The organism is Pseudomonas sp. MWU16-30322, assembly GCF_020515535.1.
GTDB classification, from domain to species: Bacteria; Pseudomonadota; Gammaproteobacteria; order Pseudomonadales; family Pseudomonadaceae; genus Aquipseudomonas; species Aquipseudomonas fluorescens_H.
Genome location: NZ_JAIWYL010000002.1, coordinates 1 through 115,343 on the forward strand (window position 1 = coordinate 1; position 115,343 = coordinate 115,343).

Consider the following 115,343-nt stretch of genomic DNA (forward strand, 5'->3'; position numbering starts at 1 on the left):
GGGGATGTGTGTCAGCGCACCGCGCTGACGCCATCCAGTGTCGAGAACGAAGTGTCCTTGGCGGTCAGCAGGAAATCGCGCATGTACGGTGCATCGAGCATATCCGCGCGAATCGCCGCGTACAGCGTGGCGAACAGACCTTTTTCGCCCAGGCGCTTGGCCTTCACGTAGCCGCGTGAGCTGTATTCGTGCAGCGCCCAGTGCGGCATGCCGCAGACGCCACGGCCGCTGGCGACCAGTTGCATCATCATCACCGACAGTTCCGAGGTGCGCACCTGTGCCGGTTCGATGTCGGCCGGTTCGAGGAAGCGGGTGAAGATGTCCAGCCGATCGCGTTCCACCGGGTAGGTGATCAGGGTTTCGCTCAGCAGGTCTTCGGGAACGATGTACGGTTTGCTTGCCAGCGGATGCTGGTTGGCGACCGCGAGCATCGCTTCGTAGGTGAACAACGGCACGTAGGTGATGCCGATGATGTCCAGCGGATCGGAGGTCACCACCAGGTCCAGATCACCGCGAGCCAGCGCCGGCAGCGGGGCGAAGGCGAAGCCCGAGGCGAGGTCGAGTTCGACTTCCGGCCAGGCGTCGCGGAACTGGTCGATGGTCGGCATCAGCCACTGAAAACAGCTGTGGCATTCGATCGCCATGTGCAGGCGCCCGGCGGTGCCACCGGCCAGTCGGCTGATGTCGCGTTCGGCGGCACGCAGCAGCGGCAGGGTCGCGTCAGCCAGTTGCAGCAGACGCAGGCCAGCACTGGTGAAGCGCACCGGTTTGGTCTTGCGTACGAACAGCGGCATGCCCATGCGCTCCTCCAGCTCCTTGAACTGGTGCGAAAGCGCCGACTGCGTCAGGTGCAGGCGGTCGGCGGCATCCACCAGACTGTCGGCCTCGCGCAGGGCATGCAGGGTTTTCAGATGACGGATTTCAAGCACCGCAGGCTCCATGAACAAAATTTGTGATTGAGGCTAATGCGGTGAGTTTGTCTCATGTTGGCGGGGCTGTCGACTGCTTGAAGTACAGCGGAGCACCTCCCGTGCGCCGCTGTTTTTTGCTTCAGAGGTGGGCGAAGTGCTGGATGCCCAGCGGTTTACCGATATCCCCACGCCAGATTGCCTCGACCTGTGCGCCGCCAGCACCCTGGGCCTGTTGCCATTGCAGGCCGAGATTGCGTTGTTCAGGCAATTTCAGATGAGCTTTGGCGAAATCCCCGAACGGCGCCCTGTCCGAGGTGTAGTGAAAGTGCGCATACCACAGCGTGCGCGGCGGATGGCTGGTCAGGTCGCGGACTTCGTACTCCTGGAGGAAATCCTTGCTCCTGTCGGCGCGCCTGCCCAGGGCCCGCAGTTCACCTTCCTTGCGGATATCCACCACTTGCTGTTGCAGCAGATAGTCCAGATAGCCTTCAGTGGGGGTCTTGCTGCGCAGTGACTGGTCGATGCGCAACGTGCGCCCGGCCCGTTGCAACGCCTGCGCGGTGGCGTGCAACTGCGCGACCAGTGGGTCGGTCGGCGACAGCCGCTCGATCGCCTGCGCCCGGGAGCTCAGTTCCGTCGCTTCGCTGACGAGCATGTGTTCCAGGTCCACCGGCAACATGTCCTGACGGGCGTAGCCATTCACCTTGTCCTGGTAGGCGGTGACAGCGGCGAGCCGCTGCCGGGCTTCGGCCAGCAAGGGTCTGACATCGCTAGGCAGGGACGGCGTGGTCGCGGTGTGGCGCGTCTGCAAGTGATACTTGCCGCTCGGGCGCCGCAGCCAGGTTTCATGGAAGCCGTCGCCGGCCACGATGAAGCGTACCTGGCGGGTACTTTCATCAAGGGTCTCGGTGCCGATCAGCAACTGGTTGTCCTCGGTTTCGAACAGTTGCCTGGCCCCAGGCTCTCGGCGTCTGATCGGCGGCGGCTGTTTGAGCGCATGCCGCGCGTGCTCTTCGACCTTGCTCAGGCTATCGAGAAACGGTGCGATCTGCTCCAGCTCCAGATGCTGCGGATAGCCCAGTGTCCAGGCCTTCAACTGACGGCGGAAACCGGCATAAATCTCCAGGGAATCCTCGATGATCCGGTTGCGCTGGGCCACGCTGGCATTGGTCTCGGGCAGATGATGCTGGGTCAGCAGTGCGCGTCCGACTTTTATCCGGGCGTCCTTCATCTGTGTGTGAAAGTACATCCAGTACAGATCGTCGACCGCTTCGTAGCGGGTGATGATCTCCAGCAGGTGGGCGGTTCTGAGGTAGTGGTGATTGCGATCGCCGAAGTTGCGGTTGAGGGCCGTGATGTCGGCGGCCATTTTCGCCCTCTGGGTATTGTTGGTGATGCGCCTGTTCCACAGGTTGGCCTGTTCGATGATCGCGTGCAGTTGATCGAACTCCTCGAGAAAAGCCTTGCGCACCCATTTGCGTCGGGCCAGCAGCTGCACGTGCGCTGCCGTCTGGTTGTAAGGCGTGGCGTCGGATTCGGCGACCAGCGCATCGACCCGGTTCAGGAATTCGAGCAAGCGATCGCGGGCCACGGTCGCGCGTTGTACTGCGCGGTCCACCACCACCAAGGCACTGCGGCTCTTCAATTCCTTGAGCTGTTGGACTTTGTTGCCGCGACTCAGGTGCAGCAGTTCGTCCGAGCTCTGGAACAGCTCGATGGCTTTGTCGATGTCATTGACGCAGGCCGTGTCGACCTCTGCCAGCAGCGGCTTGCGCTGGACAAAGTCGAGTCTCTGGTAGTTTTCCAGCAACTGATTGGTGGTGCGTGTCTGGTTCTGCAGGCGGCGGGCGTAGGCGTCGATGGTGTTGTTCAGGGTCAATTGCCGGCGCAATTGGCGGTTGGTCCACCACTCTGGCAGCCAGCGGCGGATGGTCTCGGGCCAGAGCGGTTGGAGGCCATCGGCCAGATGCCCGAGCACCGCGCCACCGCCTGCGCCGCCACCGTCCATCACCGTGCCGTATACCGCGTAGTGGGTGTTCCACTGGCCGAATTCGTCGAGGGCGATCGGCTGTTTGTAGCCGCGCATCCACGTCCCGTACAAACGCCAGCCGCGTGGCTGTTCGCTGAGCTGGACGCGATAGACGCGGCCCAGCCGCAGGATGAAATCGCCCTCGGCATGGCGGTAGACATTGCGGTAAACGCCCTCGGTCGCCGGGCTCAGGCCGGCCAGGGAAATGTCGTGTTCGTATTCGTAGCCCTTGAACCGGTCGAGCGACTGTCGGGACCATTGCCAGGACGTGCGCAGTGCGGCGGACCTGCCCAGTGTCGCCTGTTGCCGCTGCCGGGTTGCCAGGCGTGCGGCGGCGGGCGCGCTGACTTTGCCCGGCAGCACGTCCATAGCGGCGTCGATCAATGACAACAGAACCGCTTCCACTTCCGCCAGACCGTGGCCGAGTTCACCGCGCAAGAACGCCGCCACGGCGAGGTTGGCGCTGTGCCAGGCGTCATACAGCGCCACAGCTGTGCCCACGAACGGCAGCATGCCGATGGCCATTTTCAGATAGTTGAACAGGGCGCCGGACTTCAGTGCGCAATGTTCCAGATACAACGCATCGTTGGAGCGCGAACTGTCGCGATGAGCTTCCAGCAAGCGGCCCATGTGTACGTTCAGCAGATGACTGGCCAGCGAAGTGGTTGCCGGCCAGGCCATGCCGACGCCGATCAGGGCATTGAAGTTGCGCAGTTGTGCTTCATTGATCCGGCTGACATGGCTGGCGAAATCGCCACTCAGGGCACGCCCGGCGAGGTAGTTGACCATGTTGCGGTCAACGCAGCGCCGGAACAGATCCAGACGCGCCTGCTCGAGTGTTGCGTACTGCCGCAGGAAGATCGCGTCGCTGCTGTCGGGCAGGTACAGCAGGGTCAGGCCACTGACCTGCTCGACGATGAAGGTGACCCCGGCGAGTGTGCTCGGTCCCTGATGCGCGGTGTCCGTGCCGCCGACCGTCAGGTGTACCGGCAGCAACGCGATGCGCTTGCCGTCGACGGCATAGGCCTGAGCCGTTGTCGCGTCGATGGCGATTTTCAGCACGGCATGGCCGGCGCTGTCGATGTGCTGCTGCAGCAAGGCGAACTCACCCTGCAGTTCGAGCATCAGGCGCCACGGTTCGCTCAGGCATTCGCGGCGCCAGGCCTGGGTGAACGCAGGTTCTGTCGGCGTGCCGAAAAACGCCTGGCGAATCAGGATTTCGTAGCGTCCGGCCAGATCCAGTTGCGTCACCAGCTGACGCAGGTAGACCGGGTTGATGCCCGCCTCGACACGCTGCCGATCACCTTCGTCCTCGGCACTGACCTTGACTTGCATGAACGACAGTCGCCACCACATGTCCTGGTCGATGTTGTTCTGGGCCAGTTGTTCCAGGCTGAGATCACTGCGCCCGGCGCTGGCGGTGAGGACACTGCGTTGCGGAGTGCCGGGCGCAGCGCCCTCGATCAGGGTCTTTTGCCAGGAGGTGGAGTCGGGCAGATCAAGGCTCACACGCACGCTTTTCACCAGTGCAAAGTCGTGGCGCAAGCGCGCGTCGATGCGTTTTTCGGCGAAGGTCTGACGCGGTGGCAGTTCTCGTTCGAGCAGCGCATGAGCGTGTCGCATTGCTGCGAGATAGCGATTGATCAGCGCCTTGAGCCGTGTACGCCTGTCGTCGTCGAGTGTGTTGAACCACGCGGGCAGGTTGCCGGCCAGCGCGGCGCTCTGGTCTTGCTCCTGACGCTCGGCAAACGCCCGTGCGCGGGCTTGCGCCAGCGCTACGGTCAAGCGTGACAGATGCTGTTCACACAGCTGTTCCATCGCGGCTTTGCGCGCCTCGACATGCGTGGGCAGCGGGTGATCGCGGATGATGGTCGCGGCCTGTTGTTCGCACTGATAGAGCTGCTGATCCAGGGACCAGGTCAGGGCATCGCCGGACAGTGGCGTCAGGTGCAGGGCCAGTTCGCGGTCGTACGGCGAGCGCTTGAACAGGTTTTGCTCCAGCGCCTGACGCGAGGTGAAGCGTTGCAGTCCACCGCACTGCCCGGGCCAGTAAAGCAGCAGACTGTCTGTTGAGTCCGGCGCCAGCGCTGAAGGCGCCGCGATGATCAGTACGCCGGGCAGGTCTTCGACCCGGGTGAGGCCCTGGTCTGTCGCCGACAACGACACGCGCGCGATCACCCCTTCGGATGCCGGCAGGTTGTGCCCCGGTGCGTCCAGCAGTGTGATGAGCTGCCGATGCTCCTGCGCCGTCAGTTGTTCCAGTGCCCGTTGCCATTCGACTTCGGCGCGCAGCCCCGCGATCCGGGCCTGCAGCAGGGCGGTGTAATGGACGTTCGAGTGGCGGCGCAGTTCGAGCATTGTCAGCGGATCCCGGCTGTCGAGCAGCGCCGACGCCGCATCGTGGCTGGCTTGCCGGGCCTGGCCAAAGGCATCGAAAGCACCGGCCAGTTGCTGACGCTGCGGGGCGTGCAGATCGGATTCGCCAAACAGACGATCGAGCGCCAGGTGTTCAACAGCCAGTGCCTGCCGCCGCAGGTCCAGAGGAATGTCGGCGACCAGCAAGCCAAACGGTGCAACCTCGTCGGCATTTTGCCCGGTGCTATCGGGCAGGGCTGGCGCGGCGGGGAAAAGCCTGCCCACCTCGATCCAGCTACCGACGCTGCTTGCCGGGCCGGCCATCAGCGGCTCAAGCCCGCGGGTCAACGGTTCGTGGCCGAATTCGATAAAGTCCAGCGAAGTGCCAAGCACCGGATCCGGGTACTGCTCAATCAGCCAGTGCTCAAGCCCGGCCTGATCTTCGAAGCGGATCAGCGGTTGTGCCTGGGCAGGTATATAAAGCAGATACACCGCGTCCTCGAGACGGATCATCAGGGCACCGTGCAGGCGCACACGGTTGCCACCGACACGGTTGAGCACCGGTTGCGCGACCCGCAGATCCGCCGCGATTTTGTTCGATGGCGTCAGCAGCTGCGCCAGCCGGGGTTGTTGTGAACGGCTGAGCCGGCCTTCGGCAATCGCCAGCTCACAGGCCGCTTCGAAATGCCGGCGGTACAGGCTCGCGGCATGATCGCGCCGTGACAGCGCAGTACCGCGCGCACGAGCGCTCCACCAGCCGCTGTCGGGCAACCCGTGACGCTGCGCCATGAGGTCGAGCCATTGCTGGTGACAGGCGTTCAAGCGCGTCGTCGCCAGAAAACAGAGGTTTTGGTCAGGGGTTGGCCGCAGTGGCGGATCAAGGCCGAAGTCGACCGTTACAGGGGAAAGGGCATCGAACATGCGCCGGGGCTCCAAAAGGCATGACCAGCGGGTGATTCCGCTGGTCATGCCCATTAGAGGCGAGCTGTCACAGGGCCTTGCGGTACATATTTATCGCTGGCGCGGGCATTCGTTTCAGAGGGTGTCCCGGTCAGGCGTTCAGCCACGCCCTCATGCGGTCAAGGTGAACAGGTCTGACCGACGTCCTGTTGCGTATCACCGACAGAAATGACAGGCGCGACGAACGTCACGACTCGTGGCGCATGACCACTCGGCAAACTTCATCAAACTGTCACGCAACTGTGGCAGCGCGCTTGAACAAACTTCATCAGACTCGCGCTCTACTGGGGTTCTGCGTTTCGGTGTTTCTTCATGCGTTTATTTCTTTTGTTGGCCGCGCTGTTGTTCGGCCTGCCGTCGATGGCGGCTTCGCGTTGCGACGTCAATGTACCGACCGAACGGGTCGATCTGGCACAGGTGAGCCTGGCGTACCAGAGCATCGGCCGTGCCTCGGATCCGGCGCTGTTGCTGGTCATGGGCCTGGGTGGTCAGTTGATCCACTGGCCCGACGAAGTGGTGGTTGCGCTGTGTCAGCAGGGCTTTCGGGTGATCCGCTATGACAATCGCGACGTCGGTCTGTCGACCTGGCGTCAAGCGCCCGCCGAGGCCAACCTGACCTTTGAAGTGCTGCGCTACAAGCTCGGATTGCCGGTGTCGGCGCCTTACTCGCTGACCGACATGGCCGACGATGCGCTGGGCTTGATGGACGCGCTGAACGTCGACCAGTTTCACGTACTGGGCGCGAGCATGGGCGGGATGATCGCCCAGCACCTGGCGGCGATGGCACCGCAGCGGGTGGAAAGTCTGACGCTGATCATGACCAGTTCCGGCGCCGAAGGATTGCCGGCGCCGAGTGCGGCGCTGGTGCAACTGCTGGCGCGGCGCGGCGCGCCGAATCGCGAGGTTGCGCTGGAGCAGCAGGCCGATCTGCTGGCGGCGCTCGGCAGCCCCTCAGTCACTGATGATCGGCAGGCGTTGCTGCATCAGGCGGCGATTGCTTACGACCGGGCGTTCAATCCTGAAGGTGTGAAGCGGCAGATCATGGCGATCCTTGCCGAGCCGAGCCGGGTGACGTTGCTCAATCAACTGCGGGTGCCGACCCTGGTGGTACACGGCACGGCCGATCCGTTGTTGCCGGTGATGCACGGCGTACATCTGGCGGCGCATATCCGTGGCAGTCAGCTTAAGCTGATTCCGGGGCTGGCCCATCGTTTTCAAGAGGCGTTCAAGGCGCCGTTGCTGGCGGCGGTGTTGCCGTATCTGCAACAGCACCGTGAGGACACGTCGCACTGGGCGCAGATCGAGCCGGTGGCGGGGGCGAACGTGCTGTGATTTTTCCATCGCCGATGGTATTGCTCAAGCCAGCTGCGCAGTCCCTTTTGCAGAGGCCGCGCAGTCTGGCGCGGCGGTGATGAGCTACGCGTTGGTCAGTTGTCTGATGGTCAGGTTATGCAGGAAAAAGTCATTGCCGATATCACCCGGCTGAAGGTTGTGAATGTGGAACACAGCGGATCGGTCAGTCGCGGTAAACACGCCTCGCAGGAGAATCCAGTCAGAGAACTTGGGAATTTCTCTGTGAGGTGTTTCAAGCATGTAGCTGACCCCCAGGGATAACGACGGGTTGACGTCATAGCTGTTGACCGCAGTGTTGTAGACGCCACACAGGAATTCATACTGCGCGCCAATCACCAGGTCGAATCGCTTGCTGAGGATGATGCCCCAGTTCTTGATTTTGAGCGGCGTGTTAATCCAGAACAACAGGTTGGGCGGCGTACCGACCAGTTTGTAGCTTTGGCCACCTTCACCGAGCGCCCAGCCATTAAAGTTGCCATTGTAGAAATTGGTCACTTCATAGAAATCCGGTTGCACGGTCACGTTCCACGCCGGGGAGACCTGTTTGCCGTCGGCCGTCTGCGCCGTCAGGCTGTGTCGACCGTTGCCGATCGAGACGTCGGCTCTCCAGATCCCGTCGACATCGACCTCAACCGTCCTTAAAAACACTTGACCGTTGAACAGCCGAATCGTCGAGTAGGGCGTCGCGCTACCCACCAGGCTGGGCATGATGTCATCGCACGTGCCGCCGTTTCTGACCTGGCCGGTGATGCCTCCCTGGTTATCGATCAGTTGCGTAATCTTCGGGAGGGCCAGCATTTCGGTCTTGATGGTCAGTTCACGCATCGGGAAGAACGTATCGGCGCCGTCCTTGTCGCTGAAGTTAGCCACCGACAGGCCGAACACTTGCGTGCCGTCCTTGAACAGTTTGAGTTGTGCGCGAGCGATCACGCCGCTCAGTCCACTACGGATGTGGTTGGCCGTGATGACCTCGTCAAACAGGCTGATGACGTATTCGCTGCCGTCCTCCTGCTGACCGCTCAGGGCCACGCGCATGCGGGTGCCGACGGCGATGAACAGCCACGGCACCAGCGTCCAGTGCGCATCGCCCTGGAAGTTGTTGAGGTTGAGCACTTTGTGGTCTGGCGCCTCGGCAATGCTCATGCGCGGGTAGTTGATTTCCGGGTTGGCGATCGGACGGACCTGATATTTCGCAGCGGGGGAGCTTTGATCCTGAATGCCTTCCTGTCTCACCTCGTACCAGAAGGAAATGATTGTGCCGATGTTTGCAGGAATGGCGGTCAGCGGCAGGTCAAACAGCAGCGTGCCACTGGTGTTGCCTTGCAGGGTGGTCAGGGCCGGACTGCCGAGACCTTCACGCCCTTTGGCGAACAGCGTCACGCGATGCGATGGATCCATGCCGGCGTAGCGCATACTCACCGTCGCGGTTTTCAAGGTGTTCATCGGATCGATCAGCATGCCGGCCGAGGCTTGCATCAACTCCGGTGCCGGCAGCAGCAGGGCCTTGGAACCGATGCGCAGGGTCAGTTCCGGAGCCGTCAGCGGCAGTTCCCGGGGGCGTTCGATGTACCAGTCGACACTGATGACACGATTGAGCAGCGGCTGGATAAGTTCCAGTGCCAGGCGGAACTCGATGTTCGTGCCGACATTGCCGCTGCTGATTGGCAGCGAATCGAAGAATACCGGGCGATCTTGCGGATCGAGGTTGTTGCCCAGTCTCCAGACTTCCAGATGCACGGTATCGCCGATCCGCGTGTGGGCGGCGGCGGGACAAATGGCGGGAGTGCCGAACGGAATATCCTTGGGGTCGAGAACGCCTGCCGAGTTCTTGCCGACTTCGACCACGGCCAGCGTGTCCTGGGTGCGACCAATGCGAAAGTGGCTGGTGAAGGACAGCAAAGGTTCGTTATGGCTGTCACCGGTGACGCTGTAGTCGACGGTAATCGAGCCATTGGGGTAGGTACCGAAGTGTGCCGTTTCAATATCGAAGGGCACCACTATACCGACACCGGGAATGTCCATTGAACGCGTGACAATGCGCTCATAGGTCTGCAGTCGGGTGGTGCCGCCGGCGCTAGTGCTCAGGCAGGTGAGCGTCACCGTATCGCCGACCACGATCCCCTCGATCCCGGGCCCGGCATAGATAACCGTGCCTTCGAGTTCGGGAGGGAACACCGCACCCCGTGCCTCGGGAGCCGTGGGGGCCGGTGCCCGGTATTGCTCGCCTGTCAGTCGTGGCGAGTAAGGATAGGACGGTGTGCGAACTTCGCTGCCAGCAACTGTCCGGATGCGCTGATAGCTCAGGGTCAGGGTGGTCGGGGCCAGTCTTTTCACCAAGGCAAAAGGCACCTCGAAGGTCACGACACCGGCCGTGTAATCGAGTGGGCCGAACACCTCGGGATGCCCGCTCGCAGTGTCCACAAGGGTCAGTTCCACCCGATCACCGGCGATGGCGTCGGCGCGCCGTACCAGCACGTCGACCTTCATGGCAGCACCGTTGAGGTCGTCGAGTTTCAGAATGTCATCGATGCTCAGCCGTACCGAAGGGGCTTCCAGGTAGGTGTTATCGGGATCGAGTATCCCCACGCCGACTTTCGAGGTCAGACTCGCGTCATGTACCTGGTCGGTGATCCTGTAGCTCACCAGCAACGGGTCGGCGGGGCCGATCAGCTTGAGCGTAGTGGCCCGGACCGTCACTACGACATCCTGGCCGACCTCCTCGGGTTTGACGACGTAGCGGACGACCTGATTGGCAATCGTCAGCTCGATCTCGTCACCGCGGTCCATGACCGGCCAGGCCGGAATAATGCACTCGACACCGGATTCGACCATGTCCTTGTCGATCAGCGCCGGAAAGCGCGGAGCCTCCAGTGGCACGCGTTCACGACTGTTGCCGGTGGGGTCGAGGCTGTCGGGAAAGGTCGGTTTGAACCACACGTTGATGCGGTCGGACGGCACCGGTTCAGAGGCACCCACCCGTTCGATGCTGTACCACATCTGATGGATGCCGGGTCTCTCGACAACAGTCCTTGGGAGAATCCCGGTAATGTCCTTATTGTTGTGGTCGGCAGGCACAATCACTGTCTTGACCAAGGTGCCAGGCTCATCCGGATCGGGCGTCTCGCCCGGCGCAACGCGTTTGCCCATATACAGGCGTACGGTGTCGAATTCTTCCATAAGCAGATAGGAAGGAATCAGCACTATCCACCCTAGGCCAATGCCCGCCGTTTCATCCGCGCTGACGCCGTATAGCGCCTGGGGATAATCCACCTCGTGCCAGCCTGGAATTTTGATCGGGAACAGCCTGAGTACTCCGTCTTCGGTAAACAGACCGGCCGACTTGATCTCGGCAAACGGGTCAACCTGCTGTTGCGGACTTTCCGCCTGCAGCGCAGCGAGTTGTTCTCGGGTGTAGATAAACAGGGCAGTCATGGCGTTCTCCGATGCGGTTGATACGCTTCAGCGATGGTCAATGCGCGCTTTGGCCCATTGAGCTGGAAATAGCCGTTGCGCACCACTGTCAGAAATAACAGGTCAAGCATGTTTTCGGACGAGCGGTATCGAGCCTGACGCGAAAAAAGCCGGCTGACGTCCCCATGCATTCCCGGTGTATCGTGCAAGCTTTCCCGCACGATTTCCGTCCGCGAGGTGTGTGATGAGTTCAGCTTTGAAAATCGATTTTGTCAGCGACGTTTCCTGCCCGTGGTGCGTCGTCGGCCTCAATAGCCTGTTGCAAGCCCTGGAGGTTCTGCGCGATGAAGTGCAGGCCGAGATTCATTTCCAGCCGTTCGAACTGAACCCGAAGATGGGCCCGGACGGGCAGAACATCACCGAGCACATCGGCGAGAAATACGGCTCGACCCCGGAACAGTCACAGAAGAACCGCGAGGCGATTCGTGCCCGTGGCGCCGAGGTCGGATTTGCCTTTCGCACCGATGGCAACAGCCGCATCTACAACACCTTCGATGCTCATCGTCTGCTGTATTGGGCGGGTCTTGAGGGTTTGCAGTTGAAGTTGAAAGAGGCGCTGTTCAAGGCGTATTTCACTGACGGCGGTAATCCGTCCGATCACGCGCAACTGGCGCAGATTGCCGAAAGCGTGGGCCTGGATCGGCAGCGTGCGCAGGCGATTCTGGCCTCCGCCGAGTTTGCCGATGAGGTGCGTGCAGAAGAGCAGTTGTGGCTGCAACGCGGCGTGAGTTCGGTGCCGACCGTGGTGTTCAACGGTCAGTACGCGGTGACGGGCGGGCAACCGGTGGACACCTTTGTCGGGGCGATTCGGCAGATCATGAGTGAAACCAAAGGCGGCACGGTCAATTGAGCCAGCGCTCTTAACGCACGATCTTGTCGACGTGGATCCCGAGTTTCTTCAGGCGATACCAGAAGCTGCGTTCGGAGATGCCGATCAACTGCGCGGCGGCGGCCTGCACGCCGTTGCTCTGTTGCAGGGCCGCAAGAATGTAGGCCTTCTCAACTTCGGCGAGTGCTGCGTCCAGATCCGCCGGGACACCGTTGATTTCGCTTAGCGGGCCGCTGCTGTCCGAGGCTTGCGCGGCGAACAGGTAGGCCGGCAGATCCTGCTCCTCGATGATGTTGGCGGAGGCGACGATGGTCGCGCGCTCCACACAGTTCTGCAGCTCGCGGATGTTGCCTGGCCATGAATAGCGGGTCATCGCCTGCAAGGCTTGCGCGCTGAAACCGCTGATGCGTTTGCCGGCCGCGGCGCCCAGGGTGTGGGCAAAATGCCGGGCCAGCGGGGCGATGTCCTCGACCCGATCGCGCAGCGCCGGCAGCGGGATTGGAAACACGTTGAGGCGGTAGTAGAGATCTTCGCGAAACTCCTTGTTGGCCACCGCTTGCAACAGGTCTTTGTTGGTGGCGGCGATCACCCGCACATCGACCTTGCGTTCCTTGGTATCGCCCACCGGCTCGATCACCCGCTCCTGCAGGGCGCGGAGGATCTTGGCCTGCAGTGCCAGCGGCATTTCACCGATTTCATCAAGAAACAATGTGCCTTTGTCGGCCTGCTGAAAGCGCCCGATGCGATCGGCCACGGCGCCGGTGAACGCGCCTTTGCGGTGGCCGAACATTTCGCTTTCCAGCAGCCCCTCGGGGATGGCCGCACAGTTCACCGCAACGAACGGTTTGTCGGCGCGGTTGCCATGTTTGTGGATGGCCCGGGCGACCATCTCCTTGCCGGTGCCGCTTTCGCCGCTGAGTAGCACGGTGGCGGCGCTTTCGCGTACCGAGTCCACCGCTTGCAGCACGCTGCGAAAACTCGGGCTGTCACCGATCAGGCTGTCGATCTGCCGATGTTCGTCGAGCTCGGCGCGCATGCGCTGGTTGTCTTTGAGGATGTCGCGAAACTGCAGGGCCTTGCTGACGGTGATGTCCAGCTCGTCGATGTCGAACGGTTTGGCGATGTAATCAAATGCGCCATTGCGCATTGATTCCACCGCATTTTTCACCGTGCTGTAGGCGGTCATGACGATGACCGGCAACTGTGGATAACGGTTCTTCACCTCTGCCAGCAAATGCGGACCGTCCATGCCGGGCATGCGCCAGTCACTGATCAGCAGATCGATCTCTTCGCTTTCCAGCACCTTGAGTGCGTGCAGGCCATTGCCGGCGGTGAACACGCTGATGCCGTTCTGCCCGAGGGCCGAGGCCAGCAGATCGCAGAGTTTCGGTTCGTCGTCCACCACCAGAATGTTATGCGTCATCGTCGCTCTCGTCGAAGTCCTCGCCATTGGCCGGAATGTACAGGCTGAAGGTCGCGCCGGCATCTTTTTCGCTGACACATTCTACGCGCCCGTTATGGTTTTCCATGACCGAAAACACTTTGGCCAGGCCCAGCCCGGTGCCCGAGGCCTTGGTGGTGACGAACGGGGTGAAGATGCGCTCCAGCATATCGGCTTCGATCCCCTGACCGGTGTCCGCCACGCTGACGATGGTGTATTTGGCGTCGCTGGCGATGCTCAGGGTCAGTCGGCCGCCATCAGGCATCGCGTCGATGGCGTTGACGATCAGGTTCAGGCCGGCCTGTTTGAGTTGCTTGGCATCGGCGTAGATCGTCGCCCCCGGCGCCTGATCGTCGATGTGCAGATCAATGTTGTGGCTGGCCAGCTCCGGCTCGCAAAAACCGGCCAGTTCGTCGACCAGGGCGCGGGCTGACTGGGTGGCGCGGATCGGCGCGCTGGGTTTGGCGAAGTCGAGAAACTCGGTGATCAGATCATTGATCCGGCTGACTTCCTTGACCACGTATTCCAGATGTCGCCTGTCGGTTTCCGGCAGGTCGGCACGGCGGTGCAGCAGTTGCGTGGCGGTTTTGATGATGCCCAGCGGATTGCGGATTTCATGGGCCAGACCCATGGCGACTTCGCCCAGCGCGTGCAGGCGATCACGGCGGCGCAGTTGCGACTCCAGATGCTGCAACTCCTCCAGACGTTCGCTCATGTGGTTGAACGTGCTGCTCAGTTCTGCCAGTTCGTCGCCGCCATTCACACTCAGGCGCTGATGATAGTCGCCGGCAATCACCGCTTGTACGCCTCTGGCCAGGCCGCGCAACGGCTTGGTCAGACGCTGCGAGACCAGCCAGCCAACCGCCAGCGACGCCGCCGAACTGAGCAGGAAAATCAGGATGAACAGGTTACTCTGATTGACCAGGCCGACCAGGCTGGTGTGGCGCAGCAGTCCGCTGAAAATCACCCCTTGCAGCTGGCCGTTTTCGTTGAAGATCGGCCGGTAGATGCCGCTGTAGCGGTTGGTGAATTGCTCGAATGGCCGCTTGCTTTCGCGCAGGTTCTGTTCAATTCCTTTCGGCACTTGCAAAGGGTGATCCTCAAAGCGCTGGGTCGAGAAGATCTCCGAGAAGTCGTCGCCCTTGGCCAGGTAAAGGCGCAGATCAAGCGAATGCACGTCGGCAACACTGGTGAGGAAGCTGTCGTCCAGATAAGTGCCGATGATCAATTTGTATTCGATGCCGCTCTGTTCGGTCTCGAACGTCGAAATCACCGTGCCGGTGGCCACACCGCCCACCTGCAGGGTTTGCAGTACCGCTTTCGGGGCGGTGCTGATCTGGCTGACGATGTCGTCGGCGGCGGTGCTGTACACCACTTTGTGATCGCTGTTGCGTACCAGCGCCACGACGTCGATGCCCATGGAGTCGGCGACGTCGGCGGTCAGCTTGTTGTGCTTGGCCGATTGACGATCGGTGGGAGGGCGCGTGTAACGCAGAAACAGCTGAGCGGCGCGGGCGTTGTCGCGCAGGATTTCGCTGATTTCGTCCTCGACGATCTTCGACGATTCCTGCAGCCAGATGCGCACGTTGCTGTCGAAGATCTGCGACAGCGTGGTGGCCGCCAGTTCCGCAGCAATCATGGTCGGAATCACGCTGACCAGCCAGAAGGCCAACACCAGTTTGCGTTGCAGGCTCCAGCCGGAAAGGGCGAAAGGTCGGGGCGTGGCGCGTCGGTCATTGATCATTGGATTTCGCTTATTGCAGCTGCCAGGGCCGGATCGGAGCGATCCGGGCGAACGAATATTTTCACCAGACGCAACAGTTGGTCGAACAGCGGATTGCGATGGCGGAAGAACACGGTGTTACCGACAAACGAGCAGCCCAGACGCAGCTTACTGGCATAGCCGGCCTGCCCGCACACATAGATCGCCAGTTTGTGCTCAATACAGTAGTCGACATTTTCCAGCCAGCTACGGGTGTAAAGATTGTACTGCCGCGTGCGGGCCAGATCGTGGGCAAAAAACTTGTCGACCAACCGCTGCTCGTCGAGCAATACCAGATTGAACGCCACCAGTTCGTCGCCGACCCAATAGAGCACGCACGCCGATCGATTATCGAGGTGATTGAGGACTTCGCGAAAGTACGCCGCAGGCAGGCACTCGAAGGCCAGATCGCTGCGGGCGAGGGTGGCTTCGTAGAGTTCCATCATGCGCGGCAGCAAGTCGTGCACCGAGCGTCGCCATTCCGTACGCGGCCCCTGGTTGCGCAAGATTCGGCGCAGATCCTTGCGCGTGGATTTACCCAGGCTACCCAGATAAGCGTCCACCGAGGCGAAGCTGATCGGCAGTTCGGCACCGGGCAACCCGGGCATGCTTTGCAGGCCGGCCTGCTGACAGACCTCCAGCCACTGTGGATCGCGGTGCGAGGCATCCTTCACCGCGAACAGGCCGATCCCGGCGTGTTCGGCATCCTGTCTTGCCAGCTCCAGCAACTGACGGAGCAGTGACGGGCGGTGCGTCGCCGCAATGTGCGAAGCCGTGCCGACATGGCATTGCTCGGCCACCGGCGAGCCGAGGGCGTACAGACGGATGTCGAACAGCCGGGGCAGATGTCGGCGCAGCCATTGACTGACGCGTTTGCCCGCGCCCTGCAGCGTGGTATCGAGTGAGTAGGCCGTGATGAACGCCACGGTGGCCGCAATCAGGCGGCCGTCCTCGTGCAGCGTCAGATAGCGCCAGTGAAAGCCGTCAATACCGGCGCGTTCAACGGCGCGGTAGTAATCCCAGTCCTCCAGCTCATCGACGAAGCAGTCATTCCAGGCGCAGCGGTCGATCGCTTCGATCGTTGAGAAGGCTTGAGCGGTGATCACGTCGTTTCCTTATGTCGGCGAGTCGTGGTGTTCGGCCTGTGTCGCAGGATGTCTGCCGGCAACTGCTCAAGCCAGTTGCCGGTACTCCAGCGGCGCAACGGGGCTGCTGATCTGCTGCATGAAGCGTCGCTGTATGAAGTCGATGCTCAACTCCACGACACGGCGGTACTGCAGGTCGACCGTGATCATGTGATAGCAGTCGTCGAGCAACACTTTGGTCACCGGTCCGCCGAGCTTGCGTTCGACGTAATCGGCATTCCAGCGGCTGGTGATGTCGTCCTCGATGGAGTGCAACACCAGCGCCGGCGTGGTGATCGACGGCATGCGTTTTTTCACCACGGCGTTGAGCCGGTGCAGTTCGCGCACCGTGACGCCTTCCATGGTCAGCAACCCGGCCTGACTGCTCTGACCTTCTTTCATCTGGCGTTCGACGATGGCCCGCAGGCGCTCGTTCTTAATGCCGTAGGGCGGCTTTTCTTCGAAACTGCACAGGTGCACGCCGAACGGGATTTTCATCAGCAACGGGGTGAGGAACGCCAGTTTGTTGATGCTCCAGCCGTCGTAGCGCAGGGTGGTCGAATACAGCAGCAAACCCTCGATCTGTCCCGGGTGTTCGGCGGCCAGGTACATCGACAACACCGCGCCCATGGACAAACCACCGACATACACCTTGTGGTGTTTGCGGCGTACACCGACGAAGGTATTGCGTGCGCTTTCGTACCAGTCGCGCCAGCCGGTGGCTTGCAGGTCGGCATTGCCGCCGCAGTGCCCGGCCAGGGTCGGCACATAGACCGTGTGCCCGGCTTTCGCCAGGCCCACGGCCACCCGACGCAACTCCGTCGGGGTGCCGGTGAGGCCGTGGATCAACAGCACCGCGACCTCCCCGTCGCCGAGAACGAAACCGGCGTTGCCTTCGCCCATATCGATCTCTGCGTCGATCATCGTTTCATCGCCCGATGCAGCAGGCGGTCGAGCAGGGCCAGGCCCAGGTCGATTTCCGGATAGCTGATTTCCAGCGACGGTGCCAGGGTGATGACGTTCTTGTAGTAGCCGCCCACGTCGAGGATCAGACCGAGGCGACGACCGTCGATTTCGATGTCGCCCTTCATGCCTTCTTCGACCATGTAATCCAGAGTGGCCTTGTCCGGGGTGAAGCCGTCCTCGGTGCAGATCTCGCAACGCAGCGCCAGGCCCAGACCGTCGACATCGCCGATGATCGGGTAGCGTTTTTTCAGATCCTGAAGACCGTCGAGGAAGTATTTGCCCTTGGCCATGACCATCGCGCCGTAATCGACTTCGCTGGTCATCTTGAACATTTCCAGACCCACCGCAGTGCCCAGCGGGTTGGAGGCGAAGGTGGAGTGGGTCGAGCCTGGCGGGAAGACTTTCGGGTTGATCAGCTCTTCGCGGGCCCAGATGCCGCCCAGCGGGTTGAGGCCGTTGGTCAGCGCTTTGCCGAAGACGATCACGTCGGGTTTGACGTCAAAGTGTTCGATCGACCACAGCTTGCCGGTGCGATAGAAACCCATCTGGATTTCGTCGACCACCATCAGGATGCCGTGTTGATCCAGCACGTGCTTGAGTTCGCTGTAGAAGTTCATCGGCGGGATCACGTAGCCACCGGTGCCCTGGATCGGCTCGACGTAGAACGCGGCGTATTCGCTCTGCCCGACTTTCGGGTCCCAGACGCCGTTGTATTCGGTCTCGAACAACCGCGCGAATTGCTGCACGCAGTGGCTGCCGTACTCTTCCTTGGTCATGCCTTTCGGGCCGCGGAAGTAATACGGGAACGGGATGAACTGCGCACGCTCACCGAAGTGGCCGTAGCGGCGGCGATAGCGGTAGCTGGAGGTGATCGACGACGCGCCGAGGGTACGCCCGTGGTAACCGCCCTCGAAGGCGAACATCAGGCTCTTGCCGTTGGTGGCGTTGCGCACGACCTTCAGCGAGTCCTCGATCGACTGCGAACCGCCGACGTTGAAGTGCACCCGACCGTCGAGGCCGAACTTGTTCTTGGCATCGACCGCGATCATTTCCGAGAGCTCGATTTTGCCTTTGTGCAGGTATTGACTGGCGATCTGCGGCAGGGTGTCGATCTGTTGCTTGAGCGCATTGTTCAGCCGCGGGTTGGCGTAACCGAAGTTGACCGCCGAGTACCACATTTGCAGGTCGAGGTAGGCCTGATCTTCGGTGTCCCAGACGTAGGAGCCTTCGCAGCGGCTGAAGATGCGCGGCGGTTCGATGTAGTGAACGGTGTCGCCGTAGGAGCAGTATTTGGCTTCTTTTTCCAGAAGGACTTTGTCTTCGGCTGTCGCAATGCGGATATCAGACATGGTGCAGGGTTTCCTGTGCTTCAGAAGTGGATTCGGTGCTGAAATTGACGGCGTTGGCGGCCGGGGCCAGAGGCAGGCGGGCCAGCAGTTGCGGCAGTTCGGCGAAGCTGTCGAAGCGCGCGTAGGCGATGCCGTTGCGCTCGCAGTGCTCGGCCAGGCGATCCTTGGCGAAGACGAAATCGGCGGTGGACGCCACGCACATGTCGGACTGGCCGTCACCGATCACCAGCACGCGTTTGCTGCTGGGGGTGGATTTGCATTTGCAGTTGCCGGAGGCCGCGCGGCAGGCGTCACTGGCGTAGGGAAAGTCGATGCGCCATTTGTCGTGATCGATCTGGCGCAGGCGGTTGGCGAGGATCGGCAGCAGCGTCACGTAGTTGCGCGCCAGAATCCGCGCGATGCCTTGTTCGATGCCGTCGCTGACCACTTCCAGCGAAGCGCCGAGGCCGATCACGTGGTCGACGAAGTCGGGGAAGTCCGGGTCGATGTCGATGCTGTCGAAGAATTCGAGCAGTTGCGCAGGCGTGGCCTTGATCAGCGCCAGCTGACGGCTGAGGCATTCACGGGAACCGATCTTGCCCTCCAGCCATTCGTTTTCGATGGCTTCCCAGCTCGGGTCGGCGAAGCGTTCAAGGATGCTGTCGATTACGTCGGTACGGGTGATCGTCCCGTCGAAATCACACACGATATGCCAGTCAATCATCTGCAGTACCTGTTGGGTCGAGGCAGTTGTCAGGGTGCGCGGTCTGCGCCTGGCAAGGGTGGGAGCAGGGACTGTGCCAAATCTGCAAAACCCCGTAATGGCGGGGCCTATGCATGGTTTTCGTGAAGTGGAGCTACAATTTTTGTAGCTTGCTACAAACAACATGAGTGCTTGCGCCAAGGGCTCTATCCGGGGATTGATGCGCGCAAGTTCAGAAAAGGAATGGCCTCATGCAGAGGAATACACTGGCGTTAATGACCGCACTGGCCTGCTTTTCCGGGGCTGCGCTGGCGGATGGCATCACCGGCGAAGCCGGCCTGGGACTGAGTTACCAACCTCATGATCCCACCGGCAGCCGTTACGAAACCCGGCCGATACCGTATCTCGATCTGGACTGGGGCGATGTCAGCCTCGGCACCGACGACGGCCTGACCTGGAGCGCCTTGAAAAGCAACGGCTTCAGTGCCGGGCCGTACATCAATTACCTCTCCGGGCGCACCGCCAACGGCGAGTTGCGCGGCTTGCGTGATGTGCCCGACATGGCCGAGGCTGGCGGCTTCGTGCAATACGCCCCGGCCGATTTCTGGCGCGTGTTCGCCTTCGTCGGCCAGGCCGTCGGCGGTGGCAGCGGGCAGGGCGGCGTGTTTGGAAAGGTGGGCGGTGAAATCGGTTATCCACTGGGCGGCGGGGTGATCGGCAGCAGCAACCTGACCGCGCATTTCGCCGATGCGCAGGGCACGCAGACCTTCTTCGGTGTCAGCGACAGCGAGGCGCAGGCCTCGGGTATCCGCGCGTACAACGCCGGCGGCGGTTTGCAGAACGTGGCGCTGACCCAAAGCTTCGAGTTTCCCCTGGCGCAGCATTGGTCGCTGGTCACCAGCGCGAGCTGGATACACCTGACCCGCTCGGCGGCGGACAGCAGCATCGTCAAAGCAGTGGGTGATACCAATCAGGGCGAAGTGCAGGCGGCCATCGCCTACAAGTTCGACTGATCAGGCGCGCGGGCGAATTGGTCTGCGGTTTGCAGGCAGCCCTGTCGAATCCATTCCTTCAGGATGTTCTTCATGGCTCGCCCTGCTTATCGTCTGCTGGCTCATTCGTTGTGGGATTTGATCCCCATCGCTCTGGGCCTGGCCCATTTCGCTTTCGTCCTGTGGCTGGTTGCGGCCTTTCACGATCTGTCCTGGTGGGCCTTTGTGCCGCTGGCGCTGGGCTATGCGATCAGCCTGTCGTGGAGCATCAACAGCATTTCCCACAACCAGATTCACAACGCCTACTTCACCCCGGCGTGGCTGAACCGGGCGTTCGATCTGCTGTTGTCGGTGACCATCGGTTTTTCGCAAACCCTCTATCGCGATATCCACAATCGCCATCACCGGGGCAATTCGGACCTGCCGGGGCCGGACGGCAAGACCATTGATCCGCTGTCGATCTATCTGCGCGGCAAGAACGGGCAGCCGGAGAATCCATGGGCTTACACCTTCCTGAGTTTTTTTCGCGACGACCCCAAGCCGATCTACAACGAAATGCGCCGCAAACGCCCGAAGGATGCGCGTTGGGTTCAGGTCGAGATCTATGTGACGGTGGCGTTTTATCTGCTGCTGGCGGTGTATGACTGGCAGGCGGTGCTGGTGTTGTTGCCGTTCTGGTATCTGGGTCAGGCGCTGTCATCGCTCAACGGTTACTACGAGCATTTTGGCGGCAACCCGGATTTGCCGATTGCCTGGGGCGTGAGTGCCTACAGCCCGCTGTACAACCTGTTGTGGATGAACAACGGCTATCACGCCGAGCACCACTACCGGCCGAAAATGCACTGGACTCAGATCAAGGCCTATCACCGGCAGATCGCCCGGCAACAGCAGGAGGCGGGGGTGAAGGATATTCCGCTGGCGCACGGTTTGGGCTTCCTGCTGAACCACCAAAAGCCTGACGCCTGACTGCTTTGTGCAGGAGCTGCCGCAGGCTGCGATCTTTTGATCTTGAAAAGCAAAGATCGTCCGATCGCGGCCCGAGCCTGCGGCAGCTCCTACACGGAGCATTTCAGTGCTCTTCGCCCTCGGCGAGCAAGGCTATCCCGCCCATGATCACCGCCACGCCGATCCAGTGCAGCAGACTGATCTGCTCGCCCAGCCCCAGCCACGACCCCAGCAGCACGCCGACAAACACCAGCGAACTCAGAGGAAACGCCAGCGACAGACTGCTGCGTCGCAGAATCAGCATCCAGACAAAAAACGCGCCGATGTAGCAGCCAACCGCGACCCACACCCCGGGCGTCATGACGATGTCTTGCAGCCATTGCAGGCTGAAGTCCATCTGGCCCAACTGATCGCCACCGACCTTGCTCGCGATCTGCCCGCCACTTTCCAGAATGATCAACAGCGCCCAGAGCACGATGGTGCCCACGCGCCCGTGTAGCCAATGCATTGCGTCGTTCCTTTGCAGTTCCAGGTGAGCGTCAGACATGGCCGGCACACACGAGCATCACGCCCGCCGTAATCACCAGCGTGCCCAGCCAGCGCCGCCGACTGACGGTTTCACCGAGCACCAGTTTGCCCGCCAGCACCACGCCGCAATAGGCCAGCGCGGCTGCCGGAAACAACAGACTCAACGGCGCCCGCGACAGGGCGCCGAGCCAGACGAAAAACTCGATTGCATAAGCGCCGATCCCGGCCCACAGCAGCGGTGCGTTGAACACCTGGCCCCAGAACACCTGCAGCCGAAAACCACCCTCAAGCTCAGGTAATCGATCAAGGCCCAGTTTGAAACACAGCTGGCCGAGCACATCCAGAACAATGGACAGGGCCACCAGCACGATCACGGTGAAAGTCATGGAAACAGTTCCTCGAACAGGTCGATCAAGGCTTGATTGGTGGTGGAGTTGCGCAGGATATCGGCCTCGCTCCAGCGCTCGGCTGGCGGCTGGTCGGTCTTCGCCTCCCAGCGTTTGAATACGTTGCTGAAGGCCGGACGGGCGTACTCGCCGCAGATGTCGATCCCGATGATCCGCTTGCTCGCCGCCAGCGCGCGCAGGGCCTGGAGCATATGGCTCAGGCGCATGCCGCCCTGATCCCAGTTGGTGGCGGCGTCCTCGCTGGCGAGCACGTCCTTGTCGATGGTGATCCACACCGCATCGGTCGGCAGGCTGGCGATCATTTTGTCGAGGAACAGGTTCCAGTCCACTTGCGACAGGTTGTGCCAGTGCAGCATGTTTTCCTGTTGCTCATGCCCGGCGCCGTCACCGATCCGCCCCCAGACTTTGGAGGGCGCGTGCTGCCACGGAAAGAGCTGCAGAACCCCGCGTTTGAGGGCCGCGAGGTTGCCGCCCTTCAGTTGTGGATTTTGCAGATCATCGCTGCACGGACCGAGGGTCACGATGCGGCGAATGTTCGGCAGTTTCAGCGCCTGATTGACCCAGGAACCACAATGCCGACGCGGCGCAAACCGCACCCAGTCGGGGTGATTGTCGAAATGGATCAGGCTGACGGGGCTTGGCAGATCGATAAGAAACGCCGGGGTCAGGTGGTGATAGTCACCGGAGCCGACGAAGAAGATTTCCGGTGCCGGGCCGGTGTGCCGGGGCCGCTGCTGCAAGCGTTCGGCAAAGCGTCGCCAGGTGCGCTCGCTGGACCAGAGCCGGAGTTTCGGGCCGAGGTCGAGCAGGTCCAGGCGTCTGGCGCGGCCACTGTCGAGCAGTCGCGCAATCGGCGCCTGGGAGGTCAGGCTGTGGTCGAGATCTAAAATATTCAAGGTCGCTATTTACCCTTGGCAGACCCTGCCAGACACCGGCCTCATCGAGCATGAGCGCCAGCCGGGCAGGGCTTTTGCGGGTAAATGCAAGGGCCGGGCCAGCCGTTGCCTCAGGCGTGCAGGCGCACCCACACCGAGACCAGCACGGTGGCGGCGATCAACCATGCGACCACGGCCACGGCGAGCGACGCCTCCAGGCGCATGCGGTCAACCATCACGTACAACGTCGCCAGATAGATGAAGTACGGAATGATCGACCACATGCCGAACACGATGGTCGCCTTCAGGTCATCGATCGAACGGCTGTTGCCGACGATGTAGTGGGCGATCAGCGCGAAGGTCGGAAACAGCGGCACCAGTCCGGCGATGTAATAGTTTCGGGTCTTCGACAGCGCGGCGAGAATCACCACCACTGCCGCGCCAAGTGCCGCTTTGAGTATCAGATCCATCAGTGGCTCAACCCGTACTTTTTCACTTTATCGAACAGCGTGGTCTTGGCCATGCCCAGCTCGAGACTGGCCTGGGTCAGGTTGCCGCCGCTGCGTTGCAAGGCATCGTTGAGCAGGTTGCGCTCGAAGGCTTCGACTGCTTCGGCGAACGCCAGACCTTGACCGCCGCTGCTGGCGCCGGACTTCTTGAACGCCGGCAGGCCGAGGGCAAAGCGCTCGGCGACGTTGCGCAGTTCGCGCACGTTGCCTGGCCAGTCGTGGCTCATCAGGTTCGACAGGGTCTGGTTGTCCAGCTCCGGCAGGGCGCGGTCGAAACGCAGCGCCGACTGCTGGGTGAAGTGTTCGAACAGTTGCAGGATGTCTTCACGGCGTTCGCGCAGCGGCGGCAGTTCCAGCGTCACCACGTTGAGGCGGTAGTACAAGTCGCTGCGAAACTCGCCGGCCTTGCTCGCTTCGTCGAGGTCGGATTTGGTCGCGGCAATCACCCGGCAATCCACCGCCACGCTCTGGTTCGAACCGAGGCGTTCGAGGGTGCGTTCCTGCAACACGCGCAGCAATTTGATCTGCAACGGCAGGGGCATGCTTTCCACTTCATCGAGAAACAGCGTGCCGCCGTCGGCGTGTTCGATCTTGCCGATGCGCCGTTTGCCGGCACCGGTAAAGGCGTTGGCCTCGTGGCCGAAGATCTCGCTTTCGAAGAGGTTTTCCGGCAGGCCGCCGCAGTTCAGCGCGACGAACTGCTTGGCATGCCGACGACTGAAGTCGTGCAGGCAACGGGCGACCAGTTCCTTGCCGGTGCCGGTCTCGCCTTCGATCAATACGTTGGCCGAAGTGTCGGCGACGTTGGCGATCAGCTCGCGCAGGTTCTGCATGGCTGGCGAACGACCGATGATCCGGCCTTCGAGGGAGTCGCGTTCGGCCAGTTGCCGACGTAGCGAAGACACTTCGCGGGCGAGGCTGCGTTGCTCCAGTGCGCGGCGGGCGACATCCACCAGACGTTCCGGCGAGAACGGTTTCTCCATGAAATCGTAGGCGCCTTTCTGCATCGCGCCGACTGCCATGGAGATATCGCCATGACCGGTGATCAGCACCACCGGCAGACTGCGGTCGCGTGCCTTGAGGCGAGTCAGCAGTTCCAGGCCATCGATGCCGGGCAGGCGAATGTCGCTGATGACGATCCCGGCAAAGTTGTCGCCGACCCGCTCCAGCGCTTCTTCGGCACTGCCGACGCCGATGCAGGGAATGTCTTCCAGGGTCAGCGCCTGCTGGCAACCGAGCAGCACATGGGGGTCGTCTTCGACGATCAGCACACTAAGGTCGTGGTTCATATTGGCTCGGCAGGAGTAGGGCTTACCAACGGTAAACTGAGGACGAAGGTGGTGCCACCGCTGGCCGGGTGTTCGACACCCAGATGCCCGCCGGTGGCGGCAGCGAGGCTGGCGGAAAGGGTCAGGCCGAGGCCCAGCCCCTGTTCGCCGGGTTTGGTGGTGAAGAACGGCTCGAACAGATGTTTGCGCGCTTCGGCGTCGACCCCGTGGCCGTTGTCGCGCACCCGCAGGCGATATTTGCCGTTGAACTCTTCGCCTTCCAGCCACAGCTGCGGCGCGGGTTGAGCCTGCATGGCGTCGAGGGCGTTGCCGATCAGGTTGACCAGAATCTGTTCGAGGCGGGTCTGGTCGATCTGCACCTGCACGTCGCTGAACTGGCGGTGCAGTTGCAGCGCCATGCCCTCGACCCGCGCGCCGAGCAGTTGCAGGGCGGCGTCCACGGCTTTGCCGAGACTGGCCTGGCCTTCGTTGTCGCCGCGCCGGGCGAACGAGCGCAGGCTGGCGGTGATCCGGCCCATGCGGTCGATCAGGTCGTTGATGGTCTTGAGGTTGGTGCTGGCGACGTCGAGCTGGCCGCGTTCCAGAAAGCGAATGGTGTTGCCGGACAGGGTGCGCATTGCCGCCAGCGGCTGGTTCAGTTCGTGGGCGATGCTGGTCGACATCTGGCCGATGGCCGCGAGTTTGCCGGCCTGCACCAGTTCGTCCTGAGCGCGGCGCAGGGTTTCCTCGGCCTGGCGCCGTTCGCGGATCTGGCTCTTCAGCCGTTCGTTGCTGGCACGCAGATCGCCGGTGCGTTCGGTAATCCGACGCTCCAGTTGATTGTTGGCTTCCTGCAAGGCTTCGCGGGCGGCGAGGCGGGTAGCGATGACCTTGCGCCGTTCGTTCCAGGCGATCAGCAGGAACGCCACCAGGGCGAAGGCCACGGCCACCAGAATGCCTTGGTTGATCGCTTCACGGCGCAAGTCCTGCAACGGCGTGAGCAGGGTGAAATTCCACGGTGTGTCGCTCAGTGGCCGGGTCTGCGCCAGATAGCTGATGCTGTCGTCATCGGCGCTCAGTTCGCTGTTGGCCGGGAAGGTCAGTTTCTCTACACCTTCGGCGAGGGTTTCGCGGGCCAGCGGTTGCAGTTCGTTGAGCGGGAACCAGTAGTACTGCAGGCTGCGCGCGAGTTTTTCTTTGGTTTCATCGCTCAGCGGTACTACGGACTTGAGGCGTCGCGCCGGATCGCTGGAAAGAATGATGATGCCGTTCTCATCGCTGACGAAAGCTTCCAGGCGGGCGCGCTGCCAGCGTTCTTCCAGGGCTTCGAGGCGCACCTTGACCACGGCGACGCCGATGATCTTGCCGTGTTCTTCCAGGCCATGGGCGAGGTAGTAACCGGGCTCGCCGCTGGTGCTGCCGATGCCGTAGAAACGTCCGGGCTCGCCGCGCACGGCTTTCTGGAAATAGGCGCGAAAGGACAGGTCTTCACCGAGGTAACTGTCGACGTCGCGCCAGTTGCTGGTGGCCATCACGCGGCCGGTGGTGTCCATGACGTAGATGGCTCGACTGCGGCTGCGCCGGTTCAGGCCTTCAACGTAAGCATTGACCGTCTGCCGGTGTTCCGGGGTCGGATCGGCCAGCAGTTGCGGGACACTGGTTTCCAGTTCCAGCAGGCTGGGCAGGTAGGTGTATTTGCTGATCTCGCTTTCGACCGTACGCGCGTGCAGTTCGAGCTGACGCTGGCCGTTTTCGCTGAGGCTGCGGATGCCGAAATGTTCACTGGTCCAGAAGCCGATGTAACCCAGTCCGATCATCAGGATGATGATCAGCGGCGGCAGGAACAGATGGCGAATCAGACGGGGCTTCACGGCAAGTGATGGCGGCGCTGCGCGATAGAGATTGGGGTCGCATTTCATCACAGTTGCCTTGGGTCAACCAGCGCTGCCGCGGACGACGCACTGGTTTGGTCGAGCCTGGAACCTGTGGCGAGGGAGCTTGCTCCCGCTCGGCTGCGTAGCAGTCGTAAATCCATTCAATGCGGTGTTTCAGACAGATCGCATTGGCAGGTTTTGGGGCCGCTGCGCGACCCAGCGGGAGCAAGCTCCCTCGCCACAAGGGCAAATCGGTATTGCTTTTAGTGCTGCAGGATCTTCTCGAGGAAATGCTGCGCGCGTTCGGAGCGGGCGCTGATGTCGCCGAAGAACTCCTCTTTCGGGCAGTCTTCGATGATCTTGCCGGCGTCCATGAAGATCACGCGGTCAGCCACTTTGCGGGCGAAGCCCATCTCGTGGGTCACGCACATCATGGTCATGCCTTCCTGGGCCAGTTGCACCATCACGTCGAGCACTTCGTTGACCATTTCCGGGTCGAGCGCCGAGGTCGGTTCGTCGAACAGCATGACGATCGGGTCCATCGCCAGCGCGCGGGCAATCGCCACACGCTGCTGCTGACCGCCGGACAGTTGCCCCGGATGCTTGTGGGCGTGCGCCGACAGACCGACGCGATCAAGCAGTTGCAGACCTTTCTTGGTCGCCTCTTCCTTGCTGCGGCCCAGCACCTTGATCTGCGCGATGGTCAGGTTCTCGGTGATGGTCAGGTGCGGGAACAGCTCGAAGTGCTGGAACACCATACCGACGCGCGAACGCAGTTTCGGCAGGTTGGTCTTGGAGTCGGCAATCGAGGTGCCGTCGACGACGATGTCGCCTTTCTGGAACGGCTCCAGCGCGTTGACGCACTTGATCAGGGTCGACTTGCCCGAGCCCGACGGGCCGCAGACCACGATCACTTCGCCTTTCTTGACCTCGGTGCTGCAATCAGTCAGCACCTGGAAGTCGCCATACCACTTGTTGATGTTCTTGATGGAGATCATACGGCAAACCTTTTTTGCAGACGCTTGACCAGCAGCGAGGCGGAAAAGCTGATGATGAAGTAGACGACACCGGCAAAGATCAGGAACTCGTTGGAACGACCGATGATGTCGCCGCTGGAGCGGGCGGAGTTGAGGAAGTCCACCAGGCCCACGGTGTAGACCAGCGAGGTGTCCTGGAACAGGATGATCGACTGTTGCAGCAGCAACGGGGTCATCTTGCGGAACGCCTGGGGCAGGATGATCAGACGCATGGTCTGGCCATAGGTCATGCCCATCGCCTGGGCCGCGGCCATCTGGCCTTTGGGGATCGACTGCACGCCGGCCCGGACGATCTCACAGAAGTACGCGGCTTCGAACATCATGAAGGCCACGACGCAGGAGGTGAACGCGCCGATCGGGGTGTCTTCGCCGGTGATCCAGCGCAGCACGAACGGCACCGCCAGGTAGAACCAGGTGATCACCAGCAGCAGCGGGATCGAGCGGAAGTAGTTCACGTAGGCGCCGGCGACGCGCGACAGCAGTTTGCTCGACGACAGGCGCATCAGCGCGAGGATGGTCCCCAGCACGATGCCGCCGACCACGCCCATGACCATCAACTGCAAGGTCATGACCATGCCGTTCCACAGGCCCGGGATCGCGGGGATTATGCCGCTGAAATCGAAGTCCATTATTTACCCCCCACGGAGATCAGGCCGGGCACTGCGACTTTCTTCTCGACCAGGCGCATCAGCAACATCAGGCTCATGTTCAGGGTGAAGTAGATCAGCGTGGCCAGGGTGAAGGCTTCAAACAGGTTGGCCGAGAATTCGGCGGTCTGCTTGGTTTGCGCCAGCAGTTCCATCAGGCCGATCAAGGACGCCACGGAGGAGTTCTTGAAGACGTTGAGGAATTCCGAGGTCAGCGGCGGAATGATGATGCGGTAGGCCTGGGGCAGCAGCACGTTCCAGTAGATCTGCGGCAGCTTGAAACCCATGGCGCGGGCGGCGGATTCCTGGCCGCGTGGCAGCGCCTGGATGCCGGTGCGCACTTGCTCGCAGACCCGGGCGGCGGTGAACAGGCCCAGGCACACGACGACACTCAGGTAGGCCGAGGTGGTCGGGTTCAGATCCTGTTTGTACCAGTCCTGCAGGTTTTGCGGCAGCAGGTCGGGTACCAGGAAGTACCAGATGAACAGCTGAACCAGCAGCGGCACGTTGCGAAACAGTTCGACGTAGCAGGTCGCGATGCCCGATACGAGGCGGCTCGGTACGGTGCGCATGACCCCAAGAACGGAGCCCAGCAGCAAGGCGATAATCCATGCCACGACGGCGATGGCGATGGTCCAGCCCAGTCCGGAGATGAACCAGTCGAGATAAGTCTCGCTGCCAACGCCGGTGGACTTGAAGAACACGCCCCAGTCCCAGTTGTAATTCATTAGGGTCTCCCCTCGAAATCGATCGATGTACAAGCACCCGCTTGGGGAAGATCCTTTCCCGTCCGACGTTGAACGCCGGGCACACGCGATCGGCTCGAAAACCGCCAGGTCGAGTGTTCCACTGTAAAGCCAGCAGGTAGTAGCAGACGTCTGAGGGAGGTTGCTCCCTCAGACGACAGGTTAGTCAGGAATCAGATTTTTACGTCAGGCGCAGGCTTGTCGCTTGGGTTGGCGATCAGCTCTTTCACCTTGTCGCTCATCGGGAAGTTAAGGTTCAGGCCTTTCGGTGGGATCGGGCTCTCGAACCACTTGCTGTAGATCTTGTTGATCTCGCCGGACTTGTACAGGGCGACAATGGCGTCATCGACAGCCTTCTTGAAGGCCGGGTCGTCCTTGCGAACCATGCACGCGTAGGCTTCGAAGGACTGTGGCGTACCGGTGATGACCCAGTCGTCCGGCTTCTTGGCCTTGGCTTCTTCACCGGCCAGCAGGGCGTCGTCCATCATGAAGGCAACGGCGCGGCCGCTTTCCAGCATGTTGAAGGATTCGCCGTGGTCTTTGGCGGAGATGATGTTCATGCCCATCTGCTTGTCGGCGTTCATCGCTTTGATGATGCGCTCGGACGTGGTGCCGGCGGTGGTTACGACGTTTTTGCCTTTCAGGTCGGCAAAGTCAGCGTAGGACGGCTTGCCATCCTTGTCTTTCTTGACCAGCAGACGGGTGCCGATTTCGAAGATGTTGACGGTGAAGTCGACTTGCTGGGCGCGTTCGGCGTTGTTGGTGGTGGAGCCACACTCGATATCCGCGGTGCCGTTCTGGATCAGCGGGATACGGGTTTGCGAGGTCACCAGGTTGTACTTGACCTTAAGGTCTGGCTTGTTCAGGTCTTTTTTCAGGGCTTCAACGATGGCCACTTGAATGTCGTGGGAGTAGCCCACGGGTTTGCCGGAAGCATCCGCGATGTAGGAAAACGGGATGGAGCTGTCGCGGTGAGCGAGCGTGATGGTGCCGGAATCGTTGATTTTCTTCAGGGTGCCGGTGAGTTCGGCGGCGAAAACTGGTGTGCTGATCAGAGCGGCAGCAATGGCTGCACCCAGGATATGGGGAACGATGCGCATCAAATTTTCCTCGAATTGTTTTTTTTATGGAGCCAGTTCGTCGGCCCTTTTGTGCTTCGAATGCCTGACGGCTCCTGAAGTGTTGGCACGGCAGGCATTCGTCGAGAGAGTGTAGAGCATGAGTCGTGCCAGAGCAGTCTATGGAAGCTAATTGATTGATTTTTAAGGTGATTAAAGTTTTGTGTCGGTGTTTTTGGCTGAAACTGATCCGGTTATCCGAATCGACCGGGAGGTCGCGTTCGGAAAACCGAATGCTTTGTTGCCAGTTGTTTTCGGCAACACGCCCTTTGTGGCGAGGGAGCTTGCTCCCGTTGGACTGCGCAGCAGGCCGGCTTTTAGAGCGGGGCCGCTACGCGACCCAGCGGGAGCAAGCTCCCTCGCCACAGGTACAGCGTCCGGCGCGGATAAATAAAAAAGCCCCTGAATCGTCAGATTCAGGGGCTTCGTTTCAAGCGCTGTAAACGTCAGGCCGCTTCAATCTTGCGGTTCTGCTCGACCTTGCCCAGATACGCCGCCAGTTTCTCTTGCTCGGCCGGGGTGGTGAACAGGCCCAGCTTGCTGCGGCGCCACAGGATGTCGTGCGCGGTGGTGGCCCATTCTTCGCTGCACAGGTAATCGACCTCGCGGGTGTAGAGACCGCCGCCGAGGTGTTCGCCCATGTCATTCAGCGACTCGACGCCTTCGAGCATGCGCCAGGTGCGGCTGCCGTAGGTGGTGGCCCAGCGGCGGGCGATCTCGGTCGGGACGAAGTCGAACTTGTCGCGGATCTGCGCGCTCAAGGCTTGCGGGGTAGTCATGTCTTCGCCGCCGGGCAGGGTCGCGGTCGCGGTCCAGCTCGGGCGCATCTGCGTGAAGTACGACATCAACTGAGCCATCGCCGACTCGGCGAGTTTGCGGTAGGTGGTCAGCTTGCCGCCAAACACCGACAACAGCGGTGCTTCTTCGCCGCCGCCAGACAGCGCCAGGGTGTAATCGCGGGTCACGGCGGACGGGTTGTCGGATTCGTCGTTGCACAGCGGACGCACGCCCGAATAGCTGTGCTGAATGTCGTCGCGGCTGATCTGCTTCTTGAAGTGAGCGTTGACCACTTTCAGCAGGTAATCGGTTTCGCCGTCGGTGATTGCCACTTTCGTCGGATCGCCGGTGTATTCGCGGTCGGTGGTGCCGATCAGGGTGAAGTGGTTCAGGTACGGAATGGTGAAGACGATGCGCTGATCTTCGTTTTGCAGGATGTGCGCGTGATCGCCTTCGTACAGTTTCGGCACGATGATGTGGCTGCCCTGAATCAGGCGGATGCCGTACGGCGATTCCATTTTCAGGTCGTCACGGATGAACTTGGCGACCCACGGACCGGCCGCATTCACCAAGGCTTTGGCAGTGATCGAAAACAGGCTGCCGTCGGCGCGTTCCAGACTCAGGTGCCACAGGCCCTTGGCGCGGCGGGCGCTGACGCAACGGGTCTGGGTGTGTACGTGGGCACCTTTTTCCCGGGCTGCCATGGCGTTCAGAACGACGAGTCGGGCGTCATCGACCCAGCAATCGGAATATTCGAAACCCTTGGTGATTTCGCTTTTCAGCGCGCTATCGGCACCGAACTTCAGGCTTTTCGAACCTGGCAGTTTTTCGCGCTTGCCGAGATTGTCATAGAGGAACAGGCCGGCGCGAATCATCCAGGCCGGACGCAGGTGCGGACGGTGCGGCAACACAAAACGCATCGGTTTGACGATGTGCGGCGCCTTGGCCAGCAACACTTCGCGCTCAGCCAGCGCTTCACGCACCAGACGGAATTCGTAATGTTCAAGGTAGCGCAGGCCACCGTGGATCAGCTTGCTGCTGGCCGACGAGGTGTGGCTGGCCAGGTCATCCTTTTCGCAAAGGAACACCGAGAGACCGCGACCGGCGGCATCCGCTGCGATCCCCACGCCATTGATCCCGCCGCCAATAACGGCAACATCGTAGATCTCGGCGATAGGGGGCGTACGCAAGGTAGAGGTGGACATCGGCTGGCCTCGGGCTCTTTTGATTTTCTGTCTTGGAAATCGAACATAAATGTTCATTTGCGAAAATGGTAGCCCATAAAGACGCGCACAGCCAGTCACGTTCGATTGAAAAAACTCATCGAAGGGCGGCTAAAAGAAAATTTTCGAACATTTAGAATTGCTTAAGCACTGTTGTGGCGAGGGAGCTTGCTCCCGCTCGGCGGCGCAGCCGTCGTAAATCCGGTGCGCAAGGCGTGGCTGGATGAATTGGGCTGGATGGTTTTGGGGCCGCTTCGCAGCCCAGCGGGAGCAAGCTCCCTCGCCACAGGGGAGCTGCGCCAAGTAGGATTTAAACGACTTCCAGACGAATCTTGTGCTGGCTCAACAGTTGCGCCAGTGCCGGTACTGGTTGCTGATCGGTCACCAGGCAGTCGATCAGGCTGATCGGGCCGAGGCGAATCATCGCATTGCGCCCGAACTTGCTGGAGTCCGCCGCCAGAATCACCTGCCGCGCATTGGCGATGATCGCCTGCGATACGCGCACTTCCTGATAGTCGAAGTCGAGCAGGCTGCCGTCCTCGTCGATACCGCTGATGCCCACCAGCGCGAAATCAACCTTGAACTGGTTGATGAAATCCACGCTCGCCTGACCCACAACACCGCCGTCACGGCGCACGTTGCCGCCGGTCAGCAGCACATCGAAATCATCCTTGGCACTGAGCATCGAGGCGACATGCAGGTTGTTGGTGATGATCTTCAGATGGTTGTGATTGAGCAGGGCGCGGGCAATCGATTCGGTGGTGGTGCCGATGTTGATGAACAGCGAGGCGTGATCGGGGATCTGCGCGGCGATAGCTTCGCCGATGCGTTGTTTTTCATCGCGCATCTGGTCGGCGCGCATCGCATAGGCGGTGTTTTCGACGCTGGAATCATAGGCCGCGCCGCCATGGTAGCGACGCAACAGATTGGCTTCCGCGAGCTGATTGATATCGCGGCGGATGGTTTGCGGGGTAACAACGAACAGCGTAGCCATTTCCTCGATGCTCACATAGCCGCGTTCGCGGACCAGCTCGAGGATTTGCTGCTGACGGGGAGGCAGATTCATGGGGCTTCCTTTGGGCTGCCGTGCAAAATTTGCCCATGATGCCGCAGGAATCTCCTCCCGACCAGTTAGTTGCCTATCAGTCTCTGAAGGTTGGCTTATTCAGCGTCTTCACGCGCCCAGTCACGGGTGCGGCTGACGGCTTTTTTCCAGCCTTTGTACAGTTTCTCTTTCTCGACTTCATCCAGGCTCGGCTCGAACTCGCGCTCGATGACAGCCTTGCCGCGCAGTTCGTCCAGGCTGCCCCAGAAACCGCACGCCAGACCGGCCAGATACGCTGCGCCCAGCGCGGTGGTTTCGCGCATTTGCGGGCGCTCGACCTGGGTGCCGAGGATGTCGGCCTGGAACTGCATGAGGAAGTTGTTCGCGACCGCACCGCCGTCCACACGCAGGGCCTTGAGGCGTTCGCCGGAGTCCTGTTGCATGGCGTCGAGCACGTCGCGGGTCTGGTAGGCGATCGATTCCAGCGCGGCGCGGATGATGTGATCCACGCGCACGCCGCGCGTCAGGCCGAACAGTGCGCCACGGGCATACGGGTCCCAGTACGGAGCGCCCAGACCGGTGAAGGCCGGTACCAGGTACACGCCGTTGCTGTCCTTCACTTTATTGGCGAAGTATTCGGTGTCGTGAGCGTCGTTGACGATCTTCAGTTCATCGCGCAGCCACTGCACGGTCGAGCCACCGTTGAACACCGCGCCTTCCAGTGCGTAAGCCACTTCGCCGCGTGGGCCGCAAGCGATGGTGGTGAGCATGCCGTGCTGCGATTTCACCGCTTTGTCGCCGGTGTTCATCAGCAGGAAGCAGCCGGTGCCGTAGGTGTTTTTTGCCTGGCCCGGCTCGACGCACATCTGGCCGAACAGTGCGGCTTGCTGGTCACCGGCGATACCGCCGATGGCGATGCCGCTCTTGGTGCGACCGTAGATTTCCGAAGAAGCCTTCACTTCCGGGAGCATCTCGCGCGGGATGTCGAGGATTTCCAGCATCTTCGAATCCCACTCCAGCGAATGGATGTTGAAGAGCATGGTGCGCGAGGCGTTGGTGTAGTCGGTGACGTGCACCTTGCCACCAGTGAATTTCCAGATCAGCCAGCTATCGATGGTGCCGAACAGCAATTCGCCGTTGCGCGCACGCTCGCGGCTGCCTTCGACGTTGTCGAGGATCCACTTCAGCTTGGTGCCGGAGAAGTACGGGTCGGTGACCAGGCCGGTGTTGTCGCGAATGTATTCTTCGTGGCCATCGCGCTTGAGCTGCTGGCAGATCTCGGTGCTGCGGCGGCACTGCCAGACGATCGCGTTGTACACCGGACGGCCAGTGGTCTTGTCCCAGACTACGGTGGTTTCACGCTGGTTGGTGATACCGATGGCGGCCACCTGATCGTGATGCAGACCGGCCTGGGCCAGCGCTTCAACCATCACCGCGCTCTGGGTGGCGAAGATTTCCATCGGGTCGTGTTCAACCCAGCCGGCTTGCGGGTAATGCTGGGCGAATTCGCGTTGGGCGGTGCAGACCACGTTCGCATCGCGGTCGAAAATGATCGCGCGGGAGCTGGTCGTACCCTGATCGAGGGCAATGATGTAGTTCTTATTCTGAATGTCGGTCATGTCGATTGCCTTGGACGAAATAAGGGAGAGTGGGCCGGGGCGCGGGCTCGAATTGGGCAGGAACCCGCGCCGACTGTTTCAAGAAGTTCTTGGTTTGCCGTCAATGGCCGGTTCTGCATCCTTTGTAGCAGGTGTGGCGCCGGTCAGGTGACGGGCGATGAGCCCGCGATACCCGGCAGCGCCGAGGCAGGCACCGACAATCGGTGCAAAAATCGGAATCAGGAAGTACGGAATATCGCGGCCGCCAGTGAAGGAAATTTCACCCCAGCCGGCAAAGAAAGTCATCAGTTTCGGACCGAAGTCACGGGCCGGGTTCATCGCGAAACCAGTCAGCGGGCCCATCGAACTGCCGATCACAGCGATCAGCAAACCGATCAGCAGCGGCGCCATCGGGCCTTTCGGCAGACCGTTATTGTCATCGGTCAGGGCCATGATCACGCCCATCAGGATCGCGGTGATGATCATCTCGACCAGGAATGCCTGGGCAGTCGACAGCACAGGATTGGGGAAGGTGGAGAATACCGACGCCAACTCAAGGCTGGCAGCCGAACCACGAACCATTTGGTGAGTTTGTTCGTAATCGAAGAACAGGTTGCTGTACAGCGTGTAAACCAGCAGCGCGCCGCAGAACGCGCCGGCAATCTGCGACAGGATGTAGAACGGCAATTTGCGTTTTTCGAAGTCGGCAAAAATGCTCAGGGCAATACTCACGGCGGGGTTCAGGTGCGCGCCGGAAACTCCGGCGGTCAAGTAGATCGCCATGCTCACACCGACGCCCCAGATGATGCTGATTTCCCACAGGCCGAAGCTGGCGCCCGCGACTTTGAGCGCAGCGACACAGCCGGTGCCGAAAAAGATCAGAAGTGCAGTCCCCAGAAACTCGGCCAGGCATTGGCCGGAAAGCGATGGTTGCTGAATAGCAGTTGTCATTGAAAACCTCGATTTTTGTTGTTGTCTGGCGCATTTGCCGTCAGGGCAAGGCGCGATTTTCGCCGAGGCAGGATCCCCATCCTGTTCCCGGTTTACTGCTGGGTGCTGCGGTGATGATAATTCTTACATTATTCAGATTCGAAAAAATATAGACAAGAAACAAACCTGTCAAAGGTCGAAAGTGAACCATCGGTCACAATTAAACTATCAACCTGTTGAATGATCCTGCGGGTGACTGCCGCGATAATTCGGTGATTCGCCTGTAAAGCCCGAAAAACGGGGCTTGCGCTAGAGCCTTTTGCGGGGTGATGGCCTAGAATCCGGCGCAGGATTTTCTGTTGATGCCGAGCCTGGAGCTGCCATGACCCCTGCGTTGGACTTGTTGAAAAAAGTTCGTGCCGAACATCGCGTGCACAGTTACGAACATGATCCCAAGGCTGCGTCCTATGGGCTGGAGGCCGCAGAGAAGCTGGCGCTCGAGCCGGCTCAGGTGTTCAAGACGCTGCTGGCCGCCAGTGAAAAAGGTGAATTGTTGGTGGCGGTGGTGCCGGTCGTCGGAAGCCTTGACCTCAAGGGCCTGGCGCATGCTGCTGGGGTGAAAAAAGTCGAAATGGCCGACCCGGCTGCCGCGCAGCGTTCCACCGGTTACCTGTTGGGCGGCATCAGTCCGCTGGGGCAGAAAAAACGCCTGCGCACCTTCATTGATAACTCGGCCCAGGGTTTTGCGACTATTTATGTCAGTGCGGGCCGACGTGGCCTCGAAGTCGAACTGGCGCCGGCGGTGCTGGCTGAGCACACCCAGGCCAAATTTGCCGATATCGGCCGTGCGTAACGCTCATCGCTGTATGCAGAAAATTGGCCGGTTCTGTCACTGGCGCTGATCCGGCCCGCGTTGCATGCTCTGCCCACGGACTTAGGGAGAAGGTTATGCAGCTTGAGTTTTATCAAGTCGACGCGTTCAGCGATCGGCCGTTCAGTGGCAATCCGGCGATGGTTTATCGGCTCGATGCATGGCTTGCGGATGAGCTGATGCAGAAGATCGCCGCCGAGCACAATCTGGCGGAAACCGCGTTTGTGGTGCGCGAAGGCGCGGCGTGGCATATCCGCTGGTTCACCCCGACCACCGAGGTGCCATTGTGCGGGCATGCGACGCTGGCCAGCGCCTATGTGTTGTTCGAGGTCTACAAGGAAACCACCGAGCGGCTGGACTTCATCTGCAAGTCCGGGCCGTTGAGTGTCAGTCGTGAGGGCGATCGCCTGTGGCTGGACTTCCCTTCAATTGTGCCGTCAGAGATTGGCGTGACGCTGGATGTCGAGCGTGCGCTGGGCGTCGAGGCAGTGGATGTGCTCGGTTCCAACGAGTTGTTCGTGGTGCTCGACTCGGAGCAGGCGGTGCTCGACTGCAAGCCGGACATGGTCGCGCTGGCGAAACTGCCGTGGCTCGGTGCGATCGTGACGGCGCGCGGCAATCAGCACGATTTCGTCTCGCGTTATTTCGCTCCAGCGATTGGTATCAACGAAGATCCAGTCACTGGTTCGACGCATTGCAGCTTGATTCCGTACTGGTCGAAACGTCTGGGCAAATCCAGTTTGACCGCGTGCCAGCGCTCGGCGCGGGGCGGGGAGTTGTTCTGTCGGCTGGAAGGTGAGCGAGTGAAAATTGGCGGGAATGCGACGCTGGTGGCCAGCGGTACGCTGATTTTGGGCTGACCCAAAACCAATTGTGGGAGCGGGCTTGCTCGCGAATGCGCTGTGTCAGACGACCTCTTCGTTGACTGACACAGCGCATTCGCGAGCAAGCCCGCTCCCACAGTTCTGATCCGGGGCGGATCAGAGTGCAGCGCTGTAGCGGCGGACGCCGTTTTCCACAGCCGGGATTTGTGCCGCGGTGCTGCCGCTGGCCTGGAACAGGACGAGGTGTTCGGCGGCGACCCGAATCCCCACATCCGCACCGACCTGATGATCCGCATGGCTCGGGAAGATCGATTCCAGTTGCGCACCGGTCGGCAGTTGCAGGCGATACAGGGTCGAGGCGCCAAGGAACGTCTTGCCGACGATCCGCGCTTTCAACCCACTGTCCGGCGCATAAACAATGTCATCCGGACGCAGCAATACATCAACCGCACCGCCCACCGGCCAGGTGTAGGCCCGGTTGCCGCGTAGTTCGCCGAGTTCGGTCTGCACCGACTCCGGGCTGCCGAGCTGGCCGCGAATGAAATAACCCTGACCGATGAAGCTGGCAACAAACGGCGTGGCTGGCTCGTGGTAGAGGTTGTAGGGCGTGTCCCACTGCTCCAGACGACCTTCCTTGAACACGCCAACGTGATCGCTGACGGCGAAGGCTTCTTCCTGGTCGTGGGTCACCAGAATCGCACTGGTGCCACGGGCCTTGAGGATGTCACGCACTTCGTGGCTGAGCTTGCGCCGCAGTTCGCCATCGAGGTTGGAGAATGGCTCGTCGAGCAGCAGCAATTGCGGCTCCGGCGCCAGTGCCCGGGCGAGGGCGACACGCTGTTGCTGGCCGCCCGATAACTCGTGGGGGAAGCGCTTGCCGAGGTTCTTCAGGTTGACCAGTTCCAGCAGCTCTTCGGTTACGCGCTCCTTGTTCGGGTGCTTGCGGATACCGAAGGCGATGTTGTCCGCGACGCTCAGGTGCGGGAACAGCGCGTAATCCTGAAACACCATGCCGATCCGGCGTTTTTCTGGTGCCAGAGTGAAACCGGCGCTGGAGATGGTTTCACCTCCCAGGGTGATTTCACCTTCGTGCACCGGTTCAAAACCGGCAATCGCGCGCAGGGTGGTGGTCTTGCCGCAGCCGGACGAGCCGAGCAGGCAACCGATGTCACCGGCGTTGAGGTGCAGATTGAGGTTCTGCACCACGCGTTGATCTTGATAGCCGCAAGCGAGGTTGCGCAGGTTCAGCAGTAATTCATGGCTCATGCGTGGTGATATGCCGGTTCGACGAGGAACTCGAGCAGGGCCTTCTGTGCGTGGAGACGGTTTTCTGCCTGATCCCAGGCGACGGAGCGCGGGTCATCAAGCAGGTCGAGGCTGATTTCTTCACCGCGGTGCGCTGGCAGGCAGTGCATGAACAGCACATCTTCGGCCGCCAGATCGAGCAGGGCGCGGGTCACCTGGAACGGTGCGAACAGCTTCAGGCGCTTGGCAGTTTCCTCTTCCTGACCCATCGAAGTCCAGACGTCGGTGCTCACCAGATGCGCACCGCGCACGGCGTCCTGCGGATCGCGGACGATGGTCACACGATCGCCGGCGCGGGCGACGAACTCAGGATTTGGCTCGTAGCCTTCCGGGCAGGCGATGCGCAACTGGAAGTCGAACTGGATCGCCGCTTCTATATAGCTGTTGCACATGTTGTTGCCGTCGCCGATCCAGGCCACGGTCTTGCCCTGGATCGAGCCGCGGTGCTCAAGGAAGGTCTGCATGTCGGCCAGCAACTGGCACGGGTGCAGGTCATCGGACAGACCGTTGATCACCGGCACGCGCGAGTTGGCAGCGAATTCGGTCAGGGTGCTGTGGGCAAAGGTACGGATCATCACCGCATCGAGCATGCTCGACATGACGATGGCGCAGTCGCCGATCGGCTCGCCACGGCCCAACTGGGTGTCGCGCGGCGACAGGAAGATTGCCTGGCCACCGAGCTGGATCATGCCGGCCTCGAAGGAGATCCGGGTACGGGTCGAGGACTTCTCGAAGATCATCCCCAGGACGCGGTTTTTCAGAGGCTCGAACAGTACGCCGCGGTTACGCAGGTCCTTGAGCTCAACGCCTCGACGGATCACGCTGACCAGCTCTTCGGGCGTGCAATCCATCAGGGAGAGAAAGTGCCTTGCGCTCATCATTGACTACCTTTTTGCTACAAGCCGCAGATGCTCAAAGCCTTGTTTAACGGAACAACGGGCGAGACCTGCGGCGTAAGCCGCACGGGGCGACGAAATAGGGGGAGGCGCGATATTGACACTAAATGTCGCGTTACGCCAATAGGCTACGGTTTTTGCGGAATTTGCAGCGGCGACAGAGTGTTGCAGTCGCGCAGTAGAAGCCGGGTTGAGGCGTGTAACGGACTCATTTGTACACTGGCGCCGCGGGGCTTGGCAATCCGCTGTGGCGGGGATGGAGCAGGTCGGGTCGGTTTGCGACTGCCCGGCCATGGCTTCGCTTGGTCGGATGGCCGGTTGAAACATTTGCTAATGCAAAGTGCTGGGTTATAACTACCTTTCGAGCGACGCAGGAAGCCTCCGCATGGAATCGAAAGAACAATTGTTAATGGAATTGCTGGGCCACACGGCTCGCTCACTGACCCATCTCACCGCCTCGGTGACGTCAATGTCCTTCGAACTGCTGCGCAGCGAAGATGATGTGGTCAAGGCTGCCAGTCGCCAGATGATCGATCGCATGGCGACTATCAGCGCAGGGCTCGACGAGCACTGGCGACTGATCGGCGAACTCACCGGCGTGCACGTCGCCCACGAGCAGATCGAAACCATTCAGGAAATCCAGTTGCAGGCGCCGCCGCAGTTGCCGTCCAACTGAGCCTGACGAGCTATCGGCTCGCCTGATAGCCGTCGATTCACAAGACGAACGTCGCTGGCGTCGCTCCCGCACACGGGCCATAGTTTTGTTCCCGCAGGCACGCCCGTTGCCTGCCCAGAACAAGACAGAGACTGGCCATGACCAAGACTCTCCATCACCGTGCCTGCCACCTGTGCGAAGCCATTTGCGGCCTGACCATCGAGACCACCGAAACCGATGGCAACGTCGCGATCACCTCGATCAAGGGCGATGCCCTCGACACCTTCAGCCGTGGGCACATCTGTCCCAAGGCCGTGGCCCTGCAAGACATCCAGAACGATCCGGATCGCCTGCGTCAGCCGATGCGCCGGGTCGGCAGCGAATGGCTGCCGATCGAGTGGGACGAGGCCTTTGCGCTGGTGGCCGAGCGTCTGGCGGCGATTCAGGAGCGTCACGGCCAGAACGCGGTGGCGGTCTATCAAGGCAATCCGAGTGTGCACAACTACGGGCTGATGACCCACAGCAACTACTTTCTCGGCCTGCTGAAAACGCGCAATCGCTTCTCGGCGACCTCGGTCGACCAGTTGCCGCATCACCTGAGCAGTTACCTGATGTACGGCCACGGCTTGCTGCTGCCGATCCCGGACATCGATCACACCGATTTCATGCTGATCCTTGGCGGTAATCCGCTGGCATCCAACGGCAGCATCATGACCGTGCCGGATGTCGAGAAACGCCTTAAGGCGATTCAGGCGCGCGGTGGCAAAGTGGTAGTGGTCGATCCTCGGCGCAGCGAAACGGCGGCTATCGCCGATCAGCACTTGTTTGTGCGGCCGGGTGGCGACGCGGCGTTGCTGTTCGGGGTGCTCAATACCTTGTTCGAAGAAGGCCTGACCCGCGACAGTCACTTGCCCGTCGATGGCCTCGATGAAGTGCGTGCAGCCATCGCAACGTTCACTGCCGAAGCCATGAGCCCGCTGTGTGCGGTGCCGGCCGAGCAGATCCGCCAACTGGCGCGGGATTTCGCCGCGGCGCCGAGCGCGGTGTGCTACGGGCGCATGGGCGTTTCGACTCAGGCGTTCGGCACCTTGTGCCACTGGGTGGTGCAGTTGATCAATCTGGTCACCGGCAACCTCGACCGGGTCGGCGGCGCGCTGTGCACCGAGCCGGCGGTGGATCTGGTGGCGTCGACCTCGGGTGGGCATTTCAACAAGTGGCAGAGCCGGGTGTCCGGGCGGCCTGAGTACGGCGGCGAGTTGCCGGTGTCGGCGCTGGCCGAAGAAATGCTCACCGAAGGCGAAGGGCAGATTCGCGCACTGATCACCGTGGCCGGCAATCCGGTGTTGTCGACACCGAACGGCCGGCAACTGGAGCAGGCGCTCGATGGTCTGGAGTTCATGCTCAGCATCGACCTGTACATCAACGAAACCACGCGTTATGCCGACCTGATCCTGCCGTCGACCTCGGCGCTGGAGAACGATCACTACGACACCACGTTCAACCTGTTCGCGGTGCGCAACGTCACTCGCTTCAATCGGGCGATTCTCGCCAAGCCCGAGGGCGCATTACACGACTGGGAGATCTTCGTTGGCTTGGCCAAGGCGTTTGCCGAGAAGACCGGCAAGGAGCTGAAACCGACGATGCCGCCGGCGAAGATGATCGATATGGGGCTGCGCATGGGGCTGTATGGCGATGCTTCGGCGCACAAGCTGTCGCTGGCGACGCTGTTCGATCATCCGCACGGCGTCGATCTGGGCGCGCTCAAACCCAATCTGGCGGCACGCCTGAAAACCCCGAATCAACGGGTACAGGCTGCGCCACCGGAGATCCTCGCCGATCTCGCACGCTTTGCCGCCTTGCAGGCGCCGGCGGCGGATGAGCTGCTGATGATCGGCCGGCGCCATGTGCGCAGCAACAATTCATGGATGCACAATTACCATCGTCTGGTGAAGGGTAAGCCGCGTCATCAACTGCTGATGCACCCTGATGATCTGGCCAGTCGCGGGCTCGACGACGGGCAGTTGGTGCGCGTCAGTTCGCGGGTCGGGCAGATCGAAGTGGAAGTGCTCGGCAGCCTGGACATGATGAAAGGCGTGGTCAGCCTGCCGCATGGCTGGGGTCACGCGCGTCCGGGGGTGCAGATGGCGATTGCCAGCGGTCAGCCGGGGTCGAGCGCCAACGACCTGACCGATGAATGCCAGCTCGACGAGCTGTCGGGCAACGCGGCGCTCAACGGCGTGCCGGTGACGGTGGTGGCGGCTTGAGCATGTCTGTCGGGGAGACCGAGCAGGGCGCTCGGGATTCCGTTACAATGCGCCACCGTGCCGACCCATGAGTCGGAAAGTTCAGCCGAGGTGCTCCATGGATATCATCGAAACGATTAAAGAGCAGATTGCCAACAACACCATTCTGCTTTACATGAAAGGCTCGCCGAATGCCCCGCAGTGTGGCTTCTCCGCGAAAGCTGCGCAGGCCGTTATGGGCTGTGGCGAGAAGTTCGCCTACGTCGACATCCTGCAGAACCCGGAAATCCGCGCCAACCTGCCAAAGTACGCCAACTGGCCGACTTTCCCGCAACTGTGGGTTGGCGGTGAACTGGTTGGCGGCAGCGACATCATGGCTGAAATGTTCGCCAACGGTGAGCTGCAGACTCTGGTCAAGGAAGCATCGGCCAAGGCTGCTGCGGCCAAGTCCGAAGCCTGATCCGGCTTTGTGGGAGCGGGCTTGCTCGCGAATGCGGTGTATCAGAAAAATAGTAACTGACTGATACACCGCATTCGCGAGCAAGCCCGCTCCCACAGGGATCTGCATCTGATCCGGGATTTGCCAATAAAAAGCCCCGCACCTCGAAAGAGGGCGGGGCTTTTTGGTGTCGCGAGTTCAGCGGGTGCTAACTTACTCTTCGCCCATCTGCGATTGCAGATAGTTCTCAAGACCGACTTTATCGATCAGGCCCAGTTGGGTTTCCAGCCAGTCGATGTGTTCTTCTTCGGACTCGAGAATGTCTTCGAGCAGTTCACGGCTGCCAAAGTCGCCAACCGATTCGCAATGGGCGATAGCGGCTTTCAGATCGGCGTGGCCGGTCTTCTCGATACGCAGGTCGCACTCAAGCATTTCCTGGGTGTGCTCGCCAATGTGCAGCTTGCCTAGATCCTGCACGTTCGGCAGGCCTTCAAGGAACAGGATGCGCTTGATCAGCTTGTCCGCGTGTTTCATCTCGTCGATGGATTCGTGGTACTCGTGCTTGCCCAGCTTGTTCAGGCCCCAATCTTCATACATGCGCGCATGCAGGAAGTACTGATTGATCGCGACCAGCTCATTGGCAAGGATCTTGTTGAGATGCTGGATGACTGTAATGTCGCCTTTCATGATGGGAGTCCTGCCCTGTAATAGCTGTATATAAGGCGGAGTTTGAGCTTGGTACTTATAAGTGTCAAACCTAAGTTATTGAATAATAAATGAAATTAAATCTGAATAAGAATGTTTGTGTTCCGCGTCTAGCGCCTAACCAGTTGATTTACGGGCATAAAAAAACCGGACATAAGTCCGGTTCTTCGAAATTGGGGTAATTACGCCGCTGTAAATTCTACCGGATACGGGATCGCGGCCTGGGCGGTTTGCAGTTTGGTCAGGGTTTCGCGGACCACTTCCTTGGCCAGGCAGGCACATTTGCCGCATTGGCTGGCGACGCCGGTGGCCTGGCGGACTTCTTTATAGCTGCAGCAACCTTCATAGATCGCTTCGCGGATCTGTCCGTCGGTGACGCCAGTGCAGAGACAAACATACATAAGTGAGAACCGTCGCTGGTTGTGACTCAATTGCGATGGATCTTAATGTTAACGAGAATGATTGTCAAAGTGCTTTCTGAACGCTTTATGAACGAATCAGCGATGACTGACGAACGGTGCTTAATGGCGATTTGCCTGGCCCCGAAAATGCGGCACGGTTATCCGCTTTGGGCAAAAAACCGTTAAGGACAGGCGAAAAACGCAGTGTATGATGGTCGGCCCTTGCGAAGAGGGTTCGTGTCACAGGGCTGTCGCCTGAGGGTGGCAGGCTGGCCCGGACCCTGAACTTCAAGTTATTCACCAGGAGATATCCATGAGCGTACTCGTAGGCAAACAAGCCCCTGATTTCACCGTCCCGGCCGTACTCGGCAATGGCGAGATCGTTGACAGCTTCACCCTGTCCTCGGCCATCAAAGGCAAATACGGCCTGGTGTTCTTCTACCCACTGGACTTCACCTTCGTCTGCCCGTCCGAGCTGATCGCTCTGGACAATCGCATGGCTGACTTCAAGGCACGCAACGTAGAAGTGATCGCTGTGTCGATCGACTCGCACTTCACCCACAACGCCTGGCGCAACACCCCGGTCAACAATGGCGGCATCGGTCAGGTGAAATACACCATGGCTGCCGACATGAAGCACGACATCGCCAAGGCCTACGACGTTGAGTCCGAAGGCGGCGTGGCTTTCCGTGGCGCGTTCCTGATCGACGACAAGGGCGTTGTCCGCTCGCAGATCATCAACGACCTGCCGCTGGGCCGTAACATGGAAGAGCTGATCCGTCTGGTCGACGCTCTGCAATTCCACGAAGAGCACGGCGAAGTCTGCCCTGCCAACTGGAAAAAAGGCGACAAAGGCATGAACGCTTCGCCAGAAGGCGTTGCGGCTTACCTGACCGAGAACGCTGCTGCCCTGTAAGGCACAACGTCGAGGTACAAAAAAACCGGCCCACGTGGCCGGTTTTTTCATGTACGGGATTTGTCCGACGAGGATCAGTCGTCGAAGTCTTCCCAGCCGCCCATCTGTTTCCAGCGGTTGACGATGCCGCAAAACAGCTCGGCGGTCTTCTCGGTGTCGTAACGCGCCGAATGCGCTTCACGGCCGTCGAAGTCGATGTCGGCTGCCTGACAGGCCTTGGCCAGTACGGTTTGACCGTAAGCCAGACCGGCCAGCGTCGCGGTATCGAAGCTGGAGAACGGGTGAAACGGGTTGCGCTTCATGTCCAGACGCGCAACCGCAGCATTCAGGAAGCCAAGGTCGAAGCTGCTGTTATGGCCGACCAGAATCGCGCGCTTGCAGCCATTGGCCTTCAGCGCCTTGCGCACGCCACGGAAGATGTCGGTCAGCGCAGTTTCTTCGCTGACCGCCATGCGCAGCGGGTGATCGAGCTTGATCCCGGTGAACTCCAGCGCCGCCGCTTCGATGTTGGCGCCTTCGAACGGCTCGACGCGGAAGAAGTAGGTGTGATCCGGGTAGACGAAACCCTTTTCATCCATGGCGATGGTGGTCGCGGCAATCTCCAGCAGAGCGTCGGTGGCCGAATTGAAGCCACCGGTCTCTACGTCGACGACAACCGGCAGGTAACCGCGAAAACGTGCTGCCATTGGGTGACGGGAACCGCCGCCGCCACCTTGACCGTCCAGTTCGTCGTCGAAATGGTCTTCACTCACGCGTGTTCCTCCAGCAGGCGCCAGCGCAGTTTTTCACCGGCGCGCAGCGGGATAACGGTCAGCTCGCCAAATGGCAGGCTGGTCGGGGCGGTCCATTCTTCGCGAACCAGGGTGATGCGATCGGTGTTGGCCGGCAGACCGTAGAAGCGTGGGCCGTTGAGGCTGGCGAACGCTTCAAGCTTGTCCAGCGCGTTGCGCTGTTCGAAAGCTTCGGCATACAGCTCGATGGCGGCGTACGCGGTGTAGCAGCCGGCGCAGCCGCAGGCGGCTTCCTTGGCGTGCTGGGCGTGCGGCGCCGAGTCGGTACCAAGGAAGAACTTCGCGCTGCCGCTGGTGGCGGCATCGAGCAGGGCTTCCTGATGGGTATTACGCTTGAGGATCGGCAGGCAGTAGAAGTGCGGCCGAATCCCGCCTACCAACATGTGGTTGCGGTTGTACAGCAGGTGATGCGCGGTGATGGTCGCGCCGACGTTGGCCGAAGCCTCGCTGACGAACTGCACGGCGTCGCCGGTGGTGATGTGTTCGAACACCACTTTGAGCGTCGGGAAACGCTCGACGACACGGCGCATGTGCTCATCGATGAAAATCTTTTCGCGGTCGAAGACGTCGACATCGCCACGGGTGACTTCGCCGTGGATCAGCAGCGGCATGCCGACTTCGGCCATGGCTTCCAGCACCGGGAAGATCTTGTCGATGCTGGTCACCCCGGAATCGGAGTTGGTAGTGGCGCCGGCCGGGTACAATTTGGCAGCGTGCACGAAACCGCTGGCCTTGGCCTGACGAATTTCTTCGGGCTGGGTGCGGTCGGTGAGGTACAGCACCATCAGCGGTTCGAAACGACTGCCGGCCGGGCGGGCAGCGAGAATCCGCTGGCGATAGCCATCGGCTTCAGCGGCGTTGCGCACCGGTGGTACCAGGTTGGGCATGATGATGGCGCGGCCAAAGGTGCGCGCTACATCGGCAACGGTATTGGTCAACACGGCACCATCGCGAAGATGAATGTGCCAGTCGTCGGGACGCAGCAGGGTCAGGCGGTCGGACATGAGGGGATTCCAGGCGGGTCAAACTGAGGGGAATGCTACCGGAAAAGACTCTTGCAGGCACTCGCTATCAAGTTTTGCCGGAACCTTCCGATATCCCGTAGGTATGCCGTAAACATAGTGTGAATCGGTCTTTGTGTTACAGAAGCCAATGGAGCCTCCCGTGCGCCAGCGATATTTAGCCTTGCTCAGTGTGTTTGCCAGCCTCCCCGCGATGGCGCTCACCTACCAGACTCGTCTGGAGAACATTGAGTGGACGGTCGAGGGCGACAAGTTCGAGTGCCGCCTGACCCAGCCGATCACCGATTTCGGCTCGGGCCAGTTCGTGCGCAAGGCCGGCGAACAGGCGATATTCCGCCTCAATGCCTATAACGCCATGCTCGGCGGCGGTTCAGCGACGTTGCTTGCGGCGGCCGCGCCATGGCAACCGGGGCGCAACGACATCTACCTGGGCAGCGTCAGGATCGGCACCGGTAACGTGCTGTTCAACAGTTCGCAATCCCAGGCCGGCGGGCTGATCAGCGGTTTGCTGGACGGTCGCAGCCCGGTGGTGCGCCGTGCGTCCGGCGATGGCCGGGTTTCGGAAGTGCGCCTGCTGCCCGTCAAGTTCAGCAAGGCCTTCAACGATTACCAGACGTGTGTGGCGAAATTGCTGCCGCAGAATTTCGACCAGATCAAACAATCGCAGATCGGTTTCCCGGGGGAAGGTACCGACCTCGACGCCGCCGCTCGGGCCAAGCTGCAAGTGATGCTCGAGTACATGAAGGCCGATCCGTCGGTCAATCACATCGAACTCGACGGCCACTCGGACAACAGCGGCAACCGTCTTACCAACCGAGAGCTGTCGCGCCGTCGCGCGCTGGCGGTGGTCGATTTCTTTAAGGCCAACGGCATCGCCGAATCGCAGATCACCGTGCGTTTCCATGGCGAGCAATATCCTTTGGTGCCGAACACCAATGCCACTAACCGGGCGAAGAATCGCCGGGTCAGCGTGAAGCTGGCACGGGTAGCACCGACCACCGCGCCAGCGCCGCAAGCCAGCGCGCCTGCCAACGCCGCGGCGACTTCCTGACCCGCCGGTCATCGTCGCGCTCTCGACAGATTCTGTCGCTTTGTCGTCTTAAGCTGTCGCGCCTCTGTAAATTATCGTATTTGAGCGGTAGACTCCTCGGCTTTCCGTAGAACCCCGTGGAGTGATGGCATGGCGGACGTAAACAAGGTCGTTCTGGCGTATTCCGGCGGCCTGGACACTTCGGTGATCCTCAAGTGGCTGCAGGATACTTATAACTGTGAAGTGGTGACCTTCACTGCTGACCTGGGTCAGGGCGAAGAGGTCGAGCCGGCTCGCGCCAAGGCTCAGGCCATGGGCGTCAAAGAAATCTACATCGACGACCTGCGCGAAGAATTCGTGCGTGACTTCGTGTTCCCGATGTTCCGCGCCAACACCGTTTACGAAGGCGAGTACCTGCTGGGTACCTCCATCGCACGTCCGCTGATCGCCAAACGTCTGATCGAAATCGCCAACGAAACCGGCGCCGACGCCATTTCCCATGGCGCTACCGGCAAGGGCAACGACCAGGTGCGTTTCGAACTGGGTGCCTACGCGCTCAAGCCAGGCGTGAAAGTCATTGCTCCATGGCGTGAGTGGGACCTGCTGTCCCGCGAGAAGCTGATGGACTACGCCGAGAAGCACGCGATCCCGATCGAGCGTCACGGCAAGAAGAAATCTCCGTACTCGATGGACGCCAACCTGCTGCACATCTCCTATGAAGGCGGCGTGCTGGAAGACACCTGGACCGAGCACGAAGAAGACATGTGGCGCTGGACCGTCTCCCCGGAGAACGCTCCTGACACCCCGCAATACCTGGAACTGACCTACCGCAACGGCGACATCGTTGCCCTGGACGGCGTCGAAATGACTCCGGCCACCGTATTGGCAACGCTGAACAAGATCGGTGGTCAACACGGTATCGGTCGTCTGGACATCGTTGAAAACCGTTACGTGGGCATGAAGTCCCGTGGCTGCTACGAAACCCCGGGCGGCACCATCATGCTGCGCGCTCACCGCGCCATCGAATCGATCACCCTGGACCGCGAAGTCGCTCACCTCAAAGACGAGCTGATGCCGAAATACGCCAGCCTGATCTACACCGGCTACTGGTGGAGCCCGGAGCGTCTGATGCTGCAACAGATGATCGACGCTTCCCAGGTCAACGTGAACGGCGTGGTTCGCCTGAAGCTGTACAAAGGCAACGTGATCGTGACCGGTCGCAAGTCCGACGATTCGCTGTTCGACGCCAATATCGCGACCTTCGAAGAAGACGGCGGCGCTTACAACCAGGCCGACGCGGCGGGCTTCATCAAGCTCAACGCGCTGCGCATGCGCATTGCTGCCAACAAGGGCCGCAAGCTGTTCTAAGTGTCGCGGGCCTGTAAAGAAGTGGCGGCTTGTCCCAGTGACAAAGCCGCCATTTTTTTTTGTGGTTGTCTGACGTTAATCCGCAACATGTGTTGTTACGGTCAATTCCAGCATTTTCTTGAATGTCCACTTCAGGCATCTACTCTGCGTCTCATTCCCCCCTCAGCACCGTAGTACTTTGCGTGCTCACGTTATAAGCAACGAAAAGTTTGGCGCCTCCGTTTTTTTTCGCTTGTTTGACAAGGCTGAGAGTAATTTGCTTGAGCAGAGCGTCAGACGCTGAGTCGGTCAAAAATACCACTGCCTTGGCCGATTGCTTGCCAAGCTGAGGAAAGTGTTCGGCCAGCGCATTGAACGCCTGTGTGCTGTTCAGCGGACGTACATCGATGGCGCGCAACGTGCCCATGGATTTGGGCAGTTGGATGGTGTGCTCAATCCACGCTCGCTCCGGGCAGGATTCGTCAGCGCCGCACGGGTGGAGTGGCCGCTGGTCAATGCCACGTTCAGGTAGCGTCCGCTCCTGACCGCCTGGTGCTCCGCGTGCCGGGGACGAACAGGGGATATTCTCCGTCTGCTTCAACTCATCAAAGACTTTTAGAAAACTGTCGTCCTTGTCGAAGTCCGAGGGCGCATACAATGAACGGTAGTTGAAGTTCAGCGTTAAAAAAAACAGCAACAGCAAGTAAAACGGGAAGCTGATCAGGAACCAGATATAGACTTCTCTTTCATCGTTATCAAGAAAAGGCAGGGAGATGGCCGCCGACGATTCGGAAATAAATGCAAATATTGCAATTACCGTCATGGGGTTGGTGATTTTTTTTCTGATTTTTATCATGGTGTTTGCTCATTAAGTGTGTTTTTCCAATGTGTTTATTGAATGATGTCATGTGGGTGAAGTTTTGCGTCTGATGCTCTTTTTTATATTAAATAAAATTCGTTGGGTAGAAGTATCTTGTTTCAGACGTTGATTGTTCAAAGTGTGTAGTGGCGTTCTTGCCGTTGTTTTTATAATCGATTGTCAGCCTGAGGCTGTCCGGCCTCAGCAGTGTGCTGTCATGCAACAACAGCAATTCTTGCAGTTTCTTCTTGCGCGAGAGGCCATGGATCAGTGAGCCGGCTTGAGTTGCAATGCGTAGTATTTTTCACGTCCAAGGCGTGGTCAGAGAAACGGCCGGGGCTTGCCAATATCACCAGCGGCGGTTTTTTGTAGGAATAGTCTTTTTTTGGTGTAGGGAATGTCTTTGGCTGTGAGTGTGACGGAACTCTCTTGTGCCATGTCGGAAGTGACTAGGCTATTGTGCGGGTTCTAAAAATTCGAACAGCGAAACTGGACTTGCCCATGAATAAAGTGCTGATCGTGGATGATCATCCCGTCATTCGTCTTGCTGTGCGTATGCTGATGGAACGTCATGGCTACGAAGTTATTGCCGAAACAGATAATGGTGTGGATGCATTGCAACTTGCGCGTGAACAAATGCCGGATATCGTTATTCTGGATATTGGAATACCGAAGCTCGATGGCCTGGAAGTTATTGCCCGTCTGAACTCTACACCGATGCCATTGAAAGTTCTGGTGTTGACCTCTCAGGCACCCGGGCATTTTTCGATGCGCTGCATGCAGTCGGGGGCGGCAGGCTATGTCTGTAAACAACAGGATCTGACAGAGTTGCTCAGTGCGATCAAGGCCGTACTGTCCGGATACAGCTATTTTCCAAACCAGGCCCTGCATACCGTGCGAACCAGCCTCGGTAATGCCAGTGAGGCCGATATGGTAGACCGCCTTTCCGGGCGGGAAATGATGGTGTTGCAGCAATTGGCGCGGGGCAAGACCAACAAGGAAATCGCCGACGGCATGTTTCTCAGCAACAAGACGGTCAGCACTTACAAGACCCGTTTGTTATTGAAGCTCAATGCTCGGTCGCTGGTGGACCTGATTGAGCTGGCGCAACGCAACGGGCTGGTCTGATGGTCCTGCCTGCTGACGGATCATGGGCCGCTCGGTGTCGAACTCCTGGAAAGTAAAAAGCCTCCGGTTCGGGAGGCTTTCAAGTATCAGAGATCAAAATCGTAATCGGCCAATTGCTTTTGCAGTCGGCGCTCCTCAAGCAGGTTATCGATGGTGCGACGTTTGCTCAGATTGGTCTTGGCGACCTCGACGACAGGTTCGGCGTCGTCGGTTTCCACAACTGTGAAATCGTCATCTACGTCCAGTTGTTCTTTGGTGTCAGTCATAAGGTGAACTCCAGGCTAAGACTGCCTTTGGCGCTCCTTATATCGATATTCCTGCTGCGGGTAAAAAAGATTTTTTCAATCGACGAATCAATTATTCCAATAGTCAGTCAATCGTCCGAGGTTTTGTGTTTGTACTCGCACAAATCTTCGATCCGGCAGCTGCCACAGCGTGGCTTGCGCGCCAGACACACATAGCGACCATGCAGAATCAGCCAGTGGTGAGAGTCGAGCAGGTAGTCTTTTGGCACAAACTTCATCAACTTCTTTTCCACCTCGACCACATTTTTGCCCGGGGCAATGCCGGTGCGGTTGCTCACGCGAAAAATGTGCGTGTCGACCGCCATGGTCAACTGACGAAAAGCGGTATTGAGCACTACGTTGGCCGTTTTGCGGCCGACACCGGGCAGCGCTTCCAGTTCTTCGCGCGTCTGCGGGACTTCGCCATTGTGCAGTTCGACCAGCATGCGGCAGGTCTCGATCACGTTTTTCGCTTTGCTGTTATAGAGGCCGATGGTCTTTATGTATTCGGACAGCCCTTCGACACCCAGCGCGTGGATCGCCGCAGGGGTATTGGCCACCGGAAACAGTTTGGCCGTGGCCTTGTTGACGCCAACGTCGGTAGATTGCGCCGAGAGGATTACCGCGATCAACAACTCGAACGGCGAGGAATAGGCCAGCTCGGTCTTCGGCTCGGGGTTGTCTTCATGAAGTCTGCGGAAGATTTCCAGGCGTTTTGCGGCATTCATGGATGATGTGTTTCCTTGGAGAGAGCGTTCGAGCGGGTCCAGGCCTGGCGGGCAGCGAGCAGGAGTCCGAGCAGGATGAAGGCGCCGGGAACCAGGGTGAGCAGGTGCAGCCCGTCGCTGAACAGAACCAGTCCTTGCCAGTGCTCGGACAGAACACGACCGATGTGCCCCTGACCGAACAGTTCACGCAATACAGCCAGCGCCAGTAGCAGCGCGCTCGACAGGCCAAAAAACGTCAGGCGCTGGGCAAGCGCGTGACGAAAGAACCCATTGTATTCCAGCACCACGCATTGCAAGGCGATCAACCCGCCATAGATCCCGAGTGACTGTTGCCACTGCAACGCCCAGCGCTGCGCGAGGATATTGGCACAACTGGTCAGAGTGGCGGCCAGCAGCAGACTGGCCAGCAACAGGCTGTTGCCAGATAACCGCAAGCGCAGTGGGGCGATGCACACGCTGTAAATCCCCACAACGGCACTCGACATCAACAGCATGCCCAGCGCGCCAGCCAGTGTCGCGCTGGTGCCAAGCAGCAGCATCAGCGTCAAAGTGTTCGTCAGATTCGTCGGCCGGTTCATGATCCGGTCCCCAGCAAGATTGCCCGGTGCTCGTCAAAGTAGCGCAGAGCGTCATGGATGGCATTGAGAGTGGCCCGGGACGTAATGGTGGCGCCCGCCAGTTGATCGAACTGTCCCTGATCCTTTTTCAGTGCCCAGCCAGCGTCGTCAGGTGCGTTGCGCGACTTGCCGGTAAACGTCGCCAGCCACTGGTTCGGCCAGTCGCCGATGAGTCCGCCGAGCGCCGGTGTTTCGTTTTGCCGCAGGTTTTTTACTCCCAGCAGTCTGCCGTTGGCATCGATGGCGATCAGCAGTTCGATAGCGCCGGCATAGCCCTCGGTCTGCGTGCGTAACAACACCGCCACTGGCTGTCCGGATTTGCTTGCGCGGTAACCTGCCAGCAGCGTGCTGTGGCTCAACGTTGTATCAGTCAGCGCCAGCGGCTGCTCCAGCGGCTGATTGTCGTAGGCATCGGCCGCGAGCACATCCAGCAATTTGCGGCTGTCGAGCAGGCGTTGCTCGCTGGCAATCTGCGGCGCACTGACGCGCTGCACGACATAGGTCAAACCGAGACCGGCGCCGGCCAGCAGCACAAGGGTCACGACCGTAGCCGCGCGGTTCATGATTGCACCTGCGTCTGGCGGGCAGCGGCAAAACGCTCCAGGGCCGGTACACCGAGATTCATCAGCAACACGGCAAACGCGACACCGTCCGGGTAGCCGCCCCAGGTGCGGATCAGGTAGGTCAGCAAGCCGACACCCACGCCGAACAGCAGCCGGGCCAGCGGACTTTTGGCGCCGGACACCGGTTCGGTAATGATGAAAAACGCACCGAGCATGGTCGCGCCGCTCAGCAGATGAAACAGCGGTGAGCCGTGGGAATCGGAACCCGAGCCGTTCCAGCAGAGCAGGCTGACGACAAACAGGCTGGCCAGCATGCCGACCGGCGCTTGCCAGGCAATCACCCGGCGCTGCAACAGCCACAGCCCGCCAGCGAGAAACGCCAGATTGATCCACTCCGCACCGCGTCCACCGAAGCGGCCGAACGCCGAGTTGGCCGCGAACAGCTCATCCAGGGTCAGGCTTTTGTTGATGCGCAGACTGTCCAGCGCGGTGGCCTGCACCCAGGCGTCCGGCGCCTGACCCAGATTCAAGACTTGCGCAAAAGCGGCCTGCAGATTCATGCCATGTGCCGGCCAGTGGGTCATCGGTTGCGGGAACAGCAGCATTGCCAGGGCGAAACCGAGCATGGCCGGATTGAACGGATTCTTGCCGATGCCACCGTACAGATGCTTGCCGAACAGCAGACCTGAAGCTATCGCCGTAACGGTCAGCCACCACGGGCAATAGGGTGGCAGGGCGGCGGCCAGCAATGTCGCGCTGACCAGTGCGCTGCCATCGCTGAGCGTTGGTTGCAGTGGCTGTCGGCGCAGGCGGGCGACGCCAGCCTCGATCAGCAGCGCGGTGCTCGCCGCCAGGATCAGATTGATCAACACCCCCCAGCCGTAGAACCAGAACAGTGCCAGCAGCCCCGGCAGAGTGGCCAGCAGCACCCGCTTCATCGCCTGTTGCAGGCGATCATCCGGTGCCTCACGGGGCGACATGATCTTGCACCTGACGCTCGGCCGCCTGCAGGCGGGCGCGGGCCTTGTCGAGGGCTTCACTCGGCGTGTCGGCGCGGCGTTCGAGTTTGTTCAGGTCGGCGCGGGCGTAGGCCAGTTCGGTTTTCAACTGGCGAAGCTGGCTGTCGATCGGGCGCTTTTCTACGCGCACCAGATCAGGCGCAGGCTGTTCGCTTGCCGCTTCGGCAGCGTGAAGGGCCTGCTCGGCGTCATGCAGTGCCTGTTCCAGCGTGGCGATCTGCCCCGCTGGCGCTTCGGCGGTCTGAGCCTTTTTCAATTCGGCGCGACGCATGGCCAACTGGATTTTCGCCCGCTTCAGATCCGCGTCCTTCGCCGGAGCCGGAGCCGGGGCCGCAGCGGCTGGAGCAGCGGTGGCGCTGCTATCGAGTTTCGCCAGCGCCTGTTCGGCGGCTTCGAACTGCTGTTGCAACACGATCAGTTGCGATTGCTGTTCGAAGGTCGGTGGATGGCCGAAGGCTTTCAGCGATTTGTGCAATTGCGCACGGCTCATGGCGACGTCGATCTTGGCTTTTTTCAGCGCCGCGTCGGCGGTCGCGGCTTTCTGCGTGCGTACCCGTTCCAGAGCGGCTTGCACCGGGTCGAGGGTGGCCACCGCCGGTTGCGCTGCGCGCCGTGCCCGGGCTTCGCGCTCAGCCTGTTTCTGCTGTTCTTCGCGCTGCAGGCGGGCGTTGCGGCGTTCAAAACGCTTGCGCGCATGATCGCGTTTGGCCGTGCGCGCGCGCTGTTCTTCAAGGCTGGACGCCAGGCCACCGACCACCGGCAAGGTGCCGAGCGGCAGCGGATGCATCTCGATGCAATCCACCGGGCACGGCGCCACGCACAGGTCGCAACCGGTGCATTCGTCGATCAGCACGGTGTGCATCAGTTTCGCCGCGCCGACGATGGCGTCGATCGGGCAGGCCTGAATGCACTTGGTGCAGCCGATGCACTCGGCTTCGCGGATGTAGGCCACTTGCGGCGGTGCCGAGCCACGGCTGATGTCCAGTTCCAGCACCGGCACCTTCAACAGTTCAGCCAGGGCGGTAATGGTTTCGTCGCCCCCCGGCGGGCACTTGTTGATCGGTTCGCCATCGACGATGCCTTGCGCATAGGGTTTGCACCCGGGGTGGCCGCATTTGCCGCACTGGGTCTGCGGCAGGAGGGCATCGATGAGTTGAATCAGACTCATGTTTTGATCAGTCCACTGAATCCGAGAAAAATCACTGCAATCAGTCCGGCGCCGATCAGATCGATCGGCAAGCCGCGAAAGGGCAGAGGAATGTCGTTGTCCGCAGTGCGTTCGCGCAGGTCGCTGAACAGGCTCAGCACCAGCCAGAAACCCAGCCCGGCACCCAGGCTCAGCGCCGTTGCCTGCAGCAGGCCGCGATCATTTTGCGCATTGATCAAGGCCAGCCCCAGCACGCCGGCATTGCCCAGCAACAGCGGCCATAGCCCATCGAACGGCCAGTCAGGCAGCCCGCGAGCCAGCAGCTTCAGCAGCGGCGCGATCAGCAGCACACTGAGCGGCAAGAACACAAACAGCTGCAGTGCCTGCAATTGCAGCGGCACCAGCAGCCAGTGCCAGATCAGGTAACCGATGATGCCAACGCTCAGCATCAGGCACGCCGTCGCCAACCCCAGTGCATGCACCTGGCGCCGACTGCCGGCCAGCAGCGGATCGACGCCCAGCGGCCAGTGCAACACGAAGTTGTTGAGCAGGGCGGCACTGATCAGCGTAAGCGCAAGTTCGGTCATGGTTCTGCCGGCAGAAACGGGCGGATGTCACTCAAGGTTAGGCATTATCCGGCACCCGCGAAGGGTGGGCCAGATATGAAAAATCCCACAGGCCTGCAGAACATGCCTGTGGGATCGTTTTACCGCTGTGTCTTACTTGATGCGTTGACCCGGCTTGGCGCCGCTGTCCGGGCTCAGCAGGTAGATTTCTTCACCGCCAGGGCCGGCTGCCATCACCATGCCTTCGGAGATGCCGAACTTCATTTTCCGTGGCTTGAGGTTGGCGATCATCATGGTCAGGCGACCGTCGAGTTTCGACGGGTCCGGGTAAGCGCTCTTGATCCCGGAGAACACGTTGCGCTGCTCGTCACCGATGTCCAGAGTCAGGCGCAGCAGCTTGTCCGCACCCTCCACGTGTTCGGCCTTGACGATCAGCGCGACGCGCAAGTCGACGGCGGCGAAGGTGTCGAAGTCGATTTCCGGCGACAGCGGATCCTTGGCCAGTTCGCCATTGCCCGCAGGCGTGGCGGCGCCGGTATCGGTCTGGCTGGCGGTCAGGTCTTCTTTCGAGGCGTCGGTCATGGCTTGCACTTTTACCGGGTCGATGCGGGTCATCAACGGTTTGAATTCGTTCAACTGGTGGTTGGCCAGCAGCGTGGTGTGGTCGTTCCAGGTCAGCGGGGCGACGTTGAGGAAGGCCTCGGCGTCGGCGGCCAGCAGCGGCAGCACCGGTTTGAGGAAGATCACCAGTTGGCGGAACAGGTTGATGCCGGTGGCGCAGATCGCCTGGACTTCATCCTGCTTGCCTTCCTGCTTGTTCAACGACCAAGGCGCCTTGTCGGCGATCCAGGCGTTGGCGCGGTCGGCCAGGGCCATGGTTTCACGCATGGCGCGGGCGAAATCGCGGGCTTCATAGGCGTCGGCAATGCTTGGCGCCGCGGCGAGGAACGCTTCGGTCAGCTCTGGCGCAGCGTTGTTGTCGACCAGCAGGCCGCCGTTGCCCTTCTGGATGAAACCGGCGCAGCGGCTGGCGATGTTGACCACTTTGCCGACCAGGTCGGAGTTGACCTTCTGCACGAAGTCTTCGAGATTCAGGTCGAGGTCATCGACGCCACGGCCCAGCTTGGCCGCGTAGTAGTAGCGCAGGTATTCCGGCGACAGGTGATCCAGGTAAGTACGGGCCTTGATGAAGGTGCCGCGGGACTTGGACATCTTCTGGCCGTTGACGGTCAGGTAGCCGTGCACGTTGATCCCGGTCGGCTTGCGGAAACCGGCGCCTTCGAGCATCGCTGGCCAGAACAGCGCGTGGAAGTTGACGATGTCCTTGCCGATGAAGTGGTACAGCTCGGCGGTGGAGTCTTTGCCCCAGAACGCGTCGAAGTCCAGCTCCGGCGTGCGGTTGCAGAGGTTCTTGAAACTGGCCATGTAGCCGATCGGCGCGTCCAGCCACACGTAGAAATACTTGCCCGGCTCGTCCGGGATCTCGAAACCGAAGTACGGCGCATCGCGGGAGATGTCCCACTGCTGCAGGCCGGCGTCCAGCCACTCGGCGATCTTGTTGGCCACGGCGTCCTGCAGGGTGCCGCTGCGGGTCCAGGTCTGCAGCATCTGCTGGAAGTCCGGGAGCTTGAAGAAGAAGTGCTGGGAATCCTTGAGCACCGGGGTGGCACCGGAGATGGCCGACTTCGGATCCTTCAGATCGGTCGGGGCGTAGGTCGCACCGCATTTTTCGCAGTTGTCGCCATACTGGTCTTCAGTGCCGCATTTCGGGCAGGTGCCCTTGATGAAGCGGTCGGCCAGGAACATTTTCTTTTCCGGGTCGAAATACTGGGTGATCGAGCGCTGGGCAATGTGCCCGGCGTCACGCAGCTTCAGGTAGATCTGGCTCGACAGCTCACGGTTTTCTTCGGCGTGAGTGGAGTGGAAGTTGTCGAAGTCGACCAGGAACTCGGCAAAGTCGGCGCTATGTTCAGCCTGCACGTTGGCGATCAGTTGTTCCGGGGTGATGCCTTCCTTTTCCGCACGCAGCATGATCGCCGAACCGTGGGCGTCGTCGGCGCAGACATAGATGCATTGATTGCCGCGATGCTTCTGGAAGCGCACCCACATATCGGTCTGGATGTATTCCAGCATGTGGCCAAGGTGAATCGAACCGTTGGCGTAGGGCAGGGCGCTGGTGACGAGGATCTTGCGTGGTTCGGACATGTGGGGCTTCGCTACTTGATGAAACGGAGGTCGGCCACTATAAAGCGCTGGCGCATATTTTTCACCCTGTGCACCTGTTTCCGGATGACTTGAGCACAATAATTGTGGCGAGGGAGCTTGCTCCCGCTGGGTGGTGCAGCCGCCCCATCCCGGCAATGTCAGATAGACCGGATAAGCCTGATTGCGCCTGCTGCGCAGTCGAGCGGGAGCAAGCTCCCTCGCCACAAAGTCGAGTCGAAGCATAAATCGCCTGACCACAAATCAATCTGCGGGGTACGATACCCGCCATCTTTTCCCAGTCTTGTTATCGGAGTTGCCCATGAGTGCCGTCACTCGCGCAGCGGTGGAAGCCGTCCTCAGCCAATACACCGACCCTTACCTGAATCAGGACCCGGTCAGCGCCGGTTGCGTGAAGCACATCGAGATCGATGGCGACCGCGTCAAGGTTCAGCTGGAAATCGGCTACGCCGCCGGTCTGTTCAAGAGCGGCTGGGCGCAGTTGTTGCAACTGGCCATCGAAAACCTCGATGGCGTGACGATCGCCAAGGTCGAGGTCAATAGCGTGATCGCCGCGCACAAGGCTCAGGCACAGATCCCGGGCCTGGCCAACGTCAAGAACGTGGTCGCCGTGGCTTCGGGCAAGGGGGGGGTGGGCAAGTCGACCACCGCCGCCAACCTCGCGCTGGCGCTGGCCCGCGAAGGCGCCAAAGTGGGGATTCTCGACGCTGATATCTATGGCCCGAGCCAAGGAATCATGTTCGGCATCCCCGAGCGCACCCGCCCCGAGGTCAAGGATCAGAAGTGGTTTGTGCCGCTCAAGGCCCACGGTGTCGAAGTCATGTCGATGGCGTTCCTGACCGACGACAACACGCCGATGGTCTGGCGTGGGCCGATGGTCTCCGGCGCACTGCTGCAACTGGTTACGCAAACCGCGTGGGGCGACCTGGATTATCTGGTCATCGATATGCCGCCAGGCACCGGCGACATCCAGCTGACCCTGGCGCAGAAAGTCCCGGTGGCCGGCGCCGTGATCGTCACCACCCCGCAGGATCTGGCGTTGCTCGACGCGCGCAAAGGCGTGGAAATGTTCCGCAAGGTCAACATTCCGGTGCTGGGCGTGGTGGAAAACATGGCGGTGCACATCTGCTCGAACTGCGGACATGCCGAGCACCTGTTCGGTGAGGGCGGTGGCGAGAAGCTGGCGACCCAATATGGCGTCGAACTGCTGGCCTCGCTGCCGCTGTCGATGCTGATCCGCGAACAGGCCGATGGCGGCAAGCCAACGGTGATCGCCGAGCCGGACAGCCAGATTGCCATGGTCTACCAGGAACTGGCTCGCCACGTCGGCGCGCGCATTGTGTTGCAGGAAGCGGCGACGCCGGCGATGCCTAATATCAGCATCAGCGACGATTGATCATCGGTAACGCTGAAAACCTGTAGGAGTGAGCCTGCTCGCGATAGCGGATTAACATTCAACGAACATGTTGAATGAATGACCGCAATCGCGAGCAGGCTCACTCCTACAGTTGGTTTTGTGGTGGGGACTTAGATCCGCAACCCGCCATCCATCTCCAGAATCCGCCCGGTGTAGTAGTCGTTCTCGAAGATGTACGCCGCCGAATGGGCGATCTCTTCCGGCTTGCCCATGCGCTTGAGCGGAATACCCGAGGTCATCTTCTCCAGCGCTTCCGGCTTCATGCCCAGGGTCATCTCGGTTTCGATGAAACCCGGCGCAATGCCCGCCACACGAATGCCGTAACGCGCCAGTTCCTTGGCCCAGGTCACGGTGGCGGCGGCCACGCCAGCCTTGGCGGCAGAGTAGTTGGTCTGGCCGACGTTACCAGCGCGGGAGATCGACGAGATGTTGATGATCGCGCCGCTGTTCTTCAGCTCGACCATTTTCGCCGCCACTTCCCGAGTGCAGAGGAACACGCCGGTCAGGTTGACGTCGATCACTGCCTGCCACTGGGCCAGGCTCATCTTGGTCATTTCGCCGTCCTTGACCTTGAGCAGCAGGCCGTCACGCAGGATCCCGGCGTTGTTGATCAGGCCATGGATCGCGCCGAAATCTTCGGCGACCTGGGCGACCATGTGCTCAACCTGTTCTTCATTGGCCACGTTGCACAGATAGCTGCGCGCCTCGACGCCCTTGGCCTTGCAGGCTGCCACCGCGTCGTCGAGTTTTTCCTGATTGAGGTCGACCAGCGCGAGCTTCGCGCCTTTGCCGGCGAAATACTCGGCCATGGAACGGCCCAAACCCTGGCAACCGCCGGTGATAATGATTACTTTGTCGTTGAGTTGCATTCGCATGCCCCGATAGCCGGTCTGAGTGGTTTTTGTTATTGGCGACGCTCGATCCGTACCGGTTATGGACAGATTGCACATGAGCATTGCCCGATGGCGTGACCGGGACTTATCCCCAGGCGCCTGTCCGTTTTTTCGACGGATTCTATATAAGGAGTCATAAATTGAGCGTTGAAGCGGCCAAGAATGCCCGAGAATTGCTTCTCAAGGAATACCGTGGCGTATTGTCGACCCACTCCAAATCGATGCCCGGTTTCCCGTTTGGCTCAGTGGTGCCGTATTGCCTGGATGAGCAGGGCCGCCCGCTGATCCTGATCAGCCGCATTGCCCAGCACACCCACAACCTGCAGAAGGACCCGAAATGTTCGCTGCTGGTGGGTGAGCGTGATGCCGACGACGTGCAGGCCGTTGGTCGTCTGACCTATCTGGCCGAAGCGCAGAAGCTCGAAGAGCCGGCTGCCATCGAAGCCGCGGCCGAACGTTACTACCGTTATTTCCCCGATTCGCAGAACTACCACAAGGCCCACGACTTCGATTTCTGGGTGCTCAATCCTGTGCGTCATCGCTACATCGGCGGTTTCGGCGCGATTCACTGGGTCGATCAGCTGACCCTGGCCAACCCGTTCGCCGGCAAGGCTGAAATCAGCATGGTCGAGCACATGAACAGCGATCACGCCAAAGCCATCGCTCACTATGTGGAACTCAGCGGGCTGCCGAAAACCGAACCGGCGCAACTGGCCGGGATCGACAGCGAAGGCATGCACCTGCGCATCGGTCAGGCGCTGTACTGGCTGCCGTTTCAAGCGCCTTGTCATACGCCGATACAAGTGCGCGAAGCCTTGGTTTCTCTGGCTCACGCCGAGGTCTGGCCAAAAAATGCGGTGGCCGACGCTTGAATTCACGAAAGGGCGACGTCATCTAAGGCTTACTGCAAGGCATTTCTTGCGTTGAGGAATCTTTGATGCGCCCTTTTTTGTTGCTCTTTCTGCTGTTTCCGGTGCTGGAGCTGTTCGTATTCGTCAAAGTGGCAGGGGCTATCGGGTTTTTCCCGGCCCTGCTGCTGATCATTCTCGGCTCGATGTTCGGTGTGTTCGTACTGCGCGTCGCCGGTCTGGCAACTGCGCTGCGTGCCCGTGAAAGCCTGAATCGCGGTGAGTTGCCCGCACAGACCATGCTTGAAGGCCTGATGCTGGCACTGGCCGGTGGCCTGTTGATCCTGCCGGGCTTCGTCAGTGACGTGGTCGGTCTGGTGATGCTGCTGCCGTTCACCCGTCGCCTGCTGGCAAACAAGATGCGCCAGCGCGCCGAAGAACAGGCAATTCGTCAGCGTGCCTTCGCCGACGACCTGCAACCCCGAGGCGGTCCTGCACCGCGTCAGCCTCTGGGCCGCGAGGGTGATGTGATCGAAGGCGAGTTCGAACATCGCGACAGCAAGTAACCCCTGCATCGACACGGCACCTTCGGGTGCCGTTTCTTTATGCGCGGCATTCAAGGGGCAAATCGATGAAAAATTTTTGCCCCCCACCCTTGTAATAAGCATATGCGCCCTTATGTATCGGTCACCGAAAGGTTTCCGGCATTTGAGTCGGACAGACTTCCGCGGTTCGCTCGACGAATCGCAACCGGCGCAGGCCGGATTTGTTAAACCCGCCGGGACTACACCGGCCGATGAAAACCACAATTAGGAGAGATCGACAATGAAGCTTCGTCCTCTGCATGACCGCGTCGTCATCCGTCGCAGCGAAGAAGAAAAGAAAACCGCTGGCGGTATCGTCCTGCCAGGTTCGGCTGCTGAAAAAGCCAACCACGGTGTGATCGTCGCTGCAGGCCCAGGCAAGACTCTGGAAAACGGTGAAGTGCGTGCGCTGGCCGTTAAAGTCGGCGACAAGGTTGTGTTCGGTCCTTACTCCGGCAGCAACACTGTGAAAGTCGACGGCGAAGACCTGCTGGTAATGGCTGAGAACGAGATTCTCGCTGTACTGGAAGGCTGATTTCCCCGCTCATTTTCCCGTTACTACAAAGTATTTAAGGAATATCGATCATGGCTGCTAAAGAAGTTAAGTTCGGCGATGCCGCCCGCTCCAAGATGCTCAAAGGCGTCAACGTTCTGGCTGACGCGGTAAAAGCGACCCTGGGCCCGAAAGGCCGTAACGTGATCCTCGAGAAGAGCTTCGGCGCTCCGACCATCACCAAGGACGGAGTTTCCGTCGCCAAAGAAATCGAACTCGAAGATCGCTTCGAAAACATGGGCGCGCAGCTGGTCAAAGACGTTGCCTCCCGTGCCAACGATGACGCTGGTGACGGTACTACCACCGCTACCGTTCTGGCTCAGTCGATCGTCAACGAAGGCCTGAAAGCCGTCGCTGCCGGCATGAACCCGATGGACCTGAAGCGCGGTATCGACAAAGCGACCATCGCCATCGTCAAAGAGCTGAAAGCCCTGTCCAAGCCATGCGCTGACACCAAGGCTATCGCTCAGGTAGGCACCATCTCCGCCAACTCCGACAACTCCATCGGCGACATCATTGCCGAAGCCATGGAAAAAGTCGGTAAAGAAGGCGTGATCACCGTTGAAGAAGGCTCGGGCCTGGAAAACGAACTGTCGGTTGTAGAAGGCATGCAGTTCGATCGTGGCTACCTGTCCCCGTACTTCGTCAACAAGCCAGACACCATGGTTGCCGAGCTCGACGGCCCGCTGATCCTGCTGGTCGACAAGAAGATCTCGAACATCCGCGAAATGCTGCCAGTGCTGGAAGCCGTTGCCAAAGCCGGCCGTCCACTGCTGATCGTTGCCGAAGACGTTGAAGGCGAAGCCCTGGCGACTCTGGTAGTGAACAACATGCGTGGCATCGTCAAGGTTGCAGCCGTCAAGGCTCCAGGCTTCGGCGACCGTCGCAAGGCCATGCTGCAGGACATCGCCGTTCTGACCGGCGGTACCGTGATCTCCGAAGAGATCGGCCTGAGCCTGGAAAGCACCACCCTGGAGCACCTGGGTAACGCCAAGCGCGTGACCCTGTCCAAGGAAAACACCATCATCGTTGACGGTGCTGGCGTACAAGGCGACATCGAAGCCCGTATCACTCAGATCCGCGCCCAGGTTGCTGAAACTTCCTCGGACTACGACCGTGAAAAACTGCAAGAGCGTCTGGCCAAGCTGTCCGGCGGCGTTGCAGTGATCAAGGTTGGCGCTGGTTCCGAAGTTGAAATGAAAGAGAAGAAGGCCCGCGTTGAAGACGCCCTGCACGCGACCCGTGCAGCCGTTGAAGAAGGCGTGGTACCTGGCGGTGGCGTTGCGCTGATCCGTGCTCTGGAAGCCCTGACCGAACTGACCGGCGACAACGCTGACCAGAACGTTGGTATCGCTGTACTGCGTCGCGCTGTTGAAGCGCCGCTGCGCCAGATCGCTGCCAACTCCGGTGACGAGCCAAGCGTAGTCGTCAACGAAGTGAAGAACGGCAAAGGTAACTTCGGTTACAACGCTGCGACTGGCGAATACGGCGACATGATCGAAATGGGCATCCTGGACCCAACCAAGGTAACCCGTTCCGCTCTGCAAGCAGCCTCTTCGATTGGCGGTCTGATCCTGACCACCGAAGCGGCTGTCGCTAACGCTCCAGAAAAAGCGGCTCCTGCTGGCGGCGGTATGCCAGACATGGGCGGCATGGGTGGCATGGGCGGCATGATGTAAGCCAGCCTTACCCCTGTAACGAAAAACCCCGCCTGCGATGAGCAGGCGGGTTTTTTATTGCCCGGATTCCAGGCTTCACACCATCCCCTGTGGGAGCGAGCCTGCTCGCGAAAGCCATCCAGCGTTCACTACAGCTGTGACGCATACACAGCATTCGCGAGCAGGCTCGCTCCCACATTGGGATCTGTGTTCCTGCGATAACCGGTCGTGCAAAAAAAAACGCCCCGGTGCATCAGCCCGGGGCGTTTCTATTGACGGTTACTGTTCGCTGACCTGGACAGTGCTGTCCTTCGCAGGCTTCCAGCTCAACAACTGCTGTTTGAAGCCATAACTGGCCGCCTGGTAATACGCAATGGCCCGGCTGACCAGCGGATCGTCGCTGGTAACTCGCGATTCACGGCTCTCGGTCAACGCATCATCATGCCGGCGCAGGCCCTGGCGCGGACTGAGGATCGCCAGATCCTTGCCATCGAACAGACCCAGATGCTGATAGTTGCCGACCACCACGCGCGGTGGCAGCGGGTTGTCCTGCAACAGGTTGCGGCCGAAGAACGTCGAGGTGTAATCCAGGTTCAGCAAGCCCAGCAGCGTCGGAGCGAGGTCGATCTGGCTGGCCAGTTGCGCGCTCTCGCGAGCTTCGATCATTTTCGGCGCATAGATGAACAGCGGGATCTGATAGTTGCTGATCGGCAGGTCTTCTTTACCAGCGCTGCCCGCGGTGTGGTCGGCGACGAAAATAAAGATGGTGTTGTCGAACCACGGCTTCTGCCGCGCCTGCTCGAGGAATTGGCCGATGGCGTAGTCGGTGTACTTCACCGCGCCATCGCGGCCGTTACCGGACTTGATGTCGATCCGGTTGTCCGGGTAGGTGTAAGGACGATGGTTGGACGTGGTCATCAGTTGCAGCAAAAACGGCTGTTGCTTGGCGTAGTCGGCATCCGCCAGTTTCAGGGTCTGGCGATACAGATCTTCGTCGGCCATGCCCCAGGCGTTCTTGAAGTGAATCTCGGCTTCATCGACGCTGCTCTGGTCGACGACGCGATAGCCGTTGCCGCTGAAGAACGCGTTCATGTTGTCGAAGTAGCCGCGTCCGCCATAGACGAACACGCTGTCGTAACCCACCGCGCTCAGTTGCTGGCCAAGGCTGGCGAAACCGCTTTCGCGGCCGATGCGCTTGACGATCGAGCGGCCCGGCGTCGGCGGGATGGCCAGGGTGATCGCTTCCAGACCACGGTCGGTGCGGGTACCGGTGGCGTAGAAGTTATTGAAGTACAGGCTCTGCTTGCGCAAGGCGTCGAGGTTGGGCGTCAGGTTGCGACCGTCGCCATTGCTGCCCAGGTACTTGGCGCTCAGGCTTTCGATGGTCACCAGCACAATGTTCGGCTTGCGCGGGGTGCCCGGGTTGTCGATCACCCGGCGGATGTCCTGCGGGTCCTTGCCGATGAAACGCGCGTCGCTTTCACTCAGCTCGGCGCGGATCTGGCTGGCGACTTTTTCCGCCGGCAGGCTCTTGTAGAACTGGGTGTAGTCCAGTTCATTGTTGCGGAACGCGGCGAAGAACTGATACGGGCCGTTGCTGGCCAGTTCGTTCTGATAGGCGTTGCCGCCTTGGGCACGCGGGGCGTCCTGGCTGAGCAGTTGCAGGCTCAGGCCCGCGACGATCAACAGGCCCAGTGCGCTGAGCAGACGCCCGCGCAGCGCTGGCAACGGGGCATTCATGGCGGCATTGAACGGCTTGCGCAGGGCAAAACTGATCACCACGGCCAGCACCGCGAGGAGGCTCAGCAGTTTGCCGATCGGGTACGACTCGAGGACGTTGTTCAGCACTTCGTCGGAATACACCAGGTAATCGACGGCGATGAAGTTGAAACGCACGCCGAACTCGTCCCAGAACAGCCATTCGGCCACCGCCACAAACAGCATGGCGAACAGGCTGATGGTCAGCAGGGCGCGCAGAAACCCGCGATGCCCACGACGACGCCACAGGCCCGGCGGGCAGAGCAGCAGGTACAAGCCCATCGGCAGCGCGGCGTAGGCGAGAAACCCCAGGTCATAAAGCGCGCCTATGCCGAATGCGGAAAGGGCAAAACCGCCAGCCTCATCCAGGTGAGTCAGCAGCAGTACCGCTCGAGTCAGGAGAAAAATGACCAGCCAGGCGCCGGTGATCAACAGCAGAAAGCGCATGGGCGCCGTCTTGAAAGGGTCCATTGTCTAGTTTTCCTTATATCAATGGCGCGGGAGTTTCACGGCGCTACTGTAATCAGGTTGTGAACCGATAGTGAAAACTTTGTTAAGTAATTAATTTGGCTTGAAAAACCGATATCCATAAGGACCAGCCCTAGCCCTGAGCCGGCGTTGGCCTTAAGCTGCCGGGCCGAGACGGCCGTTACTGTGTGCGGAGGAGCTGCCCATGCGAATTTTATTGGTTGAAGACAACCGCGATATCCTGGCCAACCTGGCCGATTACCTGGGGCTCAAAGGCTATACCGTCGATTGCGCCCAGGACGGCTTGTCGGGCCTGCACCTGGCGGCCACCGAGCATTACGATCTGATCGTGCTCGACATCATGTTGCCCGGGATCGACGGCTACACCCTGTGCAAGCGCCTGCGTGAAGATGCCCGACGCGACACGCCGGTGATCATGCTCACTGCCCGCGATCAACTGGACGACCGCCTGCAGGGCTTCAAGTCCGGGGCCGACGATTATCTGGTCAAACCGTTTGCGCTGTCGGAACTGGCGGCACGCATCGAAGCGGTGATGCGTCGCACCCAGGGCGGCGGACGCCGTGCGCTGCAGGTCGGGGACCTGAGCTACGACCTCGACACGCTGGAAGTCACCCGCGATGGCAAGTTGCTCAAGCTCAACCCGGTCGGCCTGAAACTGCTGGCGGTATTGATGCAGAAGAGTCCGCACGTCCTGCGTCGGGAAATTCTTGAGGAAGCGCTGTGGGGCGATGACTGCCCGGACAGCGACAGCCTGCGCAGCCATGTCCACCAATTGCGTCAGGTGATCGACAAGCCATTCGCCAAACCGTTGCTGCAAACCGTGCACGGCGTGGGTTACCGCTTGGCCGAGGGGCGTGATGGAGTTTAAGCAAAGCCTTTCCCAGCGGATCATCATCGCCTTTGCGCTGATGAGTGCGCTGGTGGCCGGGGCCTTCGCCATGGGCATTGTGGCGACGGTGCACCTGGTGGAGGAGAAACTGATTTCGGCAGGACTGGGCGGCGACCTGCAACGTCTGCTGCTGATGGACAACGTCTCGGACTGGAGCCATCGCCCCGAGCCCGATCAGTTGTTCTATTTCAGCGGCGGACCGGGTGATTTCGAGCTGCCCAAGGATCTGCGCCACCTCGATGCGGGTTTCCACGAAGTGTTCCGCGAGCAGCTGTCGTATCACGCGATGGTCGAGATCGTCGACGGTCGTCGTTATGTCCTGCTGCAGGATCAGAGCGATTTCGAAGAGCGTGAACGCGTGCTGTTTGCCGTGGTGCTGGTGGGCTTTGTGCTCAGTCTGGCGCTGGCCGTATTCCTCGGCTGGGTGCTGGCGCGCAAAGTCATGGCGCCGGTGGTGCGCCTGGCACGACAAGTACGGCATCGCGATCAGCTGCTCGGTCTGGCGCCGCCGCTGGCACCGGACTATGCGGCTGACGAAGTCGGCGAGCTGGCCGTGGCGTTCGATGCCACGCTCGGGCGTCTGCGTCAGGCGCTGACGCGCGAGCGGCTGTTTACCAGCGACGTCAGTCACGAACTGCGCACCCCGTTGATGGTGCTGGCCAGTTCCTGCGAACTGCTGCTGGAAAACCCGGGGCTGGATCAGCGCGGCCGCGCCCAGGTCGAGCGCATCGCCCGCGCCAGCGAAGAAATGCGCGAGCTGGTGCAGACCTTCCTGATGCTCGCCCGTGCCCAGCGCGAAGACGCCGGTTCCGCGCCGCAGCAGAATCTCAGCCAGGTGGCCGACGGCTTGTTGGGGATCTGGCGCGAACCGATCGAGTCGAAAGGGCTGCAGCTGATATTTGAACCGGGCAATCCGCCGGACACCCGCTTCAACGCGACTTTGCTCAGCGCCGTCATGGGTAACTTGCTGCGCAATGCCTGTCACTACACCGAGCACGGATTCATCCGCCTGACGCTCAACGACAACGGCTTCGTCGTCGAAGACTCGGGCGTCGGCATTCCCGAGGAAAAACGTGAAGCCATGTTCCAGCCATTCGTGCGCGGCAATGAGAAGCGTGGCGAAGGCCTGGGCCTGGGCTTGTCGCTGGTGCAGCGGATCTGTGAAAACCAGGGCTGGGAGGTGACGCTGAGCACCATGCAGCCCAATGGCTGTCGTTTCGAAGTCACGCTGGGACAGCGTTGACGGTCGCTGATGGCCCCGCGCTATTGCTTTCCCCGTGTAAAACCCTGTAATAGATTGCCGGTTTACCTGACGTAATTTTCACAAAGGGACGACCTGACGCTGACACGCCACTACCTATGGTAGGGGCATCAGTCATTCAGGAGTCCCGATGATGAGCAGTCCGATCAAGCTCGATTTTTCCGAAAAGTATGATGACCAGCATGCTCAAAAATATTTGCGCAAGCACCAGGACGGTCTCGGTCGTCGGTTGTCTCACTGGCGGGACGAGCAGTTGGCCCGCAAGGCGCTGACACTGGCCGGTGAACCGGGGTTGGTGCTTGATCTGCCCTGCGGTGCAGGACGCTTCTGGCCGTTGCTGGCAGAAAAACCCAATCGAGTGATCATTGGCGCGGACAATTCCGAGTCTATGATCAAGACTGCGATGCAGGCGCAACCGGCTGATGTGGTCAAACGGGTACAACCTTTGCACACGTCAGCGTTCGACATTGCCTTGCCTGATAACGCCGTCGACAGCATTTTCTGCATGCGTTTGTTGCATCACATCGGTGAAGCCGAACATCGGCGGACGATTTTGCGCGAATTCGAGCGCGTCACCCGTGACAGCGTGATCATTTCGTTGTGGGTGGACGGCAATTTCAAGTCCTGGAAACGCAAACGCGCCGAACAGCGGCGTGGGCAGGAAGGTTACCAGAATCGATTTGTGTTACCGGCTGTGACAGTGGAAAAGGAATTCGAAGCCGCAGGTTTTCGCATTCAGGAACAACTGGACTTTATTCCGCTCTATGCCATGTGGCGGGTTTACGTATTACGCAAGAGGTAACAGGATGGCGGTGCAAATAGCAGCAGAAACGGAAGTCGCTCCCCAGGATCGCTTCGACTACTACTGGAACCAGCGCGGTGAATGGGTGGAAGAACCCAACGTGCGCCGTGGCGGGGAAAGTGGTGTGCAACGAGTCGTGGGCCGTGACGGCCAGTTGTTATATGCCAAGCGCCAGACCGGACATATCTATCGCAGTTGGCTGCATCCTTTCGGCCGCCCGACAGTCTTGCGAGAGCTGGATGCCCTGACCGGCGTCAGCCGCCTCGGTGTACGCGTCCCGCAAATCGTCTTCTGCGGCGCGCAGCCCGATCCGCAACACAAGTGGCGTGCGCTGCTGGTGACCAAGTCGCTGGACGGTTTTGACGAACTCGAAAAGTGGGAAGCCGCCGGCGGCCGTGCCCAATATGGCGAAGCCGTTTACGAGCGCGTCCTTAAAGACCTGGCAGAAAACCTTGCGCGCATGCACAAGGGGCGTTGGCAGCACAGCTGCATCTACATCAAACACGTTTTTGTACGAGTGACCGGTGAGCGCGATTCGGCTCAGGTCGAGGTGGCATTGATCGATCTGGAGAAGTGCCGCCAGCGTCTGACCGCTTATCGCGCCGCCTCCCACGATATGAAGCAATTGCGTCGCCATTCGTCGTTCAGCGATACGGACTGGAAAAAACTCGTCTACTTTTATGAGACGGCGTTTGGCAGCGCTATCAAAGGTTTATAGCGATGAAACTCGAAATTGCACGAGGTTTGTTTCTGGTTGGGGCCTTGGCAGTTGCGTCATTGGCGGTGGCTGCCTGGGAGCAGCCCCGCATGCAGGTGATAAGTGCCACTACGAGTGATGCTCACTGCGCAGTACCACGGGTGGCGAAAGCCTCCGTGGCGACAAAACCTGACCATGATCTGTTGTTATTCATGTTCGGACTTTCGCAAGGGATGAGGCCACAGAGTTGAACCGATTGAAGCCCAAATGAAAGGCCTCGCCGATGCGAGGCCTTTTTTATTGTCTGGCCAACATGGATCCTCTGTAGGAGTGAGCCTGCTCGCGATGGCGGTGCGTCATTCACATCATTTTTAGCTGACAGACCACCATCGCGAGCAGGCTCACTCCTACAGGGGTTATGCGGTTTCTTGCGAATCGGGTTTTGCCAGCAAGGTGTAGATGCACGGCAGTACAAACAGGGTAAACAGGGTGCCGATCGACATCCCTGTGGCAATCACCATCCCGATATCGAACCGGCTCACTGCGCCCGCACCGGTCGCCAGAATCAATGGCACCATGCCGAACACCATCGCCGCCGTGGTCATCAACACCGGGCGCAAACGAATCGCCGCGGCTTCCTCGACCGCTTCGCGCGCAGTCAGGCCTTTGTCCTTGCGCAACTGGTTGGCGAACTCAACGATCAGGATTCCGTGCTTGCTGATCAACCCGATCAGCGTCACCAGCCCGACCTGGGTGTAGATGTTCATGCTCGACCAGCCAAGGAACAGCGGAATCAGCGCACCGCAGATCGACAGCGGCACCGTCACCAGAATCACCAATGGATCACGGAAGCTCTCGAACTGCGCCGCCAGCACCAGGAAAATGATCGCCAGCGCCAGGGCGAAAGTTACCCACAGGGCGCTGCCTTCCTGCACGTACTGGCGTGAAGCGCCGCCATAGTCGAAGGAAAAACCGGCCGGTGCTTCTTCTCGGGCGATCTGCAGCACGGTGTCAATGGCCTCGCCCATGCTGACCAGCGGGAATCCGGAGATTTTCGCGGCGTTGAGTTGCTGGAACTGGTTGAGCTGGCGCGGTCGCGCCCGGTCGCTGACCTTGATCAGGGTCGACAGCGGCAGCAGCTCGCCCTGGGTATTTTTCACGTAGTAATTGTTCAGCCAGCCGGGGTTTTCACGGTACGGTCGCTCGACCTGGGCAATCACCTTGTAACTGCGGCCTTCGATGGTGAAACGGTTGATTTCCGCCTCGCCCAGCAGCGTCGCCAGGGTGCCGCCCAGATCCTGCATCGACACGCCCATCTGCGCGGCTTTGGCGCGGTCGATATCGACCACCACTTCCGGTTTGTCGAACGCCAGATCGAGGTCGACGAAGGCGAATTTGCCCGACTCCATCGCGCGTTTCTTGATCCGGTCAGCCACTTGCAGCAGTACCTCGTAGTCATTGGCGGTATTGACCACGAATACGAACGGCAAGCCTTCACCGGTGCCGGGCAGGGACGGCAGGTTGAAGCCGAAAATCTGCAGGCCGGGGATACTCGCCAGTTTGCCTTGCACCTCGGGCAGGATCTGCATCTGGGTGCGGCTGCGCTCGTTCCAGGGCTTGAGCAGGAAGCCGCCGATGCCCGCTTGTACGCCGTTGTAGCCGTTGATCTGGAACGAGGAGTAGTACTCCGGAAACTCCTTGAAGATCTTGATGAACTCGTCGGTGTAAGTGCTCAGGTAATCGAGGTTGGTCGGCTGCGGGGCGTTGGCCATCATGAAAATGATGCCCTGATCCTCATCCGGCGCCAGTTCCGACTTGGTGAACTTGAGAAACACCGGGATCAGGCACAGCACGATCACGGCGAACACCAACACCACCGGCCGCGTATTCAGTGTGCCGTGGAGCATGCTTTGGTAGCGGCGCTTGAGTCTGTCGAAGATGCGGTCGAGACGGTGTGCCAGGCCACTGGGATTTTCTTCGTGGCGCAACAGCAGGGCGCACATCATCGGCGACAGGGTCAGGGCAACGACCCCGGAAATCACCACGGCGCCCGCCAGAGTCAGGGCGAACTCCTTGAACAGCGCCCCGGTCAGTCCGGTGAGGAAGCCGATCGGTGCATACACCGCCGCCAGGGTGATGGTCATCGACACCACCGGCATGGCGATTTCCCGTGCGCCTTCCAGTGCAGCCTCCAGCGGCGTCTTGCCTTCCTCGATATGCCGGTGGATGTTCTCCACCACGACAATCGCGTCATCCACCACCAGACCGATGGCCAGCACCATCGCCAGCAGCGTCAAGAGGTTGATCGAGTAACCCATCATCTGCATGAAGAACATCACGCCGATCATCGACAGCGGGATGGTCACCACCGGGATCACCACCGAGCGCAACGCGCCGAGGAACAGGAACACCACCACGATCACGATCAGCACCGCTTCGAACAGGGTTTTCACCACTTCGTCGATCGAGGCCTGGATGAATTGGGTGGCGTCGTAGGCAATCTCGCTTTTGAGGTTGGGCGGCAACTGCGCTTCCAGTTCCGGCATCAGCTTGCGCACTTCTTTGATCACGTCCAGCGGGTTGGCCCCGGGCGTGGCCTTGATGCCGATGTACACCGAGGGCGTGCCGCCGAACGAACTGATCGAATCGTAGTTTTCCGCGCCCATCTCAACCCGCGCCACATCGCTGAGCAGCACGCGGCTGTCGCCATTGACCTTGAGTGGAATCGCCGCGAAGGCCTCGGCGGATTTCAGTTCGGTGTTGGCGTTGATGCTGGTGACCACGTACTCGCCCTTCACCTCGCCGGCGGCGGAGAGGAAGTTGTACTGGCGCACCGCGTTGGTCACGTCGCTGGCGCTGAGGCCGAAACCGGCGAGCTTCACCGGGTCGAGCCACAGGCGCATGGCGAAGACCTGATTGCCGAGAATCTCCGCTTCGGCCATGCCCGGCAGGGTCGCCAGTTTGGGCTGGATCACCCGCGACAGGTAGTCGGTGATCTGCGGGTTACTCAGTTCCTTGCTGAAGAAGCTGATGTACATCAGCGCCGAGGCGTCGGCCGATTCCTTGCTCAGCACCGGGTCTTCGGCGTCCTGTGGCAGCTTGTTCTTCACCTCGTTGGCCTTGGCCAGCAGTTCGGTGAACAAACGGTCGGTGTTGGAACCGATGCGCGCGTAGATCGAGATCACCGAGAAGTTCTGGCGACTGACCGAGGTCATGTAATCGATGCCCTCGGCACTGGCGAGGCTCTGCTGCATCGGCTGGGTGATGTAACCCTGAATGGTCTCGGCGTTGGCCCCGGGGTAGGCGGTGGTCACCGTGATCAGGGCGTTTTCCATTTGCGGGTATTGGCGTAGCGGCAGCTTGCTCCAGGCCTGGAAACCCAGCAGCACAATCAGCAGGCTGACCACGGTGGCGAGCACCGGGCGGCGGATGAACGGATCGGTAAAAGCCATGGGGATTCCTTGATCAGTCGACGCGAGGCGGACTGTTCTGCTCGCCGAGGGTCTTGTCGTCGCTGATGGCAATGTGTGCGCCGTTGTCCAGTTTGATCTGGCCGGCGGTCACCACTTGTTCGCCGCTCTGCACGCCCTTGTTGATCATCACCAGGCCATCGCGGCGTTCACCGGTCTCGATGAAACGGCGCTCGGCGATCAGCACCGGCTGGCCCTTGTCGTCTTTGACCACGCTGCCGTCCTCGGCTTTCTGTTGCCCGACCACGTACAGCGAGTTGCCGTAGAGGGTGTAGGTGATCGCGCTTTCCGGCACGACGATGTGTTTCTGCGGGTCGGGCAGCAACACGTTGAGGCTGGCGAACATGCCCGGCAGCAACTTGCCGTCGGGGTTGGCAAGGGTCGCGCGCACCAGAATATTGCGCGTGCTGCTCTCGACGATCGGGTTGATCGCGCTGATGGCGCCGGGGAAGTTCTGCCCGGGATAGGCCGCGACGCCGATCTGCACCGGTTGACCGATGGCCAGTTTCGGCACCGATTGCTCCGGTACATAGAAGTCGGCGTAGAGGCTGCTCAGGTCCTGCAGGGTGGCGATTTTGGTGCCGCTGGCGAGGTAGTCGCCGACATCGACCTGACGGATGCCGATGGTGCCGCTGAATGGCGCGAGGATGCGTTTTTTCGCCAGTGAGGCATTGAGCTGATTGACCGTGGCCTTGTTCTTTTGCAACACGGCGGAGAGCCGGTCGTATTCGCCCTTGGAGATCGCGCGGCTGTCGACCAGTTGGCTGCCGCGACCGAAATCCAGTTGCGCCAGACCGAGGTCGGCCTTGGCGGTTTCCAGCAGGGCGGATTCGACCGCGCTGTCGAGTTGCAGCAGCGGCTGCCCGGCCTTGACCTTCTGCCCGGATTCGAACTTGATCTCGGTGACCGTGCCGGCGACTTCCAGGCTCAGCTCGACGCCTTGCAGCGCCTTGAGCGTGCCGACGGTCGGCAGACGCATCTGCCACGGCTGTTCGGTGGCGCGGCCCACGGCAACGCTGATCGGCGGTTTCGGTTTGGCAAAGCCCTGGATCATGGTGTAGATCGAAAAGGCTTTGTACCCGCCCAATACCAGGACGACCAGCAAGACAACACCCAACATGATCAGCATGCGGCGACGCAGCATATTTCCAGTTCCTTGGATAAATCAGGTGAGACAGGCGGGAACATTACTCCGAGTGAGGTGGGTATTCCAACTGGCAGTTATTACAGTGAGAACGAATAAAACCCCTGTGGCGAGGGAGCTTGCTCCCGCTGGACTGCGCAGCAGTCTCATGCTTTTGAGTTAAGAAGCGGGGCCGCTTCGCGCCCCAGCGGGAGCAAGCTCCCTCGCCACAGTTACCGCGTTGATTCAGGCCATCAAGTGCAGATGGTTATCCCAGAGCCCTGCCGGCAATTCCAGCGGCTTGGCCAGCAGTTGATCCTGGCGGCAATCGTAGTAGCGGCAACGGCCCTGACCCGAGGTCACGACGAAGCCGTCCTTCACCGCACCAACACCGGCGCAATCGGGCAGCGGCGCGTCGAGACGCACTTCGCCGCTGTCCAGGTCCCAGATAAAGAAGCGATTGCCACGCGGTGCAGTCAATGCCACCAGACGCAGTTCGCTGTGTACCGCAACGCTGGCGGTGTAGTGACCCATCGACTGCAACTGATGCTCCGGCACCGGGAACGCCACGAAGGGCTGGCCCGGACGCTTGATCGCCAATAGCTCGGAACGCTCATGCGAGGCGCCCATGAACTGCTGGCCGGCGACAATGGTGCCGTCGCTGGCGATGCCCAGGTGACGCACGCTGTTCATCTGCTGCGCAAGGGTTTCCTTGCTCAGCAGGGTGCCGTCGCGCTGCATCAGTACCAGGCTCGGTTCCATGGCATTGAGGTTCATGTCGACGCGGCTTTCGGCCTCGGTCCGAATCCCGCCGTTGGCCACCACCAGGGTTTCGCCATCGGGCATCCACGACACCTGATGCGGGCCGAGGCCATGGGTGGAAATCTCGCCGCTGTGCACCAGTCGCTCGCCTTCGAACTTGTACACCCCGAGCAGGCCACGCCCCGGATCAGTGGTGTCGTTCTCGGTGGCGTACAGGTATTCGCCGTCCTTGTGCACCACGGCGTGACCGTAGAAATGCCGGTTCGGCTGCGAGGTCACGGTTTGCAGCAACGTCCCGTCGCGCAGATCGATCAGGTAGCTCTCGGTGCCCGGGCGGCGGGCGACGAACAGCGCGATCGGCAGCGTCGGGTGGTTGATGATGTCGTGGCAGCGCTGGCCGACCTCGGTGGCGAACACCCGAGTACCGTCCAGCCGATAACCGACGGCGTAATGCTTGCCGTCGGTGTCATCGCGCGCCGAGAGCAACAGCGGGCTCTGATCCTTGCGCTTGAACAGCGTCCAGCCGCCCAGTGTCACTGCTCCCAGCAGCAAACTACCTAAAGTCAGAGCCTGGCGTCGCAGCATGGCACTTGCCCTCATCAGTCACCGTCGTTGGCGTTGAAGCCCAGTTGGATGCCCAGCGCCTTGGCCAGTTCGCCTTCGTGCAGGCGATGGACGACGTTGAGGCTGTCGTAGAGATCGTTGAGTTGTTGACGACCGGCGTCGTCCTGCAGCATCTCGGTCAGCGAGCGCTGGGTGCTGTCAAACAGTTTCAGCGACGCGGCGTAGGCGGCGTCGATCTTGTCTGCCAACGGCTTCTGCTCGGCCGGCAACAGACCGCGCAGGCCTTTGTTGTCGACGCCTTCCCAGACGGTTTTGGCCGCGGCCAGACTGGCTTCCAGCGCGGTCAGCGACGACTGGCTGCGCCACGCATCAGCCTGGAACGGCTGCGGCACGCCCTTGCTCTGACGGCCCATCGGCGTACCGAGTTTTTTCTTCAGGGTGTCGAGTGCGGTGACCTGTACACGCAGCAGATCGGCGATCGCTTCGTGAGAGTCGGCGTAGCGCTGGTTAGGGAATTTGCTCATCTGCGCGAGCATGCCGTCGGTGTTGTTCCAGCTCTGCAGAATCTCTTCGGCCAGTTGCTTCTGGCGCTCGCCGATGGCGATCAGCAGTGGGCAGTATTTGGCCTTCTGATCAGCATTGGCGACGTCTGGCTTTTCGTCGAACAGGATGTATTCGTAAGCCGACAGACCTTGCACCACGACGCTGGATTTGGCCAGGGAGGCGGCGTCGATTTGCGGCTGGGCGATCACCAGTTGCTCGACCTGACGGCCGACGAGGTTTTTCTTGTCCGGCCAGAACTGCACCTGCCACGAACGGTTGCCCTCGGCCAATGGGCCGATCAGCAGCGGTTGCAGTTCGGCCCAGGCTTTCTGCGCGTGCAGGAAGTCGGCGCGGGCGATTTCCAGGGTTTCCTTGCCCTGGCAGTAGGCGAGGGCGCTGACCGCCAGTTGCTTGTCGGCTTCGACCCAACGGGTGTAGGTCGGCAGGATCACCGATTTGGCGATGGCCGCCGACGTGACCGCTTGCGGGTCCTGCGGCGAGCAGGCGCCGAGGGCGAGTGCGGCAAGGCTGGTGAACAACAACTTGGGACGGAACATGTCGGGCTCCCGATTCTTTTAAAAGTTTAAAGTGAGTTCAAGAACGCCAGCAGCGCGGCACGCTGCTCGGCGTTGAAAGACAAAACCTGTTGCTGCGCCTGCTGCGCTTCGCCGCCATGCCAGAGCACGGCTTCGAGCAGATTGCGGGCGCGGCCGTCATGCAGGAACTGGGTGTGGCCGCTGACCGCCTGCGTCAGGCCGATGCCCCACAACGGCGGGGTGCGCCAGTCGCGGCCGGAGGCCTGGAATTCAGTGCGGTTGTCGGCCAGACCGTCGCCCATGTCATGCAGCAGCAGATCGCTGTACGGGCGAATCACTTGATTGGCCAGTTCAGGTTCGGCCGCGTTGGCGGCGGTGGTGTATTTCGGCGTGTGGCAGGACTGGCAACCGGCCTGGAAGAACAGATTCTTGCCGGCCAGCACTTGTTCGTCGTTGACGCCACGGCGCGCCGGCACTGCGAGGTTGCGCGTGTAGAACAGCACCAGGCGCAGGATGTTGTCGCTGACTTCCGGCTCGCCGTCCGGACCATTGCCGTTGGGTGCCTGTTTGCACGCGGTTTGCGCGTCGGTGCAGTCATCGAAGGGCCTCAGGCTGGTCGTGAGGCCCATGTCTCCGGAGAACGCGTGGACATTCTGCTGATTGAGATTCGGTTGCCCGGCTTTCCAGCCGAAGCGACCCATGACAGTTTTTTGCTGCGCGTCATCCCAGACCCGATTCGCCCGACCATTAATGCCATTGTTCTCTTTGGCTTGTGCGGCGGCGTTGGCGAGGATCGCCTCTTCAGGGATCGCCTCGAGCAGGCCGAGGCCGATCATCGGCGGCGCGACCCGGGCCGAGAAACGCGTGTCCGGGTGCATCGGGCCGTAGCCCAACTGAGTGAATTGCAGAACCGGTTTGCGCAGCTCCACTTCGGTGCCGTCCTTGAAACGGATCGGCACCGGGGTGTACTCGACACGCACCTTGCCTTCGGGCGTGACCCCGGGCACGGCCATGTCCTGGAACTGGCCGCCGTAGACCGGCTCGGGCACTACGCCGACTTGCTCGATGACTTTGGCATAGGTCGGCGAATCGGGAATCGACAGACGCACCAGCATCGATACCGCGTTCGCCGCATCGGGGGCTGGCGGGTGCCCACGACCGTCCTTGATATGGCAGTTCTGGCAGGCGTTGGTGTTGAACAACGGGCCGAGGCCATCGCGGGCGGTGGTGGTCGACGGGGCGATCACCCACGGGCTGCGGAAGAAGCTGTTGCCGACACTGAAGTCGACCCGGCGCGACGGCGGCAGGTTGGCCGAGGGCAGGGAGAAAGCGTTCTGATCGGTCTTGCGCACGGTCGCCGCCCCACCCGAACGCGCTTCACCGGGCTCAGCCTTGGTAAAACGCGGGGCGTCATCGCAGGCACTCAGGCCCAGGGCCAGAAACAGTGCGGACAAGCGAAGAGGCAGCGAGGGCATCAGACATCCTGCGGACGGGCGAAAACAAAGGCGCAAAGTCTAACAGGGCGAATGAGTTTGAATAAGAGGAATTATCGTTTGCTTGATTTGCGGCAGTGATTTGGAAAAACGCAGTCCCCCTTGTGGGAGCGGGCTTGCTCGCGAAAGCGGTGGGTCAGACACAGATGAATTGACTGACACACCGCTTTCGCGAGCAAGCCCGCTCCCACAGGGTTTTGTGTATGGCAGGCATGAAAAAGGCGACCCGGAGGTCGCCTTTTTCAGTCGAGCGCGCGTGATCAGAACTCGTGATCAGCGTTGTCCGGGTTCAGGTCGCTGATGCCCAGCTTGCCGGCAGCGGCTTCGATCGAACTGGTCTGCTTGACCAGCGCAGCGATGGCATCACGCACAATCTGATTGCCAGCGGTGTTGCCCGCAGCGATCAACTGATCGTAGTGCTCACCCTTGTTGGCGTGATCGACCATGACCTGGATCTTGGCTTCGGTAGCGGCCAGATCGGCTTTCAGCGCGTTGTCGGCAGCCGGGTCGGCCTTGGCCACCAGTGACGACAGGCTGGCACCGGTCATTTTGGTGCCGTCGGTGCGGGTGTATTCGCCCAGGTACACGTTACGAATGCCTTTGGCATCGTAGAAGTGCGAGTTGTGGGTGTTGTCGCTGAAGCAATCCTGTTCGTCTTCCGGGGAGTTGGCTTCCAGGGACACCTTCATGCGCTCGCCCGCCAGTTCACCCAGCGACAGGCTGCCCATGCCGAACAGCATTTTGCGCAGGCCGGTTTCGGCAGGCTCGGCTTCCAGGGTGGCGCGGTAGTTGTCAGCCACGTTCGGCTTCCAGTTACCGACCATTTCTTCCAGGTCGCTGACCAGCAGTTGGGTCACCGCTTTGAGGTACGCACGACGACGATCGTTGTGACCGCCGGTGGCGCCCGCGCCTTCCAGGTAGTCGGAAGCAGGACGGTTTCCGGCGCCCGGGCCGGTGCCGTTCAGATCCTGGCCCCAGAGCAGGAATTCGATGGCGTGGTAGCCGGTGGCGACGTTGGCTTCGGAACCGCCCAGCTCGTTCAGGCTGGCGAGTTTTTCCGGGGTGATGTCTTTGACATCGACCTTGTCTTCGCCGACCTGGATTTCAGTGTTGGCGATGATATTGGCGTTGGCACCCGGGTTACCCAGTGCGTGCTCGTAGGATTTGTCGACGTAGTCGATCAGGCCTTCGTCCAGAGGCCAGGCGTTCACCTGACCTTCCCAGTCGTCGATGATGGTGTTGCCGAAGCGGAATACTTCGCTCTGCAGGTAAGGTACGCGTGCGGCGATCCACGCTTCACGGGCGGCTTTCAGCGTCTCGGCATTCGGCTTGGCGAGGAAGGCGTCTACGGCGGTCTGCAGGGTTTTCGCGGTGGATTCGGCATCGCTGTAGACGGCGAAGACCATGTCGGCGTAGTGCGCGACCACAGCCTTGGCGGCGGCTTCGTCGACTTTCCCGGCTGCGGCAGGAGCAGCGGCAGCGGTGCTGGCGGCTGGAGTCGGCGTGGCCGCAGCGGCAGCCTTGTCTTTGCCTTCGCCACAACCGGCGAGGGAAATAGCGATGGCTAGCAGACTGGCGGTAGCCAGGGGCATACGAATCATGGCGAACATCCTGCTTCGGTAATTGAATGGACAGGGCGCGGGGGTGCGCAAAGCTGCGACATAATGCAAATCTTTCGCATTATGTGTAAAGGGCTGTGGCTGGAAATATTTCTTGTTTACGCCGGTGTGATGGCGCAGATCAAAAGATCGCAGCCTCGTTTCACTCGACAGCTCCTACAGGGGAATGCGATCCCTGGAGGAGCTGCCGCAGGCTGCGATCTTTTGACTTTATAAAATAGCCGCGTTGCTGCGTTGGGCTTGCTTGAGGTAGGCAGTCAGTTCCCGGGCAGGCAGCGGTTTGCTGTAGTGGTAACCCTGACCTTCGTGACAGCCTTCGGAGATGATGTAGGACTCTTGCTCGGCGGTTTCAACGCCTTCGGCGATCACCTGCATGCCCAGGCTCTTGCCCAGTTGAATGATCGCGCGAACGATGGTCGCATCATCGTCGTCATCCAGCAGATCCTGAACGAAGCTCTTGTCGATCTTGATCTTGTCCAGCGGCAGGCTTTTCAGGTAACTCAGTGATGAGTAGCCGGTGCCGAAGTCGTCGATGGCGATCAGCGCCCCGGAACGACGCAGGCTAAGCAGATGTTGGGCGGCAGTGCTGATGTCTTCCATCAGGCCGGTTTCGGTGACTTCCAGCTCCAGGCTGCGCGGCGGCAAACGGTAGATCTGCAGCAGGTTGTTGACCACTCGCGGCAACTCGGCGTGGTGCAGTTGCACGGTGGACAGGTTGACCGCCATGCGCAGATCGACGAAGCCCTGATCGTGCCATTCGCGCAATTGCTTGCAGGCCTGATCCAGCACCCATTCGCCGATGGCGATGATCGTGCCGTTCTGCTCGGCCAGCGGGATGAACAGGTCCGGCGGCACCAGACCGTGCTCCGGGTGCTGCCAGCGAATCAGCGCTTCAACCCCGACCACGCGGTGATCGCGATAGCTGATCTGCGGTTGATAGACGAGGTAGAACTGATCGCGAATCAGCGCGTCACGCAGGTCTTTTTCCAGTTCGCGACGGCGACGCATCTCGCTGTCGACACTGGCGATGTAGAACTGATAACGGTTGCGCGAACGGGTCTTGGCCAGCGTCATGGTCTGCTCGGCCTTCTGCAACAGCTTCTCGGTGCTGTCGCCGTCCTCGGGGAACAGGGTGATGCCGATGGTTGCGCGCAGGCGGATTTCCTGATGGTCGAGGGCAAACGCCGCTTCCAGATCATCGAGGATGCTTTGCGCCAGCTCTGCCGCTTCGTAAGGTTGTTCGATATCGGCCTGCACCAGCGCAAACTGGTCGCCGCCCAGACGGGCGAGGGCACCCAGGCGACCGCTATGGCCGCGCAGGCGGTCGGCCAGCGCCAGCAGCAACTGGTCGCCGGTCTGGTAGCTGAACTGCTCGTTGATCCCTTTGAAATCGTCCAGGCCCACGCACAATACCGCGACCCGGCGTTGCAGCTTGCCGGCGTCGACCAGAATCTTGTCCAGTTGCTGCTGCAATTGCTGGCGGTTCGGCAGGCCGGTGAGGAAGTCGTACTGGGCCATGCGCAGCAGACTGTTTTCCGCTTCGTGGCGCAGGTGCGTGTTGCGTTCGATGGATTCAAGCAACTGGTTGGCGGTGTTGATCCAGATGCCGAGTTCGTTCTTCTCGTTGCCCTTGATCTGCGGAATCTTGTGCTCGCTGGGGCGATCGGGATTGATTTCGGTCAGGTGCTCGATGATCCGCGACAGCGGCTTGGTCAGCAGCCAGTGATACACCAGATACAGCACCAGGCCCATGGCCAGGGCGCGCAACACGCCGGAAATGAAAATGATCACCGAACTGACGATGAAACTCTCGCCATAGGTGGCGGTGTCGAGGGTGATGCTCAGGTCGCCGTAATACTCGCTGTACGGGCCGCGGCCGACCAGTTGGGTGGTGAAGGTGCGTTCCTGACCGAGGATCAGATCGGTCAGCCAACGGCTGTTGGAGTGCTGCAACTCGCGGGATTTTTGCGCCAGCATGGCTTCGTTGGGATGGCCGATGGAGGCCTGGCGCACGGCGTCGTCCTGGAACAGGCCTTCGATCACCTGCATGCCCATTTCCCGGTCCAGGCTGTACACGGCCTGAGTCGAGGGATCACGGAACATGTCGAGGATGCGCTGCGCATCGCCGGCCACCGCCTGGCGGGTTTTGTAGGCATCGAAAACGATCTGGGCGCAGCTCAAGACCACGCCGACGATCAATGCCGAAAGGAGCACGACCCGGAGCAACTTCACCGACAAGCTGTTCTTGAGTTCCAGCTTCAAAGGGTTATTCCTTGTTCCGTGCGGGTAGCGTCAAGTTGCCATGAGTATTGGCAATCCCGTGTTGGCAGTCAAAGGGACAATCAAGCCCCGGAACATTTGCCCGTGGCCTTGGCCGAAATGCTGCTGTCTGGAGTCTCAGCTCTATTTGTACTGTGTCGGTAGTTTCGGCCCTCAACTTGAGCGGTACGGAACAAATTTTCACTGATTTGATGGTAGCTCGCCGTGCTGCACCAGCAAGCGGCCGGAGCCAGCGTTCATCGTGAGAAAAACGCTATTCCCTGTAGGAGCTGCCGCAGGCTGCGATCTTTTGAAGTTGATTGTAAAAACAAGATCAAAAGATCGTCCGAACGCGGCCCGAACCTTCGGCAGCTCCTACAGAAATCAAAGGCATAAAAAAACCCGGCCATAGCCGGGTTTTTTATCTGGCGCGCAGCTTAAGCGGTGAAGGTTTTGCCTTCGAACTGCTCAGCAACGAACTTCCAGTTGACCAGGTTCCAGAACGCTTCAACGTACTTCGGACGCAGGTTGCGGTAGTCGATGTAGTAAGCGTGTTCCCAGACGTCGCAGGTCAGCAGCGGGGTGTCGCCGCTGGTCAGCGGGTTGCCGGCGCCGATGGTGCTGGCCAGAGCCAGGGAACCGTCAGCCTTCTTCACCAGCCAGCCCCAGCCGGAACCGAAGGTGCCGATCGAGGTTTTGCTGAACTCTTCCTTGAACTTGTCGAACGAACCGAAAGCCGCGTTGATGGCTTCAGCCAGTGCGCCGGTTGGTTGACCGCCGGCGTTTGGCGCCAGGCAGTTCCAGTAGAAAGTGTGGTTCCAGACCTGAGCGGCGTTGTTGAAGATGCCGCCCGAGGAAGTCTTGACGATCTCTTCCAGGGTCTTGCCTTCGAACTCGGTGCCTGGCACCAGGTTGTTCAGGTTCACGACATAGGTGTTGTGGTGCTTGTCGTGGTGAAATTCCAGGGTTTCCTTGGAAATGTGCGGCTGCAGGGCATCGTGTGCGTAAGGCAGCGGCGGCAATTCGAAAGCCATGATGATTCTCCTAATCAGGTCTGTTGCGGTGAGCGCAAGGCCGATCACGGGCGGCCAGAAATGCACCGACGAGTTTTTACTCTTTGCGGCGCAGGGTTCGGATCATAGCACCGGGGTCAAGGCTTAACCACGCAACAACTGTGTGGGATAGAGGTTCCAGAGCTGTTTGGAATAAATCACTGCGCCAATATCAATTGCCCTGCGACTGTAAACATCATCAACGCCACCACCAGATCGAGAATCCGCCAGGTACTCGGCCGCGCCAGCCACGGTGCAAGCCATGCGGCACCCAGTGCAAGAGTGAAAAACCACAGCAGCGACGCACTCGCCGCGCCCACGACATAAGCTCCCGGCACCGACTGCTGCGCACCGAGCGAGCCGATCAGCAACACCGTGTCCAGATAAACGTGCGGGTTGAGCAACGTCACTGCCAGCGCGCTGAGCATCACCGCGCGCAACGAGCGTACGGTGTGGTTTTCGCCCTGATCCAGACTCTGTTTCGAGAACGCCCGGCGCAGCGCCTGGCTGCCGTACCAGATCAGAAAAATTGCGCCGCCCCAGCGCGCCACTGCGAGCAATGTCGGGTTCTGCGCCAACACCGTGGCCAGGCCGAAAACCCCGGCCGCCACCAGCAGCGCATCGCACGCCACACACAACGCCGCCACCGGCAGGTGATGTTCGCGCCGCAGACTTTGAGCCAATACAAAAGCATTCTGCGTGCCGATCGCCATGATCAACCCGAACGCCACCAGCAGGCCGTTCACATAGCTTTGCCACATGACGATTACTCCGCGTTGGCTGCGAGATCGCGCAGCACTTGCATGGCGCGTTCGGCGTCGGCCTGTCCGACAAACAAATGGTCGTGGTAGTAACCGGCGATCACGTTGCAACTGATCCCGGCCTTGCCCAGAGCGCTGGCGAACGCAGCGGTGAGGCCGACCGCTTCCAGTGCCGAATGCACGTTGAGGGTGATCCACGCCGCGACATAATCGAAACTGAACCCGGCGTGTTCCGCCTGAGAGCGTTCGAGGATCACGGTCAGGCCTTCCTGTTCACGAAAGCTGCCGACAATCTCCAGACCGTTGGGCAACTGAGCGTCACGCAGGGTGCAGAACACGTATTCGCCGGCATTGAGCTGCGGGCTCATGCTGCGCAGCAACGTCGTGAGTGAGGTTTCGCCAGCCATTGCAGTGTTCCTTGATAAAGAGTGCTTGCTGGCTATTCTCCGGTCGAAAGCTGTATAAGAAAAACCAATAGTGCTGATCGCTCATTAGGAAAACTGATGTTCGACTATAAATTACTTTCCGCGCTGGCCGCTGTGGTCGAGCAGGCCGGATTCGAACGCGCCGCGCAGGTGCTGGGCTTGTCGCAATCGGCGATTTCCCAGCGGATCAAACTGCTGGAAGCGCGGGTCGGCCAACCGGTGCTGGTGCGCGGCACACCGCCGTCGCCGACCGAGATTGGCCGGCGGCTGCTCAACCATGTGCAGCAGGTGCGCCTGCTTGAGCGTGACTTGCAGACCCTGGTGCCGGCGCTCGACGAAGAGGGCGTGCCGGAGCGTTTGCGCATCGCCCTCAACGCCGACAGCCTCGCCACCTGGTGGGCCGAAGCCGTGGGCGATTTCTGCGCCGAGCAGCATTTATTGCTGGATCTGGTGGTGGAAGATCAGACCGTCGGCCTCAAGCGCATGCGTGCCGGAGAAGTCGCGGCGTGTGTCTGTGCCAGCGAACGTCCGGTGGCCGGTGCGCGCAGTGTGTTGCTCGGGGCGATGCGCTATCGGGCGCTGGCCAGTCCGGCGTTCATCGAACGGCATTTTGCCGATGGTGTGCGTGCCGAACAGTTGCCGCGTACCCCGGCGCTGGTGTTCGGGCCGGACGATTTCCTCCAGCATCGCTACCTTGCATCGCTCGGAGTAGACGGTGGTTTCGAGCACCACTTGTGCCCGTCATCCGAAGGTTTTGTGCGTCTGACCGAAGCCGGGTTCGGTTGGGGACTGGTGCCGGAACTGCAAGTGCGCGAGCAGTTACAACGCGGGACTTTGCGCGAACTGTTGCCAGATAAACCGATCGATGTGCCGTTGTACTGGCATCATTGGCGCAATGGCGGTCAGTTGCTGGGCTTGCTGACCGAACAATTGCTACGTTCTTCACCACGATGGCTGGTGCCCTTGGGCTGACGGTCAGCGTCAAGACAGACGTATCAGGTAAACGAAAGACATCGGAGCGTTACATGAAAATTCTGGTCACCGGCGCAAGCGGCTTCATTGGCGGACGCTTTGCGCGTTTCGCCCTGGAGCAGGGCCTGGACGTGCGGGTCAACGGTCGCCGGGCCGAGAGCGTCGAGCATCTGGTGCGCCGTGGCGCCGAGTTCATCCCGGGCGATCTCACCGATGCGGATCTGGTGCGCGACCTCTGCGCCGACGTCGAAGCCGTGGTGCACTGTGCCGGTGCCGTCGGCTTGTGGGGGCGTTATCAGGACTTTCATCAGGGCAACGTGCAGGTCACCGAAAACGTCGTCGAAGCCTGCCTCAAGCAGCGCGTGCGGCGGCTGGTGCATCTGTCGTCGCCGTCGATCTACTTCGATGGCCGCGATCACCTCGGCCTGACCGAAGAGCAAGTGCCCAAGCGCTTCAAGCATCACTACGCGGCGACCAAATATCTGGCCGAGCAAAAGGTCTTCGGCGCCCAGGAGTTCGGCCTCGAAACCATCGCCCTGCGCCCGCGTTTCGTCACCGGTGCCGGCGACATGAGCATCTTCCCGCGCCTGCTGAACATGCAGCGCAAGGGGCGTCTGGCGATCATCGGCGATGGCCTGAACAAGGTCGATTTCACCAGCGTGCAGAACCTCAACGAAGCGCTGCTCAGCAGTCTGCTGGCGGCCGGTTCCGCGTTGGGCAAGGCCTACAACATCAGCAATGGCGCGCCGGTGCCGTTGTGGGATGTGGTCAATTATGTGATGCGCAAAATGGAAGTGCCGCAGGTCACCAAATACCGCTCGTACGGTCTGGCCTACAGCGTTGCGGCGCTCAACGAAGGCGTGTGCAAACTCTGGCCGGGACGCCCGGAGCCGACCCTGTCGCGGCTGGGCATGCAGGTCATGAAGAAAAATTTCACCCTCGACATCAGTCGCGCCCGGCATTATCTGGACTACGATCCGAAAGTCAGCCTGTGGTCGGCCCTCGACGAGTTCTGTGGCTGGTGGAAAGCCCAGGACATCCGTTGATACAAGTCGCCCGGCCGGCAATGAACCGCACTGCCGCTTGAGGGTCAATCCCTGCGGCTGCGGCGGGTATACTTCGCAGCATTCAGCCATCACCGCGTTCCACAAAGGTTGCCTCAATGTCCATGCGTAACGATGCCAACGACGATTTCGACGATGTACCGAGCCTGCGGGCCGACACCTTTGACGACGATGACATTCCGCCGACCGCCCGCACTTCCGTGCATTCGCGCACGCCGCCGGTAGTCAAGGTCAAGGCCGCGAGCACCGGGCCGTTGTGGGCGCTGGTTGGCGCGCTGTTCTTTGCTTTCATCGGTCTGGCCTGGTGGAGCTTCCAGCAGATTTCGCTGATGGAGCAGCAACTGGTGGCCACCCAGGAAAGCTTTGCGCGCATCAGCGAGGAAGCGGCGGGGCGCCTGCAGGATATTTCCGGCAAGGTCGTCGCCAGCCAGAGCAACGTCAACAGCGACAGCGAAGCCTTGAAGCAGCAGATCAAACAGCTGGAAACCCAGTTGCTGGATCAAAGTAAACAGCAGCAAGGCGTGGTCGGTCAGACCAGCGATCTGGACAAGCGTCTGGCGCAGATGACCGCGCAGACCACCGAACAACAGAACGCCAATACCCAGTTGCAGGCTCAGGTCAAAGCCCTGAGTGCGGAACTGGCAACCCTGAAAAACGCCCCGGTCGACACCGGCAAGTTCGATGCGCAGCTCAAGAGCCTGAGTGCCGACATTGCCGCGCTGAAGAAGCAAGGCAACCCGAGCGCGGCGATCGAGCGTCTGGAGCAGGAAATCATCGTCCTCAAGAGTGAACAGGACAACCGCCCGGCCGCTGCGCAGGGCGGCGGCAATACCGCCGAGTTCGATGCATTCCGCGGCCAGATGACCCGCAACATCAACACCCTGCAGGCGCAGATCCAGAACCTGCAGCAGCAGATCAATGCCCGGCCATAGGGCCGGAGTCAGGAACCTTTGTGGCGAGGGAGCTTGCTCCCGCTGGAGTGCGAAGCGCTCCCCGCTTTCGTTCAGGTAGAGCGCATTTGCAGATTTTGCGACTGCTTCGCAGCCGAGCGGGAGCAAGCTCCCTCGCCACAGGGGATACCGCAACTTCTGGATTCATCTTCGACCGCCGTCCTACCCCAAGCCGTCTACGCTCTTGAAACACCAACAAGAACGAGGGATGCGTTATGGGGTTTTTGCATAAAGTGGCGTGGCTCGGTGTGATGCTTTTTGTGGGGGTAGCGCAGGTCAACGCTGCCACCGCGCAAAAGGATGACAGCAAGGCCGCCATTGCGCTGCTGGAAAAGGCCCTGGCCTATTACCACGACAATGGCGACAAGGCCTTCGCCGCGTTCAGCCGTCAGGGCGAGTTTGTCGACAAGGATCGCTACGTGTTCGTGGTCGATACCAAAGGCGTGATGCTCGCCAGTGGCGGCCCATCCTCAGCCTTGATCGGCCGTGACGTCAGCGAGGTGCTTGCGCCGGATTTGCAGAAAGCCTTCAAGGACGCCTTGCTGGTGCCGGAAGGCAATGGCATTCAACAGGCCGAATACCGCTGGCAGAACTGGGCGGACGGCAAGGTCGAGCGCAAACATGTGTATTACCAGCGCATCGGTCAGCGCATTCTGGCGGTCGGTTATTACCTGCCGCGTGCTTCAGCCGAGCAGGCCAAGGCACTCCTCGACAAGGCTGCAACCGATCTGGGGAAAAACGAGAAGGGCACCCTGACGGCCATCAACTCGCTCAAGGGCGGTTATCTGCAGGATGACTTGTATGTGTTCGTCGTCGATTTGAACACCCAACGCTACGTTGCTCACGGCACCAACCTGCGCCTGATCAATACCGATTTCAGCAAGATCAACGACCCGGAAGGCAAACCGGTGGGCGAGCCGATTCTGGCGCTGATCGCCAAGCAGGACGACGGCGAATACGAATACCGCTGGAAAAATCCGGTGACCGGCAAGGTCGAGGACAAGCATGCCTACCTGAAAAAGGTCGGGCATTTTCTGGTGGCGGTGGGTTACTACAGCCCCTGAGTGAACTGTCTTTGTAGGAGTGAGCCTGCTCGCGATGAGGGTGCGTCATTCAACAATGATGTCGACTGACACACCCTCATCGCGAGCAGGCTCACTCCTACAGGGGATCGCGGTGTTGCTGTTATTTGGCGCCGTGCTCCCGCCCGCGCAGCAACTTGTTCGGCATCGCAATTGCCGCCGCCAGCCCCAGCAGCGATACCGCCGTACTCACCCACAGCAAATGCCGGAACGTCACCGAAAGCTCGGCGCGCAAGGCGTTCTGTGCATCACCCGGGGCGGCGTTCAAACCGTCGAGCAGCACATTGCCCGAATGCCCCTCGCTGATCAGCGCGTTGCTCGCCAGATGGGCAAAACTCGAGTCCTGCAAAAAGGCCAGCAACAGCGCCGACATCAACGCCACGCCCACCGCGCCGCCCAGCGAGCGGAACAGGTTGGTGGTGCTGGTGGCGACGCCGATGTCGCGCTGATCCACCGAGTTCTGCGTGCCCACCAGTGAGGTCGGGAACTGCATGCCGCCGGCAATCCCGCTGAGCAGCATGAACAGGCTGCTGACCAGCGTCGCATCGGGTGGGCTGAACGCCATGCCGAGAATCGAGATCGGCATCAGCAGCGCGCCAGTCAGAATCTGTGGTTTGTAACGGCCGGTGACCGAGGTGCGGCGTCCGGCGAAATAAGCGCCAATCGGCAGCCCCATCGCCAGCGGCAGCAAGTGCAACGCCGCCGCATCGGCCCCGGCGCCGGTGACGCTCTGGAAGCGCAGCGGCATCAGCACGATCAGCGAGATCGCCTGGAAACTGGTGAAGAAAATCGTGCACCAGCACAGCAACGCATTGCGGTTGGTGAACAGGTGCATCGGCAGCAGCGGCTCACGCGCCCGGCGTTCATGCCAGACGAACACCGCCAGGACCAGCACTGCACAGGCAAACAAGCCGAGCACTTCGCTGCTGCGCCACGAATGGCCCTGACCGACCTGAGTGATGCCCAGCAGCAGGGCGGTCAAACCGATGATCATCAGCAGCGTGCCGAGGTAGTCGATGATCGGCTTGCGCTGCGGAATCGGCAGCCCGCGCAGATTGCGATTGGCAACCCACCAGGCGCCGAGCCCCAGCGGCAGGTTGATCAGGAACACCCAGCGCCACGAGAGGTATTCGGTCATGTAGCCGCCGAGCACCGGCCCGGCGACGCTGGCGACCGCGTACATGCTGCTGAAGTAACCCTGATAACGCCCGCGTTCGCGGGGCGGGACGATGTCGCCGATGATCGCCTGACTGACCGAAATCATCCCGCCGGCGCCGATGCCCTGGAGAATCCGCGCCAGCACCAGTTGTTCCATGCTTTGCGCCATGCCGCAAAACAGCGAGGCGAGGGTGAACAGGCCCATGCCGAACAGCATCAGTTTGCGCCGCCCGTACAGGTCGCCGAGCTTGCCGTAGATCGGCACGGCCACAGTCATCGCCACCATGTACCCGGAAATCACCCAGGCCAGCAGGCTGACATCCTTGAATTGTGCGGAGATGGCGGGCATCGAGACGGCGACGATGGTCTGATCCAGCGCGCCGAGAAAGATCGCCAGCATCAGCGCGACCAGCACGCTGCGAATGGCCGGTTTGGGTGTTTCAGGCTGGTGAAGATTGGTCACGGGCGAAACCTGCGGGCAGTGAGAGTCCCGCGGATCGTCAGGCGAGCGGGAATGCTCGCCAGTGTAAGTCGGTAGGAAGCTATTCGATAGCCTCATAAGGAAGTCCGACGTAATTTTCTGCAATGGTTTTTCGACCCGCTTCTGAACTGACAAAGTAGTCCAGTTCCGAGGCGCTGATGCGTTGACTGAAATCATCGTGTTCGTCGAAGCGATGCAGCATCGAGGTCATCCACCAGGAAAAGCGTTCGGCTTTCCATACCCGGCGCAGGCAGATTTCCGAGTATTTCTCCAACAAGTCCGTGCGTCCTTCGCGGTAAACCTTCAGCAGGATATTGAACAAAGTGCTGACGTCACTGGCCGCCAGATTCAGGCCCTTGGCGCCAGTGGGCGGGACGATATGCGCGGCATCGCCAAGCAGAAACATCCGCCCGTACTGCATCGGCTCGACGACAAAACTGCGCAGCGGCGCGATGCTTTTTTCAATCGACGGGCCGGTCACCAGTTTTTCGGCAAGCGCCGTGGGCAAGCGGGTTTTGAGTTCATCCCAAAAGCGCTGATCGGACCAGTCGCCGACATTTTCCTCGGCCGGCACTTGCAGGTAGTAACGGGTGCGGGTGGCCGAGCGCATGCTGCACAGGGCGAAGCCGCGTTCGTGACGGGCGTACACCAGCTCATCGTGCACCGGCGGCGTGTCGGCGAGAATCCCCAGCCAGCCGAACGGATAGACCCGCTCGAAAATCTTCAGGCAGTCTTCGGGAATCGACTGCCGGGCCACGCCGTGAAAACCATCGCAACCGGCGATGTAATCGCAGTCGACGCGCCAGGTTTCACCGTCCTTTTCGAAAGTGACAAAGGCCTCGTCGCTTTTCATGCCGTGAGGAACGACATCGCTCGCTTCATAAAACGACAGCGCCCCGGCCTCCCGACGAGCGGCCATCAGGTCGCGAGTGACTTCGGTCTGGCCGTAAACCATCACGGTTTTTCCGCCGGTCAAACCCTGCAGATCGATGTGTGCCAGACGTCCATCCAATGCCAGATCGAAGCCGGTGTGCACCAACCCTTCGGCATCCATGCGCGCACCCACCCCGGCCTGACGCAACAGCTCTACCATGCCTTGTTCAAGCACCCCGGCGCGAATTCGCCCGAGCACGTAATCGGGTGTCTGGCGTTCGACAATCAGGGTATCGATGCCAGCGTTTTGCAGCAACTGACCGAGGAGCAATCCGGACGGACCGGCGCCGATGATGGCGACTTGGGTTTTCAGCGTTTTCATTGTTTTTATGACTCGCAAGCTTCACGCGACGGAAGCCGGTGAATGATTTTTATGGATCGAGTGCTTGCATTTTTCCCTTGCGGGTCTGTCAATTGAAGGTGAAAACTGAGCCGATACCTGTACATTCTGCCAATCGGTGCGATTATCGCCCGCAACCTCGAGGCCTGGATTGAAGTGATGAACAAGCCTGACCTGCCTTCGATTCCGGTGTTCAAGCTCTACGGTGAAAGCCTGGACTGGCCGACCCCTGACTTGCTGCACTGTGAAACCATTTCCAAACGCAGCCGCGAACATCAATGGGAAATCAAACCCCACCGCCACGCCGATTTGTGCCAGTTGCTCTTCGTCTTCAAAGGTCAGGCAGAGCTTGAAATCGAAGGTCAACGCACGCAGCTCAACGAACCCGCCATTCAAGTCCTGCCACCGTTGTCGGTGCATGGCTTCCGCTTTTCCGAGGACGTCGAAGGATTCGTCGTCACCCTCGCCAATCCGCTGATCAATCACCTGCAGGCGCAACTGGGCAATTCGGTGCACGCACTGGCCCAGGCCGAACACTATCCGGCGGGCAAGGATGCGGAGTACCTGAACAGTCTTTTTTCAGCGTTGCAGGCCGAGTACAACGGCCATCAGCCAGCGCGGGAAATGCTCATGCATTCGCTGGTCAGCGTGATCATGGTCTGGGTCAGCCGACAGGCGATCGTGCGCCATAACGCCAGCCAGCGACCGCAACGCCAGCGCGAATACCTCAACGGGTTCATTCAATTGGTGGAGGAGACTTACCGCCAGCATGTGAAGGTCGAAGACCTCGCCCATCGCCTGGGGATTTCGGTGTCACACCTCAATGGCACCTGCCGGGAACTGGCAGGGCAGCCGGCGCTGCAGATCATGCACGAACGCCAGTTGCTGGAAGCCAAACGTTTGCTGACCTATACCAGCATGACCATTTACGAGATGTCGGAGTTGTTGGGGTTTTCCGATCCGACCAACTTCACACGCCTGTTCCGGCGCCGGGTGGGGATATCACCAAAGGCCTTCCGCGACCGGCTGAAGGCCGAGCAGTGATCTTGTAAACGCTGCGTTTTCCTGTGGGAGGGGGCTTGCTCCCGAAAGCGGTCTATCAGTTTGCATCAATGCTGAATGACACACCGCATTCGGGAGCAAGCCCCCTCCCACAAGACTGCATGCCAGCTCAGGTCGATCAGCGCAACGCATTAAGCGTCGCGTTATGCGGAATGCAGCGCTCGAAATTGCAACTCGCGAACTCGCGGGGCAGTTGTCGCAGTTGCTCGACCCGCCAGGCCGCGGTGCCGTACAGCGCCAGCGTGGCGGCGCAGGTGATGAAAATCGCGAAGTACCTTCTTGTTCTGATGTTCATGGCGTTGACCTCTGAACGCATACCCTGCGGTATTACTTTCAGCATAGGTCAGCGGTACAGAGTTGCCAGCCACGGCTCCCGCGTAGGTGACATACCTTCAGCACACGGATGACACCTGTGGGAGCGGGCTTGCTCGCGAAGGCGTTGTGTCAGTCTGGATTGCCCTCGACTGACACGACGCCTTCGCGAGCAAGCCCGCTCCCACAGGAATACCGGATTTACAGGCCAATATCCCATTTGGGATTTTCCGGGAATCGCTCGACGAGAAAATCCAGCATGCTGCGCAGCGCCGCCGGCATGTGTTTGCGTGACGCATACACCGCGTAGATGTTCATCTGCCGTGGCTCGGCATCCGGCAGCAAACGCACCAGTTCACCGGCATGCACATGCACCCCGGCCTGATAGGTCGGCAGCATCGCCACCCCCGCGCCGGCCAGGGTCGCGCGCAACAGGGTGCTGGCCTCATTGGCGCTGATGTTGCCCTGCACCGGCACCGACACCGGTTCGCCGTCCTCCTCGAAATGCCACAGGCTCTTGCCGAAATACGAGTGCGTGAGGCAGTTGTGACGGCTCAGGTCCTCGACCCGCTGCGGTGGCGGGTTGTCGCGCAAATAAGCCGGTGCGGCGCAGACCACCGAGCGGCACACGGTCAAGCGTCGGGCGATCAGGTTCGGGTCCAGGTCATTGCTGGTGCGGATCGCCAGATCGATGCGCTCATCCACCAGGTTCACCGTGCGGTCGAGCATCTGCAGATCGATGCTGACCCCGGGGTAACGTTTGACGTACGCCGCCATCGCATCGGCCAGTTGCGCCTGGCCGAACGAGGTGCTGACGCTGATACGCAGCAATCCTCGCGGTGCATCGTGCGGTTCACTGACTGCTGCCTGCATATCCGTCGAAAGTTCGAGCATCTGCCGACAGCGCGGCAGGATTTCACTGCCGGCGGCGGTCAGGCTCAACTTGCGCGTGGTGCGGTGCATCAGGCGCGCGCCGACCCAATCCTCCAGCTCCGCCAGATAGCGCGACACCACCGGCCGCGACAGATCCAGATGATCGGCGGCCGCCGACTGGCTGCCCAGATCCACCACCGTGACAAACACCCGCATTGCTTGAAGACGATCCATGATTTGCCCGCTTTCAGAAACAAACTATGTCCAAGCATCGCATTTTTTGTACCGAGTCAGGCAACTAAGCTCTGTCCCATCGCCAACCACGGCATTCGGACCACGGAGCAACAGATGATCGGCTTCACTACCCTCAAGCGCGTTTTGCTGGCCACCGCCACCCTCGGTTTCGCGGCCCATGCCGCTGCCGCCAACCTGACCCTTGATGTCTACAACCCGGGCACCAACGCGATTTTTCCGGTGACTTCGGTGCTGGTCAGCGGCGAGAAAGACGCGATCCTGGTCGACGCGCAATTCGGCAAGGCCCAGGCCGAGCAGGTGGTGGAAAAGGTCCGCGCCAGCGGCAAGCACCTGACCACCATCTACATCAGCCACGGTGACCCGGATTACTACTTCGGCCTCGACACCCTGACTCAGGCTTTCCCCGACGCCACCGTGCTGGCCTCGCAGCCGACCGTCGATCACATCAAAGAGACCGTCGACGGCAAACTCGCCTTCTGGGGCCCGAAAATGGGCGCCGACGTGCCAGCCAAAACCATCGTGCCGGGCGTGCTCAAGGGCGACAGCCTGATGCTCGAAGGGCAGAAGTTGCAGGTAGTGGGACTTGAAGGCAAACAACCGGATCGCAGCTTCGTGTGGATTCCGTCGCTCAAGGCTGTGGTCGGTGGCGTCGTGGTCGCCGAGAACATTCATGTGTGGATGGCTGATACCCAGACCGCGCAATCCCACGCCGACTGGCTGCAAACCCTGCACTCGATCGAAACCCTGAAGCCGAAAACCGTGGTGCCGGGTCACTATCTGGGCGAGAGCAGCCGCTCGCTGGCCAGCGTGAAATTCACCGCCGACTACATTAAGGCTTTCGACGAAGAAACCGCCAAGGCCAAGGATTCCGCCGCACTGATCAAGGCCATGCAAAAACGCTACCCGAAACTCGGCGAAGAAAGCTCGCTGGAGCTGAGCGCCAAAGTCGCCAAGGGCGAGATGAAGTGGTAACCCGATTGATCTGAAACAGAGGTCGAGAGGACTTTTGTGGCGAGGGAGCTTGCTCCCGCCCGCCTGCGCAGCAGGCGTAAAACCTGAAAGTGCGTTGAATCTGAAAGAGGCGGGGAGTGCTTCGCCCTCCAGCGGGAGCAAGCTCCCTCGCCACAGGGAATACCGCTTCAAGATTAGATTTATGCCGTCGTTGAAACTCTCAAGCCAACTGGAGAATGTCATGAGCAAGATCGCAATCATTGGTGCCACCGGCCGTGCCGGTAGCCAACTGCTGGAAGAAGCCCTGCGTCGCGGCCATAGCGTCACCGCCATCGCCCGCGATACCTCGAAGATCGGTAACCGTGCCGGTGTGGTCAGCAAGAATGTCGATGTGCTGGATTCGGCGGCGCTGCAAGCCGCTGTGGCCGGTCATGACGTGGTGATCAGCGCCGCGCATTTCGCCACCGTACCGGCCAGTGCCGTGGTCGGCCCGGTGAAGCAGGCGGGCGTGAAGCGTCTGCTGGTGGTCGGGGGGGCCGGTTCGCTGTTGCTGCCGGACGACACCCGAGTGATCGACAGCGCGGGTTTCCCCGCCGAATACAAAACCGAGGCCAGTGCGGGCGCAGCGTTTCTCGATGCGTTGCGTCAGGAGCAGGATCTGGACTGGACCTTCCTCTCGCCATCGGCAGAGTTTGTCGAAGGTGAGCGCACCGGCACCTTCCGCGTCGGCAAGGATCACTTGCTGATGAGTACCGAAGGTCGTAGCTGGATCACCTTCGCCGATTACGCGATCGCGCTGATCGACGAAGTGGAAACGCCGAAGCATTCGCGTCAGCGGTTTACGGTCGGCTACTAAGCAACGACGCGGACCAAATGTGGGAGCGGGCTTGCTCGCGAAGGCGGTGTGTCAGCGACATTTGAAGTGACTGACACTCCGCCTTCGCGAGCAAGCCCGCTCCCACAGGGGTATTTGTTTGTTTCAGCGGGTATGCGCCTGTTCCACCAGCCAGATCATCAATTCCTCCAGCTGCGGCGAAGCGTCACCGCCCTGCGGCATCACCACGTAGTAGCCCAACCCCGTCTTTACCTTCAGCTCAAACGGCATCACCAGCCGCCCGGCGCGCAGGTCATCGCCGATCAGCGACCAGTCGCCAATCGCCACCCCCGTCCCGTGGGACGCCATCGACATCGCCTGATCCAGCGTCTCGAAATGCTGCCCCGTGTCGACGTTGCTCAATTGCAACCCGGCGGCTGTCAGCCATACGGTCCAGTCCTGGATATCGTGGGTGGGATGCAGCAGCAGATGCTGTTGCAGATCCGCCGGTTCGCTCAGCGCCGGTGGGCCCTTCAATAGCGCTGGCGAACAGACTGGCGTCAGTTGTTCATCGAACAGATGCAGGGCGGTCGACGAATTGTCCGGCGGCGTGCCGTAGATCACCGCGGCATTGAATGGCTCACGCTGAAAGTCCACGCCGTGGGCCAGTGTGGTGGTCAGTTTGACCGGCACATCCGGGCGTTCCTTTTGCCACTGCAGCAGGCGCGGCACCAGCCAGCGCATCACGCAGCTCGGCGCCTTGAGTTGCAGGGTTTGCCGCTTGAGACCGATCTGCTCGGTCGCTTCGCTGATCAGGCCAAAGATCTTCTCCACCCTAGGCAGCCACTCGCGTCCCTCGGCCGTCAGCTCAAGGCCTCGGGCCAGGCGAATGAACAGCTCATACCCCAGATGATCCTCCAGCCCGGCGATCTGCCGGCTCACTGCGCCCTGGGTGATGTGCAACTGCTCGGCCGCCCGGGTGAAGTTGCAGCACTGTGCAGTGATCAGAAACGTGTGCAGGGCGGGCAGGGGAGGCAGTCGTTTCATGGGGATCCGAGGTATGACGTGAGGACATGGCTAGTATGACTTTTAATCGATTGTTGCCGCTACTCGCCGCCCGTTCAATGAGCCCAATCAAGGGCTCTTTGTAGGAGTGAGCCTGCTCGCGAATGCGGTGTGTCATTGCCATTGATGTTGGCTGACACATCGCTTTCGCGAGCAAGCCCGCTCCCACCAAGGGCCCAGTGTTTCAACCGAACAAAAGGGCAATCGGCATGGCGACGTGTGGCGAAGTACTGGTCAAGTTACTCGAGGATTACGGGGTCGAGCAGGTGTTCGGCATTCCCGGGGTGCACACCGTTGAGCTGTATCGCGGGCTGGCCCGTTCGCGCATCAACCACGTCACTCCACGGCATGAACAGGGTGCCGGTTTCATGGCTGACGGCTATGCGCGCACCAGCGGCAAACCGGGTGTGTGCTTCATCATCACCGGCCCGGGCATGACCAACATCACCACCGCGATGGGCCAGGCCTACGCCGACTCGATCCCGATGCTGGTGATCTCCAGCGTGCAGACCCGCAGCCAGTTGGGCGGCGGTCGTGGCAAGCTCCATGAGTTGCCGAACCAGAGCGCGCTGGTCGGCGGCGTCGCGGCGTTCTCCCACACCCTGATGTCGGCGGCGGAATTGCCCGGCGTGCTGGCCCGTGCTTTCGCACTGTTTCAGGCCGGGCGTCCGCGTCCGGTGCACATCGAGATTCCGCTGGATGTTTTGGTAGAAGAGGCTGATGAGCTGCTCGCCAGCGTTCCGGTGCACATCGACCGCGCCGGGGCTGCACCGGCTGCAGTACGGCGCATGACTGAGTTGCTGGCCGGCGCTCGGCGTCCGCTGATTCTCGCCGGTGGCGGTGCCATCGATGCCGCCGCCGAACTGACTGAGCTGGCCGAGCTGCTCGACGCCCCGGTGGCGCTGACCATCAACGCCAAAGGCATGTTGCCCTCCAGCCATCCGCTGATGATCGGCTCGACGCAAAGCCTGGTCGCCACTCGCGCACTGGTGGCCGATGCCGACGTGGTGCTGGCGATCGGTACCGAACTGGCCGAAACCGATTACGACGTGACCTTCGCCGGCGGCTTTGAAATCCCCGGCAAGTTGCTGCGCATCGACATCGACGCCGACCAGACCGTGCGCAACTATCCGCCGCACGTGGCGTTGGTCGCCGACTCGCGCAACGCCGCACAAGCGCTGCTCGGCGCATTGTCTCAGCAGCCGCTGGCCGAGCGGCGCAACGATTGGGGTCAGGTGCGGGCGGCGCGCCTGCGCGATGAGCTGGCCGCAACCTGGGATGCACCGACGCTTGCTCAGACACGCTTGCTCGAAACCGTGCTGCACGAGTTGCCGGACGCCGTGTTTGTCGGCGACTCCACGCAACCGGTGTACACCGGCAACCTCACCTTCAACCCGGAGCGACCACGGCGCTGGTTCAACTCGTCCACCGGTTACGGCACCCTCGGCTACGCCTTGCCGGCGGCAATCGGCGCGTGGCTCGGCGGCAGCATCGAAGGTGGTGCGCGGCCGCCGGTGGTGTGCCTGATCGGCGACGGCGGCTTGCAGTTCACCCTGCCGGAACTGGCCAGCGCGGTCGAAGCACGCACCCCGGTGATCGTGCTGCTGTGGAATAACCAGGGTTACGAAGAGATCAAGAAATACATGGTCAACCGCGCCATCGAGCCGGTGGGCGTCGATATCTACACCCCCGATTTCATCGGTGTGGCCAAGGCTCTGGGTTGCGCCGCCGAAGCGATCAGCTCGGTTGAGCAATTGCGTGGCGCGCTGCGTGCGGCGACTGACCGCCAAGGCCCGACCGTGATCGAAATCGACCAGACCCAGTGGATGCAGGCGGTGGCCAAATGATCAATTTCCCAACCACACTCGATGGTCTGTACATCAACGGTCAATGGTCGGCCGGGCGTGAACACCTGCGGGTGATCAATCCGGCCACCGAAGCACTGCTGACCACTGTCAATGGCGGCGATGAACGCGCGGTTGATCTGGCCGTCAACGCGGCCACTGAAGCGTTCAAGCGCTGGTCGAAAACCACTGGCGCCGAGCGTGGAGCGATTCTGCGTAACATCGCCAACGGCGTGCGCAATGGTCGTGATCACTTGATGAAGCTGCAGTCGAGCAACAACGGCAAACCGCAGTTCGAAGCGGCCATCGATGTCGATGATGTGATCGCCACGTTCGAGTATTACGCCGGTTTGGCCGAAGGCCTCGATGCACAACTCGACAGCAACGTGGCGCTGCCCAGCGACGATTTCAGCGCACGTCTGCGCCGTGAACCGTGCGGTGTGGTCGGGCTGATCGTGCCGTGGAATTTCCCGATGGTCACCACCGCGTGGAAACTCGCACCGGCGCTGGCCGCCGGTTGCTGCGTGGTGCTCAAACCGTCGGAAGTCACGCCGCTGCCGGAGCTGGAACTGGCGGCGATCATTGCCGAGTCCGGCTTGCCCGACGGTGTGTTCAACCTGGTTTGCGGCACCGGTCTGGCGGTCGGTGCACCGCTGTCGGCGGACCCGCGCATCGCCAAGATTTCCTTCACCGGCAGCAATGCCGTCGGCGTGCAGGTGATGCAGCGCGCCGCCGAAACGGTGAAGGGCGTGAGCCTGGAACTGGGGGGCAAATCTTCGCTGCTGGTGCTGGCCGATGCCGATCTGGAACTGGCGGTGGAGCTGGCCTGTGGCGGCGGATTCTTCAACGCCGGGCAGATGTGCTCGGCCACCAGTCGGGTGTTGGTCGCCGATGAGCTGGCCGACGAATTCCTTATCCGTTTGCAGGCCCGCGCGGAAAAAATCCGCGTGGCCGATCCGTTCGATCCTGAAGTGGAGATGGGCGCGCTGGTCAATCAGGCGCAGTACCAGCGCGTGCTCGGCCACATCGATCGCGGCTTGAGCGCCGGGGCGAAATTGATCTGCGGCGGCAATCGTCCGGCGGATCTGCCACGCGGGTATTTCCTGCAGCCGACGGTGTTCACCGAAGTGCCCCTCGACAGTGCGTTGTGGTGTGAAGAGATCTTTGGCCCGGTGCTCTGCGTGCGCAGTTTCAGCAGCGAAGCCGAGGCGATTGCCTTGGCCAACGACAGCCAGTTCGGGCTGGTCGCCAGTGTGGTGACTCGCGATGCGGCTGCGGCAGATCGGGTAGCAAATGCGTTGCAGGCCGGGCTGGTGTGGATCAATGCGCCGCAGGTGATCTTCCCGCAGACGGCGTGGGGCGGCTACAAGCAGAGCAGCATCGGCCGCGAGTTGGGGCCTTGGGGGTTGTCTGCGTTTCAGGAGATCAAGCATGTAGTTCGGGCGGTCTGACCACAGCGCTTTCTTGGCCGGACTGGCCTCTTCGCGAGCAAGCCCGCTGCCACATTGGAATTGTGTTCACACGCATCCTCCTGTGGGAGCGGGCTTGCTCGCGAAAGCGTCAGCCGCAGCAGAGCAGATTCCGGATCAGACCGACTGCCGCAACCGCGCCAGATCCCGCAACGGCGGCGCGCCAAACAAGCGGCTGTACTCGCGGCTGAACTGCGACGGACTTTCATACCCGACTCGATAGCCCGCGGCCGACGCTTCCAACCCTTCAGCCAGCATCAGGCGTCGCGCCTCTTGCAGGCGCAGCTGCTTCTGGTACTGCAACGGACTCATCGCCGTCATTGCCTTGAAACGGTGATGCAGGGTCGAGACGCTGAGGTTCACTTCCTTCGCCAGATCATCGATGCGCAGCGGCTGCTCGAAGTTGCCGTTGAGCCATTTGATCGCCTGGCTGATGCGGTGGCTCTGGCTGTTGGCAATCGCGATTTCATACAAGCGATGACCCTGCGGACTGCGCAGCAGGCGATAGAGAATCTCCCGGCGAATCAGCGGCGCGAGCATGGCGATGTCTTTCGGCGCATCCAGCAAGCGCGCCAGCCGCAGCACCGCGTCGAGCATCGCGCTGTCGATCTGCTCGACATACAGACCGCGTCCCGTGGGCCGGGTCGGCACACCCATCGGGCCGGCGTCGGCGATCAGTGCGGTGATTTCCGCCGGGTCGATGTCCAGGCGCACAGCGAGGATCGGCTCCTCCGGCGAGACATTCACCACCCGTCCGCTGAGCGGCATCGAGACCGAGACCACCAGGTAATTCAGCGGATCGTAATTGAAGTACTCATCCGCCAGCCGCACCTCTTTCCGACCCTGAGCCATGATGCACAGCGCCGGTTGCGCCAGTACCGGGGCGAATTCGTGGGATTGGGTGTGGCGCGACATGAACAGCGAGCCGATGGCGGTCGCATAACTGCCATCGTCGGTGGTGTTGCGACGGATGATCGCCGCGAGTTCTGCGCGCTGTTTTTCCATGTCGGCATCGGGCGGGGCTTGGAAACGATCGAATGACGTCATGCACGGCATCCTCGGCAAGGGATCTGGAATGGGGCAGAGCATAAGTTTGTGCAAGCGCGAGCGGTAGACACATCCTGTCAAATGCTTGCCTGATTCTGCATGGCCTGGTTTTGCGGGTCGGCCATCAGCCCGCGACCGCCACCTTACCCCTTGCGGCGAATACCCCCGTAGGAGCTGCCGCAGGCTGCGATCTTTTGATTTTAAAAGCGAAAGTCAAAAGATCGCAGCCTGCGGCAGCTCCTACACAAAACGCGTATGACAGCGGTGTGACAGGGTTTTAGCGGTGGTTGCCGGACATTTGTGCAGTCTCGCAGGATTGTGCAACGCAGCGGCAGGAATCGACTAACGGCGCCTTGTGCGCGGTCCTTAACCTTGGATCCTGTCGCAGCCCGTCCCCCGGCTGCCACGCGACTCCCTGGGAGGGTTGAACATGTCCAAGCAGATTCCCGTCAGTCATATGGCCTTCGTTCGAGCGCGCGCCGGACGCTCCGCCGAACTCGGTGTGCGCCTCAGTGCCTTGATCGAACCGTCGCGCGCCGCCCCCGGTTGCCTGAGCTTTGCCCTGCAGCATTCGCAATGCGATCCAGAGCTGTGGCTGGTCTCCGGTTTCTGGAGCCATCAACAGGCAATGACCGCATATTTCAACAGCCCGTCGATGCAGATCTTTGCCGAGTTGGTCCAGGAGCTGGTGGTCAACAGCCTGGATTTCCACACCTTCAAAGAGGTGTCGGCGGCACAGGCGCTCGGACAATGTCCGGCACCGATACACAAACTCGCCGGTTGAGGGTTTAATGTCCGGCTTATTCGTCTGAGCCAGGATGTGTGCCATGGCACGTAAAGAGTTTGAACACTTCGAAGCAGTCTCCGCAGTCGTCCCCGTCGAGTTGGGCGGCAACAAGGGTTATCACGCGGCAATCGCGGTCAAGGCCCTGGTTGATGGCGGTGCGCCACGCTTCCACAAACTGCTGGGTGATCAGGTGTTTCCCGGCGCCATCGCTGCCGATGACGCGGCGACCCAGGAGCTGGACCGCCTCAAGGGTGTCACCGATGACGCCGAGCTGATCTGGTAACTGCGCTTACTTGCCCGCACCCGGGCGCCACATCTTGAACAGGGCTTCAGGCCCCAACTGGAAATAGTCCGCCGGCCCGCCGCCGCGCAGAATCGGTTCTGCCGCGGCGGTGTCGTAGATCCCGTCCTTCAACAGCCACTTGGCGATATGCACGGCGACCACTTCGCCGAGAATCAGCCAGCTCGGCACGGTTTCGCCATCGGCACGCTGCAACTGAATGATCTGTGTGACCTTGCACTCGAAGGACACCGGGCTTTCGGCTACCCGTGGCACCGCAATCACCTTCGACGCCACCGGCGTCAGCCCGGCCAATTCAAACTCGTTGACCTGCGGCGCGACCATCGCGCAGCTCTGGTTCATCTGCTCGGCCAGCGGCCGGGTGGCGAGGTTCCAGGCGAATTCACCGGTCTGCTCGATGTTGTTCAGGCTGTCTTTGCGCCCGACACTGGAAAAACCAATGATCGGCGGAATGTAGTTGAACGCGTTGAAGAAGCTGTAAGGCGCCAGATTCAGCTGGCCGTGGGCATCCTGCGAAGAAATCCAGCCGATGGGGCGCGGGCCGACGATGGCGTTGAACGGATCGTGGGGCAGGCCGTGACCGTTGGCGGGTTCGTAGTAGTGGATGTCATCGGACATGGTGGGGATTCCTGGCATTCGTGAGCGTTCAATAGTGCAAGGGCACGCCGCCTATTTCCAGCTGGATGTGCATCCCTGTAGGAGTGAGCCTGCTCGCGATAGCGTTGTGTCAGCTGATACACATTTGACTGGCACACCGCTATCGCGAGCAGGCTCACTCCTACAGGGAATAGTTTTGATGTTTCAGAAATGACTAAGCCCGGCCGAAGCCGGGCTGTGGAAGAACTGCTCATACTTAGCTGATGGCTGCAGCAGTACCGGTCTTGTCGAAACCATCGGCGGCCACGGTTTTGCCGATGTTGGTTTTATCAAAACCATCTGCGGCGTAAGTGCCCGAGTGGCTGGTTTCGATGACTGCGGAACCGCCGGTAATAAAGTCGGAGGATTTGGTTTTGTCCGAGCCATCGGCAGCGAAGGTGTTGGCGGCCAGTACGGACAGGGTCAGGGCGAGGATCAGTTTGGTTTTCATGTTCTTTACTCCAGATTCGTTGGCGGATGTGTCTTGCATGGGTTTCATGCTACGCCAACTAAATTGATTGAAAAGCGCAAATTAATGCTAAAAACAATCGATTAACTTGATATTAAGGGCGGCGCATTAAATAGCTTCCAGTCTCTGGAGCGAACGCCGCGCAGGTAATCGATCAGGTGCATGCAGGATGCAAGGGCAGCATTAATGGGGGATTAATCGATGTTTTTCTCGATATGACGGATTTTTCATCTGTTGCCGACCGGTTTTTCACCGGCGCAACGCCAGTCTGCCCGCGGCCAGAAAACCAAGAACCGGCCGTCCCACACTGGAGCTTTGCTTGCGATGAACAAACTGCCTCAAATCACCCTGGCGTTCTGGGTCATGAAAATCTGCGCGACGACCTTGGGGGAAACCGCGGGGGATTTGCTCTCGATGACCCTCAACGTCGGTTACGCCCTGAGCTCGTTGATCCTGATCAGCGTGTTTGTGCTGACCCTGGTCACCCAGTTGATGGCCAAGACCTACAAGCCGCTGCTGTACTGGATCGTGATTCTGTCGACCAGCACCGCCGGCACCACCATGTCCGACTTCATGGATCGTACCCTTGAACTGGGCTACGCCACCGGATCGATGATCCTGATTGCGATTCTGTTGGCGATCTTCACGGCTTGGCGCCTGAGCGGCGATTCGCTGAACGTCAGCAAGGTGCAGACCTTCCGCGGCGAGATGTTCTACTGGATGGCGATTCTGTTTTCCAACACCCTGGGCACTGCGCTCGGCGACTACCTGGCCGATGACTCGGGCCTGGGTTTTGCCGGTGGCGCGCTGCTGATCGGCTCGACCATTGCCGTGGTCGTGGCGCTCAAATACTTCACGAAGATTTCGTCGGTGCTGTTGTTCTGGGTGGCATTCGTGCTGACCCGGCCGTTCGGTGCAACCCTGGGCGACCTGATGACCAAGTCCCATGAAAAGGGTGGCCTGGACTTCGGCACCATCGGCTCGTCGGCGGTGCTGGCGGGCATTCTGCTGGTGATGATTGTTGGCGCGTCTTATGCGCAGAAGCGTTATGGCAAGCCGCCGGTTGCCGAGTTGAGCTGATACCGAGTCGCCCCAATCGCGAGCAGGCTCACTCCTACAAGGGGCGGCGTACACCAATTAATATAGGAGTGAGCCTGCTCGCGATGAGGCCATAACAGCCACCATCACAATGGCTGAACTGACTCATTCCTCAGTCGGTCACGATCCGCGAGTGTTTCTGCGTGTCTTTCATGGTGATGTACACCAGCAGCGACACCGCGATGCACGCAGTCACGTACCAGTAATAACCGCTTTCCATGCCGATGCTCTTGAACCACAGCGCGATGTATTCGGCGGTACCGCCGAAGATCGACACGGTCAGCGCGTACGGCAGGCCGACGCCCAGCGCGCGGATTTCGGTCGGGAACAGTTCGGCTTTCACCACGGCGTTGATCGAGGTGTAGCCGCTGACGATGATCAGTGCCGCCATGATCAGGAAGAACGCGCCCCACCAGGTCTGGATGGTGTGCAGGGTCATCAGGATCGGCACGGTGAAGATCGTCCCGAGCACGCCGAAGGCGATCAGGATTGGACGCCGACCGATCTTGTCCGACAGGCCACCGATGATCGGTTGCAGGCACATGAACAGGAACAGCGTGGCGGCGGAAATGGTGGTCGAGTCGGAGATGCTCATGCCGACGGTGTTCACCAGGTATTTCTGCATGTAGGTGGTGTAGGTGTAGAACGCCAGCGTACCGCCCATGGTCAGGCCGACCACGGTCAGCAGTTCTTTCGGGTGACGCATCAAGGTGCGCATCGCGCTTTCCTTGGACTTCTCTTTCTTGGTGAACGACTCGGTTTCTTCCATGCCGCGACGCAGGTACAGCGCAACGATCGCGCACAGTGCGCCGATGGCGAACGGAATACGCCAGCCCCACGCGTACAGCTGTTCGGTGGTCAGCATGTTCTGCAGCACGATCAGCACGCCCAGCGCGATGAGCTGGCCGGAGATCAGGGTCACGTACTGGAAGCTGGAGAAGAAACCGCGACGTTCCCTGGTCGCCATCTCCGACAGGTAGGTGGCCGAGGTGCCGTATTCGCCGCCGACCGACAGGCCTTGCAGCAGTCGGGCGAAGACCAGCAGGATCGGCGCGCCGATGCCGATGGTTTCGTAGTTCGGGCTGAGGGCGATCAGCAAGGAGCCGAAGCACATCAGGTAGACCGAAGCCATCAAGGCTTTCTTGCGACCGACCTTGTCGGCGTACAGGCCCATCAGCCAGCCACCGATCGGGCGCATCAGGAAGCCCACGGCGAAGATCGCGGCGGTGTTCATCAGTTGCGCGGTGGTGGAACCGGCGGGGAAGAAGGTCTTGGCGAAGTACAGCGAGAAGGCGGCGTAGACGTACCAGTCGTACCACTCGACCATGTTGCCGACCGAGCCGCTGAAGATCGATTTGATCCGGCTGGCGGTGGTTCTTTGTTTGACGGGCGCGGCAGCCGACCCAAGGGGCAGGGCGTTGGAGTTATCCATTGAAGGATCCTTCGTTTAATTGTTTTTGTGGAGCGCGTAGAAACGCAGCCTGCCGGGGCTATAGCAGGAGCTGTGCCAACGGGGAGAGGGGCGGTTTAGAGGGGGTGGCGGGATTTGATGAGCGGAAATCCGCTTATGCCTGGATTGTGGTGAGCGGAAAATTGCTCATTCAGGCTGGTGGATCAATGTTGCCTGTGCCGGCCTCTTCGCGGGCAAGCCCGCTCCCACAGGATTCTCGAGTGTTCACAAAATCTGTGTTCAGCACCAAACCCTGTGGGAGCGAGCCTGCTCGCGAAGGGGCCACTAGCAGCAATCAATAAATCAGCTGCCCGGAACAAACATCTCCCGACTCAACCCATGCCGCTGCAGCTTTTCATTGAAGGTCCGGCGCGGCAGTTGCAACTCTTCCAGCACTGCTTTCACATCACCCTTGTGCCGGGTCAGCGCGGCACGCAGGCACTGCGCTTCAAACGCTTCCTGCTGCGCCGCAAGCGACTGGCCCTGGTCGATGCCCTGCACCGGTTCATCCAGCCCCAGTACCTGCCGCTCGGCAACATTCGCCAGTTCCCGCACGTTGCCCGGCCAGTCGTGGCTGAGCAGGTGACTCAATTGCGCCCCGCTCAACGGCGGGAAAGTGCGGCCCAGACGTTGGGCAGCGCTGAAGGCGAACGATTCGAACAGCAACGGAATGTCTTCACGCCGATCGCGCAGCGGCGGCAGACGCAGTTCGGCGACGTTCAGGCGATACGCCAGGTCTTCGCGAAAGCGTCCGGCGCGGGCCTCATCCAGCAGATCAGGTTTGGTTGCGGCGACGATCCGCAGGTCCACGCGAATGCTCTGGTTCGAGCCCAGGCGTTCCAGCTTCTGCTCCTGCAACACCCGCAGCAGTTTCACTTGCTGGGCCAGCGGCATGCTTTCGATCTCATCGAGAAACAGCGTGCCGCCGTCGGCGTATTCCAGCTTGCCGATGCGCTTGCCGGAGGCCCCGGTGAACGCGCCGCTTTCATGGCCAAACAATTCCGCTTCGAACAACTGCTCGGGGATCGCCGCGCAGTTCAGCGCGACGAAGGGCTTGTCGGCGCGCGGGCCGAAATCATGCAGGCAACGCGCGATCAATTCCTTGCCGCTGCCGGTTTCGCCACGGATCAATACGTTGACCGGCAACGCTGCCAGATCCAGCACTTGCCGGCGCAAAGTCTGCATGCCACGGGACACGCCGAGCAGCGTCGCATCGAGTCTGGCGCGGTGGTCGGCCTGCTCGTGCAGGGCACGGTTCTCCAGGACCAGCCGCCGCTTGTCGAGCGCCCGGCGCAGGCTGCCGAGCAGGGTTTCCGGGCTGAACGGTTTTTCGAGGAAGTCGTAGGCGCCGTCACGCATGGCTTCGACCGCCATCGGCACATCGCCGTGACCGGTCAGCAGAATCACCGGCAGATCGGCATCACGTTTCTGCACTTCCGCCAGCAACTGCAGACCACTGAGCCCGGGCATGCGCACATCGCTGAGGATCACCCCGGGAAAGTGCGCCGGCAGCGCGGCGAGGCAATCTTCGGCGCGGCTGAACAGCTGCACCACGAACCCCGACAGGCTCAGCCATTGCTCGACGGCGCTGCGAATGCTGCTCTCGTCATCGACCACCATCACTGAGTTGAGCATCAGATGTGTGCCTCCAGATCGATCGGCAGGGTCAAGGTGAATATGGCGCCGGCCTCGCCATTTTCGGCACTCAGCCGCCCGCCGGATTCATGCACGATGGCAAAAGATACCGCCAGCCCCAGGCCCAGGCCGTCACCCACCGGTTTGGTGGTGAAGAACGGGTCGAACACCTGGTTCAAGTGCTGTTCGGCAATCCCGCCGCCGTTGTCGATCACGCTCAGGCGCCACAGTTGCTCGTCGGCCTCCAGGCGGATTTCCAGACGCTTGCACGGTTTGCCCTGCATCGCATCGAGGGCATTGCGCAGCAGGTTGATCAGCACCTGCTCGAGGCGGATCGCGTCACCCCGCACCCAGGCCGGACGCGCCAGGTGCAGCACCAGACTGACCTGTTCGTCGCGCAGGCGGGCGTCGAGCAGCTGCAGCGATTGATCAACCACGGTCGCCAGATCCAGTCGTTCGCGCAGGCCGCTGGGGCTCTTGCGGGCGAAGGTTTTCAGGTGGCCGGTGAGCGATGCCATGCGTGTGAGCATGTCGTCCACCGGTTTGAGCGCCTTGTACGCATCATCGACGCGGCCATGCTCAAGCAGCAGGCGCAGCGTCGCCAGTTGCATGCGTTGCGCGGTCAGCGGTTGATTGATTTCGTGGGCGAGTGCGGCGGACATCTGCCCCAGCGCGGCAAGCTTGGCCGATTGCACCAGCCCATCCTGTGCGGTGCGCAGATCGCGGGTGCGTTCTTCGACCAGTTGTTCGAGTTCTTCGCGGTTGCGCTGACGGACTTTCGACAGGCGCCAGCGCTGGTTGAGAAACAGCAGCAGAAACACCAGCGCCAGCCACACCCCGGCAGCGGCCAGCCCGGCATTGCGCAAATCTTCGAAGGCCACTTGCGGGCGGCGCAGCAAGTGCAGGGTCCAGCCTTCGGTGGTCAGCGGCAGCGATTCCCACAGGTAGTCCGCCGTTCCGTCCGGGCCTTCGACCCGCCGCAGGTCGCTGTTGTCGTCGAAGTGGCGCAGGGACAGATGCGTCAACGGCAGCAGTGATTGTTTGTCGTACTGCCGGGTGCGCTTGATCTCAGCCATGTCGCGGCTGTCCAGCGGCCGCAGCGAGCGATAGCGCCAGCCGGGCTGGTTGGCGATGAAGATGATCCCGCGCGCATCGCTGACCAGCAGCGTGTCGCTGCCCTGGCTCCACTCGCGCTCCAGTTCCGGGAACTCCAGCTTGACCACCATCGCGCCGAGGAACTCATTGTTGTCGCCCAGCACCGCGCTGGACAGGAAGTACCCGGGGATGCCGCTGGTCACGCCCACCGCGTAGAACCGCCCGCTGCCCTGAGTGCGGGTCTGGCTGAAGTACGGGCGAAAACCGTAGTTGTGGCCGACGTAGCTGCTGGGCAGACGCCAGTTGCTGGCGGCCACCGCGAGGCCGGTGTGATCGAGCAGTTCGAGGGTCGAGGACTGCGCCGCGCCGTTGATCTTCTCCAGTTTCAGATTCAGCGCGTCGTGTTGCTCGGCACTCACCGGCCCGCCGAGTGCCCCACGCAATTGCGGGTCCAGCGCGAGCACGGCGGGCAGGGCGCGATAGCGGTCAATCAGGGTGTGCAGCGCATTGGCGTACAGCGTTAACTGCTGGCTGGCGCGGGCGGCGTCCTCTTCCAGCGCCTGACGTTCGGCGTGGCGGATGGCAAGGGTCGCGGCAATGGCCGCACCGGCAATGATCAGCAGGGTGTACAACGACAGACGCAGGATACGGGAAGTCGGCAGCATGCTGGGCTAATGGATAAGGGGACGGGCGGGCACGATAGCATGGGGCTGCGGATCCTTCTCGCTTCACGCGTCAGTGGATCAGACCGTGCTGAATTGATGCGATTTTGAACGCAGCATCGTTCGCGTGTATTCCAGCTCGTTGATCACGGCCGCCGTGGCATGCCATAGATTTTGCGGTGTATCGCCTTCGTTTCGGCTCAATAGCCCATAGGTATTTATTGCCGTGAAGCCACCGGCTTCGAAGGCGTTTTCGATGTCGAGCATGTTGGCGGACAAATAATCGATAAGCCCACTCACATTGGCGATGCCCTCGGCAGTTTTTTCAGCGCTGAGCTCTTGGCTGGCTCCGGCGAATTCATGGACTATTTCAACTGCACCCAAAAATACGCTCGCTGTGGCGCTGATTTCGGCGGCGGCTTGCGGCAGTATTTCCTTGGCACCGACACTGATCAGGGTGGACGTCGCTTCCTTGGAGGCCTTGAGCGCTCCCTTCTGCGTATCGGGGATCATTTTTGCGTATTTTTGCTGCATGTAATCGATCGGGGCCATGGTTTTGTATTCGGCTTTCTCGACAATCTTCGCCTTGGAGATGCGGCTGGCCTTGAATTTGATCGAGGCGCCGACGCCCGTGCGCTCTGCGGCGTAATCCCATAGTCCACTGATGACTTTTTTCGCGCCAATGCCCATCGCGACCCCCACCACGTTACCCGCGCCCGGAGCGACGGCGCCCAGCGCCTGACTGCCAATACCGACCAGAATGCCGCCGCCGTAGGCGACAAGGTGTCCTGCCACATACACACCGGTACGGCGCGCGACGGAACCGGCAAATTGCCCGGTCGAGCGCTGATTGAGCACTTGTTGCTGGGCATCCCGAGCACGGCGCGATGACAGGGCAAGAATGTTCTGGTGGCGAATGACCAGGCGTGACAGGTTCTCCATGCCCCGGGTGCGCTGCCTTCTCTCGGCGCTCTGCGCTTTCCTCTGATCACGCTGATCGGGGGTTTCGATAGCCAGGAAGTCATCCAGCCCCTGGCCATCGGTGTCGATGTAACCGACCGGGTTGTTGGCGACAAAGGCATAGAGATTCAGCCCGTCGATATCTCCCGCCGGATCGGCACTGATCCAGCGTTGCAACCAGGGTGCATAGTAGCGGGCGCCATAGTAGTAGAGGCCACTACCGTCCATTTCCCGTCCCGAATAGCGCAGGGTTTTATAGCTCGCTTCCAGCGCTGAACGGGCAGCCCACCAGGCTGTGCCACCAAACGCGTAATAGTGCTCCAGGCTGATGACGCCCGCATGGCGATCCAGTTCCAGCGCGCAGGAGCCGAGGTGGTCGTCGAGGCTGTAACGCATCTGATCGTCCTCGATGGCTGCCGGTCGACCGCTGAGCCAGTGCAGGCAACGCGCCCCCGGCAGCACGATGACATGCAACTGCTGACCATCGCTGCGGGTGTGGATTTCCAGGCCCGGCAGGTAACGTACCTCGCGGCGATGGGTGATCGACGGCGTGTGGCTCAGCGCGCATTTGTAGACGCGCTCACCCTGGCTGTAGCGGTAAATTTCTTCGTCGTCGGGCAAGCCATTGGCGTGTTGCAGCAGGGTGGCACGGGCCAGTTGATCGTAACTGTTCCACTCCAGAGGCAGGGCGCCGGGCTGCAGTTTCAACTGGTTGCCATGGTGGTCGAAGTGATCGCTGAACACCGGGTCGGGGTCAGTGGTTTTCCAGCGCAGCCCCCGATTGCTGTTCGGGTCGATCTTCATCTCTTGGCAGAAGTTGTGGCCCTCGCGCACGTGGACAAGCTCGACGAGGTTGTTGCCCGCATCGTAATGATAATGCTCGGTGTAGTTGAAGCGCCGTCCGGGGTCGATGGGCTCGATCAGTTGCGGCAAGCCTGGCGACTGTTGCGGGATCTGGCCTTCGAAGCCGCGACTTTCGATCAGCCGATACAACGAGTCGTAGACGAAGTGGCGATGGCCATCGACGCGCTGATTGGCGAAATACACCGTGCCCAGGGTGCGGTCTTCGATGCGTAAGATATTGCCGACCGGGTCGTAGGTGTAATGCAGATCCTGCAGCGGTTTTTCCTGGTCTTTGCCTGCCAGCAGGTGCAGCAGGCGACCGTCGACGGGATCGTAGACGCGGCGGCTGCGAACGCCATTGCCGGCCAGTTGTTCGAGTGGTTGACCGGAAGCGTCGTACGTGGCTGCGTCGAGCACCGTTCGCGCGGCGTTCGCTCCGGCAATCCATAGCGACGTCTGATGCAACTGTCCGGCGACGTCGTAGCGTGAGCATTGTCGATGACCGCCGGCATCGGTGAGCTGCAAGACGTTGCCGTGCGCGTCGAACGCCATTCGGGTGATGAACGCGCTGGGCTCGCCGGCCAGGGTGCAGGCTTCGCTGAGTGCCTGGCCGCCCAGACTGTAGCTGTCGATGAGCACCGTGGCGCCGGGGTCCGAGCGCTCGCTCAGTTCGCCCCGCAAGTTATGTTCGGGGGCCGCGTTGTGGTCGGCATAGGTGTAGCGCTCGACATCGGCTTGCGCATTTTCGGCAACGGCAATCAACCGCAGCATCGGGTCGTAATCGTAACGCCACCGGTTGCCGCGCTGATCGTGGCGTTGCCGCAGCTCATTCGCCAGACCGGGCAGGATGATGCGCCAGCCGGCATCCACGCTGTCGACCTTCAGCGCCAAACCGCTCAAGCCGTACACGGTGCTCAGACCAGCGCTGGCGGCTGTGTCGAACAGGCGGGGGTCCCACTGTTCGATCAGCCGTCCGGCCGCGTCATGCCGTTGCCGACTGATCAGGGTTTGCTGCGGCTCGCCGTCATCGGCTCGCAGATAATCGACCTGACGCACCGTCAGGCCACGTCCATCAGTGACTGTCAGCTGTGGGGTGCGCCAGTGAATGTTGCGGTTCATGATCAAGGGGCGCCTGCTGGTGTCAGGGTCATGGCCGACTCCCGGAACCGGCACGGTAGCGTTCACGGATGGCGGGGACTTTTTCCCGATACATGCTCAGAAACTCGCGGGCGATTGCGATACTTTCTCGGGCGCGGCCTGTCTGGCGTGTGAGGTCTGCCTGACGCACGGTTCTGGCTTTTGTCGTACCGACACGGTTGAGGGCCAGATCGAACAGGTAGTCACGCGTGTGGTGGCGCTCATCGTAAAATTCGCTGATACCCAGTTCGGCGAAGGCTGCGTTGTTCGCAGCCGACAGTTGCGAAACCAGCGTATCGAGCTCATCCAGGGTGTCGTGGATTTTCCCCAGTTTCATCGATGACAGACCTTCCTCCGCTTCCTGGGCCTGCTGGGCGATGCTGCCCATGGCCATGGCTTCGCCAACCCCGGGCACGTAGGCGCCGGCAACTTTGCTGATGCTGTCCACCGCCAGTTGCTGCAGGCCTTCGCGGCTGCGTACGTCATATTTGTCACGGGGCGGAAGCAATGGCGCAGGCTGCCCGACAGCCTGAACGGCATCCCGGTTGAAGGTGGAAGTTTGCGGGACAATCGGGGTATTCAACGCCAGTTTGTCTACCAGCGTATCGAACGTCGCGACGCCTTTGTCGGCCACCTGGTTGCCCAGCGTCAGCCCGATCAGATCACCGGATAGCTGCGGCAGTGCTTCGGCGGCAAACGTGGCGGCATTGAACGAAGTGAACCAGCCAGTGGCGGCGCTGCCGATTTGATAGAGCGTGTTTTTTGCCAGCGTCCGGCGCCATTGCCCGGGGTGTTGCAGGTCGATGAGTTGACCCTGTAGCGTCTGCATCCCGCTGTCGATGGCGGACAGTTGCTTCGCGTTCCCGCTGATCAGGCGCTTGAGTTGCTGGGGCGAGCGGTTGTAGCCGCCGTCATCGAAATAGCCGATCGGGTTGTTGCCGACGAACGCGTACAGATTCAGGCCGTCGATGTCGCCCCCCGGATCAGCGCTGATCCAACGCTGCAGCCACGGCGCGTAATAGCGTGCGCCGTAGTAGTACAGGCCGCTGACGTCCATTTCCTTGCCCGAATAACGCAAGGTCTTGTACTCGACCTCCACGGCCGAGCTCGCGCTCATCCACGCGGTGGCGCCAAACGGGTAATAACCTTCGTGACTGATCAGGCGTGCCTGCCGGTCCAGTTCCATCACGCATGAACCCAAGTGATCGTCGAGGGTGTAGCGCAACTGGTCGTCGGCAATGCCGGGCGGTTTGCCGCTCAGCCAATGCAGGCAACTGACGTGGCCCGAGCCCGTGGCGAGGTCGATCACGTGCAGCTCCTCGCCGTTGTCCTTGCTGCGGATTTCCAGCCCGGGCAGATAACACACCTCGTGAAAGTGCTGACTGGAACCGGCGTAGGTTTCATGGCGTTTGTAGACGCGCACGCCCTGGCTGTAGTGATAAAGCTCGGCGTCATCAAGAGCGTTTTCGCGTTTGATCAGGGTCACTGCCGCCAGTTGATCGCGGGCATTCCACTGCAGCGCCTGTCCCGGTTGCAGAGTCGTGAGGTTGCCATGGCGATCGAACAACCGGTCGAAATCCGGTTCGGGATCACCTTCGTTCCAGCGCACGCCACGGTTGCTGGCCGCGTCGATACGCATTTGCCGGGTGTAGCAGGCGCCGTCACGCACATGGCACAGCTCCGTCAGGTTGCCGCCCTGATCGTAGCGGTAGGTCTGCAGGTAATTGCGCCGATCGTGGGGATCGCTCGGTTGCGGTCGGCCGGGAAGGTCGCTGGGGGCGGCGTCGTCGTAGCCGCTGGCGCTGATCAGTCGATACAGCGAGTCGTAGCTGAATGCACGTTCGCCGTCGACCCGCTGATTGGCGAAATGACTGGGGCTGAAAACGTGATCGAGGATGCGTGTCGGGTTGCCGACCGGATCGTATTCATAGGTGAAGTCTTGCAGCGGTGATTCCGAACCCTTCTGCGCCCATTGCCGCAGCAGGCGGTCGGTGCCGGGTTCATAACACCAATAGCTGTCGACGCCGTTGCCGGCCTGCTGCGCGATGATTTGTCCGGCGGCATTGAAGCGGGCGTCGAGCAACACCGCTTGCCAGTCGCTGTGCCCGGCCAGCAGCAGTTGCAGATGCCGCAGCTGGCCGGCAAGGTCGTAGCGCGATTGCTGGCGGTGGCCGCCGGCGTCGGTCTGTTCCAGCACCGCGCCCAGCGGACTGAAACGGCGTTGCGTGACAAACACCCGGGCGTCGGCAAAGCGGCGGCTTTCGCGCAGCGCCTCACCGGCCAGGCTGTAGCTGTCCAGGATCAGGCTGCCGGATGCATCGAGTTGCTCCAGTAACCGACCGCGCTGGTTGTGATCGGCCGAGGCGCTGGCGTCGGCATAGGTGAAGGTCTCGCTGTGCGGTTCGGCGCTGTTGCTGATCTCCACGTTGCGCAGTTGCTCGTCGTAGCGGTTGCGCCAGTGCACGCCGCGCGCATCCCAGCGCTGCAAGGCTTGTCCGGCCAGCCCGGGCAGGCTCAGGCGCCAGCCGCCATCGACGCTGCTGATCTTCAATGGCTGGCCGCTGAGGTCGTACAGGCTGGCGACACCGGGTTCACTCAGGCGCGGGTCGAACCGCGCCACCAAGCGGCCGCCGGCGTCGTACTGCTGGCGTGTGACCTGGGCCTCGGCGCGCTCATCGGCATTGGCGCGCAGGTAGGCAATCTGGCGTACGGGCAAGCTGCGACCGTCGATCGCGATCAGCGACGGTGTGCGTCGATGCAGATTGGCGCTCATCACTGCAACGTCTGTGCTGATGCCGGCGGTTGCAGCTGG

99 protein-coding genes (1 of these 99 running past the window's edge) are annotated in these 115,343 nt (G+C 60.7%); 35 read left to right on the forward strand and 64 right to left on the reverse strand.

The features are described from left to right. Positions 1-11: 11 nt before the first annotated feature. Together metR and LCH64_RS02990 are read right to left on the reverse strand one after the other, a co-directional pair. A complete protein-coding gene (gene metR, locus LCH64_RS02985; protein WP_045122615.1) occupies positions 12-929 on the reverse strand; it encodes a transcriptional regulator MetR in 918 nt (305 codons plus the stop codon). Positions 930-1,050: 121 nt separating this feature from the next. After that, positions 1,051-6,216, reverse strand: coding sequence for a DUF6543 domain-containing protein (locus LCH64_RS02990; RefSeq protein WP_226499464.1), 5,166 nt, complete (start codon positions 6,214-6,216; stop codon positions 1,051-1,053). Between the two features lie 351 nt (positions 6,217-6,567). Here LCH64_RS02990 and LCH64_RS02995 point away from each other — a divergent pair, with 351 nt between their 5' ends. Further along, positions 6,568-7,587, forward strand: a complete 1,020-nt coding sequence (locus LCH64_RS02995; protein ID WP_226499465.1) for an alpha/beta hydrolase — start codon at positions 6,568-6,570, stop codon at positions 7,585-7,587. Between the two features lie 84 nt (positions 7,588-7,671). On the opposite strand, the gene LCH64_RS03000 is transcribed toward LCH64_RS02995, so the two are convergent. Continuing rightward, positions 7,672-11,040, reverse strand: a complete 3,369-nt coding sequence (locus LCH64_RS03000; protein WP_226499466.1) for a hypothetical protein — start codon at positions 11,038-11,040, stop codon at positions 7,672-7,674. 223 nt (positions 11,041-11,263) lie between these two features. On the opposite strand from LCH64_RS03000, the gene LCH64_RS03005 reads away from it, so the two are divergent. Then, positions 11,264-11,929, forward strand: a complete 666-nt coding sequence (locus LCH64_RS03005) for a DsbA family oxidoreductase (RefSeq protein WP_226499467.1) — start codon at positions 11,264-11,266, stop codon at positions 11,927-11,929. 10 nt (positions 11,930-11,939) lie between these two features. Here the strand turns inward: LCH64_RS03005 and LCH64_RS03010 are convergent, their stop codons facing one another. The 6 genes from LCH64_RS03010 to LCH64_RS03035 form a co-directional block, all read right to left on the reverse strand. Continuing rightward, the gene (locus tag LCH64_RS03010; RefSeq protein ID WP_226499468.1) at positions 11,940-13,331 is read right to left on the reverse strand and encodes a sigma-54 dependent transcriptional regulator; all 1,392 of its coding nucleotides are present in this window, start codon (positions 13,329-13,331) and stop codon (positions 11,940-11,942) included. Then, a complete protein-coding gene (locus LCH64_RS03015; protein WP_003227784.1) occupies positions 13,321-15,093 on the reverse strand; it encodes an ATP-binding protein in 1,773 nt (590 codons plus the stop codon). The genes LCH64_RS03010 and LCH64_RS03015 overlap by 11 nt, the downstream gene beginning before the upstream one ends. Further along, complete coding sequence (locus tag LCH64_RS03020) at positions 15,090-16,217, reverse strand: GNAT family N-acetyltransferase (protein ID WP_226499469.1); 1,128 nt, start codon at positions 16,215-16,217, stop codon at positions 15,090-15,092. Before LCH64_RS03020 ends, LCH64_RS03015 begins: the two co-directional genes overlap by 4 nt. A 66-nt stretch (positions 16,218-16,283) precedes the next feature. After that, positions 16,284-17,159, reverse strand: a complete 876-nt coding sequence (locus LCH64_RS03025; protein WP_003227781.1) for an alpha/beta fold hydrolase — start codon at positions 17,157-17,159, stop codon at positions 16,284-16,286. After that, entirely contained in the window at positions 17,156-18,550 is a 1,395-nt protein-coding gene (locus tag LCH64_RS03030; protein ID WP_226499470.1) for an aminotransferase class III-fold pyridoxal phosphate-dependent enzyme, read from the reverse strand. The genes LCH64_RS03025 and LCH64_RS03030 overlap by 4 nt, the downstream gene beginning before the upstream one ends. Beyond that, the gene (locus LCH64_RS03035) at positions 18,543-19,253 is read right to left on the reverse strand and encodes an HAD-IB family phosphatase (protein WP_003227777.1); all 711 of its coding nucleotides are present in this window, start codon (positions 19,251-19,253) and stop codon (positions 18,543-18,545) included. The genes LCH64_RS03030 and LCH64_RS03035 overlap by 8 nt, the downstream gene beginning before the upstream one ends. Before the next feature lie 230 nt (positions 19,254-19,483). Here LCH64_RS03035 and LCH64_RS03040 point away from each other — a divergent pair, with 230 nt between their 5' ends. Together LCH64_RS03040 and LCH64_RS03045 are read left to right on the forward strand one after the other, a co-directional pair. Continuing rightward, complete coding sequence (locus LCH64_RS03040; RefSeq protein ID WP_103486464.1) at positions 19,484-20,245, forward strand: MipA/OmpV family protein; 762 nt, start codon at positions 19,484-19,486, stop codon at positions 20,243-20,245. Between the two features lie 72 nt (positions 20,246-20,317). Beyond that, positions 20,318-21,190 (forward strand): fatty acid desaturase, encoded by an 873-nt coding sequence (locus LCH64_RS03045; RefSeq protein WP_226499471.1) that lies wholly within the window; start codon positions 20,318-20,320, stop codon positions 21,188-21,190. A gap of 103 nt (positions 21,191-21,293) precedes the next feature. Here the strand turns inward: LCH64_RS03045 and LCH64_RS03050 are convergent, their stop codons facing one another. The 14 genes from LCH64_RS03050 to LCH64_RS03115 form a co-directional block, all read right to left on the reverse strand. Further along, positions 21,294-21,677, reverse strand: a complete 384-nt coding sequence (locus LCH64_RS03050) for an EamA family transporter (protein ID WP_226499472.1) — start codon at positions 21,675-21,677, stop codon at positions 21,294-21,296. Between the two features lie 31 nt (positions 21,678-21,708). Beyond that, complete coding sequence (locus LCH64_RS03055) at positions 21,709-22,083, reverse strand: transporter (RefSeq protein ID WP_226499473.1); 375 nt, start codon at positions 22,081-22,083, stop codon at positions 21,709-21,711. Further along, on the reverse strand, positions 22,080-23,000 hold the full coding sequence (locus LCH64_RS03060) for an arginase (protein ID WP_226499474.1): 921 nt from the start codon (positions 22,998-23,000) through the stop codon (positions 22,080-22,082). The genes LCH64_RS03055 and LCH64_RS03060 overlap by 4 nt, the downstream gene beginning before the upstream one ends. Before the next feature lie 110 nt (positions 23,001-23,110). Further along, on the reverse strand, positions 23,111-23,440 hold the full coding sequence (locus tag LCH64_RS03065; RefSeq protein ID WP_177434768.1) for a GlpM family protein: 330 nt from the start codon (positions 23,438-23,440) through the stop codon (positions 23,111-23,113). Between the two features lie 8 nt (positions 23,441-23,448). Continuing rightward, positions 23,449-24,777 carry a sigma-54 dependent transcriptional regulator gene (locus LCH64_RS03070; protein WP_003227762.1) on the reverse strand — a complete coding sequence of 443 codons (1,329 nt, stop codon included), beginning with the start codon at positions 24,775-24,777 and terminating at the stop codon, positions 23,449-23,451. Further along, positions 24,774-26,675, reverse strand: coding sequence for an ATP-binding protein (locus tag LCH64_RS03075; protein WP_226499475.1), 1,902 nt, complete (start codon positions 26,673-26,675; stop codon positions 24,774-24,776). Before LCH64_RS03075 ends, LCH64_RS03070 begins: the two co-directional genes overlap by 4 nt. A 218-nt stretch (positions 26,676-26,893) precedes the next feature. Next, the gene (locus tag LCH64_RS03080; protein ID WP_003227758.1) at positions 26,894-27,628 is read right to left on the reverse strand and encodes an amino acid ABC transporter ATP-binding protein; all 735 of its coding nucleotides are present in this window, start codon (positions 27,626-27,628) and stop codon (positions 26,894-26,896) included. Beyond that, complete coding sequence (locus tag LCH64_RS03085; protein ID WP_003227756.1) at positions 27,625-28,296, reverse strand: ABC transporter permease subunit; 672 nt, start codon at positions 28,294-28,296, stop codon at positions 27,625-27,627. The genes LCH64_RS03080 and LCH64_RS03085 overlap by 4 nt, the downstream gene beginning before the upstream one ends. After that, entirely contained in the window at positions 28,296-29,042 is a 747-nt protein-coding gene (locus LCH64_RS03090; protein WP_003227754.1) for an amino acid ABC transporter permease, read from the reverse strand. The genes LCH64_RS03085 and LCH64_RS03090 overlap by 1 nt, the downstream gene beginning before the upstream one ends. A 191-nt stretch (positions 29,043-29,233) precedes the next feature. Further along, positions 29,234-30,160, reverse strand: coding sequence for a glutamate/aspartate ABC transporter substrate-binding protein (locus tag LCH64_RS03095; RefSeq protein ID WP_226499476.1), 927 nt, complete (start codon positions 30,158-30,160; stop codon positions 29,234-29,236). Between the two features lie 464 nt (positions 30,161-30,624). Then, positions 30,625-32,160: a glycerol-3-phosphate dehydrogenase gene (glpD, locus tag LCH64_RS03100; protein ID WP_226499477.1), complete on the reverse strand. Its 1,536-nt coding sequence runs from the start codon at positions 32,158-32,160 to the stop codon at positions 30,625-30,627. A 328-nt stretch (positions 32,161-32,488) separates the two neighbouring features. Beyond that, positions 32,489-33,244, reverse strand: coding sequence for a DeoR/GlpR family transcriptional regulator (locus LCH64_RS03105; protein ID WP_007916700.1), 756 nt, complete (start codon positions 33,242-33,244; stop codon positions 32,489-32,491). Positions 33,245-33,339: 95 nt separating this feature from the next. Continuing rightward, positions 33,340-34,842 carry a glycerol kinase GlpK gene (gene glpK / locus LCH64_RS03110; RefSeq protein WP_003227744.1) on the reverse strand — a complete coding sequence of 501 codons (1,503 nt, stop codon included), beginning with the start codon at positions 34,840-34,842 and terminating at the stop codon, positions 33,340-33,342. A gap of 78 nt (positions 34,843-34,920) precedes the next feature. Continuing rightward, the gene (locus tag LCH64_RS03115; RefSeq protein WP_003227742.1) at positions 34,921-35,772 is read right to left on the reverse strand and encodes an MIP/aquaporin family protein; all 852 of its coding nucleotides are present in this window, start codon (positions 35,770-35,772) and stop codon (positions 34,921-34,923) included. Between the two features lie 361 nt (positions 35,773-36,133). Here LCH64_RS03115 and ybaK point away from each other — a divergent pair, with 361 nt between their 5' ends. Both ybaK and LCH64_RS03125 read left to right on the forward strand, forming a co-directional pair. Next, positions 36,134-36,604, forward strand: coding sequence for a Cys-tRNA(Pro) deacylase (gene ybaK, locus LCH64_RS03120; protein ID WP_003227741.1), 471 nt, complete (start codon positions 36,134-36,136; stop codon positions 36,602-36,604). Positions 36,605-36,699: 95 nt separating this feature from the next. Continuing rightward, on the forward strand, positions 36,700-37,482 hold the full coding sequence (locus LCH64_RS03125; protein WP_226499478.1) for a PhzF family phenazine biosynthesis protein: 783 nt from the start codon (positions 36,700-36,702) through the stop codon (positions 37,480-37,482). Positions 37,483-37,602: 120 nt separating this feature from the next. Here the strand turns inward: LCH64_RS03125 and LCH64_RS03130 are convergent, their stop codons facing one another. Both LCH64_RS03130 and argF read right to left on the reverse strand, forming a co-directional pair. Continuing rightward, positions 37,603-38,712, reverse strand: coding sequence for an ABC transporter ATP-binding protein (locus LCH64_RS03130; RefSeq protein ID WP_027612071.1), 1,110 nt, complete (start codon positions 38,710-38,712; stop codon positions 37,603-37,605). Further along, entirely contained in the window at positions 38,709-39,629 is a 921-nt protein-coding gene (argF, locus tag LCH64_RS03135; protein WP_045122614.1) for an ornithine carbamoyltransferase, read from the reverse strand. Before argF ends, LCH64_RS03130 begins: the two co-directional genes overlap by 4 nt. A 403-nt stretch (positions 39,630-40,032) precedes the next feature. Here argF and LCH64_RS03140 point away from each other — a divergent pair, with 403 nt between their 5' ends. The 3 genes from LCH64_RS03140 (at position 40,033) to grxD (ending at position 43,005) form a co-directional block, all read left to right on the forward strand. Then, complete coding sequence (locus LCH64_RS03140) at positions 40,033-40,323, forward strand: hypothetical protein (RefSeq protein WP_003227733.1); 291 nt, start codon at positions 40,033-40,035, stop codon at positions 40,321-40,323. 137 nt (positions 40,324-40,460) lie between these two features. Further along, complete coding sequence (locus LCH64_RS03145; protein ID WP_103484889.1) at positions 40,461-42,566, forward strand: molybdopterin oxidoreductase family protein; 2,106 nt, start codon at positions 40,461-40,463, stop codon at positions 42,564-42,566. Between the two features lie 97 nt (positions 42,567-42,663). Beyond that, positions 42,664-43,005, forward strand: a complete 342-nt coding sequence (gene grxD / locus LCH64_RS03150) for a Grx4 family monothiol glutaredoxin (RefSeq protein WP_003227729.1) — start codon at positions 42,664-42,666, stop codon at positions 43,003-43,005. Between the two features lie 192 nt (positions 43,006-43,197). Here the strand turns inward: grxD and bfr are convergent, their stop codons facing one another. Continuing rightward, complete coding sequence (bfr, locus tag LCH64_RS03155) at positions 43,198-43,671, reverse strand: bacterioferritin (RefSeq protein WP_003227727.1); 474 nt, start codon at positions 43,669-43,671, stop codon at positions 43,198-43,200. Between the two features lie 200 nt (positions 43,672-43,871). Continuing rightward, positions 43,872-44,090 carry a bacterioferritin-associated ferredoxin gene (locus LCH64_RS03160; RefSeq protein ID WP_003227725.1) on the reverse strand — a complete coding sequence of 73 codons (219 nt, stop codon included), beginning with the start codon at positions 44,088-44,090 and terminating at the stop codon, positions 43,872-43,874. A 313-nt stretch (positions 44,091-44,403) separates the two neighbouring features. On the opposite strand from LCH64_RS03160, the gene LCH64_RS03165 reads away from it, so the two are divergent. Continuing rightward, positions 44,404-45,006: a peroxiredoxin gene (locus LCH64_RS03165; RefSeq protein ID WP_003227723.1), complete on the forward strand. Its 603-nt coding sequence runs from the start codon at positions 44,404-44,406 to the stop codon at positions 45,004-45,006. Between the two features lie 74 nt (positions 45,007-45,080). Here LCH64_RS03165 and rnt read toward each other — a convergent pair whose 3' ends face one another. Then, complete coding sequence (gene rnt, locus LCH64_RS03170; RefSeq protein ID WP_003227721.1) at positions 45,081-45,758, reverse strand: ribonuclease T; 678 nt, start codon at positions 45,756-45,758, stop codon at positions 45,081-45,083. After that, positions 45,755-46,801 (reverse strand): dihydroorotase, encoded by a 1,047-nt coding sequence (gene pyrC, locus LCH64_RS03175; protein ID WP_226499479.1) that lies wholly within the window; start codon positions 46,799-46,801, stop codon positions 45,755-45,757. The genes rnt and pyrC overlap by 4 nt, the downstream gene beginning before the upstream one ends. A gap of 160 nt (positions 46,802-46,961) precedes the next feature. Between pyrC and LCH64_RS03180 the strand changes: the two genes are divergently transcribed. Together LCH64_RS03180 and LCH64_RS03185 are read left to right on the forward strand one after the other, a co-directional pair. After that, entirely contained in the window at positions 46,962-47,870 is a 909-nt protein-coding gene (locus tag LCH64_RS03180) for an OmpA family protein (protein WP_003227717.1), read from the forward strand. A gap of 129 nt (positions 47,871-47,999) precedes the next feature. After that, positions 48,000-49,217: an argininosuccinate synthase gene (locus tag LCH64_RS03185; RefSeq protein WP_201136701.1), complete on the forward strand. Its 1,218-nt coding sequence runs from the start codon at positions 48,000-48,002 to the stop codon at positions 49,215-49,217. A 151-nt stretch (positions 49,218-49,368) separates the two neighbouring features. On the opposite strand, the gene LCH64_RS03190 is transcribed toward LCH64_RS03185, so the two are convergent. Then, on the reverse strand, positions 49,369-50,052 hold the full coding sequence (locus LCH64_RS03190) for a hypothetical protein (RefSeq protein WP_226499480.1): 684 nt from the start codon (positions 50,050-50,052) through the stop codon (positions 49,369-49,371). Between the two features lie 504 nt (positions 50,053-50,556). Here LCH64_RS03190 and LCH64_RS03195 point away from each other — a divergent pair. After that, positions 50,557-51,183, forward strand: a complete 627-nt coding sequence (locus LCH64_RS03195) for a response regulator transcription factor (protein ID WP_003227711.1) — start codon at positions 50,557-50,559, stop codon at positions 51,181-51,183. A gap of 86 nt (positions 51,184-51,269) precedes the next feature. On the opposite strand, the gene LCH64_RS03200 is transcribed toward LCH64_RS03195, so the two are convergent. The 8 genes from LCH64_RS03200 to metG form a co-directional block, all read right to left on the reverse strand. Then, entirely contained in the window at positions 51,270-51,449 is a 180-nt protein-coding gene (locus LCH64_RS03200; RefSeq protein ID WP_003227708.1) for a hypothetical protein, read from the reverse strand. Positions 51,450-51,556: 107 nt separating this feature from the next. Next, a complete protein-coding gene (gene nth, locus LCH64_RS03205) occupies positions 51,557-52,195 on the reverse strand; it encodes an endonuclease III (protein WP_003227707.1) in 639 nt (212 codons plus the stop codon). Next, the gene (locus tag LCH64_RS03210) at positions 52,192-52,773 is read right to left on the reverse strand and encodes an Rnf-Nqr domain containing protein (RefSeq protein WP_226499481.1); all 582 of its coding nucleotides are present in this window, start codon (positions 52,771-52,773) and stop codon (positions 52,192-52,194) included. The genes nth and LCH64_RS03210 overlap by 4 nt, the downstream gene beginning before the upstream one ends. Then, a complete protein-coding gene (locus LCH64_RS03215) occupies positions 52,770-53,375 on the reverse strand; it encodes an RnfABCDGE type electron transport complex subunit G (RefSeq protein ID WP_226499482.1) in 606 nt (201 codons plus the stop codon). Before LCH64_RS03215 ends, LCH64_RS03210 begins: the two co-directional genes overlap by 4 nt. Then, positions 53,372-54,355, reverse strand: a complete 984-nt coding sequence (locus LCH64_RS03220) for an RnfABCDGE type electron transport complex subunit D (RefSeq protein WP_226499483.1) — start codon at positions 54,353-54,355, stop codon at positions 53,372-53,374. The genes LCH64_RS03215 and LCH64_RS03220 overlap by 4 nt, the downstream gene beginning before the upstream one ends. Continuing rightward, on the reverse strand, positions 54,342-55,562 hold the full coding sequence (rsxB, locus tag LCH64_RS03225) for an electron transport complex subunit RsxB (RefSeq protein ID WP_226499484.1): 1,221 nt from the start codon (positions 55,560-55,562) through the stop codon (positions 54,342-54,344). The genes LCH64_RS03220 and rsxB overlap by 14 nt, the downstream gene beginning before the upstream one ends. Beyond that, the gene (locus tag LCH64_RS03230; protein ID WP_103521088.1) at positions 55,559-56,128 is read right to left on the reverse strand and encodes an Rnf-Nqr domain containing protein; all 570 of its coding nucleotides are present in this window, start codon (positions 56,126-56,128) and stop codon (positions 55,559-55,561) included. Before LCH64_RS03230 ends, rsxB begins: the two co-directional genes overlap by 4 nt. Positions 56,129-56,260: 132 nt before the next feature. After that, the gene (gene metG, locus LCH64_RS03235) at positions 56,261-58,312 is read right to left on the reverse strand and encodes a methionine--tRNA ligase (protein ID WP_226499485.1); all 2,052 of its coding nucleotides are present in this window, start codon (positions 58,310-58,312) and stop codon (positions 56,261-56,263) included. A 319-nt stretch (positions 58,313-58,631) separates the two neighbouring features. On the opposite strand from metG, the gene apbC reads away from it, so the two are divergent. Beyond that, positions 58,632-59,726 (forward strand): iron-sulfur cluster carrier protein ApbC, encoded by a 1,095-nt coding sequence (gene apbC, locus LCH64_RS03240; RefSeq protein ID WP_003227693.1) that lies wholly within the window; start codon positions 58,632-58,634, stop codon positions 59,724-59,726. Between the two features lie 131 nt (positions 59,727-59,857). Here apbC and LCH64_RS03245 read toward each other — a convergent pair whose 3' ends face one another. Beyond that, complete coding sequence (locus LCH64_RS03245; protein ID WP_016773416.1) at positions 59,858-60,616, reverse strand: SDR family oxidoreductase; 759 nt, start codon at positions 60,614-60,616, stop codon at positions 59,858-59,860. 164 nt (positions 60,617-60,780) lie between these two features. On the opposite strand from LCH64_RS03245, the gene LCH64_RS03250 reads away from it, so the two are divergent. The 4 genes from LCH64_RS03250 to groL all read left to right on the forward strand — a co-directional run bounded on the left by LCH64_RS03250 (position 60,781) and on the right by groL (position 64,304). Beyond that, on the forward strand, positions 60,781-61,512 hold the full coding sequence (locus LCH64_RS03250) for a DUF2470 domain-containing protein (RefSeq protein WP_103484879.1): 732 nt from the start codon (positions 60,781-60,783) through the stop codon (positions 61,510-61,512). 65 nt (positions 61,513-61,577) lie between these two features. Beyond that, entirely contained in the window at positions 61,578-62,054 is a 477-nt protein-coding gene (locus LCH64_RS03255; RefSeq protein WP_108588858.1) for an FxsA family protein, read from the forward strand. A gap of 259 nt (positions 62,055-62,313) precedes the next feature. Then, positions 62,314-62,607: a co-chaperone GroES gene (locus LCH64_RS03260; RefSeq protein WP_003227685.1), complete on the forward strand. Its 294-nt coding sequence runs from the start codon at positions 62,314-62,316 to the stop codon at positions 62,605-62,607. Between the two features lie 50 nt (positions 62,608-62,657). Continuing rightward, the gene (gene groL, locus LCH64_RS03265) at positions 62,658-64,304 is read left to right on the forward strand and encodes a chaperonin GroEL (RefSeq protein WP_003227683.1); all 1,647 of its coding nucleotides are present in this window, start codon (positions 62,658-62,660) and stop codon (positions 64,302-64,304) included. 258 nt (positions 64,305-64,562) lie between these two features. On the opposite strand, the gene LCH64_RS03270 is transcribed toward groL, so the two are convergent. After that, a complete protein-coding gene (locus LCH64_RS03270) occupies positions 64,563-66,512 on the reverse strand; it encodes an LTA synthase family protein (protein ID WP_201136708.1) in 1,950 nt (649 codons plus the stop codon). A gap of 202 nt (positions 66,513-66,714) precedes the next feature. Between LCH64_RS03270 and colR the strand changes: the two genes are divergently transcribed. The 5 genes from colR to LCH64_RS03295 all read left to right on the forward strand — a co-directional run bounded on the left by colR (position 66,715) and on the right by LCH64_RS03295 (position 70,430). Then, positions 66,715-67,398, forward strand: a complete 684-nt coding sequence (gene colR, locus LCH64_RS03275) for a two-component system response regulator ColR (protein WP_003227680.1) — start codon at positions 66,715-66,717, stop codon at positions 67,396-67,398. Then, complete coding sequence (locus LCH64_RS03280) at positions 67,388-68,662, forward strand: HAMP domain-containing sensor histidine kinase (RefSeq protein WP_103484877.1); 1,275 nt, start codon at positions 67,388-67,390, stop codon at positions 68,660-68,662. Before colR ends, LCH64_RS03280 begins: the two co-directional genes overlap by 11 nt. A 151-nt stretch (positions 68,663-68,813) precedes the next feature. Beyond that, the gene (locus tag LCH64_RS03285; protein ID WP_045122613.1) at positions 68,814-69,482 is read left to right on the forward strand and encodes a class I SAM-dependent methyltransferase; all 669 of its coding nucleotides are present in this window, start codon (positions 68,814-68,816) and stop codon (positions 69,480-69,482) included. A gap of 4 nt (positions 69,483-69,486) precedes the next feature. Next, complete coding sequence (locus tag LCH64_RS03290; RefSeq protein WP_103484876.1) at positions 69,487-70,200, forward strand: lipopolysaccharide kinase InaA family protein; 714 nt, start codon at positions 69,487-69,489, stop codon at positions 70,198-70,200. A 2-nt stretch (positions 70,201-70,202) separates the two neighbouring features. After that, positions 70,203-70,430 (forward strand): hypothetical protein, encoded by a 228-nt coding sequence (locus LCH64_RS03295; RefSeq protein ID WP_045122612.1) that lies wholly within the window; start codon positions 70,203-70,205, stop codon positions 70,428-70,430. A gap of 165 nt (positions 70,431-70,595) precedes the next feature. Here the strand turns inward: LCH64_RS03295 and LCH64_RS03300 are convergent, their stop codons facing one another. The 10 genes from LCH64_RS03300 to LCH64_RS03345 form a co-directional block, all read right to left on the reverse strand. Further along, on the reverse strand, positions 70,596-73,631 hold the full coding sequence (locus tag LCH64_RS03300; protein WP_226499486.1) for a multidrug efflux RND transporter permease subunit: 3,036 nt from the start codon (positions 73,629-73,631) through the stop codon (positions 70,596-70,598). 13 nt (positions 73,632-73,644) lie between these two features. Beyond that, positions 73,645-74,793, reverse strand: a complete 1,149-nt coding sequence (locus tag LCH64_RS03305; protein ID WP_003227672.1) for an efflux RND transporter periplasmic adaptor subunit — start codon at positions 74,791-74,793, stop codon at positions 73,645-73,647. A 225-nt stretch (positions 74,794-75,018) separates the two neighbouring features. Continuing rightward, a complete protein-coding gene (locus LCH64_RS03310; protein WP_226499487.1) occupies positions 75,019-76,119 on the reverse strand; it encodes a DUF1513 domain-containing protein in 1,101 nt (366 codons plus the stop codon). A 14-nt stretch (positions 76,120-76,133) separates the two neighbouring features. Beyond that, positions 76,134-77,198 (reverse strand): imelysin family protein, encoded by a 1,065-nt coding sequence (locus tag LCH64_RS03315; protein ID WP_226499488.1) that lies wholly within the window; start codon positions 77,196-77,198, stop codon positions 76,134-76,136. 26 nt (positions 77,199-77,224) lie between these two features. After that, entirely contained in the window at positions 77,225-78,652 is a 1,428-nt protein-coding gene (locus LCH64_RS03320; protein WP_226499489.1) for a di-heme oxidoredictase family protein, read from the reverse strand. A gap of 278 nt (positions 78,653-78,930) precedes the next feature. Further along, positions 78,931-80,271: an imelysin family protein gene (locus LCH64_RS03325; RefSeq protein ID WP_226499490.1), complete on the reverse strand. Its 1,341-nt coding sequence runs from the start codon at positions 80,269-80,271 to the stop codon at positions 78,931-78,933. 228 nt (positions 80,272-80,499) lie between these two features. Next, positions 80,500-82,551 (reverse strand): bifunctional diguanylate cyclase/phosphodiesterase, encoded by a 2,052-nt coding sequence (locus tag LCH64_RS03330; protein ID WP_003227662.1) that lies wholly within the window; start codon positions 82,549-82,551, stop codon positions 80,500-80,502. A 434-nt stretch (positions 82,552-82,985) separates the two neighbouring features. Then, positions 82,986-83,582 (reverse strand): Fe-Mn family superoxide dismutase, encoded by a 597-nt coding sequence (locus LCH64_RS03335; protein WP_003227660.1) that lies wholly within the window; start codon positions 83,580-83,582, stop codon positions 82,986-82,988. A 176-nt stretch (positions 83,583-83,758) separates the two neighbouring features. Further along, the gene (locus tag LCH64_RS03340) at positions 83,759-84,361 is read right to left on the reverse strand and encodes a LysE/ArgO family amino acid transporter (RefSeq protein ID WP_226499491.1); all 603 of its coding nucleotides are present in this window, start codon (positions 84,359-84,361) and stop codon (positions 83,759-83,761) included. A gap of 5 nt (positions 84,362-84,366) precedes the next feature. Continuing rightward, positions 84,367-84,768 carry an ACT domain-containing protein gene (locus LCH64_RS03345; RefSeq protein WP_226499492.1) on the reverse strand — a complete coding sequence of 134 codons (402 nt, stop codon included), beginning with the start codon at positions 84,766-84,768 and terminating at the stop codon, positions 84,367-84,369. Between the two features lie 96 nt (positions 84,769-84,864). On the opposite strand from LCH64_RS03345, the gene LCH64_RS03350 reads away from it, so the two are divergent. The 4 genes from LCH64_RS03350 to LCH64_RS03365 all read left to right on the forward strand — a co-directional run bounded on the left by LCH64_RS03350 (position 84,865) and on the right by LCH64_RS03365 (position 88,836). After that, positions 84,865-85,758 carry a LysR family transcriptional regulator ArgP gene (locus LCH64_RS03350; RefSeq protein ID WP_226499493.1) on the forward strand — a complete coding sequence of 298 codons (894 nt, stop codon included), beginning with the start codon at positions 84,865-84,867 and terminating at the stop codon, positions 85,756-85,758. 53 nt (positions 85,759-85,811) lie between these two features. After that, a complete protein-coding gene (locus tag LCH64_RS03355; protein ID WP_226499494.1) occupies positions 85,812-86,804 on the forward strand; it encodes an NAD-dependent epimerase/dehydratase family protein in 993 nt (330 codons plus the stop codon). 116 nt (positions 86,805-86,920) lie between these two features. After that, a complete protein-coding gene (locus tag LCH64_RS03360; protein WP_226499495.1) occupies positions 86,921-87,754 on the forward strand; it encodes an ATPase in 834 nt (277 codons plus the stop codon). A gap of 233 nt (positions 87,755-87,987) precedes the next feature. Beyond that, a complete protein-coding gene (locus LCH64_RS03365; RefSeq protein ID WP_201136714.1) occupies positions 87,988-88,836 on the forward strand; it encodes a cache domain-containing protein in 849 nt (282 codons plus the stop codon). A gap of 121 nt (positions 88,837-88,957) precedes the next feature. On the opposite strand, the gene LCH64_RS03370 is transcribed toward LCH64_RS03365, so the two are convergent. Beyond that, complete coding sequence (locus tag LCH64_RS03370; RefSeq protein WP_226499496.1) at positions 88,958-90,475, reverse strand: MDR family MFS transporter; 1,518 nt, start codon at positions 90,473-90,475, stop codon at positions 88,958-88,960. A gap of 79 nt (positions 90,476-90,554) precedes the next feature. Further along, positions 90,555-91,748 carry a 4-hydroxybenzoate 3-monooxygenase gene (gene pobA, locus LCH64_RS03375; RefSeq protein WP_226499497.1) on the reverse strand — a complete coding sequence of 398 codons (1,194 nt, stop codon included), beginning with the start codon at positions 91,746-91,748 and terminating at the stop codon, positions 90,555-90,557. A gap of 177 nt (positions 91,749-91,925) precedes the next feature. Between pobA and LCH64_RS03380 the strand changes: the two genes are divergently transcribed. Continuing rightward, the gene (locus tag LCH64_RS03380) at positions 91,926-92,810 is read left to right on the forward strand and encodes a helix-turn-helix domain-containing protein (RefSeq protein ID WP_103486318.1); all 885 of its coding nucleotides are present in this window, start codon (positions 91,926-91,928) and stop codon (positions 92,808-92,810) included. Between the two features lie 136 nt (positions 92,811-92,946). Here the strand turns inward: LCH64_RS03380 and LCH64_RS03385 are convergent, their stop codons facing one another. Together LCH64_RS03385 and LCH64_RS03390 are read right to left on the reverse strand one after the other, a co-directional pair. Then, positions 92,947-93,123 carry a hypothetical protein gene (locus tag LCH64_RS03385; protein ID WP_003227641.1) on the reverse strand — a complete coding sequence of 59 codons (177 nt, stop codon included), beginning with the start codon at positions 93,121-93,123 and terminating at the stop codon, positions 92,947-92,949. Positions 93,124-93,341: 218 nt separating this feature from the next. Then, positions 93,342-94,247 (reverse strand): LysR family transcriptional regulator, encoded by a 906-nt coding sequence (locus LCH64_RS03390; protein WP_207199012.1) that lies wholly within the window; start codon positions 94,245-94,247, stop codon positions 93,342-93,344. A 114-nt stretch (positions 94,248-94,361) separates the two neighbouring features. Here LCH64_RS03390 and LCH64_RS03395 point away from each other — a divergent pair, with 114 nt between their 5' ends. Continuing rightward, the gene (locus LCH64_RS03395) at positions 94,362-95,240 is read left to right on the forward strand and encodes an MBL fold metallo-hydrolase (protein ID WP_226499498.1); all 879 of its coding nucleotides are present in this window, start codon (positions 94,362-94,364) and stop codon (positions 95,238-95,240) included. A 220-nt stretch (positions 95,241-95,460) separates the two neighbouring features. Further along, positions 95,461-96,075 (forward strand): NAD(P)-dependent oxidoreductase, encoded by a 615-nt coding sequence (locus LCH64_RS03400; protein WP_226499499.1) that lies wholly within the window; start codon positions 95,461-95,463, stop codon positions 96,073-96,075. A 123-nt stretch (positions 96,076-96,198) separates the two neighbouring features. On the opposite strand, the gene LCH64_RS03405 is transcribed toward LCH64_RS03400, so the two are convergent. Then, a complete protein-coding gene (locus LCH64_RS03405) occupies positions 96,199-97,080 on the reverse strand; it encodes a LysR substrate-binding domain-containing protein (protein WP_226499500.1) in 882 nt (293 codons plus the stop codon). Between the two features lie 227 nt (positions 97,081-97,307). On the opposite strand from LCH64_RS03405, the gene LCH64_RS03410 reads away from it, so the two are divergent. Continuing rightward, positions 97,308-98,945: a 5-guanidino-2-oxopentanoate decarboxylase gene (locus LCH64_RS03410; RefSeq protein ID WP_226499501.1), complete on the forward strand. Its 1,638-nt coding sequence runs from the start codon at positions 97,308-97,310 to the stop codon at positions 98,943-98,945. Continuing rightward, positions 98,945-100,393, forward strand: coding sequence for an aldehyde dehydrogenase family protein (locus LCH64_RS03415; RefSeq protein ID WP_226499728.1), 1,449 nt, complete (start codon positions 98,945-98,947; stop codon positions 100,391-100,393). The genes LCH64_RS03410 and LCH64_RS03415 overlap by 1 nt, the downstream gene beginning before the upstream one ends. 135 nt (positions 100,394-100,528) lie before the next feature. Here the strand turns inward: LCH64_RS03415 and LCH64_RS03420 are convergent, their stop codons facing one another. Next, positions 100,529-101,458, reverse strand: coding sequence for an AraC family transcriptional regulator (locus LCH64_RS03420; protein ID WP_226499502.1), 930 nt, complete (start codon positions 101,456-101,458; stop codon positions 100,529-100,531). A 430-nt stretch (positions 101,459-101,888) separates the two neighbouring features. Between LCH64_RS03420 and LCH64_RS03425 the strand changes: the two genes are divergently transcribed. Together LCH64_RS03425 and LCH64_RS03430 are read left to right on the forward strand one after the other, a co-directional pair. Next, entirely contained in the window at positions 101,889-102,242 is a 354-nt protein-coding gene (locus LCH64_RS03425; RefSeq protein ID WP_226499503.1) for an antibiotic biosynthesis monooxygenase family protein, read from the forward strand. 43 nt (positions 102,243-102,285) lie between these two features. Further along, positions 102,286-102,528, forward strand: a complete 243-nt coding sequence (locus LCH64_RS03430; protein ID WP_103486312.1) for a hypothetical protein — start codon at positions 102,286-102,288, stop codon at positions 102,526-102,528. A 6-nt stretch (positions 102,529-102,534) separates the two neighbouring features. On the opposite strand, the gene LCH64_RS03435 is transcribed toward LCH64_RS03430, so the two are convergent. Both LCH64_RS03435 and LCH64_RS03440 read right to left on the reverse strand, forming a co-directional pair. Continuing rightward, positions 102,535-103,164 (reverse strand): flavin reductase family protein, encoded by a 630-nt coding sequence (locus tag LCH64_RS03435; RefSeq protein ID WP_201136722.1) that lies wholly within the window; start codon positions 103,162-103,164, stop codon positions 102,535-102,537. A 235-nt stretch (positions 103,165-103,399) separates the two neighbouring features. Then, positions 103,400-103,633: a hypothetical protein gene (locus tag LCH64_RS03440; RefSeq protein WP_003227625.1), complete on the reverse strand. Its 234-nt coding sequence runs from the start codon at positions 103,631-103,633 to the stop codon at positions 103,400-103,402. A gap of 342 nt (positions 103,634-103,975) precedes the next feature. Between LCH64_RS03440 and LCH64_RS03445 the strand changes: the two genes are divergently transcribed. After that, entirely contained in the window at positions 103,976-104,731 is a 756-nt protein-coding gene (locus LCH64_RS03445) for a hypothetical protein (RefSeq protein WP_226499504.1), read from the forward strand. 130 nt (positions 104,732-104,861) lie between these two features. Here LCH64_RS03445 and LCH64_RS03450 read toward each other — a convergent pair whose 3' ends face one another. From LCH64_RS03450 to LCH64_RS03475, 6 genes are all read right to left on the reverse strand, one after another. Further along, positions 104,862-106,181 (reverse strand): MFS transporter, encoded by a 1,320-nt coding sequence (locus LCH64_RS03450; RefSeq protein WP_226499505.1) that lies wholly within the window; start codon positions 106,179-106,181, stop codon positions 104,862-104,864. Positions 106,182-106,502: 321 nt separating this feature from the next. After that, complete coding sequence (locus tag LCH64_RS03455; RefSeq protein WP_226499506.1) at positions 106,503-107,834, reverse strand: sigma-54 dependent transcriptional regulator; 1,332 nt, start codon at positions 107,832-107,834, stop codon at positions 106,503-106,505. Beyond that, a complete protein-coding gene (locus LCH64_RS03460; protein WP_226499507.1) occupies positions 107,834-109,594 on the reverse strand; it encodes an ATP-binding protein in 1,761 nt (586 codons plus the stop codon). Before LCH64_RS03460 ends, LCH64_RS03455 begins: the two co-directional genes overlap by 1 nt. A gap of 78 nt (positions 109,595-109,672) precedes the next feature. Continuing rightward, a complete protein-coding gene (locus LCH64_RS03465) occupies positions 109,673-112,513 on the reverse strand; it encodes an RHS repeat-associated core domain-containing protein (RefSeq protein ID WP_226499508.1) in 2,841 nt (946 codons plus the stop codon). Positions 112,514-112,541: 28 nt separating this feature from the next. Further along, entirely contained in the window at positions 112,542-115,304 is a 2,763-nt protein-coding gene (locus LCH64_RS03470) for an RHS repeat-associated core domain-containing protein (RefSeq protein ID WP_226499509.1), read from the reverse strand. Then, positions 115,304-115,343, reverse strand: partial view of a SpvB/TcaC N-terminal domain-containing protein gene (locus LCH64_RS03475; protein WP_226499510.1) — the final stretch only. The gene runs 4,496 nt beyond the window's last position; the window shows 40 of its 4,536 coding nt (coding positions 4,497-4,536); its start codon lies off the right edge, out of view; it ends in the stop codon at positions 115,304-115,306. Before LCH64_RS03475 ends, LCH64_RS03470 begins: the two co-directional genes overlap by 1 nt.

Bases quoted from the DNA above. Each gene is read 5' to 3' on its own strand.
- LCH64_RS03045 (WP_226499471.1), top strand. From the start codon at position 20,318: ATGGCTCGCCCTGCTTATCGTCTGCTGGCTCATTCGTTGTGGGATTTG.
- LCH64_RS03290 (WP_103484876.1), top strand. From the start codon at position 69,487: ATGGCGGTGCAAATAGCAGCAGAAACGGAAGTCGCTCCCCAGGATCGC.
- LCH64_RS03050 (WP_226499472.1), bottom strand. From the start codon at position 21,677: ATGCATTGGCTACACGGGCGCGTGGGCACCATCGTGCTCTGGGCGCTG.
- LCH64_RS03000 (WP_226499466.1), bottom strand. From the start codon at position 11,040: ATGACTGCCCTGTTTATCTACACCCGAGAACAACTCGCTGCGCTGCAG.
- LCH64_RS03440 (WP_003227625.1), bottom strand. From the start codon at position 103,633: ATGAAAACCAAACTGATCCTCGCCCTGACCCTGTCCGTACTGGCCGCC.
- grxD (WP_003227729.1), top strand. From the start codon at position 42,664: ATGGATATCATCGAAACGATTAAAGAGCAGATTGCCAACAACACCATT.
- LCH64_RS03310 (WP_226499487.1), bottom strand. From the start codon at position 76,119: ATGCTGCGACGCCAGGCTCTGACTTTAGGTAGTTTGCTGCTGGGAGCA.
- LCH64_RS03380 (WP_103486318.1), top strand. From the start codon at position 91,926: ATGAACAAGCCTGACCTGCCTTCGATTCCGGTGTTCAAGCTCTACGGT.
- LCH64_RS03255 (WP_108588858.1), top strand. From the start codon at position 61,578: ATGCGCCCTTTTTTGTTGCTCTTTCTGCTGTTTCCGGTGCTGGAGCTG.
- LCH64_RS03015 (WP_003227784.1), bottom strand. From the start codon at position 15,093: ATGATCAATGACCGACGCGCCACGCCCCGACCTTTCGCCCTTTCCGGC.
- LCH64_RS03005 (WP_226499467.1), top strand. From the start codon at position 11,264: ATGAGTTCAGCTTTGAAAATCGATTTTGTCAGCGACGTTTCCTGCCCG.
- LCH64_RS03305 (WP_003227672.1), bottom strand. From the start codon at position 74,793: ATGCTGCGTCGCCGCATGCTGATCATGTTGGGTGTTGTCTTGCTGGTC.
- LCH64_RS03420 (WP_226499502.1), bottom strand. From the start codon at position 101,458: ATGACGTCATTCGATCGTTTCCAAGCCCCGCCCGATGCCGACATGGAA.
- LCH64_RS03040 (WP_103486464.1), top strand. From the start codon at position 19,484: ATGCAGAGGAATACACTGGCGTTAATGACCGCACTGGCCTGCTTTTCC.
- LCH64_RS02995 (WP_226499465.1), top strand. From the start codon at position 6,568: ATGCGTTTATTTCTTTTGTTGGCCGCGCTGTTGTTCGGCCTGCCGTCG.
- LCH64_RS03350 (WP_226499493.1), top strand. From the start codon at position 84,865: ATGTTCGACTATAAATTACTTTCCGCGCTGGCCGCTGTGGTCGAGCAG.
- groL (WP_003227683.1), top strand. From the start codon at position 62,658: ATGGCTGCTAAAGAAGTTAAGTTCGGCGATGCCGCCCGCTCCAAGATG.
- LCH64_RS03470 (WP_226499509.1), bottom strand. From the start codon at position 115,304: ATGAGCGCCAATCTGCATCGACGCACACCGTCGCTGATCGCGATCGAC.
- LCH64_RS03345 (WP_226499492.1), bottom strand. From the start codon at position 84,768: ATGGCTGGCGAAACCTCACTCACGACGTTGCTGCGCAGCATGAGCCCG.
- LCH64_RS03025 (WP_003227781.1), bottom strand. From the start codon at position 17,159: ATGATCGACGCAGAGATCGATATGGGCGAAGGCAACGCCGGTTTCGTT.
- LCH64_RS03210 (WP_226499481.1), bottom strand. From the start codon at position 52,773: ATGAACCGGCCGACGAATCTGACGAACACTTTGACGCTGATGCTGCTG.
- LCH64_RS03075 (WP_226499475.1), bottom strand. From the start codon at position 26,675: ATGAAATGCGACCCCAATCTCTATCGCGCAGCGCCGCCATCACTTGCC.
- LCH64_RS03070 (WP_003227762.1), bottom strand. From the start codon at position 24,777: ATGAACCACGACCTTAGTGTGCTGATCGTCGAAGACGACCCCCATGTG.
- LCH64_RS03425 (WP_226499503.1), top strand. From the start codon at position 101,889: ATGTCCAAGCAGATTCCCGTCAGTCATATGGCCTTCGTTCGAGCGCGC.
- LCH64_RS03395 (WP_226499498.1), top strand. From the start codon at position 94,362: ATGATCGGCTTCACTACCCTCAAGCGCGTTTTGCTGGCCACCGCCACC.
- LCH64_RS03165 (WP_003227723.1), top strand. From the start codon at position 44,404: ATGAGCGTACTCGTAGGCAAACAAGCCCCTGATTTCACCGTCCCGGCC.
- nth (WP_003227707.1), bottom strand. From the start codon at position 52,195: ATGAATGCCGCAAAACGCCTGGAAATCTTCCGCAGACTTCATGAAGAC.
- LCH64_RS03190 (WP_226499480.1), bottom strand. From the start codon at position 50,052: ATGATAAAAATCAGAAAAAAAATCACCAACCCCATGACGGTAATTGCA.
- LCH64_RS03360 (WP_226499495.1), top strand. From the start codon at position 86,921: ATGTCCATGCGTAACGATGCCAACGACGATTTCGACGATGTACCGAGC.
- LCH64_RS03325 (WP_226499490.1), bottom strand. From the start codon at position 80,271: ATGATTCGTATGCCCCTGGCTACCGCCAGTCTGCTAGCCATCGCTATT.
- LCH64_RS03435 (WP_201136722.1), bottom strand. From the start codon at position 103,164: ATGTCCGATGACATCCACTACTACGAACCCGCCAACGGTCACGGCCTG.
- LCH64_RS03355 (WP_226499494.1), top strand. From the start codon at position 85,812: ATGAAAATTCTGGTCACCGGCGCAAGCGGCTTCATTGGCGGACGCTTT.
- LCH64_RS03280 (WP_103484877.1), top strand. From the start codon at position 67,388: ATGGAGTTTAAGCAAAGCCTTTCCCAGCGGATCATCATCGCCTTTGCG.
- argF (WP_045122614.1), bottom strand. From the start codon at position 39,629: ATGAGCGCAAGGCACTTTCTCTCCCTGATGGATTGCACGCCCGAAGAG.
- LCH64_RS03430 (WP_103486312.1), top strand. From the start codon at position 102,286: ATGGCACGTAAAGAGTTTGAACACTTCGAAGCAGTCTCCGCAGTCGTC.
- LCH64_RS03185 (WP_201136701.1), top strand. From the start codon at position 48,000: ATGGCGGACGTAAACAAGGTCGTTCTGGCGTATTCCGGCGGCCTGGAC.
- ybaK (WP_003227741.1), top strand. From the start codon at position 36,134: ATGACCCCTGCGTTGGACTTGTTGAAAAAAGTTCGTGCCGAACATCGC.
- LCH64_RS03315 (WP_226499488.1), bottom strand. From the start codon at position 77,198: ATGTTCCGTCCCAAGTTGTTGTTCACCAGCCTTGCCGCACTCGCCCTC.
- bfr (WP_003227727.1), bottom strand. From the start codon at position 43,671: ATGAAAGGCGACATTACAGTCATCCAGCATCTCAACAAGATCCTTGCC.
- LCH64_RS03465 (WP_226499508.1), bottom strand. From the start codon at position 112,513: ATGAACCGCAACATTCACTGGCGCACCCCACAGCTGACAGTCACTGAT.
- LCH64_RS03160 (WP_003227725.1), bottom strand. From the start codon at position 44,090: ATGTATGTTTGTCTCTGCACTGGCGTCACCGACGGACAGATCCGCGAA.
- LCH64_RS03115 (WP_003227742.1), bottom strand. From the start codon at position 35,772: ATGACAACTGCTATTCAGCAACCATCGCTTTCCGGCCAATGCCTGGCC.
- LCH64_RS03245 (WP_016773416.1), bottom strand. From the start codon at position 60,616: ATGCAACTCAACGACAAAGTAATCATTATCACCGGCGGTTGCCAGGGT.
- LCH64_RS03450 (WP_226499505.1), bottom strand. From the start codon at position 106,181: ATGGATAACTCCAACGCCCTGCCCCTTGGGTCGGCTGCCGCGCCCGTC.
- LCH64_RS03385 (WP_003227641.1), bottom strand. From the start codon at position 93,123: ATGAACATCAGAACAAGAAGGTACTTCGCGATTTTCATCACCTGCGCC.
- LCH64_RS03410 (WP_226499501.1), top strand. From the start codon at position 97,308: ATGGCGACGTGTGGCGAAGTACTGGTCAAGTTACTCGAGGATTACGGG.
- LCH64_RS03390 (WP_207199012.1), bottom strand. From the start codon at position 94,247: ATGGATCGTCTTCAAGCAATGCGGGTGTTTGTCACGGTGGTGGATCTG.
- LCH64_RS03455 (WP_226499506.1), bottom strand. From the start codon at position 107,834: ATGCTCAACTCAGTGATGGTGGTCGATGACGAGAGCAGCATTCGCAGC.
- LCH64_RS03300 (WP_226499486.1), bottom strand. From the start codon at position 73,631: ATGGCTTTTACCGATCCGTTCATCCGCCGCCCGGTGCTCGCCACCGTG.
- LCH64_RS03090 (WP_003227754.1), bottom strand. From the start codon at position 29,042: ATGAATTACAACTGGGACTGGGGCGTGTTCTTCAAGTCCACCGGCGTT.
- LCH64_RS03035 (WP_003227777.1), bottom strand. From the start codon at position 19,253: ATGATTGACTGGCATATCGTGTGTGATTTCGACGGGACGATCACCCGT.
- LCH64_RS03400 (WP_226499499.1), top strand. From the start codon at position 95,461: ATGAGCAAGATCGCAATCATTGGTGCCACCGGCCGTGCCGGTAGCCAA.
- LCH64_RS03220 (WP_226499483.1), bottom strand. From the start codon at position 54,355: ATGTCGCCCCGTGAGGCACCGGATGATCGCCTGCAACAGGCGATGAAG.
- LCH64_RS03145 (WP_103484889.1), top strand. From the start codon at position 40,461: ATGACCAAGACTCTCCATCACCGTGCCTGCCACCTGTGCGAAGCCATT.
- metG (WP_226499485.1), bottom strand. From the start codon at position 58,312: ATGTCCGAACCACGCAAGATCCTCGTCACCAGCGCCCTGCCCTACGCC.
- LCH64_RS03125 (WP_226499478.1), top strand. From the start codon at position 36,700: ATGCAGCTTGAGTTTTATCAAGTCGACGCGTTCAGCGATCGGCCGTTC.
- LCH64_RS03010 (WP_226499468.1), bottom strand. From the start codon at position 13,331: ATGACGCATAACATTCTGGTGGTGGACGACGAACCGAAACTCTGCGAT.
- LCH64_RS03295 (WP_045122612.1), top strand. From the start codon at position 70,203: ATGAAACTCGAAATTGCACGAGGTTTGTTTCTGGTTGGGGCCTTGGCA.
- LCH64_RS03030 (WP_226499470.1), bottom strand. From the start codon at position 18,550: ATGTCTGATATCCGCATTGCGACAGCCGAAGACAAAGTCCTTCTGGAA.
- glpK (WP_003227744.1), bottom strand. From the start codon at position 34,842: ATGACCGACATTCAGAATAAGAACTACATCATTGCCCTCGATCAGGGT.
- LCH64_RS03340 (WP_226499491.1), bottom strand. From the start codon at position 84,361: ATGTGGCAAAGCTATGTGAACGGCCTGCTGGTGGCGTTCGGGTTGATC.
- LCH64_RS03095 (WP_226499476.1), bottom strand. From the start codon at position 30,160: ATGCGCATCGTTCCCCATATCCTGGGTGCAGCCATTGCTGCCGCTCTG.
- LCH64_RS03460 (WP_226499507.1), bottom strand. From the start codon at position 109,594: ATGCTGCCGACTTCCCGTATCCTGCGTCTGTCGTTGTACACCCTGCTG.
- LCH64_RS03140 (WP_003227733.1), top strand. From the start codon at position 40,033: ATGGAATCGAAAGAACAATTGTTAATGGAATTGCTGGGCCACACGGCT.
- LCH64_RS03260 (WP_003227685.1), top strand. From the start codon at position 62,314: ATGAAGCTTCGTCCTCTGCATGACCGCGTCGTCATCCGTCGCAGCGAA.
- LCH64_RS03085 (WP_003227756.1), bottom strand. From the start codon at position 28,296: ATGGACTTCGATTTCAGCGGCATAATCCCCGCGATCCCGGGCCTGTGG.
- LCH64_RS03335 (WP_003227660.1), bottom strand. From the start codon at position 83,582: ATGGCTTTCGAATTGCCGCCGCTGCCTTACGCACACGATGCCCTGCAG.
- LCH64_RS03055 (WP_226499473.1), bottom strand. From the start codon at position 22,083: ATGACTTTCACCGTGATCGTGCTGGTGGCCCTGTCCATTGTTCTGGAT.
- LCH64_RS03445 (WP_226499504.1), top strand. From the start codon at position 103,976: ATGAACAAACTGCCTCAAATCACCCTGGCGTTCTGGGTCATGAAAATC.
- apbC (WP_003227693.1), top strand. From the start codon at position 58,632: ATGAGTGCCGTCACTCGCGCAGCGGTGGAAGCCGTCCTCAGCCAATAC.
- LCH64_RS03130 (WP_027612071.1), bottom strand. From the start codon at position 38,712: ATGAGCCATGAATTACTGCTGAACCTGCGCAACCTCGCTTGCGGCTAT.
- LCH64_RS02990 (WP_226499464.1), bottom strand. From the start codon at position 6,216: ATGTTCGATGCCCTTTCCCCTGTAACGGTCGACTTCGGCCTTGATCCG.
- LCH64_RS03080 (WP_003227758.1), bottom strand. From the start codon at position 27,628: ATGATCTCCATCAAGAACATCAACAAGTGGTATGGCGACTTCCAGGTG.
- LCH64_RS03320 (WP_226499489.1), bottom strand. From the start codon at position 78,652: ATGCCCTCGCTGCCTCTTCGCTTGTCCGCACTGTTTCTGGCCCTGGGC.
- rsxB (WP_226499484.1), bottom strand. From the start codon at position 55,562: ATGAGTCTGATTCAACTCATCGATGCCCTCCTGCCGCAGACCCAGTGC.
- LCH64_RS03200 (WP_003227708.1), bottom strand. From the start codon at position 51,449: ATGACTGACACCAAAGAACAACTGGACGTAGATGACGATTTCACAGTT.
- pyrC (WP_226499479.1), bottom strand. From the start codon at position 46,801: ATGTCCGACCGCCTGACCCTGCTGCGTCCCGACGACTGGCACATTCAT.
- colR (WP_003227680.1), top strand. From the start codon at position 66,715: ATGCGAATTTTATTGGTTGAAGACAACCGCGATATCCTGGCCAACCTG.
- LCH64_RS03215 (WP_226499482.1), bottom strand. From the start codon at position 53,375: ATGAACCGCGCGGCTACGGTCGTGACCCTTGTGCTGCTGGCCGGCGCC.
- LCH64_RS03105 (WP_007916700.1), bottom strand. From the start codon at position 33,244: ATGAATCTGCCTCCCCGTCAGCAGCAAATCCTCGAGCTGGTCCGCGAA.
- glpD (WP_226499477.1), bottom strand. From the start codon at position 32,160: ATGTCCACCTCTACCTTGCGTACGCCCCCTATCGCCGAGATCTACGAT.
- LCH64_RS03405 (WP_226499500.1), bottom strand. From the start codon at position 97,080: ATGAAACGACTGCCTCCCCTGCCCGCCCTGCACACGTTTCTGATCACT.
- LCH64_RS03365 (WP_201136714.1), top strand. From the start codon at position 87,988: ATGGGGTTTTTGCATAAAGTGGCGTGGCTCGGTGTGATGCTTTTTGTG.
- LCH64_RS03230 (WP_103521088.1), bottom strand. From the start codon at position 56,128: ATGACCGAACTTGCGCTTACGCTGATCAGTGCCGCCCTGCTCAACAAC.
- LCH64_RS03195 (WP_003227711.1), top strand. From the start codon at position 50,557: ATGAATAAAGTGCTGATCGTGGATGATCATCCCGTCATTCGTCTTGCT.
- LCH64_RS03270 (WP_201136708.1), bottom strand. From the start codon at position 66,512: ATGGACCCTTTCAAGACGGCGCCCATGCGCTTTCTGCTGTTGATCACC.
- LCH64_RS03285 (WP_045122613.1), top strand. From the start codon at position 68,814: ATGAGCAGTCCGATCAAGCTCGATTTTTCCGAAAAGTATGATGACCAG.
- pobA (WP_226499497.1), bottom strand. From the start codon at position 91,748: ATGAAAACGCTGAAAACCCAAGTCGCCATCATCGGCGCCGGTCCGTCC.